Source organism: Mesorhizobium sp. WSM4983 (assembly GCF_029625765.1).
In the GTDB taxonomy this organism is placed as follows: Bacteria; Pseudomonadota; Alphaproteobacteria; order Rhizobiales; family Rhizobiaceae; genus Mesorhizobium.
In genome coordinates this window covers 758,503-871,506 of sequence record NZ_JARTVM010000001.1, presented here as the reverse complement: position 1 = coordinate 871,506, position 113,004 = coordinate 758,503, and the positions used below count along the sequence as shown (strand labels likewise).

The 113,004-nt window shown below is 64.2% G+C and carries 108 protein-coding genes, 2 tRNA genes and 2 riboswitches (2 of these 112 cut by a window edge); of the genes, 66 read left to right on the top strand and 44 right to left on the bottom strand.

Features of this window, described 5'->3' with window-relative positions; genetic code table 11:
- The 11 genes from tmpA to P9254_RS04330 all read left to right on the top strand — a co-directional run.
- Positions 1-841 carry the 3' portion of a 2-trimethylaminoethylphosphonate dioxygenase gene (gene tmpA, locus P9254_RS04380; protein ID WP_278053593.1) on the top strand. The gene continues 311 nt to the left of window position 1, outside the view, so 841 of the gene's 1,152 nt are visible here — the last part of the coding sequence; its start codon lies off the left edge, out of view; its stop codon occupies positions 839-841.
- Entirely contained in the window at positions 838-1,428 is a 591-nt protein-coding gene (gene tmpB / locus P9254_RS04375) for a (R)-1-hydroxy-2-trimethylaminoethylphosphonate oxygenase (protein ID WP_095783770.1), read from the top strand. Before tmpA ends, tmpB begins: the two co-directional genes overlap by 4 nt.
- 400 nt (positions 1,429-1,828) lie before the next feature.
- Positions 1,829-3,610: an acetolactate synthase 3 large subunit gene (locus P9254_RS04370; protein ID WP_278053594.1), complete on the top strand. Its 1,782-nt coding sequence runs from the start codon at positions 1,829-1,831 to the stop codon at positions 3,608-3,610.
- A 76-nt stretch (positions 3,611-3,686) separates the two neighbouring features.
- Positions 3,687-4,259 (top strand): acetolactate synthase small subunit, encoded by a 573-nt coding sequence (gene ilvN, locus P9254_RS04365; RefSeq protein ID WP_040969991.1) that lies wholly within the window; start codon positions 3,687-3,689, stop codon positions 4,257-4,259.
- A 122-nt stretch (positions 4,260-4,381) separates the two neighbouring features.
- Positions 4,382-4,978 carry a LysE family translocator gene (locus P9254_RS04360; RefSeq protein WP_127241707.1) on the top strand — a complete coding sequence of 199 codons (597 nt, stop codon included), beginning with the start codon at positions 4,382-4,384 and terminating at the stop codon, positions 4,976-4,978.
- A gap of 192 nt (positions 4,979-5,170) precedes the next feature.
- A complete protein-coding gene (locus P9254_RS04355; protein WP_095802662.1) occupies positions 5,171-6,442 on the top strand; it encodes an efflux RND transporter periplasmic adaptor subunit in 1,272 nt (423 codons plus the stop codon).
- Complete coding sequence (locus P9254_RS04350) at positions 6,439-9,597, top strand: efflux RND transporter permease subunit (protein WP_278053596.1); 3,159 nt, start codon at positions 6,439-6,441, stop codon at positions 9,595-9,597. Before P9254_RS04355 ends, P9254_RS04350 begins: the two co-directional genes overlap by 4 nt.
- 65 nt (positions 9,598-9,662) lie before the next feature.
- Positions 9,663-10,268 carry a nitrile hydratase subunit alpha gene (gene nthA / locus P9254_RS04345; protein ID WP_095802660.1) on the top strand — a complete coding sequence of 202 codons (606 nt, stop codon included), beginning with the start codon at positions 9,663-9,665 and terminating at the stop codon, positions 10,266-10,268.
- Positions 10,265-10,924 carry a nitrile hydratase subunit beta gene (gene nthB, locus P9254_RS04340; RefSeq protein WP_278053599.1) on the top strand — a complete coding sequence of 220 codons (660 nt, stop codon included), beginning with the start codon at positions 10,265-10,267 and terminating at the stop codon, positions 10,922-10,924. The genes nthA and nthB overlap by 4 nt, the downstream gene beginning before the upstream one ends.
- Positions 10,893-11,261, top strand: a complete 369-nt coding sequence (locus P9254_RS04335) for a nitrile hydratase accessory protein (protein WP_067323256.1) — start codon at positions 10,893-10,895, stop codon at positions 11,259-11,261. Before nthB ends, P9254_RS04335 begins: the two co-directional genes overlap by 32 nt.
- 143 nt (positions 11,262-11,404) lie before the next feature.
- A complete protein-coding gene (locus tag P9254_RS04330) occupies positions 11,405-12,532 on the top strand; it encodes an ATP-dependent DNA helicase (RefSeq protein ID WP_095783855.1) in 1,128 nt (375 codons plus the stop codon).
- Positions 12,533-12,637: 105 nt separating this feature from the next.
- Here P9254_RS04330 and P9254_RS04325 read toward each other — a convergent pair whose 3' ends face one another.
- Positions 12,638-13,171, bottom strand: coding sequence for an STAS/SEC14 domain-containing protein (locus tag P9254_RS04325; RefSeq protein ID WP_336619636.1), 534 nt, complete (start codon positions 13,169-13,171; stop codon positions 12,638-12,640).
- Between P9254_RS04325 and P9254_RS04320 the strand changes: the two genes are divergently transcribed.
- From P9254_RS04320 to P9254_RS04305, 4 genes are all read left to right on the top strand, one after another.
- On the top strand, positions 13,149-13,889 hold the full coding sequence (locus P9254_RS04320; RefSeq protein ID WP_278053601.1) for a pyridoxine 5'-phosphate synthase: 741 nt from the start codon (positions 13,149-13,151) through the stop codon (positions 13,887-13,889). The two genes, P9254_RS04325 and P9254_RS04320, sit on opposite strands and share 23 nt — an antisense overlap.
- An 83-nt stretch (positions 13,890-13,972) precedes the next feature.
- On the top strand, positions 13,973-15,886 hold the full coding sequence (locus P9254_RS04315) for a potassium transporter Kup (protein WP_278053602.1): 1,914 nt from the start codon (positions 13,973-13,975) through the stop codon (positions 15,884-15,886).
- 148 nt (positions 15,887-16,034) lie between these two features.
- A complete protein-coding gene (locus P9254_RS04310) occupies positions 16,035-17,951 on the top strand; it encodes a potassium transporter Kup (RefSeq protein WP_278053603.1) in 1,917 nt (638 codons plus the stop codon).
- A 35-nt stretch (positions 17,952-17,986) separates the two neighbouring features.
- Positions 17,987-18,613 (top strand): hypothetical protein, encoded by a 627-nt coding sequence (locus P9254_RS04305; RefSeq protein WP_278053604.1) that lies wholly within the window; start codon positions 17,987-17,989, stop codon positions 18,611-18,613.
- 34 nt (positions 18,614-18,647) lie between these two features.
- On the opposite strand, the gene P9254_RS04300 is transcribed toward P9254_RS04305, so the two are convergent.
- A complete protein-coding gene (locus tag P9254_RS04300) occupies positions 18,648-19,541 on the bottom strand; it encodes an SDR family oxidoreductase (protein WP_278053605.1) in 894 nt (297 codons plus the stop codon).
- Between the two features lie 166 nt (positions 19,542-19,707).
- On the opposite strand from P9254_RS04300, the gene P9254_RS04295 reads away from it, so the two are divergent.
- Positions 19,708-20,118 carry a winged helix-turn-helix transcriptional regulator gene (locus tag P9254_RS04295; protein ID WP_066998811.1) on the top strand — a complete coding sequence of 137 codons (411 nt, stop codon included), beginning with the start codon at positions 19,708-19,710 and terminating at the stop codon, positions 20,116-20,118.
- A 93-nt stretch (positions 20,119-20,211) separates the two neighbouring features.
- Here the strand turns inward: P9254_RS04295 and P9254_RS04290 are convergent, their stop codons facing one another.
- Positions 20,212-20,931 (bottom strand): glutathione S-transferase family protein, encoded by a 720-nt coding sequence (locus P9254_RS04290; protein WP_278053607.1) that lies wholly within the window; start codon positions 20,929-20,931, stop codon positions 20,212-20,214.
- Position 20,932: 1 nt separating this feature from the next.
- Complete coding sequence (locus P9254_RS04285; protein ID WP_278053609.1) at positions 20,933-21,238, bottom strand: Rieske (2Fe-2S) protein; 306 nt, start codon at positions 21,236-21,238, stop codon at positions 20,933-20,935.
- A 95-nt stretch (positions 21,239-21,333) separates the two neighbouring features.
- Between P9254_RS04285 and P9254_RS04280 the strand changes: the two genes are divergently transcribed.
- The 3 genes from P9254_RS04280 to ilvC all read left to right on the top strand — a co-directional run bounded on the left by P9254_RS04280 (position 21,334) and on the right by ilvC (position 23,744).
- Positions 21,334-21,789 (top strand): MarR family winged helix-turn-helix transcriptional regulator, encoded by a 456-nt coding sequence (locus tag P9254_RS04280; protein WP_278053611.1) that lies wholly within the window; start codon positions 21,334-21,336, stop codon positions 21,787-21,789.
- A 128-nt stretch (positions 21,790-21,917) separates the two neighbouring features.
- Positions 21,918-22,595 carry a TetR/AcrR family transcriptional regulator gene (locus P9254_RS04275; RefSeq protein WP_164748350.1) on the top strand — a complete coding sequence of 226 codons (678 nt, stop codon included), beginning with the start codon at positions 21,918-21,920 and terminating at the stop codon, positions 22,593-22,595.
- 129 nt (positions 22,596-22,724) lie between these two features.
- Positions 22,725-23,744 (top strand): ketol-acid reductoisomerase, encoded by a 1,020-nt coding sequence (ilvC, locus tag P9254_RS04270; protein WP_067323290.1) that lies wholly within the window; start codon positions 22,725-22,727, stop codon positions 23,742-23,744.
- Positions 23,745-23,799: 55 nt separating this feature from the next.
- Here the strand turns inward: ilvC and P9254_RS04265 are convergent, their stop codons facing one another.
- Both P9254_RS04265 and P9254_RS04260 read right to left on the bottom strand, forming a co-directional pair.
- Positions 23,800-24,084 carry a PilZ domain-containing protein gene (locus P9254_RS04265; RefSeq protein ID WP_067323293.1) on the bottom strand — a complete coding sequence of 95 codons (285 nt, stop codon included), beginning with the start codon at positions 24,082-24,084 and terminating at the stop codon, positions 23,800-23,802.
- A gap of 164 nt (positions 24,085-24,248) precedes the next feature.
- Entirely contained in the window at positions 24,249-24,845 is a 597-nt protein-coding gene (locus P9254_RS04260; RefSeq protein WP_278053614.1) for a BA14K family protein, read from the bottom strand.
- A 162-nt stretch (positions 24,846-25,007) separates the two neighbouring features.
- Here P9254_RS04260 and P9254_RS04255 point away from each other — a divergent pair, with 162 nt between their 5' ends.
- Positions 25,008-26,120, top strand: a complete 1,113-nt coding sequence (locus tag P9254_RS04255) for an endonuclease/exonuclease/phosphatase family protein (protein WP_095802004.1) — start codon at positions 25,008-25,010, stop codon at positions 26,118-26,120.
- A 4-nt stretch (positions 26,121-26,124) separates the two neighbouring features.
- Positions 26,125-26,844, top strand: a complete 720-nt coding sequence (locus P9254_RS04250) for a hypothetical protein (protein ID WP_278053085.1) — start codon at positions 26,125-26,127, stop codon at positions 26,842-26,844.
- Between the two features lie 28 nt (positions 26,845-26,872).
- On the opposite strand, the gene P9254_RS04245 is transcribed toward P9254_RS04250, so the two are convergent.
- The 3 genes from P9254_RS04245 to P9254_RS04235 are packed head-to-tail and all read right to left on the bottom strand — an operon-like array spanning position 26,873 to position 30,080.
- Positions 26,873-28,090 (bottom strand): ABC transporter permease, encoded by a 1,218-nt coding sequence (locus tag P9254_RS04245; RefSeq protein ID WP_278053616.1) that lies wholly within the window; start codon positions 28,088-28,090, stop codon positions 26,873-26,875.
- The gene (locus P9254_RS04240) at positions 28,087-28,791 is read right to left on the bottom strand and encodes an ABC transporter ATP-binding protein (protein WP_405023101.1); all 705 of its coding nucleotides are present in this window, start codon (positions 28,789-28,791) and stop codon (positions 28,087-28,089) included. The genes P9254_RS04245 and P9254_RS04240 overlap by 4 nt, the downstream gene beginning before the upstream one ends.
- A gap of 2 nt (positions 28,792-28,793) precedes the next feature.
- Positions 28,794-30,080 (bottom strand): efflux RND transporter periplasmic adaptor subunit, encoded by a 1,287-nt coding sequence (locus P9254_RS04235; protein ID WP_278053617.1) that lies wholly within the window; start codon positions 30,078-30,080, stop codon positions 28,794-28,796.
- A gap of 132 nt (positions 30,081-30,212) precedes the next feature.
- Here P9254_RS04235 and P9254_RS04230 point away from each other — a divergent pair, with 132 nt between their 5' ends.
- Together P9254_RS04230 and P9254_RS04225 are read left to right on the top strand one after the other, a co-directional pair.
- Positions 30,213-31,115, top strand: coding sequence for a PhzF family phenazine biosynthesis protein (locus P9254_RS04230; RefSeq protein WP_278053618.1), 903 nt, complete (start codon positions 30,213-30,215; stop codon positions 31,113-31,115).
- Positions 31,116-31,220: 105 nt separating this feature from the next.
- Positions 31,221-31,296 (top strand) — tRNA-Lys (locus tag P9254_RS04225).
- 48 nt (positions 31,297-31,344) lie between these two features.
- On the opposite strand, the gene P9254_RS04220 is transcribed toward P9254_RS04225, so the two are convergent.
- The 8 genes from P9254_RS04220 to cbiE form a co-directional block, all read right to left on the bottom strand.
- The gene (locus tag P9254_RS04220; protein ID WP_278053620.1) at positions 31,345-31,737 is read right to left on the bottom strand and encodes a hypothetical protein; all 393 of its coding nucleotides are present in this window, start codon (positions 31,735-31,737) and stop codon (positions 31,345-31,347) included.
- Between the two features lie 92 nt (positions 31,738-31,829).
- Positions 31,830-32,855, bottom strand: a complete 1,026-nt coding sequence (gene cobT, locus P9254_RS04215) for a nicotinate-nucleotide--dimethylbenzimidazole phosphoribosyltransferase (RefSeq protein WP_278053622.1) — start codon at positions 32,853-32,855, stop codon at positions 31,830-31,832.
- A 24-nt stretch (positions 32,856-32,879) separates the two neighbouring features.
- The gene (cobS, locus tag P9254_RS04210; protein ID WP_127245754.1) at positions 32,880-33,650 is read right to left on the bottom strand and encodes an adenosylcobinamide-GDP ribazoletransferase; all 771 of its coding nucleotides are present in this window, start codon (positions 33,648-33,650) and stop codon (positions 32,880-32,882) included.
- Positions 33,647-34,963, bottom strand: a complete 1,317-nt coding sequence (locus P9254_RS04205; RefSeq protein ID WP_127245753.1) for a cobyrinate a,c-diamide synthase — start codon at positions 34,961-34,963, stop codon at positions 33,647-33,649. The genes cobS and P9254_RS04205 overlap by 4 nt, the downstream gene beginning before the upstream one ends.
- On the bottom strand, positions 34,960-35,775 hold the full coding sequence (gene cobA / locus P9254_RS04200) for a uroporphyrinogen-III C-methyltransferase (protein ID WP_278053624.1): 816 nt from the start codon (positions 35,773-35,775) through the stop codon (positions 34,960-34,962). Before cobA ends, P9254_RS04205 begins: the two co-directional genes overlap by 4 nt.
- A complete protein-coding gene (gene cobM / locus P9254_RS04195) occupies positions 35,772-36,536 on the bottom strand; it encodes a precorrin-4 C(11)-methyltransferase (protein ID WP_095801994.1) in 765 nt (254 codons plus the stop codon). Before cobM ends, cobA begins: the two co-directional genes overlap by 4 nt.
- Positions 36,533-36,919 (bottom strand): cobalamin biosynthesis protein, encoded by a 387-nt coding sequence (locus P9254_RS04190; protein WP_095801993.1) that lies wholly within the window; start codon positions 36,917-36,919, stop codon positions 36,533-36,535. The genes cobM and P9254_RS04190 overlap by 4 nt, the downstream gene beginning before the upstream one ends.
- Positions 36,916-38,157, bottom strand: coding sequence for a precorrin-6y C5,15-methyltransferase (decarboxylating) subunit CbiE (cbiE, locus tag P9254_RS04185; RefSeq protein WP_278053075.1), 1,242 nt, complete (start codon positions 38,155-38,157; stop codon positions 36,916-36,918). The genes P9254_RS04190 and cbiE overlap by 4 nt, the downstream gene beginning before the upstream one ends.
- Before the next feature lies 1 nt (position 38,158).
- On the opposite strand from cbiE, the gene P9254_RS04180 reads away from it, so the two are divergent.
- The gene (locus tag P9254_RS04180) at positions 38,159-38,926 is read left to right on the top strand and encodes a cobalt-precorrin-6A reductase (RefSeq protein WP_278053626.1); all 768 of its coding nucleotides are present in this window, start codon (positions 38,159-38,161) and stop codon (positions 38,924-38,926) included.
- On the opposite strand, the gene P9254_RS04175 is transcribed toward P9254_RS04180, so the two are convergent.
- The 8 genes from P9254_RS04175 to P9254_RS04140 all read right to left on the bottom strand — a co-directional run bounded on the left by P9254_RS04175 (position 38,890) and on the right by P9254_RS04140 (position 48,949).
- Positions 38,890-39,654 carry a precorrin-3B C(17)-methyltransferase gene (locus P9254_RS04175; protein WP_278053627.1) on the bottom strand — a complete coding sequence of 255 codons (765 nt, stop codon included), beginning with the start codon at positions 39,652-39,654 and terminating at the stop codon, positions 38,890-38,892. The genes P9254_RS04180 and P9254_RS04175 overlap by 37 nt on opposite strands.
- Entirely contained in the window at positions 39,651-40,409 is a 759-nt protein-coding gene (locus P9254_RS04170) for a precorrin-2 C(20)-methyltransferase (protein ID WP_278053628.1), read from the bottom strand. Before P9254_RS04170 ends, P9254_RS04175 begins: the two co-directional genes overlap by 4 nt.
- On the bottom strand, positions 40,406-41,038 hold the full coding sequence (locus P9254_RS04165; RefSeq protein ID WP_095779767.1) for a precorrin-8X methylmutase: 633 nt from the start codon (positions 41,036-41,038) through the stop codon (positions 40,406-40,408). The genes P9254_RS04170 and P9254_RS04165 overlap by 4 nt, the downstream gene beginning before the upstream one ends.
- Positions 41,039-41,041: 3 nt before the next feature.
- The gene (cobG, locus tag P9254_RS04160; RefSeq protein ID WP_278053629.1) at positions 41,042-42,403 is read right to left on the bottom strand and encodes a precorrin-3B synthase; all 1,362 of its coding nucleotides are present in this window, start codon (positions 42,401-42,403) and stop codon (positions 41,042-41,044) included.
- Positions 42,400-45,996: a cobaltochelatase subunit CobN gene (gene cobN, locus P9254_RS04155; protein ID WP_278053630.1), complete on the bottom strand. Its 3,597-nt coding sequence runs from the start codon at positions 45,994-45,996 to the stop codon at positions 42,400-42,402. Before cobN ends, cobG begins: the two co-directional genes overlap by 4 nt.
- A gap of 17 nt (positions 45,997-46,013) precedes the next feature.
- Positions 46,014-47,051: a cobalamin biosynthesis protein CobW gene (gene cobW / locus P9254_RS04150; RefSeq protein ID WP_278053631.1), complete on the bottom strand. Its 1,038-nt coding sequence runs from the start codon at positions 47,049-47,051 to the stop codon at positions 46,014-46,016.
- A 1-nt stretch (position 47,052) separates the two neighbouring features.
- On the bottom strand, positions 47,053-47,481 hold the full coding sequence (locus P9254_RS04145) for a DUF1636 family protein (protein ID WP_278053068.1): 429 nt from the start codon (positions 47,479-47,481) through the stop codon (positions 47,053-47,055).
- 39 nt (positions 47,482-47,520) lie between these two features.
- Positions 47,521-47,720, bottom strand: a riboswitch (cobalamin riboswitch).
- A 29-nt stretch (positions 47,721-47,749) separates the two neighbouring features.
- A complete protein-coding gene (locus tag P9254_RS04140; RefSeq protein WP_278053633.1) occupies positions 47,750-48,949 on the bottom strand; it encodes a winged helix-turn-helix domain-containing protein in 1,200 nt (399 codons plus the stop codon).
- Positions 48,950-49,283: 334 nt separating this feature from the next.
- Here P9254_RS04140 and P9254_RS04135 point away from each other — a divergent pair, with 334 nt between their 5' ends.
- The 23 genes from P9254_RS04135 (at position 49,284) to P9254_RS04025 (ending at position 74,132) form a co-directional block, all read left to right on the top strand.
- Positions 49,284-49,649, top strand: coding sequence for an NADH-quinone oxidoreductase subunit A (locus tag P9254_RS04135; RefSeq protein ID WP_027169002.1), 366 nt, complete (start codon positions 49,284-49,286; stop codon positions 49,647-49,649).
- Positions 49,640-50,221, top strand: a complete 582-nt coding sequence (locus P9254_RS04130; protein ID WP_013531090.1) for a NuoB/complex I 20 kDa subunit family protein — start codon at positions 49,640-49,642, stop codon at positions 50,219-50,221. Before P9254_RS04135 ends, P9254_RS04130 begins: the two co-directional genes overlap by 10 nt.
- 4 nt (positions 50,222-50,225) lie before the next feature.
- On the top strand, positions 50,226-50,831 hold the full coding sequence (locus P9254_RS04125; RefSeq protein WP_278053635.1) for an NADH-quinone oxidoreductase subunit C: 606 nt from the start codon (positions 50,226-50,228) through the stop codon (positions 50,829-50,831).
- A gap of 9 nt (positions 50,832-50,840) precedes the next feature.
- Positions 50,841-52,031 carry an NADH-quinone oxidoreductase subunit D gene (locus P9254_RS04120; RefSeq protein ID WP_127240924.1) on the top strand — a complete coding sequence of 397 codons (1,191 nt, stop codon included), beginning with the start codon at positions 50,841-50,843 and terminating at the stop codon, positions 52,029-52,031.
- Positions 52,032-53,336, top strand: coding sequence for an NADH-quinone oxidoreductase subunit E (locus P9254_RS04115; protein ID WP_278053638.1), 1,305 nt, complete (start codon positions 52,032-52,034; stop codon positions 53,334-53,336). It begins immediately after the preceding gene.
- A 10-nt stretch (positions 53,337-53,346) separates the two neighbouring features.
- The gene (gene nuoF, locus P9254_RS04110) at positions 53,347-54,651 is read left to right on the top strand and encodes an NADH-quinone oxidoreductase subunit NuoF (RefSeq protein WP_066998771.1); all 1,305 of its coding nucleotides are present in this window, start codon (positions 53,347-53,349) and stop codon (positions 54,649-54,651) included.
- Between the two features lie 72 nt (positions 54,652-54,723).
- On the top strand, positions 54,724-55,404 hold the full coding sequence (locus P9254_RS04105) for an NADH-ubiquinone dehydrogenase (RefSeq protein ID WP_278053640.1): 681 nt from the start codon (positions 54,724-54,726) through the stop codon (positions 55,402-55,404).
- Between the two features lie 72 nt (positions 55,405-55,476).
- A complete protein-coding gene (nuoG, locus tag P9254_RS04100) occupies positions 55,477-57,558 on the top strand; it encodes an NADH-quinone oxidoreductase subunit NuoG (protein WP_278053642.1) in 2,082 nt (693 codons plus the stop codon).
- 2 nt (positions 57,559-57,560) lie between these two features.
- Positions 57,561-58,604 carry an NADH-quinone oxidoreductase subunit NuoH gene (gene nuoH, locus P9254_RS04095; RefSeq protein ID WP_066998780.1) on the top strand — a complete coding sequence of 348 codons (1,044 nt, stop codon included), beginning with the start codon at positions 57,561-57,563 and terminating at the stop codon, positions 58,602-58,604.
- The gene (gene nuoI, locus P9254_RS04090; RefSeq protein ID WP_066998784.1) at positions 58,604-59,095 is read left to right on the top strand and encodes an NADH-quinone oxidoreductase subunit NuoI; all 492 of its coding nucleotides are present in this window, start codon (positions 58,604-58,606) and stop codon (positions 59,093-59,095) included. Before nuoH ends, nuoI begins: the two co-directional genes overlap by 1 nt.
- A 236-nt stretch (positions 59,096-59,331) precedes the next feature.
- Positions 59,332-59,952, top strand: coding sequence for an NADH-quinone oxidoreductase subunit J (locus P9254_RS04085; RefSeq protein ID WP_066998787.1), 621 nt, complete (start codon positions 59,332-59,334; stop codon positions 59,950-59,952).
- A 1-nt stretch (position 59,953) separates the two neighbouring features.
- A complete protein-coding gene (gene nuoK / locus P9254_RS04080; protein WP_066998791.1) occupies positions 59,954-60,262 on the top strand; it encodes an NADH-quinone oxidoreductase subunit NuoK in 309 nt (102 codons plus the stop codon).
- A gap of 11 nt (positions 60,263-60,273) precedes the next feature.
- Positions 60,274-62,247 (top strand): NADH-quinone oxidoreductase subunit L, encoded by a 1,974-nt coding sequence (nuoL, locus tag P9254_RS04075; protein ID WP_095826202.1) that lies wholly within the window; start codon positions 60,274-60,276, stop codon positions 62,245-62,247.
- On the top strand, positions 62,247-63,752 hold the full coding sequence (locus P9254_RS04070; protein WP_095826201.1) for an NADH-quinone oxidoreductase subunit M: 1,506 nt from the start codon (positions 62,247-62,249) through the stop codon (positions 63,750-63,752). The genes nuoL and P9254_RS04070 overlap by 1 nt, the downstream gene beginning before the upstream one ends.
- Positions 63,753-63,765: 13 nt before the next feature.
- Positions 63,766-65,202 carry an NADH-quinone oxidoreductase subunit NuoN gene (nuoN, locus tag P9254_RS04065; RefSeq protein WP_095829700.1) on the top strand — a complete coding sequence of 479 codons (1,437 nt, stop codon included), beginning with the start codon at positions 63,766-63,768 and terminating at the stop codon, positions 65,200-65,202.
- A gap of 4 nt (positions 65,203-65,206) precedes the next feature.
- Positions 65,207-66,028: a biotin--[acetyl-CoA-carboxylase] ligase gene (locus P9254_RS04060; RefSeq protein ID WP_278053644.1), complete on the top strand. Its 822-nt coding sequence runs from the start codon at positions 65,207-65,209 to the stop codon at positions 66,026-66,028.
- A gap of 49 nt (positions 66,029-66,077) precedes the next feature.
- A complete protein-coding gene (locus P9254_RS04055; RefSeq protein ID WP_127245737.1) occupies positions 66,078-67,748 on the top strand; it encodes a ribonuclease J in 1,671 nt (556 codons plus the stop codon).
- Between the two features lie 96 nt (positions 67,749-67,844).
- Complete coding sequence (gene mce, locus P9254_RS04050) at positions 67,845-68,249, top strand: methylmalonyl-CoA epimerase (protein ID WP_067329189.1); 405 nt, start codon at positions 67,845-67,847, stop codon at positions 68,247-68,249.
- Complete coding sequence (locus tag P9254_RS04045) at positions 68,246-68,530, top strand: DUF1467 family protein (RefSeq protein WP_067001240.1); 285 nt, start codon at positions 68,246-68,248, stop codon at positions 68,528-68,530. Before mce ends, P9254_RS04045 begins: the two co-directional genes overlap by 4 nt.
- Positions 68,531-69,108: 578 nt before the next feature.
- Complete coding sequence (proS, locus tag P9254_RS04040; RefSeq protein ID WP_127243309.1) at positions 69,109-70,434, top strand: proline--tRNA ligase; 1,326 nt, start codon at positions 69,109-69,111, stop codon at positions 70,432-70,434.
- The gene (locus P9254_RS04035) at positions 70,434-71,717 is read left to right on the top strand and encodes a lipoprotein-releasing ABC transporter permease subunit (RefSeq protein ID WP_278053647.1); all 1,284 of its coding nucleotides are present in this window, start codon (positions 70,434-70,436) and stop codon (positions 71,715-71,717) included. The genes proS and P9254_RS04035 overlap by 1 nt, the downstream gene beginning before the upstream one ends.
- On the top strand, positions 71,714-72,397 hold the full coding sequence (locus P9254_RS04030; RefSeq protein WP_206519875.1) for an ABC transporter ATP-binding protein: 684 nt from the start codon (positions 71,714-71,716) through the stop codon (positions 72,395-72,397). The genes P9254_RS04035 and P9254_RS04030 overlap by 4 nt, the downstream gene beginning before the upstream one ends.
- A 484-nt stretch (positions 72,398-72,881) precedes the next feature.
- Complete coding sequence (locus P9254_RS04025; RefSeq protein WP_278053650.1) at positions 72,882-74,132, top strand: SRPBCC family protein; 1,251 nt, start codon at positions 72,882-72,884, stop codon at positions 74,130-74,132.
- A gap of 10 nt (positions 74,133-74,142) precedes the next feature.
- On the opposite strand, the gene lipB is transcribed toward P9254_RS04025, so the two are convergent.
- Positions 74,143-74,886, bottom strand: a complete 744-nt coding sequence (lipB, locus tag P9254_RS04020; protein ID WP_278053652.1) for a lipoyl(octanoyl) transferase LipB — start codon at positions 74,884-74,886, stop codon at positions 74,143-74,145.
- Between the two features lie 240 nt (positions 74,887-75,126).
- Here lipB and P9254_RS04015 point away from each other — a divergent pair.
- Positions 75,127-75,211, top strand: a tRNA-Leu gene (locus P9254_RS04015).
- Positions 75,212-75,357: 146 nt separating this feature from the next.
- On the opposite strand, the gene P9254_RS04010 is transcribed toward P9254_RS04015, so the two are convergent.
- The 7 genes from P9254_RS04010 to P9254_RS03980 all read right to left on the bottom strand — a co-directional run bounded on the left by P9254_RS04010 (position 75,358) and on the right by P9254_RS03980 (position 84,193).
- A complete protein-coding gene (locus P9254_RS04010) occupies positions 75,358-78,042 on the bottom strand; it encodes a phosphoenolpyruvate carboxylase (protein WP_278053654.1) in 2,685 nt (894 codons plus the stop codon).
- A 66-nt stretch (positions 78,043-78,108) separates the two neighbouring features.
- A complete protein-coding gene (locus P9254_RS04005) occupies positions 78,109-79,077 on the bottom strand; it encodes a 2-hydroxyacid dehydrogenase (RefSeq protein ID WP_278053656.1) in 969 nt (322 codons plus the stop codon).
- A gap of 88 nt (positions 79,078-79,165) precedes the next feature.
- Entirely contained in the window at positions 79,166-80,065 is a 900-nt protein-coding gene (gene sucD / locus P9254_RS04000; protein WP_067001220.1) for a succinate--CoA ligase subunit alpha, read from the bottom strand.
- Positions 80,066-80,078: 13 nt separating this feature from the next.
- Positions 80,079-81,266, bottom strand: coding sequence for a malate--CoA ligase subunit beta (locus P9254_RS03995; RefSeq protein WP_067001218.1), 1,188 nt, complete (start codon positions 81,264-81,266; stop codon positions 80,079-80,081).
- 17 nt (positions 81,267-81,283) lie between these two features.
- On the bottom strand, positions 81,284-82,246 hold the full coding sequence (locus P9254_RS03990; RefSeq protein WP_095829706.1) for an HpcH/HpaI aldolase/citrate lyase family protein: 963 nt from the start codon (positions 82,244-82,246) through the stop codon (positions 81,284-81,286).
- A 10-nt stretch (positions 82,247-82,256) separates the two neighbouring features.
- Complete coding sequence (locus tag P9254_RS03985) at positions 82,257-83,447, bottom strand: aminotransferase class V-fold PLP-dependent enzyme (protein WP_278053659.1); 1,191 nt, start codon at positions 83,445-83,447, stop codon at positions 82,257-82,259.
- Between the two features lie 122 nt (positions 83,448-83,569).
- Positions 83,570-84,193: a LuxR C-terminal-related transcriptional regulator gene (locus P9254_RS03980; RefSeq protein ID WP_127239925.1), complete on the bottom strand. Its 624-nt coding sequence runs from the start codon at positions 84,191-84,193 to the stop codon at positions 83,570-83,572.
- A gap of 385 nt (positions 84,194-84,578) precedes the next feature.
- On the opposite strand from P9254_RS03980, the gene mgtE reads away from it, so the two are divergent.
- Positions 84,579-85,997 carry a magnesium transporter gene (mgtE, locus tag P9254_RS03975; RefSeq protein WP_067329211.1) on the top strand — a complete coding sequence of 473 codons (1,419 nt, stop codon included), beginning with the start codon at positions 84,579-84,581 and terminating at the stop codon, positions 85,995-85,997.
- A 144-nt stretch (positions 85,998-86,141) separates the two neighbouring features.
- A complete protein-coding gene (locus P9254_RS03970) occupies positions 86,142-86,528 on the top strand; it encodes a MerR family transcriptional regulator (protein WP_040969921.1) in 387 nt (128 codons plus the stop codon).
- 144 nt (positions 86,529-86,672) lie between these two features.
- Here the strand turns inward: P9254_RS03970 and P9254_RS03965 are convergent, their stop codons facing one another.
- Both P9254_RS03965 and P9254_RS03960 read right to left on the bottom strand, forming a co-directional pair.
- Positions 86,673-87,152, bottom strand: coding sequence for a methyltransferase family protein (locus P9254_RS03965; RefSeq protein WP_066999543.1), 480 nt, complete (start codon positions 87,150-87,152; stop codon positions 86,673-86,675).
- Complete coding sequence (locus P9254_RS03960) at positions 87,149-88,150, bottom strand: heparan-alpha-glucosaminide N-acetyltransferase (protein WP_278053661.1); 1,002 nt, start codon at positions 88,148-88,150, stop codon at positions 87,149-87,151. Before P9254_RS03960 ends, P9254_RS03965 begins: the two co-directional genes overlap by 4 nt.
- 226 nt (positions 88,151-88,376) lie before the next feature.
- On the opposite strand from P9254_RS03960, the gene P9254_RS03955 reads away from it, so the two are divergent.
- Entirely contained in the window at positions 88,377-89,570 is a 1,194-nt protein-coding gene (locus P9254_RS03955; protein WP_278103871.1) for an MFS transporter, read from the top strand.
- Here the strand turns inward: P9254_RS03955 and P9254_RS03950 are convergent.
- The gene (locus P9254_RS03950; RefSeq protein WP_278053665.1) at positions 89,539-90,738 is read right to left on the bottom strand and encodes an aromatic ring-hydroxylating oxygenase subunit alpha; all 1,200 of its coding nucleotides are present in this window, start codon (positions 90,736-90,738) and stop codon (positions 89,539-89,541) included. The two genes, P9254_RS03955 and P9254_RS03950, sit on opposite strands and share 32 nt — an antisense overlap.
- Before the next feature lie 141 nt (positions 90,739-90,879).
- On the opposite strand from P9254_RS03950, the gene P9254_RS03945 reads away from it, so the two are divergent.
- The 5 genes from P9254_RS03945 to cobO all read left to right on the top strand — a co-directional run bounded on the left by P9254_RS03945 (position 90,880) and on the right by cobO (position 94,009).
- Complete coding sequence (locus P9254_RS03945; protein ID WP_095801971.1) at positions 90,880-91,566, top strand: gamma-glutamylcyclotransferase; 687 nt, start codon at positions 90,880-90,882, stop codon at positions 91,564-91,566.
- A gap of 70 nt (positions 91,567-91,636) precedes the next feature.
- Positions 91,637-91,834: riboswitch (cobalamin riboswitch) on the top strand.
- 37 nt (positions 91,835-91,871) lie between these two features.
- Positions 91,872-92,051, top strand: coding sequence for a CbtB domain-containing protein (locus P9254_RS03940; RefSeq protein WP_066999556.1), 180 nt, complete (start codon positions 91,872-91,874; stop codon positions 92,049-92,051).
- 15 nt (positions 92,052-92,066) lie between these two features.
- Positions 92,067-92,864 carry a CbtA family protein gene (locus P9254_RS03935; RefSeq protein ID WP_278053667.1) on the top strand — a complete coding sequence of 266 codons (798 nt, stop codon included), beginning with the start codon at positions 92,067-92,069 and terminating at the stop codon, positions 92,862-92,864.
- The gene (cobU, locus tag P9254_RS03930) at positions 92,857-93,378 is read left to right on the top strand and encodes a bifunctional adenosylcobinamide kinase/adenosylcobinamide-phosphate guanylyltransferase (protein ID WP_278053668.1); all 522 of its coding nucleotides are present in this window, start codon (positions 92,857-92,859) and stop codon (positions 93,376-93,378) included. Before P9254_RS03935 ends, cobU begins: the two co-directional genes overlap by 8 nt.
- A gap of 1 nt (position 93,379) precedes the next feature.
- Positions 93,380-94,009 (top strand): cob(I)yrinic acid a,c-diamide adenosyltransferase, encoded by a 630-nt coding sequence (gene cobO, locus P9254_RS03925; protein WP_066999565.1) that lies wholly within the window; start codon positions 93,380-93,382, stop codon positions 94,007-94,009.
- 6 nt (positions 94,010-94,015) lie between these two features.
- Here the strand turns inward: cobO and cbiB are convergent, their stop codons facing one another.
- Positions 94,016-95,005 carry an adenosylcobinamide-phosphate synthase CbiB gene (gene cbiB / locus P9254_RS03920; RefSeq protein WP_278053670.1) on the bottom strand — a complete coding sequence of 330 codons (990 nt, stop codon included), beginning with the start codon at positions 95,003-95,005 and terminating at the stop codon, positions 94,016-94,018.
- Here cbiB and cobD point away from each other — a divergent pair.
- Together cobD and P9254_RS03910 are read left to right on the top strand one after the other, a co-directional pair.
- A complete protein-coding gene (cobD, locus tag P9254_RS03915) occupies positions 95,004-96,053 on the top strand; it encodes a threonine-phosphate decarboxylase CobD (RefSeq protein ID WP_095829299.1) in 1,050 nt (349 codons plus the stop codon). The two genes, cbiB and cobD, sit on opposite strands and share 2 nt — an antisense overlap.
- Before the next feature lie 2 nt (positions 96,054-96,055).
- The gene (locus P9254_RS03910) at positions 96,056-96,565 is read left to right on the top strand and encodes a tyrosine phosphatase family protein (protein ID WP_067329232.1); all 510 of its coding nucleotides are present in this window, start codon (positions 96,056-96,058) and stop codon (positions 96,563-96,565) included.
- 15 nt (positions 96,566-96,580) lie between these two features.
- Here P9254_RS03910 and P9254_RS03905 read toward each other — a convergent pair whose 3' ends face one another.
- Together P9254_RS03905 and P9254_RS03900 are read right to left on the bottom strand one after the other, a co-directional pair.
- A complete protein-coding gene (locus P9254_RS03905) occupies positions 96,581-97,432 on the bottom strand; it encodes a creatininase family protein (RefSeq protein WP_442920293.1) in 852 nt (283 codons plus the stop codon).
- 12 nt (positions 97,433-97,444) lie between these two features.
- Positions 97,445-97,828: a RidA family protein gene (locus P9254_RS03900; protein ID WP_067329236.1), complete on the bottom strand. Its 384-nt coding sequence runs from the start codon at positions 97,826-97,828 to the stop codon at positions 97,445-97,447.
- A gap of 254 nt (positions 97,829-98,082) precedes the next feature.
- Between P9254_RS03900 and P9254_RS03895 the strand changes: the two genes are divergently transcribed.
- The 7 genes from P9254_RS03895 to P9254_RS03865 all read left to right on the top strand — a co-directional run bounded on the left by P9254_RS03895 (position 98,083) and on the right by P9254_RS03865 (position 104,766).
- Positions 98,083-99,087 (top strand): ABC transporter substrate-binding protein, encoded by a 1,005-nt coding sequence (locus tag P9254_RS03895; protein ID WP_067329238.1) that lies wholly within the window; start codon positions 98,083-98,085, stop codon positions 99,085-99,087.
- 15 nt (positions 99,088-99,102) lie between these two features.
- Positions 99,103-99,921, top strand: coding sequence for an ABC transporter ATP-binding protein (locus P9254_RS03890; protein WP_095801964.1), 819 nt, complete (start codon positions 99,103-99,105; stop codon positions 99,919-99,921).
- Positions 99,908-100,759: an ABC transporter permease gene (locus P9254_RS03885; protein WP_095825693.1), complete on the top strand. Its 852-nt coding sequence runs from the start codon at positions 99,908-99,910 to the stop codon at positions 100,757-100,759. Before P9254_RS03890 ends, P9254_RS03885 begins: the two co-directional genes overlap by 14 nt.
- Positions 100,760-100,771: 12 nt before the next feature.
- Positions 100,772-102,070, top strand: coding sequence for a cytosine deaminase (locus tag P9254_RS03880; protein WP_095802021.1), 1,299 nt, complete (start codon positions 100,772-100,774; stop codon positions 102,068-102,070).
- A gap of 2 nt (positions 102,071-102,072) precedes the next feature.
- On the top strand, positions 102,073-103,470 hold the full coding sequence (locus tag P9254_RS03875) for an FAD-binding oxidoreductase (RefSeq protein ID WP_095801962.1): 1,398 nt from the start codon (positions 102,073-102,075) through the stop codon (positions 103,468-103,470).
- Between the two features lie 127 nt (positions 103,471-103,597).
- Positions 103,598-104,179 (top strand): NAD(P)H-dependent oxidoreductase, encoded by a 582-nt coding sequence (locus tag P9254_RS03870; protein ID WP_278053676.1) that lies wholly within the window; start codon positions 103,598-103,600, stop codon positions 104,177-104,179.
- On the top strand, positions 104,179-104,766 hold the full coding sequence (locus P9254_RS03865) for an NAD(P)H-dependent oxidoreductase (protein WP_095778509.1): 588 nt from the start codon (positions 104,179-104,181) through the stop codon (positions 104,764-104,766). The genes P9254_RS03870 and P9254_RS03865 overlap by 1 nt, the downstream gene beginning before the upstream one ends.
- Positions 104,767-104,910: 144 nt before the next feature.
- Here the strand turns inward: P9254_RS03865 and P9254_RS03860 are convergent, their stop codons facing one another.
- The 5 genes from P9254_RS03860 to P9254_RS03840 all read right to left on the bottom strand — a co-directional run bounded on the left by P9254_RS03860 (position 104,911) and on the right by P9254_RS03840 (position 112,579).
- Entirely contained in the window at positions 104,911-107,358 is a 2,448-nt protein-coding gene (locus tag P9254_RS03860; protein WP_278053679.1) for a GcvT family protein, read from the bottom strand.
- Complete coding sequence (locus P9254_RS03855) at positions 107,355-108,536, bottom strand: pyridoxal phosphate-dependent aminotransferase (RefSeq protein WP_127239512.1); 1,182 nt, start codon at positions 108,534-108,536, stop codon at positions 107,355-107,357. The genes P9254_RS03860 and P9254_RS03855 overlap by 4 nt, the downstream gene beginning before the upstream one ends.
- Positions 108,536-109,435: a homocysteine S-methyltransferase family protein gene (locus P9254_RS03850; RefSeq protein ID WP_127239513.1), complete on the bottom strand. Its 900-nt coding sequence runs from the start codon at positions 109,433-109,435 to the stop codon at positions 108,536-108,538. The genes P9254_RS03855 and P9254_RS03850 overlap by 1 nt, the downstream gene beginning before the upstream one ends.
- Positions 109,432-111,885: a GcvT family protein gene (locus P9254_RS03845; RefSeq protein WP_278053680.1), complete on the bottom strand. Its 2,454-nt coding sequence runs from the start codon at positions 111,883-111,885 to the stop codon at positions 109,432-109,434. The genes P9254_RS03850 and P9254_RS03845 overlap by 4 nt, the downstream gene beginning before the upstream one ends.
- Before the next feature lie 106 nt (positions 111,886-111,991).
- Positions 111,992-112,579: a helix-turn-helix domain-containing protein gene (locus tag P9254_RS03840; protein ID WP_176477717.1), complete on the bottom strand. Its 588-nt coding sequence runs from the start codon at positions 112,577-112,579 to the stop codon at positions 111,992-111,994.
- A gap of 236 nt (positions 112,580-112,815) precedes the next feature.
- Here P9254_RS03840 and P9254_RS03835 point away from each other — a divergent pair, with 236 nt between their 5' ends.
- A protein-coding gene (locus tag P9254_RS03835) for a nitroreductase (RefSeq protein WP_278053681.1) crosses the window boundary here: on the top strand, positions 112,816-113,004 show its 5' end (the start). The gene runs 516 nt beyond the window's last position; only the first 189 of its 705 coding nucleotides appear in the window; its start codon is at positions 112,816-112,818; its stop codon lies off the right edge, out of view.

Sequence of the window (113,004 nt, the reverse complement as noted above, 5' to 3'; positions counted from 1 at the left end):
GACCGGCAGCGACATTCGGCGGTGGACCAAGGCGACGATGCAGAGTTCGGTGCCGCGCGCGGCCTATAGTGAGGCGCGGCACGACAGGAATGTTCTGCGGCAATGGCTGACGGCGGTACGGAGCTTTGGCTTTGCCGTCATGGACGGTCTGCCGGCCGAATCCGGGGCATTATGCAATGTGGCCGATCTCTTCGGATATATCAGGGAGACCAATTACGGGCGCTGGTTCGAGGTGCGCGCCGAGGTCAATCCGAACAATCTTGCCTACACCAACCTTGGCCTGCAGGCGCATACCGACAATCCCTACCGCGACCCGGTGCCGACGCTGCAGATCCTGGCCTGCATCGAGAATACGGTGGAAGGCGGCGAATCCAGCGTCGTCGACGGGTTCGCGGTGGCGGCCGCGCTGCAGGCGGAGAATTCGAACGGCTTCCGGTTGCTTTCCTCCTATCCGGCGCGCTTCGAATATGCCGGCTCATCGGGCGTGCGGCTGCAGTCCAAGCGCCCGATGATCGAGCTCGGACCGGATGGCGAGCTCATCTGCGTGCGCTTCAACAACCACTCGCTGGCGCCGACCATCGACGTGCCGTTCGCCGAAATGAACGCATATTACGCCGCCTATCGCCGGTTCGCCGAACTGATCGAGGATCCGGCCTTCGAGGTGACCTTCAAGCTCGAGGCGGGCCAGTCGTTCATCGTCGACAACACGCGCGTCATGCATGCGCGCAAGGCCTTTTCCGGCAGCGGCACGCGCTGGCTGCAGGGCTGCTACGCCGACAAGGACGGCCTGCTGTCCACGCTGGCGGCAATCGAACACGATGTCAGAGAGGCGGCCGAATGAAATCGAATGAACTGAACACCGGCAACATCGTCGAGTTCATCGCCGACATTTTCGAGCGTCGCGGCGCGGAATCCTATCTCGGCGAGCCGGTCACCATGTCCGAGCATATGCTGCAGGGCGCGTGGCTAGCCGAGCAGGATGGCGCGCCGGAGGAGCTTGTGGCTGCGGCGCTGCTGCACGACATCGGCCACTACACCAGCGAGTTCGGCACCTATTCGCCCGACGACGTCGAGGACAAGCACCACGACGAGGCGGGTGGCGAGGTGCTGGCGCCGTTCTTTCCGCCGGTCATCGTCGAATGCGTCAGGCTGCATGTTGCGGCCAAGCGTTATCTCTGCGCCACCGATCCCTCCTACTTCGGCAAGCTGTCGCCGGCCTCGGTCCATACGCTGTCGCTGCAGGGCGGGCCGATGAGCGCGGAGGAGGTGGCGGAGTTCCGCAGCAATCCATTCCATCAGGAAGCCGTGCGTGTGCGCATCTGGGACGAGGGTGGCAAGGTCGCCAACATGAAGACGCGTGCCTTTCGCGACTACGTGCCGCTGCTGGAGCGGGTGGTGAAAAAGTTCGCGACCCAAAGCGCGACGTGATCACCGGCGCCGCCCCACCCGGCACACTTGCCGACAATAGTGCGCCGCCGAAGACTAGAGACGTTTTCTCGGCAACATCATGCGTCTCGACATACCCGGCAAAATGCGTTGGCGGTATCCAGGCAAGGGGTGTGGTGCTGGCGGCCTGAACAATCCGCGCCGCTGAACAATGGGACCGACAGATTGCCCGTTGACAGCGGCGCGGAACCGACCTTATTGTCCGCGCCCATGAAAACAGCACTCATTCTCGTAGGCTGGCGCGTGGGCAAGGCGGTGTAACCGCCGGGCGAAAACCTCCCATGCGCATCCCACAGGCTCCCTCGGGGGCCTTTTTTATTGCCCAAAACCCAACTAAACGACCAGCAAATCGCCTGATGGCGAACAGTACGGGACCAGACCGATGAGCAACGGACATAACGAGCGGCGCGAAATGACGGGCGCCGAAATGGTGGTGCAGGCGCTGAAGGACAACGGCGTCAAGCATGTCTTCGGCTATCCGGGCGGCGCGGTCCTTCCGATCTATGACGAGATCTTCCAGCAGGATGAGGTCGAGCACATTCTGGTCAGGCACGAGCAGGGTGCCGGCCATGCCGCCGAAGGTTATGCGCGTTCGACCGGCAAGGCCGGCGTGCTGCTGGTCACGTCCGGCCCCGGTGCCACCAATGCGGTGACGCCGCTGCAGGACGCGCTGATGGATTCCATTCCGCTGGTCTGTCTCACCGGTCAGGTGCCGACCTCGCTGATCGGCTCCGACGCCTTCCAGGAATGCGACACCGTCGGCATCACGCGCCCCTGCACCAAGCACAATTGGCTGGTGAAGGACGTCAACGAGCTCGCCGCCACCATCCACGAAGCCTTCCATGTCGCGACCACCGGGCGGCCGGGCCCGGTCGTCGTCGACATTCCGAAGGACGTGCAGTTCGCCAAAGGCATCTACGTGCCGCCGCAAACGGCGCCGCGCACCAGCTATCAGCCGAAGGTCCAGGGCGATCTGGAGAAGGTGAAGGCCGCCGTCGAATTGATGGCCGGCGCGAAGAGGCCGATCATCTACAGCGGCGGCGGCGTCATCAATTCAGGTCCGGAAGCCAGCCATCTGCTGCGCGAGCTGGTCGACCTCACCGGCTTCCCGATCACCTCGACGCTGATGGGTCTCGGTGCCTATCCGGCTTCTGGCAAGAACTGGATCGGCATGCTCGGCATGCATGGCACCTACGAAGCCAACATGGCCATGCATGATTGCGACGTGATGATCTGCATCGGCGCGCGGTTCGACGACCGCATCACCGGCCGGCTGACCGCGTTCTCGCCGAACTCGAAGAAGATCCATATCGACATCGATCCGTCCTCGATCAACAAGAATGTCCATGCCGATGTGCCGATCCTGGGCGATGTCGGCCGCGTGCTCGAGGATCTGGTGCGGCTGTGGCGGGCGACTGCCAAGGCCGACAAGAAGGCGCTCTATCCATGGTGGGAGCAGATCGCGAAATGGCGCGCGCGGGACTCGCTCGCCTATAGGATGAACAACGACGTGATCATGCCGCAATACGCGATCCAGCGGCTCTATGCGCTGACCAAGGATATGGACACCTACATCACCACCGAAGTCGGCCAGCACCAGATGTGGGCGGCGCAGCACTATCACTTCGACAAGCCTAACCGCTGCATGACCTCGGGCGGCCTGGGCACGATGGGATATGGCCTGCCGGCGGCGCTCGGCGTGCAGATCGCACATCCGAATGCGCTGGTCATCGACATCGCCGGCGACGCTTCGGTGCAGATGACGATGCAGGAGATGAGCTCGGCCGTGCAGTACGACGCGCCGATCAAGATCTTCATCCTCAACAACCAGTATATGGGCATGGTGCGCCAGTGGCAGCAGCTTCTGCACGGCAACCGGCTGTCGCATTCCTACACCGAGGCGATGCCGGATTTCGTCAAGCTGGCGGACGCCTATGGCGGCCATGGCATACGCTGCGACAAGCCGGACGAGTTGGATGACGCGATCCGCGAGATGATTTCGGTGACGAAGCCGGTGCTATTCGACTGCCGCGTGGCGACTCTCGCCAACTGCTTCCCGATGATTCCGTCCGGCAAGGCGCATAACGAGATGCTCCTGCCTGACGAGGCGACCGACGAGGCGGTGGCCAACGCCATCGACGCCAAGGGCAGGGAACTGGTGTAGCGGCAGACAGCGTCTGCGGCGGAAGCCGTGTGGAAACATAGAATTAGCGCCAAAGTTTGAAATCGAGATTCACGTCATGAACGCACAGCTCCAGCCGACCGGCTCCGCCTACTTCATCGCCAAGGAAACCGAAAAGCCGGAAACGCACACGCTTTCCGTGCTGGTCGACAACGAACCGGGGGTGCTTGCCCGCGTCATCGGCTTGTTTTCGGGGCGCGGTTATAACATCGAAAGCCTCACGGTGTCCGAGACCGAGCACGAGAAGCATTTGTCGCGCATCACCATCGTGACGCGCGGCACGCCGCATGTGCTGGAGCAGATCAAGCACCAGCTCGAGCGGATCGTGCCGGTGCACCGCGTGGTCGATCTCACCGTGCGCTCGCACGAACTCGGCCAGGAGCGGCCGCTGGAGCGCGAGCTTGCCCTCGTCAAGGTCGCCGGCGCCGGCGACGCCCGCGTCGAGGCGCTGCGGCTGGCCGATGCCTTCCGCGCGTCGGTCATCGACGCCAACACCGAGCATTTCATCTTCGAGATCACCGGCAAGGGTTCCAAGCTCGACCAGTTCATTGCCATCATGAAGCCGCTCGGCCTGGTCGAGATCTGCCGCACCGGTGTCGCAGCCATGAACCGCGGCCCGCAGGGCATGTAGGCGCGCCACCCACCGCTCCGGCTGCTTCAAATTCTCCTCGCTGGTCCGGCGGTCGCCCGTCCGTGGCTTTTGCGCGCCTGCCGAAAAAGGACAATATAGCTGACTTATCCGGGGAGGATATGATGTCCGTCAACGCGTTCCTTGCACTCCTGGTCTATGCCTTCGTGACGTCGATCACGCCGGGGCCGAACAATCTCATGCTGCTGGCCTCCGGCGTCAATTTCGGCATAGTCAGAACGGTTCCGCATATGCTGGGCATCAGCATCGGTTTTCTGGTTCTGCTGCTGGCCGTCGGCTTCGGACTCGGCGCGGTGCTGACAGCGTTTCCGGCGCTGCATGCTGCGCTGAAAATCGCCGGCGCAGCCTATCTGCTCTATCTCGCCTGGAAGATCGCCATGTCGCGTTCGATGGGTGGCAAGGACGGGGCGAAGGCGCGTCCGATGCGCTTCATCGATGCCGCCGCGTTCCAATGGGTCAACCCGAAGGCGTGGGTGATGGCGATCACTGCCATGGCCGTCTACACCAATCCGGATCATCCGTTCGTCTCGGTGGCGCTGATTTCGATCGCCTTCACCATCGTCAACCTGCCCAGCGTTTCGGTGTGGGCCGGGTTCGGCACCGCGCTGCGCGGCTTCCTTTCGGATCCCGTGCGGCTGAAATGGTTCAACATAGGAATGGGTCTGCTGCTCGCAGCGACGCTCTGGCCGATGCTGCGTTAAGGGATCGCCACGGCACGTTAGCCGGCTGCACAACAATTGTGCAGTGCATATTAAATCTTCGTAATCCCGCGTTTTGGCCCTTTTCCGCCAAAGCCTTGTCCTATCTATTCGGCGAAATTCGCGGCAACGGCCGTGAAATGAGCTGAGAATAGACCACCGGTTTCGGCGTGTCGGATAGAGGGCCAGTTGTCGATGCGCGGAAAAATCGCCTTTACAGTCGTCGCTCTGGCCTGCCTTGCAGGTGTCGGCCTTTATCTGTCGCCCGCCACAATGGGCAGGGTGCAGCAGCTGATCTCCGGCCAGCAGGCCGACACAGCCGGCGCCGACACGACCAAGGCATCGGGCAGCCAGAAGGGCGGCGCTGGCGGCGCGCGTTCCGCCTCGATCGTTTCGGCAACTGCGACGACCGCCGATTTTCCGATCCGTCGCTACGCCATCGGCTTCGTCTCCTCACCGTCGGTGGTCAGCGTAAATGCCCGTGTCTCCAGCCAGATCGTGTCGATCGCGGTGAAGGACGGGCAAATGGTCAAGGCCGGCGACCTTCTCTTCTCGCTCGATGACCGCGCACTGAAGGCGCAGCTTGCCAAGGATCAGGCGACGCTCGTCAAGGACCAGGCCCTGCTGGTGAGCGCCACGGCGGATCTTCAGCGCGCCAAGGACCTTGTCGCCAAGCAGGCTGGCACGCAGCAGACTTACGACCAGGCACTGGCGGCGCAGAAGGCCGCGGCCGCCACCATCGATGCCGACAAGGCGACGATCGACGCCGATACCGTCCAGTTAAGCTACGCGACCATCAGCGCGCCCATCTCAGGCAGGCTGGGAGCGGTCAACGTCTCGGTCGGGGATCTCGTCACCACCAGCAACGGCTCAAGCACCACGACGCCGCTTGTGACCATCACACAGATGGACCCGCTGCAGGTTAATTTCACTCTTCCGGAAAGCAACCTTGCTTTATTGCACAAGGCGCTGGCGAGCCCACAGCAAGGCGACGTGACGCTGACCAAGGACGGCGATCCCACGCCGATCGGCAAGGGCACGCTCGATTTCGTCGATTCCAGCGTCGACACCGCCTCCGGCACCATCGCCACGCGGGCGAGCATACCGAACTCCGATCTTTCGCTTTGGCCGGGGCAGTATGTGAATGTCATCCTTGATGCCGGCACGATGCCGCAGATGACCTCGGTGCCGACGGTCGCGGTGCAGCCGAGCCAGAAAGGTCCCTTCGTCTATGTGATCAAGCCGGACAACACGGTCGAGATGCGGCCCGTGCAGGTGGCGCTGACGGAGGGCGATAACAGCGCCATCAGCCAGGGCCTCAAGGGCGGCGAGAAAGTGGTGGTCGAAGGCCAGACAAGGCTAAAGGACGGCGCGACGGTGCACGAAGGCAAGACAGCGAGCAGCAGCGGCGATCAAAATTCGCCTAAGGTCGCACAAGCCGACAAGGCCGGCGAGGCTCGCCCATGATTTCCGAATTCTGCATACGAAAGCCCGTCGCCACGCTGCTGATGTCGTTCGCCCTCGTGCTGGGCGGACTGTTCGCTTACAAGTTCCTGCCGGTTGCGGCGCTGCCCAGCGCGGAGTTCCCGGTGGTGAATGTCTCGGCCCAACTGGCCGGCGCTTCGCCGGAGACCATGGCGACCTCGGTCGCGACGCCGCTGATCAAGCAGTTCGCAACCATTGCCGGCATCGATTCGATTTCGACCACCAACTCGCTGGGCCAGACCTCGATCGCCATCCAGTTCGTGCTCAACCGCGACATCGACGCGGCTGCCGCGGACGTTCAGGCAGCCATTGCGCGCACGCAAAAATCGCTGCCGCCGCAAATGACGGCGCCGCCAAGCTATCGCAAGGTCAATCCGGCCGATGCGCCGATTCTTCTGATGTCGCTGGTCAGCGACACCGTTCCACTCACCGACCTCGACGCCTTCGCCGAAAACGTCATCTCGCCCTCGCTGTCGACCATCGATGGCGTTGCGCAGGTTTCGATCTACGGACAGCAAAAATATGCGGTGCGCATCCAGATCGATCCGACCGCGCTCGCCGCGCGCGGCATCTCGATCGACCAGTTGCAGACGGCCGTGGCCTCGGCCAACAGCAACACCCCGCTCGGCGTGCTGCAGAACGACAAGCAGCAGCTGACGATCACGGCCAACACTCAGTTGATGAACGCCGCCGATTTTTCAAACATTATCATCGCCACCAAGAACGGCCATCCGGTGCGGCTGGGCGAGGTCACGCGCGTCATCGACTCGGTCGAAACCACGACGACGGCGAGTTGGTATGACGGCACGCGCGCCATTATCATGGCCGTGCAGCGCCAGCCCGACGCCAATACGGTCGACGTCGTCGACAAGGTCAAGGCGATGCTGCCGTCTTTCCAGGACCAGATGCCGGCTGCCGCGAGCATCAAACTGCTCAACGACCGATCCACCTCGATCCGCCAGGCCGTCGACGACGTGCAGTTCACGCTGCTCCTGACCATCGCGTTGGTGGTGATGGTGATCTTCGTGTTCCTGCGCCGCGTCACGGCAACGATCATCCCGGCGGTGGCCGTGCCGATCTCGCTGATCGCGACGCTCGGCGCGATGTTCCTGTTCGGCTTCTCGATCGACAACATCTCACTGATGGGTCTGACGCTGGCCGTCGGCCTAGTCGTCGACGACGCGATCGTCATGCTCGAAAACATCTTCCGCCACATGGAAGAGGATGGGCTGTCGGCTTTCGACGCCGCGGTCAAGGGCGCGCGCGAGATCGGCTTCACCATCATATCGATTTCGATTTCGCTGGTGGCGGTGTTCATCCCCGTGCTTCTGATGGGCGGCGTCATCGGTCGCATCTTCAACGAATTCGCCGTCGTGGTGACGGTCGCCATCCTGGCGTCGATGTTCGTGTCGCTGACCCTGACGCCGATGCTGTGCTCGCGGCTCTTGTCGGTGACCAAGGCCGATCGCGACGCGCATGCCGACGGTCACAGACATGATCTCATCACGCGTGGCTATGACTGGATCCTGAGCTTCTGTCTGCGCCACACCTTCCTGGTGTTCCTGGTCTTCGTCGGCACCGCGGCAGCCTCCGTCTGGCTGATCCAGGTTTCGCCGAAGGGCTTCTTCCCGCAAGAAGACATAGGCCAGATCTCGGTAACCACCATCGCCCGCCAGGACATCTCCTTCGACGCGATGACGAAGCTGCAGAGCCAGGTCGCCGACGTCTTCTCGCATTCGCCTTACGTCGATCACGTCGCCTGGTCGGTGGGCAGCGGCAATAATGCGCTCAATCAGGGACAGTTGTTCGTGCAACTGAAGGACAAGGACAAGCGTCCCGACATAGAGAAGGTGCTTTCCGATTTGAGGCGGCAGCTGTCCGGCGTCGCCGGCATCGAAACCTATATGCAACCGGTGCAGAACCTCAGGCTCGGCTCGCGGTCCTCGGCCAGCGCCTATCAGCTGGTCGTCCAAGGCCTCGATAACGGCGCGACGGACGCCTGGGCGCAGAAATTGAACGACGCCATGGCCGCCGATCATAAATTCTTCACTGACGTCACAAGTGATTTGCAGAACAACGCGCTGCAGGCGTCGCTGGTCGTCGATCGCGACAAGGCCGCTCAGCTCGGTATCGACACGGACACGCTGCGCTCCGCCCTCTATGGCGGCTTCGGCACCGATCAGGTCTCAACCATTTTCGGCTCGGCCGACAGTTACGAAGTCATCACCGAGCTCGATCCGAAGATCGAGTGGTCGCCGGAGCGCATGCTGGCCATTCAGGTGAGAACGGCGAGCGGCAGCCTCGTTCCTCTCGGTGCCTTCGCCCGGGTCGATCGCACGGCCGGCGCCTTGACGGTCAACCAGCTTGGCCAGCTGCCGGCGGTGACGATCTCCTACAACCTGCCGCAGGGTGTCTCGCTCGGCGACACGGTGACCCGCATCAACCAGCTCAAGGACCAGATCGGCATGCCGCAGGCGATCGGCACCACCTTCGCCGGCACGGCCAAGACGTTCCAGGATTCGCTTGCCAACCAAGGGCTGCTGATCGGGGGCGCGATCCTCACGATCTACATCGTGCTCGGGATGCTCTACGAGAGCTTCATTCATCCGCTGACCATTCTGACGGGCCTGCCATCGGCGGTACTGGGCGCGGTGGTTGCATTGCGGCTCTTCGGCATGGACCTGTCGGTCATAGCCGTGATCGGCATCCTGATGCTGATCGGCATCGTCAAGAAAAACGGCATCATGATGATCGACGTGGCGCTGGAGTTGAGGCGCGAAGGGATGTCGGCGCTGGACTCCATTCACAAGGCCTGCCTGATGCGTTTCCGGCCGATCATGATGACGACGCTGGCGGCCTTGATGGGCACGTTCCCGATCGCGCTCGGCACCGGCGCCAGCGCCGAGCTGCGCCAGCCGCTCGGCGTTGCCGTGGTCGGCGGCCTGCTCGCATCCCAGGCGCTGACCCTGTTCGTCACGCCGGTCATCTATGTCTATTTCGAGCATTTCTCCGGCTGGCTACTCAGCTTCTCCTCGAAGAAGAGCCGGCCGGAGTTGCATGCGGTCGAGCCGGTCGAGCAGCCCTCGCTCTTTGACCCCGGAGAAAATGCCGAACCGAGAAAGTTGGCCGCCGAATAGGCGGCCCGGCTCTGGCCCAAGTTGCCGAGCTTGCGGGGGCGTGCGCACGATCGTAACCTTGCGCCATGTCCCATGATCACGACCACGACAACGAGCTCGATCCGTTTGCGGCGCGCGTGCGCGCATTGGAAACGATCCTTACCGAGAAGGGCCTGATCGATCCGGCGGCCATCGACGTCATCGTCGATACCTACGAGACGAAAATCGGCCCACGCAACGGCGCCAGGGTGGTGGCGAAGGCCTGGAACGATCCGGCCTATGCCGAATGGCTGAAGCGCGACGCGACGGCGGCAATTGCCTCGCTCGGCTATACCGGGCGTCAGGGCGAGCACATGCAGGCGGTGTTCAACACGCAGGAGACGCACAACCTCGTCGTCTGCACGCTCTGCTCCTGCTATCCGTGGTCCGTGCTCGGCCTGCCGCCGGTCTGGTACAAGGCGCCGCCCTATCGTTCGCGGGCTGTTATCGATCCGCGCGGCGTGCTGGAAGAATTCGGGCTAACCTTGCCCGCGGGCAGGAAAATCCGCGTCTGGGATTCGACGGCCGAGCTTCGCTATCTGGTGGTGCCGATGCGGCCGAAAGGCACCGAGGGCTGGAGCGAGGAGCAACTCGCCGGCCTGGTCAGCCGCGATTCGATGATCGGCACGGCGCTGGCGAAGGAGCCGGCATGAACGGGCCACAGGATCTCGGCGGACAGATGGGCTTCGGCCCGGTCGCGCCCGAGACGGACGAGCCTTACTTCCATGTTGCCTGGGAGCGGCGGGCACTAGGCGTCACGCTCACTGCCGGCGCCATGGGTGCCTGGAACATCGACGAGAGCCGGCATGCGCGAGAGTCGCTGCATCCCGCCGATTATTATTCGTCGAGCTATTACCAGATCTGGATCCAGGCGCTTGAGGTACTCCTGAAGCGCCATGGCTTCGTGACGGAACGCGACCTTGCCGCCGGCAAGGCCGTCGATCCGGCGGCGACACCCAAACGCGTGCTGAAGGCTGCCGATGTGCCTGCCGTGCTCGCCAAAGGTGGGCCTTGCGACCGTCCCGTGGCTGCGCCGGCGCGCTTCCAGGCGGGCGACCGCGTGCGGACGAAGAATTTCAGTCCGACCGGCCATACGCGCCTGCCGCGCTACGCGCGCGGCAAGAACGGAAGGATCGAGGCCGTTCGCGATGGCTTCGTGTTCCCGGACAGCAACGCGCATGGCAAGGGCGAGAACCCGCAATGGGTCTATACCGTGGTTTTCGACGGCGCCGAGATCTGGGGCGAGGGCGCCGACCCGACGCTTGAGGTCTCGATCGATGCCTGGGAGAGCTACCTTGAGCCCGCATGAGACCGAACTGCCGGGCGGCTTCGACGATCCGGTGTTCGCCGAACCGTGGCAGGCGGAGGCTTTCGCCATCACGGTCGCGCTGCACGACAGCGGCTTGTTTTCGTGGAACGAATGGGCGGACGCCCTGTCCGCCGAAGTGAAGAAGCCGGACGCCGCGAGGGACGGCCACGACTATTACGAGCACTGGCTGTCGGCGCTGGAAAAATTGCTGGCGACCAAGGGCGTCGCCGGCAAGCACGAGATCGATGCGCTCGCGGCCGCCTGGGAGCGTGCCGCGCACGCCACGCCGCACGGCAAGCCGATCCTGCTGGAGAATGATCCCGGAGCCCACCGGTAGCCCGGACTCAAACTTCGTTCCCTTTACGTTCTTGTTTGCGCCTGATAGCGTGCCGAGCTGATAATGAATGAGACCGTCGCCGACGACGCCGGTGATGGCACGCCAACCTTGTGTTTCGCTCGCGAATCCGGTCTGTCGAACTGATGGAATTCTCTCCCCAACAGGACGAGGCTTTGAAGGCGGTCGGCCGCTGGCTGAAGGACGGGCGGCCGCAGATCTTCCGCCTGTTCGGCTATGCCGGCACCGGCAAGACGACGCTTGCGCGCTATTTCGCCGAGCACGTCGACGGGCAGGTGCAATTCGCGGCCTTCACCGGCAAGGCTGCCCAGGTGCTGCGCTCCAAGGGAGCGACCAACGCCCGCACCATCCATTCGCTGATCTACAGGCCGAAGGGCGAGGAATCGGTCGAGGACCAGGTGACCGGCAAGACGTCGATGTCGCCGACCTTTTCACTCAACCGGCAAAGTCCGATCGCGCGCGCCAAGCTCGTCGTCATCGACGAATGTTCGATGGTCGACGAGCAACTCGGCCGCGACCTGCAGAGCTTCGGCACGCCGATCCTAGTGCTCGGTGATCCGGCGCAGTTGCCGCCGATCTCGGGCGGCGGCTTCTTCACCGAGCACGAGCCGGATGTGCTGCTCACTGAGATCCATCGCCAGGCGCGCGACAACCCGATCATCCGGCTGGCGCTCGACGTGCGAGAAGGCCGCGAGTTCATGCATGGCGACTACGGCACGGCGCAGGTGATCGGCAGGGAAGGGGTCACGCAGGATCTGGTGATGAAAGCCGATCAGGTGCTGGTCGGCACCAACCGCACGCGGCGGCGCTACAACCAGCGCCTGCGCGAGCTGAAGGGCTTTTCCGCCGATTATCCGCAGGCCGGCGACAAGCTGGTTTGCCTGCGCAACGATCCGGCCAAGGGGCTGCTCAACGGATCGCTGTGGAAAGTGATGACCTCGTCGCGCGAGACGGTGAAGCCCGGCATCAACCTGCTGGTCTCGCCGGAGGAGGACGATCCCGACCGCGGCGTTGCCAAGATCAAGCTGCTGAAGGCGGCGTTCGAGGATCCGGATGCCGAGATTCCATGGCAGCAGAAGAAGCGATTCGACGATTTCGACTACGGCTATGCGCTGACCGCGCACAAGGCGCAGGGCTCGCAGTGGAACGACGTCGTGTTGTTCGACGAGAGCTGGGCCTTCAAGGAGACCCGGCAGCGCTGGCTCTATACGGCCATCACGCGTGCGGCCGAGCGGCTGACGATCGTGCGATAGAGCGGTTCACCGGGTCAGGAAACGGTAAACCCCTCTAGCTCGTTGCTTTGGCGCAATTCCGAACGGAAAGCCGTTCTCACCTTTCCTGGAAATGCTCCAGTCCGCTTATTCCGCGGGCCTCGCATCGAGCCATTGCCAGGCCGCGGCTTCGTCGTCACTGGGGAAATGCCGGAATTCGAACGGCAGAACCTTCGGAAAGAAGTCGCCGACAAGCGATGCCCAGCGCGGTTCGCCGATAGCTGCGCAACGGACGACATGCTCCAGCGCGTCGGCCACACCTTGCTGCAGCGTCTCTTGCGAGATGTTGGCCCAATCGACGCTCTCCTCGTCAGTCAGCCGCACCAGCACGTCGATCCTCGGGTGCAGGGCATAGGCAGCTTCCAGCAGGCCGAACAGGTTTTCCGCATCCGCCGGCGAGACATCGCCGACGACGTCGATGGCAAAAAGCGCGTCACGGTTGGTTTCAATGCGGCGTATCGCCGGCACCGCCTCGAGGAAATTCACTGGCAAATCCTTGTGTTGGCCATCAGCTAGTCTCTGGAACACCGGAAACCCACTATCTGTTCCCTGCAAAGGCGCTATAGATGCCCGCCAAAACCAAGCTGGATGCCAATTCATGCCTGCAAAGCTTTCGGTCAACCTCAACGCTGTCGCCATGCTGCGCAACCGCCGCGACCTGCCGTGGCCGAGCGTCACGGGGTTGGGGCGCATCGCTCTTGCCGCCGGCGCGCATGGGTTGACTGTCCATCCACGTCCCGATGAGCGGCATACGAGACATTCCGACCTGCCGGAGATCAGGGCGCTCATCGACGATGAGTTCCCCAAGACGGAATTCAACATCGAGGGCTACCCGACAGAGGATTTCCTGGCGCTTGTCGAGAAGAACCAGCCGGAGCAGGTGACGCTGGTGCCGGACGATCCGGCGCAGGCGACGTCGGACCACGGCTGGAACTTCGTCGCGCAGGCCGCGTTCCTGACACCGATCGTCAAGCGGCTGAAGAAGGGCGGATTTCGCGTGTCGCTGTTTTCCGACGCCGATGCGGCCGGCGTGAATGCCGCGCGCGATACCGGCGCCGACCGGATCGAGCTCTATACCGGGCCCTATGGCGGTTACCATTCCGATTCCGCCAAGGCGGCCAGGGAATTGGAAAGACTGGGAAAAACCGCGGACGCGGCACTCGCGGCGGGACTCCAGGTCAATGCCGGCCACGATTTGACCGTGAACAATCTGTCGGCATTGATCAAACGCATCCCCGCATTGGCCGAAGTATCGATCGGACATGGGTTGACAGCGGATGCGCTGGAGTATGGCATGGCCGGCACGGTTGGGCGGTTCTTGAAGGCCTGCGGATGGTAGGGCGAGGATGCCTTGCGTAGCTCCGGCGTGTTCCGCGCTTTGCGGCAGCCTTGGAGCGTGGCGAATCTGATGAAGTGGGGTTCATGGTGCTAGCCAACGCCAGCGAAACAGAATCCCTCGAACCTTTGGGCCATGCCGAGGCCGAGCGGCAGCACAGCACCAAGGTTCTGATGCTCGGCGCGCTCGGCGTCGTCTACGGCGATATCGGCACCAGTCCGATCTACGCCTTTCGAGAGGCTCTCCATGCTTCAGGGGGAGTGGTGGCCCGCAACGATGTGCTCGGCGTGCTGTCGCTGATCGTCTGGGCGCTCACCATCATCGTCACGATCAAATATGTCGCCTTCGTGCTGAGGGCCGACAATAAGGGCGAGGGCGGCACGCTGTCGCTGATGGCGCTGGCACGGAGCGCCTATCCGCAGGGCTCCAGCCTGATCCTGGTGATCGGCCTCTGCGGCGCGGCCCTCTTCTTCGGCGATTCGATCATCACGCCGGCGATATCCGTGCTTTCGGCGGTTGAAGGCCTGGAAGTCATCACGCCGGCGCTCGATGCCTATGTCGTTCCGATCACGCTGGTGATTCTGGCGGTGCTTTTCGCCGTGCAGCGTTTTGGCACGGGCAAGGTGGCGGCAGTGTTTGGACCCATCACGGCGACATGGTTCGTGGCCATCGGCGTTGCCGGCCTCTATCACATCGTCGACGACTGGTCCGTCCTGTTGGCTATAAACCCCTACTATGCGGTCTATTTCCTGGCCACCACGCCGACGGGCGCCTTCGTCACCGTCGGCGCGGTTTTCCTCGCGGTCACCGGCGCCGAGGCGCTCTATGTCGACCTTGGCCATTTCGGCCGCAAGCCAATCGTGCTGGCCTGGTTTTCCATCGTTTTCCCTTGCCTGCTCCTCAACTATTTCGGGCAGGGCGCCTTCGTGCTCTCGCACGGCGGCAAGCCGACCAACCCGTTCTTCCAGATGCTTCCCGAATGGGCGCTGATGCCGATGGTCGCCCTGGCAACGGCGGCGACGGTCATCGCCAGCCAGGCGGTGATCTCCGGCGCCTTCTCGCTGACCAGACAGGCGGTGCAGCTCAATCTTCTGCCGCGCATCGAGGTGCAGCACACATCGGAGATGCAAAGCGGCCAGATCTATATGCCGAGGGTCAATCTGCTGGTCGCGCTCGGCGTGATGCTTCTGGTCGTCGGCTTTGGCAGCTCGAGCGCGCTCGCCTCCGCCTATGGCATTTCGGTGACCGGTGAGATGCTGATGACGACGATCCTCTTGTTTGTCGTCATGCGCTGGCTCTGGAAATGGCAGCTGGCGCTCGCATTGGCGCTGGCGCTGCTCTTCGGCGTCATCGACCTCGGCTTCTTCTCGGCCAATGTCGTCAAGATGGTCGAAGGCGGTTGGGTGTCGATCACTGTCGCTTTGATCATGGGGCTGATCATGTGGACTTGGATTCGCGGCACCCGCTACCTATTCGACAAGACGCGCCGCAACGAAATCCCGCTCGACTTCCTGGCGGCGAACCTTTCGAAGAAAAAGCCGCAGCTGGTGTCCGGCACCGCCGTGTTCCTGACCAGCGATCCGCTGAGCGCGCCGACCGCGCTCATGCACAGCCTGAAGCACTATAAGGTGCTGCATGAGAAGAATGTCATTCTTTCGGTGGTGACCGCGCCGCAGCCGGTGGTGCCGGACAGCGAGCGGGTGAAGATGGAGACGGTCAACGAGCTGTTCATGCGGGTCACGCTGACCTTCGGCTACATGGAGCAGCCGAACATTCCGCGCGCACTGGCGATCTGCCGCAAGCAAGGATGGAAGTTCGACATCATGACGACGTCCTTCTTCCTGTCGCGGCGCTCGCTGAAGGCCTCGCCCAATTCCGGCATGCCGATCTGGCAGGACAGGCTGTTCATCGGCCTTGCGAAGACGGCGGCGGATGCGACGGAGTATTTCCAGATCCCCACCGGGCGCGTGGTCGAGATCGGTACGCAGGTCGCGATCTGACGCTTCAAGCATCCACATTGTGCCATAGATTTGAATGCACCTCTGCAGGTCGAGCCTTGCACTGGCGGTATGGGAGCCCTAACGCCAGGGCACTTGATATTGCATTGCAGCAAGCGTAGAGCACCGCGCATTTTATCGGAGTGTCGTCATGGCCCTTGCCAATGGTGCTGAGGCAGAACCCGTCGAGCAAACCGGGCATCCGGAAATAGAGCAGCACAGCACCAAGGTGCTGATGCTGGGCGCGCTGGGTGTCGTCTATGGTGATATCGGCACCAGCCCGATCTACGCGTTCCGCGAGGCGCTCGTTGCTTCCTCGCGCGGTGAGGTCGCCGATCGCGGCGATATCCTTGGCGTGCTGTCGCTGATCATCTGGTCGCTGACGATCATCGTCACGATCAAATACATCATGTTCGTGCTGCGCGCCGACAACCGTGGCGAAGGCGGCGTGCTCTCGCTGATGGCGCTGGCGCGCAGCACTTTCGCGACGCGTTCGGCGGTCATCCTGGCCATCGGCATCGCCGGCGCCTCGCTTTTCTTTGGCGACGCCGTGATCACCCCGGCCATCTCCGTGCTTTCGGCCGTCGAAGGCATGAATGTCGTGACACCCGCCTTTCAGCCTTATGTGGTGCCGCTGACGCTGCTCATCTTGGCCATTCTGTTTGCGGTGCAGCGGTTCGGCACAGGTGGTGTCGCCTTGATCTTCGGGCCGATCACCGCCGTGTGGTTCCTCGCCATCGGCCTGTCCGGGCTGAATCACATCATTGCCGATCCTGAAATCCTTTGGGCGATCAGCCCGCACTACATCGTCGCCTTCCTGATCCACTCGCCGGACGTGGCTTTTGTCACGATCGGCGCCATTTTCCTGGCCGTCACCGGCGCGGAGGCACTCTACGCCGACCTCGGCCATTTCGGCCGCAAGCCGATCGTGCTGGCATGGCTGGCGATCGTATTTCCCTGCCTGCTATTGAACTATGCCGGGCAGGGCGCTTTCGTGCTCGCCAAGAACGGCGTCGTCGGCCATCCGTTTTTCGAGATGAATGAAGGCTGGGCGCTGATCCCGATGGTGATTCTGGCGACGGCAGCGACGGTTATCGCCAGCCAGGCGGTGATCTCCGGTGCCTTTTCGCTGACCAGGCAGGCGGTGCAGCTCAACATGCTGCCGCGGCTGGAGATCCTGCATACGTCCGAAAAACAGTCGGGCCAGATCTACATGCCGCGCGTCAACATGCTGCTGGCGGTGGTGGTGATGCTTCTGGTGGTCGGTTTCGGCGCGTCCAGCAGACTTGCCTCGGCCTACGGGATCTCGGTGACCGGCAATATGCTGGTGACGACGGTGCTCCTCTTCGTCGTCATGACCCGTATCTGGAAATGGCAGCTCTGGGTCGCGGTGTCGTTAACGGCTCTGTTTGCCTTCATCGATGTCGGCTTCTTTGCCTCCAACATCGTCAAGGTGTTCGAAGGCGGCTGGGCGTCGCTCGCCGTGGCTTTCGCCATCATCCTCGGCATGTGGACCTGGGTGCGCGGCAGCCGCTACCTGTTCGACAAGACGCGCCGCAACGAAATCCCGCTCGACTTCCTGGCGGCGAACCTTTCGAAGAAAAAGCCGCAGCTGGTGTCCGGCACCGCCGTGTTCCTGACCAGCGATCCGCTGAGCGCGCCGACCGCGCTCATGCACAGCCTGAAGCACTATAAGGTGCTGCATGAGAAGAATGTCATTCTTTCGGTGGTGACCGCGCCGCAGCCGGTGGTGCCGGACAGCGAGCGGGTGAAGATGGAGACGGTCAACGAGCTGTTCATGCGGGTCACGCTGACCTTCGGCTACATGGAGCAGCCGAACATTCCGCGCGCACTGGCGATCTGCCGCAAGCAAGGATGGAAGTTCGACATCATGACGACGTCCTTCTTCCTGTCGCGGCGCTCGCTGAAGGCCTCGCCCAATTCCGGCATGCCGATCTGGCAGGACAGGCTGTTCATCGGCCTTGCGAAGACGGCGGCGGATGCGACGGAGTATTTCCAGATCCCCACCGGGCGCGTGGTCGAGATCGGCACTCAGGTCGCCATTTGAGGGACTGCAACGCCTAAAGGGGTGGGGAGGTGGGAATGGGCGGTGAGTTGGTGCTCGTTACCGGCGGCTCCGGGTTCCTCGGCGCGCACTGCGTTCTAGCCCTGTTTCCCAGGCCGCACGTTCCGCCAGCGTTTTTCCTTGCCAGCCAGGGCGGAGCGCTGGAACTGACGGTCGTCAATCCGGTCGGGATTTTTGGACCGGTTCTGGGGCCGGATCATTCGACCTCGACGGACTTCATCAAGCGCTTGCTGGACGGCGAGATGCCGGGTCTGCCGCGCATGGTGTTCGGTGTGGTCGATGTGCGGGACGTGGCGGATCTGCATCTGCGCGCCATGACCAGTCCCGCCGCCAAGGGGGAGCGGTTCCTCGCCATCAGCGGCGATTTCATGACGACGCTGGCGATCGCACAGACGTTGAAATCGCGGCTGGGCAGCGTTGCGTCGCGCGTTACGACGAGAATGCTGCCGGACTGGCTGGTCCGGACCGTCGGACTGTTCGACGGGCAAGCGGCTCAGATCGTGACGGAATTGGGCAAGGCCAGGAACGCAACCGGGGCCAAGGCCATGCGCATGCTCGGCTGGGCGCCGCGATCGCGCGAAGAAGCGCTCGTCGCCACCGGCGAAAGCTTGGTCCGGCTCGGATTGCTCAAAAAGTCGAGGTGACGCGCCCGGGAGGGTACCTCCCAGGCGCAACGGTTCAGCCAAGCAGTGCGGCCTTGTTCCCTTCCAGGAACTGCTTCAGCGTCTTCGGCTTGCGGCCCGACAACGTCTCGATAGCGTCGGTCACCATGCCGATACGGCCGGAGCGTGTGTTTGCGTCGAAGGATACGACAATGCGCGCAAAGTCCTCGGGAAGACCGGCCGCCTTGACGCCCTCGGTCAAAGCCTCGTCAGGCAATTGGATAACCTCCAGCGACTTGCCGGTGACTTCGCTCACCAGAGCGGCAATTTCGTTCGTCGTGTAGGCATGCGGGCCGGTCAGCGTGTAGACGCGGCTCTCCGTCGAGCCGGAAGCGAGGCTCGCGGCGATCGCGGCGGCCATGTCGTCGCGCGCGGCGTGCGCGATCCGACCGTCACCGGCCGACGTGTACCACTTGCCCGACGAAATGGCGTGCGGCAGCGCCATGAAAAGGTTCTCCTGGTACCAGCCGTTGCGGAAGATGGTGTAGGCAATGCCGCTCGCCTTGATGGCCTGCTCGGTGCCGTAGTGGTCGCCGGCAAACAGCACCGGCGAGACCGGCTCGGGATTGGGCATCGAGGTGTAGAGGAGGTGCGAGACGCTTGCCGCCTTGGCTGCGGCCACCGCGGCCTGATGCTGCTTGAGGCGCCGGTCGCTCTTCAGGTCGAGCTCACCGGTCGAGACGATCAGCACTCGGTCGGCGCCTTTGAACGCGCGCTCCAGCGAGGCCGGATCGTCGAAATCGGCCGGCCTGACGACAATGCCGAGGGCTGCCAGGTCGCCGAGATTTTCGGGATTGCGCGTGGTTGCGATGATATTTGCCGGCGCGACTTTCTGCGCATCGAGCAGATGGTTGATCACGGCGCGGCCGAGATGGCCGGAAGCGCCGGTGACAAGGAGAGTTTCGGTCATGGGAGGTTCCTGAAATTTGCGTCGAAGGGGTCTGAACGATGGTCTCAAAAAGAGACCAGCACTAAAATAAGAATTGACCAGGGGTCGTAAAGAAGGCAGTTTTCCGGGAGGTAGGCACAGCCGGGGAACCACCGGCGGGTCGCCGTTTCGATCAATGGATGTCGCGATGGACAGCAAGATCTTCAGTCTGAAATCGAAGCTCGAGGTCTACAAAGCCATGACCGGCGGCGGCAATTTCGCCGACTGCCCGGTCCGCGATGTGATCCAGGGCATCAGCGGCAAATGGAGCTCGCTGCTGGTCATGGCTTTGGCCGAGAAGCCGTACCGGTTCGGGGAGTTGCGCCGCCTGGTGCCCGACATTTCGCAGCGTATGCTGACGCAGACGCTCTACGACCTGCAGCGCGACGGCTATGTGCATCGCGAAGTCTTTCCGACCAAGCCGCCGAGCGTCGAATACAGCCTCACCGACCTCGGCCGCTCGATGTTTGCGCCGTTGCAGATGCTGATCCAATGGGCCGAGCTCAACCACGATGCCGTTCGTGAGGCGCGCGTCGCCTTCGATGCCGCGCAGGCCTGAGCCTTTCCTTCCCCGATACAAGCGTCAAAGCACCGCTTGCGCCGGTGCCGCAGTTGCTCGCCGCCATGGTCGCGGGAACGGTGATCGACCCGTTCAGGCCGATCGGGCTTGCGGAATCGCAATGGCCTGCAGCCGGATCATTCGCGACAGATAGGATGCCTTTGCCCGCAGGAAGGCGTGCAGCCGCAGCGGATAGTCCGGACTGACAGCCTCCTTCACCGATTGCCGGTCGCTCAACGCCTTGCGCCAGGCCTGGACGAGAGGCTTACCGTCCAGGATGCCGCAAGCGCCGATCTCGTCGAACGTGTCGAAGTAGCGGAAGATCGGCCCGTAGACGGCGTCGACCAGCGAGAAGCGCTTCCCGGCGAACCACGGACCGCTCCGCCTTGCCGACAGTTCTGCCTCGACACGCTCAAACAGTTCCGACAAGCCGCTGCTTTCCTTGAGGAAGCAGGCCTCATCGGCGGCGGAATAGAAGCGCCCGATGGCGTTGAGGATGGCCGAACCGAATTCGACCCAGGAGCGGTGCCTGGCCCGCATGAGCGGATCGGCCGGGCGCAACGGATTGGCCTGCGTCTCCTCGAGGAATTCGAGAATGACGGCGGATTCGAAAATGATCTCCTCCTTGCTGCCGTTTCGAACGCAGAGCAGCGGTACCTTGCCGAGCGGCGAGATAGCCTTGAACCAGTCGGGCTTGCTGGCAAGGTCGACATTGACGCGCTCGAACGGCACGCCTTTCTCGGCGAGGGCGATTGCCGCACGCTGGACGTAGGGGCAAAGGTGATGGCTGACGAGGGTGAGTTTGGCCGTCATCTTATTCTCCCCAGACATAGTTCAGCGCGCCGTCCTCGACGCGGGTCGACAGGAACATCAGCCGCGAGCCCGTCGGCGCCGGGCCTACGAGGCGCTCGCCGCTTTGCATGTCGAAGCGGGCGCCGTGCCACTGGCAGATGAAGGCGCCGTCCTTGCAGTCGAGTGGCCCGCCGAAATGCAGGCAGGCATTGGCTGCGGCACGGACACGCTCGCCGCTGCGCCAGACGTGGACCTCGCGGCCGAAGAAAGGCGCGATCAGGCTGCCGGTCTGCGGGATGTCGGCCACTTTACAGATCTGATGTTTCATCGGGAACTCCTTATCGATGCAATTGCATCTATATGAATGCATTTGCATCGACCGTCAAGCTTGATGCAATTGCATCTATCGAATAAAGTTCCTCGATGACGAGAAAATCTCTTCCGCCCGAGGCCGTCAAAGCCTGGGGCCGCCTGATGCGCGTTTCGCGCCAGCTGGTCGAAAAGACCGAGGATGCCCTGAAAGCCGGCGGCTTGCCGCCGCTCGCCTGGTACGACGTGCTGCACGAGCTTGCCGAGGCGGGCGAGGGCGGCTTGCGGCCGTTCGAGCTGATCGATCGCGTTCTGTTGGCGCAGTACAGCGTGTCGCGACTGCTGGCCCGGCTGGAAGCGGATGGCCTGCTGGAAAAGCTGCCTGTCTCGGATGACGGCCGTGGCCAGACAGTGCGCATCACGCCAAGCGGCCGGGAGATGCGCCGCCGCATCTGGGCGGTCTATGGCGCGTCCATTGCCGAGCTGATGGGCGACAAGCTTTCCGCCAAGGAGCTGGAAACGCTGGCTGCACTGCTCGGGCGGCTGCGCGAGCCACTGGCCGGCGATTAGCTCACGAGTGTTTGTGGGTACCGTCAGATTTTTTCGCCGCAGCCTCTTGCGTTGGAAACCCGAATGCGCAATAAGCCGAACCGTAACGTACGGTACGCATTATTGAGCGACCGGGAACGGGTGAAAACGTGTTGCAAGCCGCCGCCGACACCGACAGCAGCGAAACGCTCACCGAGCGGCAGCAGGCCGTTCTGGACGCAGCACTTCGCCTATTGGTCGAAGAGGGCGACAACCTGACCATGACCGCGGTGGCGCGGCGGGCAAGCTGCTCCAAGGAAACACTCTACAAATGGTTCGGCGACCGCGACGGGCTGCTGACGGCGACGGTGCAATGGCAGGCCTCGAAAGTGCGCGTGGCGCCGGTCGACCGCAAAGGCCTCGACCTCGCTTGGCTGACCGCAAGCCTCGAACGCTTCGCTGCCGACTGGCTGAGGGTGATCTCGAGCGATACGTCCATCGCGCTGAACCGTGTCGCGGTCGGCCATGCCGGCTCCGGGAAGGATGACCTTGGCGCGATCGTGCTGCAGAATGGGCGTTTCGCGCTGGCCAGGCGTCTGAAGCCCGTGCTCGAAGCGGGACGCGAGGCCGGGCTGCTCGACTTAGAGGACGCCGAGACGGCGTTCCGGACGTTTTTCGGTCTGGTCGGCCGCGACGTGCAGATGCGGCTTCTGCTCGGCGACCGGCTGCAATTGACCGAGGCGACGATCGGCGGCGATGCCGCCCGCGCGACGCAGCAGTTTCTCGCTCTTTACGGCTCAAGGACCGGGAGAGCAAACAACCGGCCGCAAGGCCCCGGAGCCGGATGATTTCAGGTCAAGTCGACCTGAAATCTGAATCCGGCTCCAAATCCAAGAGATAGAGCATGATGTCGTCCGGAAACCGCTTCACACTTTTCGGCATCATGCTCTGATCTTCAAAACGGGAAGGAAGACAAAATGCGTGTCTATTACGATCGTGACGCCGATCTCAATCTGATCAAGGGTAAGAAGGTCGCCATCATCGGCTATGGCAGCCAGGGCCGGGCGCATGCGCTCAACCTCAAGGATTCCGGCGTCAAGGAGATCGCCATCGGCCTGAAGGCCGGCTCGGCGACCGCCAACAAGGTCGAGGCCGACGGGCTGAAGGTGATGAGCGTGGCGGATGCCGCCAAGTGGGCAGACCTGATGATGATGGCAACGCCCGACGAATTGCAGGCCGACATCTACAGATCAGAGATCGCGCCGAACATCCGCGACGGCGCCGCCATCGCCTTCGCGCACGGCCTCAATGTGCATTTCGGCCTGATCGAGCCGAAGGCTTCGGTCGACGTGGTCATGATCGCGCCGAAGGGCCCCGGCCATACCGTGCGCGGCGAATATCAGAAGGGCGGCGGCGTGCCGTGCCTGGTTGCCGTCAACCAGGACGCCTCGGGCAATGCGCTCGACCTGGCGCTCTCCTATGCCTGCGGCGTCGGCGGCGGCCGTTCCGGCATCATCGAGACCAATTTCCGCGAGGAATGCGAGACCGATCTGTTCGGCGAGCAGGTGGTGCTGTGCGGCGGCCTGGTCGAGCTGATCCGCGCCGGCTTCGAGACGCTGGTGGAAGCCGGCTACGCGCCGGAGATGGCCTACTTCGAGTGTCTGCACGAGGTGAAGCTGATCGTCGACCTCATCTATGAGGGCGGCATCGCCAACATGAACTACTCGATCTCGAATACCGCCGAATGGGGCGAATATGTCTCCGGTCCGCGTATCATCACGGCCGACACCAAGGCCGAGATGAAGCGCATCCTGAAGGATATCCAGACCGGAAAATTCACCTCGGAATGGATGCAGGAATATCGCGCCGGCCTGTCGCGCTTCAAGGGCATCCGCCGCAACAACGACAGTCATCAGATCGAAGAGGTTGGCGCGAAGCTGCGCGCGATGATGCCGTGGATCGCCAAGAACAAGCTGGTCGACAAGGCGAAAAACTAATTCGGTCTATTCATGCGTGAAAGCCGGCGGAGCGATCCGCCGGCTTCTCTCACGCTCAGCCGTAATGCCAATGCGGCTTCGGCTCGGTGCCCGCGAATTCCACGCCGATGCGGTCGTCGCGGCGCCAGCGGACGATCGCCTTGTAGCCAATCCGGTCCTTCGTCACGTAAAGCAGGAATTCGTCGGGCACATGCGCCTCGATCGGCAGCTTCAGTTCGGCGCCGCCAGGATGCATGTTGCGCACCGTGCACATGACCCCGGAATTGTTGATGCCGGTCAGGATCGCCGCGCCCTTCAGCACGCGTTGCCGGCGCTTGCCTCTCAACTCGTTCTCGGTCATGGCGGAGTCGTCCTAGCGGATCGCAGCTTGGCGATCGTCATATGGGGCACCGCATCACGGATAGACGCATCTGCTAAATTTAAGGTTATCGCGTCGCCGTCGGGCGCGCCTTGCCAAAAAGAAACGGCGCCCGCCGGGCGCCGTTGAGCTTCGTGCCGAGGGGCTCAGATATAGGGCGAAATGCACTGCCGGCGCGGGCCGTTATAGGGCTGGAACGTGTTGTCCCAGGCCCGATAGGACCGGTAGCGGTCGTGGCACCATTGGACATGGGCCCTGGAAAGCCGCTCGGTCCGGTAAATGCGCCGCGGCTGATAGTAGCGCGGATAGGGATCGTAATAATAGGGATTGTAGAAATTGTTGTAGGCGAGGCTGCCGAGACCGAGGCCTAGGCCGAGCCCAAGGATGGCCGCGCCCCCGCTGTCGAAGTGGCGATGGCGATGATGGCGATGATGCCGCCAGCCCCAATTGCGATCTCCGTCCCAGTTGCGGGAGAAATGACGTGCGCGGAAGTCGCCGTCACGCCATCTAAAATCGCGGCCGCGCCAGTCACCGCCGCGCCGCCAGCGCCAGTCATCCATCTGCCGCCGGTCGTTGCCGCCGGCCCAGCTGTCGCGAACGGGGATGATGGTGGATGCGGCCGTGCTGGTCACGGTCGACATATCGGGCTGCAGGACCGGGCCGGCAATCGACGGCACCGTCAGCCCAGCGGAGAGACCCAAGGCCAGAAGCCCGGATCCAAGGGAAGACAAGAGCGGTTTCATTTCACTCTCCACGAGTAAGGCCCCACGCCCAAAACGCTCGGGAATAGGCCTATTGATGGAACTTTCCATCTGAACGGAAGATGAACAGAAAGGTTCCGTCAACCATAACGGGCGTGCGTATGCTCTTGTGTTCGCCATTGCTTGCGGGCAAAGGTCTCGGCCATGTCGCTGCGCCTCGCCACCTTCAATGTCGAGAACCTGATGAACAGGTTCGACTTCTCCGGCTATCGCAACCAGCTCAACGAGGACCGAACGCTGGCGCTGTTCGACATCCAGAGCGAAGCAGAATACAGGCTGCTCGAACAGGCGCGCGCCATCGCCCAGTCCGATGACACCCGCCAGCTTACCGCGCTCGCCATAGCCGCGACACGCGCCGACGTCATCTGCATGCAGGAGGTGGACAATATCGAGGGGCTGAAGGCCTTCGAATATGGCTATCTCTTCAAGATGATCGGGCAGGGCTACCGTCAGAAATACACTACCGCCGGCAACGACTCCCGCGGCATCGACGTCGCCGTGATGATGCGCAACGAGACCGCGCAGGGGCAGCCGATCGAATTCGTGCGCATGACCAGCCATGCCTATGTCACGTTCGAGCAGTTCGGACTGTTCACGCCGGAACTGGCGGCGTTCGGGCACCTGGCCACCGAACGCGTCTTCCGGCGCGACTGCCTGGAAATCGACATAACGGTCGGCGGCGTGCCGCTTACGCTGTATCTCGTGCATTTCAAGTCAATGGGCTCGCCGCGCAACGGTCTCGATGGCCGCGAGGCGACGATGCCACTGCGCATCGCCGAGGCGCAGGCCGTGCGCCGCATCATCGAGGACCGCTTCGGCAAGGACCATGCGGCCGACAAGCGCTGGGCAATCTGCGGCGACATGAATGATTATCGGCAGCGCGTGAAGATCGAAGGCGACAGCTTCGACGGCTATCGCTTCCAGGTCGTCGACGAAGCGCAGTCCTCGATCAACGTTCTGACCGCCGGCGGCTTTTGCGAAAATGTCGTCGAGCGGCGGCCCGAGATGGACCGCTGGAGTTTTTATCACACGCGCGGCCCGCAAGAGCGGCATTTGTGCCAATTGGACTATATCCTGCTGTCGAAGGCCTTGGCGGCGAAGAACGCCACCGCGGTTCCGGAGATCATCCGCAACGGTCAGCCTTGGCGCACCATCTTTCCGCCTGGCCAGGAAGTCGAGCGTTTTCCGCGTGCCGGGTGGGACAGGCCGAAGGCCTCCGACCATTGCCCGGTGGTGATCAACCTGGACATGGCCTGAGCCCGTGAGCTTCGACCTGCCGCGCAATGTCATTTTGCCGGTCGACGCGGTCGACGTACGGCTCGTTGCCAGCCCGCATCCGTTCGAGCGCGACAATCAGACAGCGATCGCGGAAAACTGGCGCCGCGAAATGGAGATGAAGCCGGCGCTATATGACGGCACCGTGGTGTTGCTTTCAGCGCTGAGCTATCGCGACAGCCGGCTCATCGGTCGCTGTCATGCGGTGAAGTACTCGACTTTCATGCTGTGGCGCAAAAACCGGGAGCTGAGCGGCGCCGAACATGCCTATGCGCACGCCGTGCTGGTTGCCGGCGACAATGCGCTGGTGGCGATCCGGATGGGCTCGCACACGGTGAACGCCGGCCGCGTCTATTTCGCCGCCGGCTCCTTCGAGCCGATCGATTTCCGCGACGGCGTCGTCGATATCGATTTCAACATGATCCGCGAGGTGGGCGAGGAAACCGGGATCGATCTGTCGGGCGCCGCCCGCGGACAGCGCTACTATGCGCTGTCGACTTCGAGCGGCACGGTGATCTTCCGCCGCTATCACGTTCCCGAGCCGGCGGAAGAGCTTGCGCGGCGCATCAGCGCCTTCGTTGCAACTGAAGTGCAGCCCGAGATCGAAGGTCCGGTCATCATCCGCAACGCAACCGACCTGCCGGTCGGGCTGATGGGGCACATGAAGCCGCTGATCGAGTGGCATTTCGCCAACGAGCTGGTCTGACTCGGTCACGGGCCGACGACGCGGCGGTTCACTCGTGCCTTAGCGCCTCGATCGGATCGAGCCTCGCGCCGCGCAATGCCGGGAAGAAGCCGAACACCATGCCGATCAGCGCCGAAAAACCGACGGCGAGCAGGATGACCGCCGGGCTCGGCGCGAAGGGTATCGTCAGCGCCACCGAGGCCAGGCCTGCGAGCGCCAGTCCGATCAGGATGCCGATGATGCCGCCGACCAGCGACAGCACCGTCGCCTCGACCAGGAACTGGATCAGGATGTGTTTTTCGTGCGCGCCGATCGCCAGCCTGATGCCGATCTCGCGCGTGCGCTCAGTGACCGATACCAGCATGATGTTCATGATGCCGATGCCGCCGACCAGAAGGCTGACGCCGGCGACGGCACCCAGCATGCCGGTCATGGTGGTGGTGGCGCTGGCCATGGCGTCGGCGATCTGGGTCATGTCGCGGATCGAGAAATCGGCATCGCGGTCCGGCGTGATGCGGCGCGTGTCGCGCAGGATGTCCTCGACGCGCGGCTGCAGTTCGGTGGTCGGCGTCCTGTCGTCGGCGGCGATGTAGATCGAGTCGATGTCGCGGTTGCCGGCGATGCGCCGCTGGTAGGCGGCCAGCGGCATCAGCACGACATTGTCCTGATCCTGGCCGAAGCCGGTGTAACCCTTGGGCTCGAGCAAGCCGATGATCCGGCAGGAGGTGCGGTTGACGCGGATCGTCTCGCCCTCCGGATCGCCGGCGCCGAAGAACTGCTGCCGCACCGTCTCGCCGATCAGGCAGACGCCTGCGCCGGCGCGCGTCTCGGAATCGCTGAAGGGACGGCCCGACACCAGCTTCCAGTCGCGCGCGTCGAGATAGGCGCTGTCGGTGCCGGTAACGCCCGACGTCAGGCTCTCCGTGCCGAAGATGACCCGCACCTGTTTTTGCGACGCCGGTGCGATGGCGCGTGCGCCGCTGAGATGGGCAACCAGTGCTTCGAGGTCCTTGGCGGCCAGCGGTCGGGTGACCTGGTCGAGCCCGCCCGGGCCGCCAGGCCCTGCCGGACGGCCCGAGCGGACGACGAGCAGGTTGCTGCCGAGTTTCGAGATGTCGGCCTTGACCTTCCCGGTGGTGCCGGAGCCGATGGTGAGCATGGCGATGACCGCGGCGACGCCGATGACGATGCCGAGCAGGGTCAGGAACGAGCGCAGCACGTTCCGGCGGATGGAAATCAGCGAAAGGCGGACGGTTTCCCAAATCATGCTGCCTCGGCTTTCGCTGTATCTGAAGCGACGTGGCCGTCGAGAAAGCGCACCGTGCGCCCGGCATATGCCGCGACGTCGGCTTCGTGCGTGACCATGACGATGGTGAGGCCGAGTTCGGCGTTCAGCCTGGTCAGCAATTCCATTATTTCGTGCGTGCGCGCGGTGTCGAGATTTCCGGTGGGCTCGTCGGCAACAAGCAGAGTCGGTTTGGTGACGATGGCACGCGCTATCGCCACGCGCTGTTGCTGGCCGCCCGAGAGCTCGGCCGGCGTGTGATGTTCGCGCCCGACAAGTCCGACTTGGGCGAGCGCCTGCATGGCCAGCTCCCGGCGCTCGCGGGCGGAAACGCCGCGATAGATCAGAGGCAGCTCGACATTTTCCGCCGCCGTGGTGCGGGGCAGGAGATTGTAGCCCTGGAAGACGAAGCCGACATAAAGGTTGCGCAACAGGGCGCGGCGGTTGCGGTCGAGCCGGCCGGCATCGACGCCCATGAAGCGGTAGGTTCCGGCCGTCGGCGTGTCGAGACAGCCGATGATGTTCATCGCCGTCGACTTGCCCGAGCCGGACGGTCCCATGATGGCGACGAACTCACTTCTGCGGATGGCAAGATCGACGCCGGCAAGTGCGTGCACGCACGCTTCGCCCTCGCCATAGCTCTTCCATACACTGTCGAAGGTGATGAGCAGGGGAGCGGACACGGTCAGCTCCGTTGCTGCGAGCCGGTGATGACCTCTGCGCCTTCCTCGAGGCCGGACGTGATCTCGGTCAGTTCGCCGTCGGTCGAGCCGATCCTGACGTTGAGGGCATGCGGCCGTCCGTTGTCCAACACATAGAGCGTGCGCGAGCCGTCGATCGGCGCTTTCGTCGCCTCGCGCTGCCGGTTGGTGCGCCCCATGCGGCCGGTAAAGAGGTCGCGCAGGCTCCAGCCGCGGGCCGCCTGTTGCGCCGGGCGGTAACGGAAGGCTGCGGCCGGCACGGTGAGCACGCCCTTGGCCTGCCGGGTCACCACCGCGACCGTGGCGGTCATGCCTGGCCTGAGCAGAAGCTCGCCGTTGTCGACTTCCAGCCGTGCATTGTAAGTGACGACGCCGTCGGTGGTGACGGAGGCATAGGAGATGTCGCGGATCTCGGCGTCGAAGGGACGGTCCGGGAAAGCATCGACCGTGAAGCGGGCATGCTGGCCGGGCTTGACCTGACCGATATCGGCCTCGTCCACCGCCGCCTGCAGCTCCATGTTCCGCAAGTCGGCAGCGATGACGAACAGCACCGGCGCCTGCAGCGAAGAAGCGACCGTCTGCCCCGGATCGACGGAGCGCGTGAGCACGATGCCGTCGATCGGCGCGTAGATGGTGCTCTTGGCAAGGTCGGTCTGCTGGGCCTTCAGATCGGCTTCGGCGATGGCGAGATTGGCCTCGGCGCTGTCGAGCGCGGCCTTGGAGCGATCGCGTGTCGCGGTCGCGGCCTCAAGCGATTGATCCGTCGCCATGCCGCGCTTGGTGAGGGCGCTCGCGCGGACCACCGCGTTCTGGTTTTCCTGCAGCGTGACCTTGGCATCCTCGACGGCGGCCGCCGCCGCCTTTGCCGAGGCGGTGGCGCGCTCGATCTGGACTTCGAGCTTGGCGGTGTCGAGCGTCGCGAGCACGTCGCCCTTCTTGACCTGCTGGTTCTCGTTGACGGCGACGGCGCGGACGATGCCGGAAAGCTCGCTGGAGATGTCGACCTGCGTCAGCGGCTGCAGCGTGCCGGTCGCCGACACCTTGACGGTCAGGTCGGCAATCGTCGCCGGCGCGGTCGTGTATTCGATCCGGGGCGGCGAGACGGCGTTCCAGCGGTAGCCGGCGATCGCGGCCGCCACGACAGCCAGCGCCAGCAGCGCGTAGAGCCGGAAGCGGCGGCGCTTGCGGCTCACGCCTTTGCGGTCGAGCCCGAGGGCCGTTTCGATGGAAGCGTCGGTTTCTGCGTTTGGCGGATTGACAAGCTGGTCCACCACGGACCCCTATAACGACAAATTGATGTCCCTATCCGTGAACAAATCATGCCTTGACGTTCGAATTTCAAATTAAATTTCCCTCATGTTGGGATCGAGCAGAAATTCGGGACGAGGCGGAAGGTTTTCCAAATGATGCGCGACTACTTGCTTTACGACGTGTTTACGACCGAGCGGCTGGCCGGGAATCCGCTGGCGGTGGTGCTCGACAGCGAGGGGCTGGATACGGCCGCCATGCAAGCGATCGCGCGCGAATTCAACCTGTCCGAGACGGTGTTCGTGCTGCCGCCCGAAAATCCCAAGCATCGCAACCGTATACGCATCTTCACGCCCGATTATGAGATGCCGTTCGCGGGCCATCCGACGGTTGGGTCGGCTATCGCGCTTGCGGAGCAGGCTGGCGAAGCGACTGGCATCTTTGTGCTGGAGGAGAACATCGGCCCCGTGCGTTGCGCGGTCAGCAAGCATGATGGCGCTACCTTCGCCGAATTCGACTTGGCGAAACTGCCTGAGCGGCTGGAACTCGCCGCCGAACCGGAAATGATCGGCGCCGCGCTTGGCTTTGGCCCGCATGAGCTCGGCTTCGAGAATCACCGCGTCTCCTTCTGGTCGGCCGGCGTGCCCTACGTCACCATTCCGGTTGCCGGCCTCGAAGCCGCCGCAAAAGTCAGGCTGGACAACCAGGCATGGTCCGAACTCGCGCCGCGCAAGAGCGAATGGGCCTTCGCCAGCCCGTACGTCTATTGCCGCGAGACGGTGCATCACGACAGCGCCTTCCATGTGCGCATGATCGTGCCGGGCAATCCCTCCTACGAAGATCCGGCGACCGGCTCCGCGGCGGCGGCCTTTGCTGGCGCCATCATGCATTTCGACGGTCCAACGGACGGGATCTCGCAGCTTTGGATCGAGCAGGGGCTGGAAATGGGGAGACCCTCGCGCATCCGGCTCGAGCTCAATGTCGACGGCGGAAAACTGGCCTCCGCGCGCATCGGAGGCCATGCGATCAAAGTGGCGGAAGGCCAGATTTTTGTGTGACACCTGCGGCAATTCGGCGATTTGTCTGGAAATGATCCGGCAGGGCTGGACATCGTTCAAACCGGCGGCTATATGCGCCGCCGACGCTGGATTTCCCGGCGGTGTGGGTGTGTAGCTCAGTTGGTAGAGCAGCTGACTCTTAATCAGCGGGTCCACAGTTCGATCCTGTGCACACCCACCAAAGTCTTTTCATAAAGCGGCCAGAAAACAAGCGAGATGGGCACCAGTCCTACTGCGCTGTCTTGCTCAAGCTGGCCTTGAACTTGACCTTCATCGTGATCTGGCCGGTCACCGTAACCTGCGATCCGCCATAACCGCCGACATTGCGGGCCCGGGCATTGACGTTAGTTGTCATGCCGGTGATTTCGCAGGTGTCGGCGACAGTCTCGGCCACCATGGCGCAACTGACGGCCGCGACCTTGTAGAAAGAGCGAAGTGCGGCCTGCTGCTGGGCGGCTGCGTCCTCGTCGTCCTTGACCGGAAGGGTCATCGAAATCGACGATTGGATTCTGGCAGATCCGTCTTCGCCGGGGCGAAGCGGGCGAACATATTGATCTTGGGCAAGGGCCGGCAGTGCCATCCCAGCAAGAAACGCAACGAATATTAGGCCCTTCAAATACATCGTTCGATCTCCCGTGAAACATCTCTGTCGCACGAATCAATCAAGACGACGTTATTTCGTCATTTCAACAGCGTTGAAATTTTGAAGGAAGATTATTTTTCCGAAACGCCGGCTTCCGCGAAACTCGCCATTCTCGTATGACACTCCAGCGCCGAGCGGACGATGTTGACGGCAAGGCAGGCGCCGGAGCCTTCGCCGAGCCGCATGCCGAGGTCGAGCAGCGGCGGCAGGCCCAGCGCTTCGAGCAGGCGGCGATGACCGGCTTCGGCCGAGACATGCGCGGCGACGGTGTGCGCCAGCCCGGTCGGGTGCAGCCTTGCCAGCGGCGCGACGGCGGCGGTGCAGACGAAGCCGTCGAGCAACACCGGCACGTTGTTCTTGCGCGCGGCGAGCGTGGCGCCGAAGATCGCCGCAAGCTCGCGTCCGCCAAGCGCTGCGGCGATCTTCAGCGGGTCGGAAAGCGAATCGGCATGGCGCTTCAGGCCCGCCTCTATGGCGGTGATCTTGCGGATCAATCCGGCATCATCGACGCCGGTGCCGCGGCCGGTCCATTTTTCCGCGCCGCCGCCGAAAAGAGCGGCCGAGATCGCTGCTGCCGGCGTGGTGTTGCCGATGCCCATCTCGCCGAAACAGACGAGGTCGAGATCGTTGGTCACGGCGTCGTAGCCGGCCGAGACCGCGGCGAGGAAGGTCTGCTCGTCCATGGCCGGCGCTTGCGTGAAATCGCCGGTCGGGTGGTCGAGATCGAGCGGGATGACGTCGAGCCTGGCGCCGGCGACGCGGGCGAGCTGGTTGATCGCAGCGCCGCCGCCGGCGAAGTTCGCCACCATCTGCACAGTGACTTCCGAAGGATAGGCAGACACGCCCTGCGCGGTGACGCCGTGATTGCCGGCAAACACGAAGACCTTGACCGCATCGAGTTTCGGCATGTCGCGGCCCTGCCAGCGGGCCAACCACGCCGCGATCGTTTCCAGACGGCCGAGACTGCCCTGCGGCTTGGTCAACGTGTCCTGGCGACGGGCAACGGCGGCGGCGGCCGGATCGCTGCCGCCGGACAGATCGAGGCAGGCGGCGCGAAGGTCTTCGAGCGATTTGAACGAAGTTGTTTGGGGGGACATGAGGGCAAGGTCTCCGAAAGAGAATCAGGAAAGGCAAACGGAAGCGACAAGCAGCACGGCGATCTCGCCGAGCTGCTGCAGCGCGCCGATCGTGTCGCCGGTCTGGCCGCCGATCTGGCTGAGGCAGAGCGCACGAAAGGCGGCAAACACCAGGCCAAGCAGGACGACCGCGGCAATTGCGCCGCCGAGGCCGAGCGCCAGTAGCGCCATGGCTCCGAGCGCGGCGCCAACGACGGCGGTTTCGGCAGTGACCGAGCCCGCGTCGGCCGACAGCCCATCGGGGCGCGCCGGCGGCAGAAGATGCATGAAGGCGCCGAACAGGCCGCGCGAGGCGGCGTGCGCTGCCAACAGCGCCAGGAAGATGTGGCCAGGGCTGGCCAGTTCCGAAAGCGCGCTCCAGCGGATGAGCAGCGAGATGCCGAGCGCCGCGGCGCCATAGGCGCCGATGCGGCTGTCGCGCATGATCTCCAGCTTCTTCTCGCGCGTCCTGCCGCCGCCGAATCCATCGGCGATATCGGAGAGCCCGTCCTCGTGCAGGCAGCCGGTGACAAGCATCGTCGCTGCAAGCGCGAGCGCCGCAGCCGGACCGGCGGCAAGGCCCAGGGCGCCAACGATGGCGTAGACAAGCGCGCCGATGACGGCGACGGCGAGACCGGCAAAGGGTGCCGCCCAGATCGCTTCGGCTAGGCTGCGGCCGCCGAAATCGCTCGACGGCAGCCTCAGCCGCGTCAAGAAGACAAGGCTGAGGCCTATGTCGTCGAGCAATCGCCGAGGCTCGGAAAGGCCGCCGCTCATGCGCCCCTCGCAATGGCATGGAAGAAAGTGCCGCTGACATGGCCGCGCCGGTAACCCGACGCGCCCAGCGGATTGCCCTGGCCGTCGGCGAGGTCCGCCAGCGGCTCGTCATTGCCTGTGGCGGCGATCTGCGCATAGTGGAACTCATGGCCGCGGATGAGCATGCCTTCGCTGCCAAGCGGACACCCGGCGCGCAGCCGCGCCTCGCGATAGCCGAGGTTCATCTTGCGGCTGGCGAAGGTTGTCGAATGGCCAAGCAGGCCAAGCATTTTATGGCTCTCGCCGTCCGCATCCTCCAGCGCCTCGCCCAGCACCATGAAGCCGCCGCACTCGCCATGCACTGGCTTCCTCGCGGCGAAACGGGCCGTTCCGGCACGGAAGTTGCCAGCGGCCGCAATCTTGCCGGCATGCAGTTCTGGATAACCGCCTGGCAGCCAGCAGACATCGCAATCTTGGCTCGGCGCTTCGTCGGCAAGCGGTGAGAAGGGCACGATCTCGGCGCCAGCGTTTCGCCAGTATGAGGCGACGTGCGGGTAGAGGAAGGTGAAGGCGGCGTCCTCGGCCAGCGCAATGCGCTGGCCTGGCGGCTGTAACGCCTCGCCGAAGTCGCCGGCCGTGGGTTCGAGCGGGCTCGCCAGCGCGAGAATGGCGTCGATATCGAGCGACTTCTCGACCATGTCGGCAAGCCGGTCGAGATGCGCCATGAGGTTCTCGTGCTCCCCTGCTTGGACGAGGCCGAGATGCCGCTCCGGCAGGTTGAGCGTCGGATCGCGCATGATGGCGCCGACCACCGGCAGGCCGATCGCCTCGATCGCGTCGCCCGCCAGTCGGCGATGGCGCTCACTGCCGAGGCGGTTGAGCACGACGCCGGCCATGCGCACATCCGGATCGTAGGTGGCAAAGCCCTTGGCGACGGCGGCGGCCGTGGTCGACTGACCGGAAACGTCGAGCACCAGAAGCACCGGCAGGCCATAGAGCCTGGCAAGATCGGCCGCCGAACCCGAACGGCCTTCCGGCGCGGGAATGCCGTCGAACAGGCCCATGGCGCTTTCGAGAATGACGTACTCGGCATCAGACGCTGCCTGTTTCGCCAGCGCGTTGAGCAGGGAAGGCGGCATCGCCCAGCTGTCGAGATTGACGCCGGAGAGGCCGGTGGCGGCGGTATGGAAGCCGGGATCGATGTAATCCGGTCCGGACTTCGCGCCCCGCACCTTCAGCCCGCGCCGGGCAAGCGCGCGCAACAGGCCTATGGTGACGCTGGTCTTGCCCGAGCCGGAGCGCGGCGCGCCGATGATGATCGCGCGCGCCGTCATGCCCCGCCCGCCAGTGCCGCGCGCATGGCGACGATACCGCCGACGACGATCAGCGCCGGGGAGGCGAGCCCGGCGGCAGCGGCCTCCTCGGCGATTGTGGCGAGCGTGGCGACAACGATGCGCTCCTGCGGCGTGGTCGCTGCAACGATCACGGCGGCAGGCGTCGACGGCGCGAGGCCGCCGCTGAGCAGCTTTGCCGCTATCACCGGCAGATTGGTCATGCCCATATAGATGACGACCGGCTGGCCGGTGCGCGCGATTGCGGCCCAGTCGATGTCGTCATCGGTGCCTGCGGCATGGCCCGTGGCAAGGATGACCGCCTTGTTGATGCCGCGCATGGTGGCGGGGATGGCGGTCGCGGCCAATGCGCTGAGACCGGAGGTGAGGCCGGAGAGCACCCGAAATGGTATGTTTTCCCGTGCCAGCGACAACGCCTCTTCGCCGCCGCGGCCGAAAATATAGGGATCGCCGCCCTTGAGCCGCACGACGCGGCGGCCCTCGCGCGCCAGCCGCACGAGCAGGGCGTTGATGTCGTCCTGCTTCATCGAGGGCTGGCCGCCGCGTTTACCGGCGTAGAAGAGCTCCGCGCCTGCAGCAACCGCGACGACATCGGGCGAGACCAGCGCGTCATAGACCAGCGCATCGCACTGCCCGAGTGCCGCCAGCACTTCGAGCGTCAGGCAGCCGGGATCGCCGGGGCCGGCGCCGGCCAGCCAGACATGGCCGGGCTCCAGCGCGCGCGGCTTGAAGTTCAGCCGCGCCAGCGCCTGCTCCACCGTTGCCCGTCCGTTTCTGTTGGTGCTGGCGTTCACAATCCGTCCCGTCCGCGAAAACGCCGCTGGTAGTGGGCGTCGTAAAGTGAGCTCTCGCCGAAATCCTGCGCGGCCAATGCGCTGCCGACGAAGATGATCGCCGTGCGCTCCATCGGATTTTGCGCAAGCTGCGCCTCGATCGTGCCCAGCGTGCCGGTCAGAATGCGCTCGTCCGACCAGGAAGCGCGGAAGACGACCGCCACTGGGCATTCTGCGCCGTAGAGCGGCGTGAGTTCGGCAACGATGCGGGCGATGGCATGGATGGCGAGATGGATGGCTAGAGTTGCACCGGTGCGGCCGAAGCCGGCAAGCGTCTCGCCGGGCGGCATTTTCGAGGCGCGGCCGGAGACGCGGGTCAGCACGAGGCTCTGCCCGAGCTCGGGAATGGTAAGCTCGCGCCGTAACGCCGCCGCCGCCGCCGCGAAGGAAGGCACGCCCGGCGTCAGCGTGTAGGGGATATCGCGCTTCTCGAGCCGCCGGATCTGCTCGGCCACTGCGCTCCACACCGAAAGGTCGCCGGAATGCAGGCGCGCGACGTCCTGGCCGGCTTCGTGGGCGGCAAGATATTCGGCCTCGATCTCGTCGAGCGACATCGGCGCGGTGTCGATCAGTTTTGTGCCGGGCGCGCAGTGTTCGAGCAGTTCCGGCGCGACGATCGAGCCGGCATAGAGGCAGATCGGACAGGAGGCCAGCAGGCGGCTGCCGCGCAAGGTGATGAGGTCGGCAGCACCAGGGCCGGCGCCGATGAAATGGACGGTCATTTTGGGCCTCCACCAAGGGCGATGGCGCAGGTAACAGGACCAAGAACAGTACGTGGTCCAAGCAGTTTCGCCTCTTTGCCGGCCGCGGCCAGGGCCGACGCTTCCGAAACCGACGGCGTGCCGGCGTGAGCCTGCGACCATTCGGATTGGCTGATCGTGCCGGATGAGACGGTTTGCAAGGCGTCGTCGGAGACGACGAGCACGGGCAGGTCGAGGTCGCGACCGGCAAGAAAGATCGCTTGCTCGTCGCGTTTCATTTCGCCCGTTGCCAGCGCTGAAAGCGCGGTCTTTGGCAACCCATGCGCTTCGAGCGCGGTCTCGATCGCGGCGCGCACGTCGCGCGCCATCACACCCTTCCGGCAGCCGATACCCGCGACCATCATGGCTTTACCCAGCTCCATTGCATGACCGGCATGGCCGGACGCCAGGCCTGCATGGATCCGACCGGCGCCGCACGCGAGAGGGCGATGCGCAGAAGGTCGCCGCCGCGCCTGGTATGCTGGTCAAGCAGCAGCGCCTCCATTTCCAGCGTCACAGCATTGGCGACCAACCGGCCGCCGGCGCGCAGCGACTTGATCGCTGTCTGCAGCACGCCGGCATCGCTGCCGCCGCCGCCGATGAAGATGGCGTCTGGTGTCGCCAGTGTTGCCAGCGCTTTCGGCGCCGAGCCTTCGATGACGACGAGACCGGGCACGCCGCAATGCGCGGCGTTGCGATGGATGCGGGCGGCGCGCTCGCTGTCGGCTTCGATGGCAATCGCCCGCATCGAAGGGTGAGCCCGCATCCATTCGATGCCGATCGAGCCGGAGCCGGCACCGATGTCCCAGAGCAGTTCACCGCGCCGCGGCGCCAGCGCCGACAGCGTCATGGCGCGGATCTCGCGCTTGGTGATCTGGCCGTCATGCTCGAACAGATGATCGGCAAGGCCGACGGTCAAAGGCAGGATGCGCGCATCCGGAGTCGATTCTATTTCGAGCGCCAGCACGTTGAGCGGATTGATGTTTTTGAGATCGAAGGCGTCGGCGCGGACAGCGTGGCGCGTTTCGCCCTGGCCGCCAAGCGCTTCGAGAACCGTCAACCGCGACGGACCGAAGCCGAGTTCGTCGAGCAGCGCGGCGATGGCGACCGGCGCGTCGCTGTCGGATGTGAGCGCAAGGATACGTGCGCCGGGGTGGAGCAGGGGGCGGAGGAGGTCGATCGAGTGGCCATGCAACGAGATGGTTTCGACATCCTGCAGCGCCCAGCCGAGACGGGAGGCGGCTAGCGACAGCGATGACGGCGCCGGCAGGACGAGCATCTCATCCGGTTTCACTTTGCGCGCGAGCGTGACGCCGACGCCGTGGAAGAACGGGTCGCCGGAAGCCAGCACGCAGACGCTTCTGCCTTCGAGCGCCAGCACATCATGCATCTCGGCATCGAACGGCGTCGGCCACGGTCGCGCCTTGCCCTTGGCCAAGTCTGAGACGAGCGCGAGGTGCCGCTTGCCGCCAAAGATGACTTCGGCCTCGGCGATCCTGCGCTTGGCCTCGTCGCCCAGACCCGCTACACCGTCCTCGCCGATGCCGACGATGGTCAGCCATCTTGCGACCGGCTTGGCAGCGCGCGAACCCTCAGCAGGCATGATGACCCACCGTATTCTGATTCTCGGCGGAACCACGGAGGCCCGGCAGCTGGCGGGCAAGCTGGCTCGCCGGAAGGATTTCTCGATCACGCTGTCGCTCGCCGGCCGCACCGAAAGCCCCATGGCGCAAGGCGTGCCCATGCGTAGCGGCGGCTTTGGCGGCATGCAGGGATTGGCCGCCTACCTCCATCGGGAACAGGTCGATCTGGTGGTCGACGCCACGCATCCTTACGCGGCCCGTATGTCGGCCAATGCCGCTGAGGCGGCCAGGCAAACCCGCGTGCCGATCGTTGCGCTGCGGCGTGCCGGCTGGGAGCCTGTCGCGGGTGATCGCTGGACTTTCGTGGAGAGCGTCGCTGAAGCGGCCAAGGCGCTTGGCACGGCGCCGCGACGAGTCTTGCTGGCGATCGGCCGGCAGGAAGCCGGCGCGTTCGAGGCCGCTCCGCAGCATCGCTATCTCATTCGCAGCGTCGACCCGATCGAGCCAAAGCTGGCTGTGCCTGACGCAGTTTACCTTCTGGCGCGCGGGCCGTTCCCCGAAGCGGACGAGCGCGCGCTGCTTGAAAAATACGCCATCGATACCGTCGTTTCGAAGAACAGCGGCGGCGAGGCGACCTACGGCAAGATCGCCGCGGCGCGCGCGCTCGGCATCGAGGTGATCATGGTGCGCAGGCCGCCGCTGCCTGACGTTGCGTCGGCCGAGACCGTCGATCAGCTGGCTGCGATGGTCGATCATTTTCTCGACCCAGTTGCCGAACGCGGCGTGTAGACCAGCGCGGGCTTGTCGCCGCGCTTGATGATGCGGGTCTCGGGCGAGCCGATGATGACGCAGGTCGACATGTCGGCCTTTGCCGCATCGGCGTCGGCGAGCAGAAACACCTCGATGCGCTCTTCGGGCCGGCCGGCGGCGCGGCCGAAGATCACCGGGGCGGTGCCCGGCAGAATGGCCTTCAGGCATTCGAAGGCGCGGCCGAGCTGCCAGGGGCGGGCCTTGCTGATCGGATTGTAGAGCGCAATGACGAAGCCGGCGCCGGCCGCCGCCAGCAGACGCAGCTCGATCAGCTCCCAGGGTTTTAGATTGTCGGAGAGCGAGATGGCGCAGAAATCATGGCCAAGCGGCGCGCCGATGCGGGCGGCGACCGCGAGCATGGCGGTGACGCCGGGAACGACCGCGAGGTCGATTGACCTCCATTCTGGCGGACCGGCTTCGATCGCCTCGCAGACGGCGGCCGCCATGGCGAATACGCCGGGATCGCCGCCGGACACGACAGCGACGCTGTGACCTTCGGCTGCCTTGGCCAGCGCCTCGTTCGAGCGGGCTAGCTCTTCGCGATTGTCGGAGGCGATGCGGGTCTGATCCTGTCGCAGCTCGAGCCGGTCGAGATAGGGCTTGTAGCCATAGAAGAAGGAGGCCTCCGTCACGGCGCGGATCGCCTCCGGCGTCACCTGATCGGCATTGCCGGGACCGAGGCCGATCACGGTGAGGCGGCCGCTCATGGCTTTGCTCCGGGAACTCCGGGACGCGCCGACCAGCCGGCAACCAGCACGATGGCGAAATAGGGGGCCCTGTCGTCCGGCTTTTCCGCGAGCCGCATCGAGACGCTGCCCGGCATGGTGCCGCGCTCGACATAGACGGCCTTCGCCAGCTTGCCGGTCGCTTCCAGCGCGCGGCGGATCTTCGGCAGATTGCGGCCGACTTTCATGATGACGGCGGCATCGGTATCGGCCAGCCGTCGCGTCAGCTCGAACTCGCTCATCGTGCCGGGAAGCACGGTCAGCACATCGTCGCCCTGGACGATCGGCAGGCCGGTCGCGGACCAACAGCCGGACATGGCGGTGATACCGGGAATGACTTCGGTCGGGAATCGGTGCGAGAGGCGCACATGGAGATGCATGTAAGAGCCGTAGAAAAGCGGATCGCCCTCCGACAGCACGGCCACCATCTTGCCGGCGCCGAGATGCCCGGCGACCTGTTCGGCGGACTGCTCATAGAAATCGGTGATCTGCGAGCGATAGTCGTCGTGATCCTTGTCGATCTCGGTCGTCACCGGATAGAGCAGCGGCAGCTCGACCATATCCGGGCGAAAGCGCGCCTCGACGATGGCGCGCGCGTTGCTGTTGTTGCCGCGCTTGGCGAAATAGGCGACAACGTCAGCCTCGGCCAGCGCGCGCGCCGCCTTCAGCGTCAACAGCTCCGGATCGCCGGGACCGGTGCCGACGCCGACGAGCCGGCCTTTGGGGAAAGCGTTCACAGGCCTGGCCTCGCCAATGCGTTGAGTGCTGCGGCCGTCATGGCGCTGCCGCCCAGCCTGCCGCGGACGATGGCGTAAGGCACACCGTAGGAGTTTTCCGCCAGTGCATCCTTGGATTCGGCAGCACCGACGAAACCAACCGGCATGCCGATGATGGCGGCCGGCTTCGGCGCGCCGTCGCGCAGTTTTTCGAGCAGATAGAACAGCGCGGTCGGTGCGTTGCCGATGGCGACCACCGAACCTGCCATGCGCTCGCTCCAAAGGTCGATAGCGGCGGCCGAGCGCGTGTTGCCGATTTCCTTGGCGATATCGACGGTGCGCGGGTCGCGCAGCGTGCAGATCACCTCGTTTCCGGCCGGCAGGCGGGCACGGGTGATGCCGTGGGCGACCATCTCGGCATCGCAGAAGATCGGCGCCCCGGCGGCAAGGGCGGCACGGGCCGCTTCAACGAAACCGCTGGAGAACACGAACTGGCTGGCTGCCTCGACCTGGCCGCAGGCGTGGATCATGCGGATCGCGACATCGGCCTCTGTCTCGGAAAAGCGCGACAAGTCCGCCTCGGCTCGGATGATGGCGAAAGAGCGCTCGTAGATCGCCATCCCGTCATGGATATAGTCGTAGGCGGCCATTCTTCAGTTCCGTCGATAGAGTTCGGCGATCTCAGTCGCGCCGAGCCTTGTGAGGCAAGCGGCGGCAGTCTCGCCGGGACGCCGTGCGTTGCGGATCGCCGCCGCAATGCCGGCGACCCCGCGCGCGGCGTCATAGCCCGGCCTGTATCCGGCAGGAAGGGTCTTTGCCGTCCCGTCCACGACAAGTCCGGCTCCGTTTTCGTCGCCGACCAGGGTGAGCCCCGCTGGGCCGGGATGGGCGCAGCCTTTGGCGCAGCCGGAAATGTGGAGGGTGAGGGAGGCATCGAAGAGATCGGGGCTTTCCGTTGCGATTTCTTCGGCGATGGCGCGGGTGGCGATGCGGCCGGAGGCGCAGGCGGGCGCTCCGGGGCAGGCGGCAATGCGGGTGCGCGGATCGGTGGGGGCGGTGATGAAGCCGAGGGCGGACGCGGAGGCTTGGAGAGAGGCGCTGGCGAATGGGGAGAGGTTGAGGAAAAGCAGGGCGCGGCCTGGGGCCAGGCGGATTTCGGTCGAGCCCAGATCTGAAGCCTGGGCGGCGAGGTCGATGAGGTTCTGTGCCGGCATGCTGCCGAAGGGCAGGCTGAAGCCGAGGGCGTGGCTGCTGCTCAGGTCGAAGAGGCCGATGGGCGAATGCTGGCGCCCTACGGCGCCCCCCTCTGTCCTGCCGGACATGTCCAGCAGGACAGAGGGGGGCGCGAAGGAATGCCAGCCTGCGAGAGAGGCCAACTGCCGCTCCGATAGATCCCTTGTGTGCGCCTCGCGGCCTTTCTCAGCGACCATCCTGAGCGCTGCGACGGCGATGTCGCGTGCCGCATCCGCGTCGACTGTCGCGAGCGGTCTTGCGTGGTGCGCGTCGCCCGGAACGGACATGCCCCATTTCACGCCAGCAGCAGTGTGCATTGCCTTCAACCGCACATCAGCTGTCACTGCGTCCAACGTCAACTGCCCGCCGCCGTCGACGACCACGGACACCTTCGGCCCCAACCGTCGAGTCAGCCCGGCCTCGTCAGCCGCCGCCCTGATCCGTTCCGCCAGCGGGCTCGGATCTGCAATCTCCTGCGGGTCGATACCCGCGAGCGGCCCGGTCTCCACCGGCACGCCCGTCCGCATGGCAATGCCCAGCGCATCCACTTCCGCCGCCAGCAGCCCAGCGCTGTCTGCGGTCAGGCCCCGGATCTGCAGGCTACCGCGAGCGGTCACTTCCATGATGCCGTTGCCGTGGCGCAAGGCGGATTCGCAAAGACCCATCAGCGACTTGGGTGCAAGCCCTCCAGCAACCGGATTGAGCCGCACCAGCAGGCCATCGCCGGTCTGCATCGGCGCAGACAAAGCAGGGCAGGCGCCACGGCGCGAGAAGGCGTTCATGCCGCCACCTCGCTTGCCTGCGACTCGGCGATCAAGGCCGTGAGATCGTCGTCGATGGAATTCCTGAGCGGATGCCAGAGACCGCGCCGCCGAGCGGCCAGGAATCGCTCGGCGATGACCTTCGCGGCGGCGGGATTTTCGCGCAGCAGGAAGGCTCGGACTTCCGCATCGCCGATATAGGCGTCGTGCACCGCCTCGATCAGCGCGCCCGATATGGCATGCGTGGTCTCGGCGAAGCCAACCAGGCGGTCGACCGTCTCGGCGAATTCCGAGGCGCCGCGGGGGCCGTGGCGCATCTGCCCGGCAATGAAGCGCGGATTGACGGCGCGGGCCCGCACCACGCGCGACACCGCTTCGCCGACCGATCGCGGCCTCGGCTTCTTAGGATCAGTCGTGTCGAGCACGATGACATCGGCATTCCTGCCAAGCGCGGCAAGTGCGGCCGAAAACCCGCCGATGAAGGCGACATCGGCCGAACCTTCGAGGATGTCGCGGCCCGGGTCGTCGCCGGTGTGGACAAGCAGGTCCGCCTCGGCGATGCGGCCCTCGAAGACGCCGGGCGCGGAGATAGCCTCACCTTCGGCGCCGCCATAGGCATGCGAGGTTGCTTCGAGATAGGCGCGGCCGATCTCTTCGCGCGCGCTCCATTCGCCGCGCGACAGCAATTCCTCGACCCCGGCGCCGTAAGTGCCGGGCGAGGTGCCGAAAATGCGCGGACCGATTTTGCCTTGGGCACGGGTCGCGGCGGCAAGCGGATTTTCCCAATCGTCCTCGTCGCGGCCGGCGACGGCGCTGGCCGCGGCGTCGATCAGCGCGATCTGGGTCGGGAACATATCGCGAAACAGGCCGGAGATGCGCCAGGTGACGTCGACGCGCGGGCGGCCGAGGGCGGCCGGCGGCATCACCTCGATGCCGGTGACGCGACCCGTGGCGGCATCCCATTGCGGCCGGCAGCCCATCAGCGCCAGGCCCTGCGCGATCTCCTCGCCGCCGGTGCGCAACGAGGCCGAGCCCCAGAGGTCGATGACCAGCGAGCGCGGCCAGTCGCCATGGCTCTGCATATAGCTGCGCACGACTTCTTCCGCCGCCGCCTGCCCGAGATCATAGGCCGTCGACGTCGGCATGGTGCGCGGATCGGAGGTGAAAAGGTTGCGGCCGGTGGGCAGCACGTCGGAACGACCGCGCGCCGGCGCGCCTGCCGGTCCGGCCTTGATGTGACGGCCGTCGAGCGCAGCGAGCAGGGCGTTTTTTTCGGTCTCGACGCTTTGGCGGCGCAGCGGATCGGCTTCGTCATCGGGCGCGCGGCCATAGACATGCAGCCCGTCCTTGACGGCAAAATCCTTGAGGTCGCACAGCCACGCGTCGATGCGGCGCAGCGCCTCGTCCGGCGCATCGGTTCCGGCAACTCCGGCTTCAGAAGCAAGGCCTGTCTTCTGCGCCGTTTCGACGATCAGCCTTGCAAGTCGGTCGCGGCGGCGGCGGTCGAGCCCGTCGGCTTGTGCGTATTCGTCGACCAGCCGCTCAAGCCTCTGTTGCGCCTCGTCGAGCCCGGCGCCGGTCAGCGGCGGCGGCAGGTGACCGAGCGTGACGGCCGCGATGCGGCGCTTGGCCTGCGCCGCCTCGCCGGGATTGGAGACGATGAAAGGATAGATGACGGGCAGAGAGCCGGTGACGATCTCAGGGAAGCAGTTGTCGGAGAGCGCGACCGTCTTGCCCGGCAGCCATTCCAGCGTGCCATGCGCGCCGACATGGACGATGGCGTGGACGCCGAGCGACTTTTGCAACCACAGGCCGAAGGCGATCAACTCGTGGCGCGGGGGAAGGGTCGGGTCATGGTAGTCGGCGCGGCGGTCTGCGGAGCGACCACGGTCGGGGGCCAGCGCCACGGTGACGTTGCCGAAGGCGGCGGCGCGGAAGGGGAAGCTTGCGGAAGGAGGCGCTTGAACACCCCCCTCTGTCCTGCCGGACATCTCCCCCTCAAGGGGGGAGATTGGCAGTTTCGCTGACGGCGCTTCTCCTCCAGCGTTGATGATTGGCGAAAGCATCGATGCAGGCGCAATCTCCCCCCTAGAGGGGGAGATGTCCGGCAGGACAGAGGGGGGCGCATTGACGTGAGCTTTGTCGTTGGCTCTCCCCCACGCTGCCTCAACCGTGTCGCGTGCACCTTCGGGAAGCGCTGCCGAAAAGGCGAGATATTCCTGTAAGGTGAGACCAAGTCCACCCACCTCCAACACATCCAGCAGCCCGCGTGGCGATTGTGGAATCCCATCAACCGCATAGCCCTGTTCCTTGAGGTCGTGCAGCATGGCGAGCACACTCGACGGAACGTCGAGGCCGACGGCATAGCCTGTACGTCCGGGCGCGCTTGGATAATCCGGAATCAGGATCGCCAGCTTGCGTTCCGCCCGCTGCGTCCGTTGAAGGCGGAGGAAGGCGGCGATGCGGGCGGCGACCTGGGCGACGCGATCCGCCTCGGGACGGTTGGCGAAGGCGCGGAAGGCCAGCGCCGGATCGGTGTCAATCTCGCCCTTGAAGGAAATCGCGCCGGCGAGGATACGGCCATCGAGCTCGGGCAGCACGACATGCATGGCAAGGTCGGCGGGCGCCAGGCCGCGCTGGTTTTTCTCCCAGACTTCGCGCCGCGTCGTGGCGACGATGACCTGGAACACGGGCACGCCGGCACGGTCGAAGAGCGTTTCGGCACCCGGCTCGGCACCGGAGGCGAAGGCGGTTGCAGTGACGATCGCGGACGGGTTCAGCGAGGCGATGGCGGTTTCGACGAAAGCCAGCGATACCGGGTCCTTGAGGCTCGAAACAAAGATCGGCATTGGCGTCATGCCCTGCGAGCGAAGGGCATCTGCGAGTGCATCGATTGGCGCGACGTCCGCGCCAAGCAGCATCGAGCGGTAGAAGAGGATGGGGATGACGGGGGCACCGACGCTGTCGATGTTGAGCTCCGCCACACCCCCCTCTCTCCTGTCGGACAGAGGGAGGTGTGACTGATCGCCGACGTTCAAGAAGACTGATTTCGCGACAACTCCGATTCCTGGTTGATAGTACCCCGCCTTCGGCACGCTCACCGGCTCGGCCACGGCCGTATCCGACCCGGCGAGCCTTGCCAGTCTTTGCACCAGCGCGCTCATGTTCGCCGGGCCGCCTTCGCGGAAATAGCCGAGCAGGGTGTCGAGTTCGGCGCGCGGCAGGGTCGAGGCTTCGATCAGCCGCTGGTCCTCGTCATGGCTTTCGCCCGGCAGCAGCGCCAGCTTGATGCCGCGCTCGCGTGCGACCGCGGCGAGCTGGTCGGAGCCATAGCGCCACCAGTCGTAGCCGCCCAGGATGCGGACGAGGACCACCTTGGCGTGACGGGCAACGCTGTCGATCCAGAGGTCCACCGACATCGGATGGCGGAGATCGCGAAGTGCTGCCAGCCGCATCGACGGCAGCCGCGCGGCGTCGGCCTTCCACGCAGCGGCGAGGCCGGCGAGATCGCTGTCGGTGAAGGACAGGGCCACGACATCCGCAGGCGTCTGCCTGAGGTCGATCGGCTCGGCGAGATCGTCGAGCGAGGCGGATGTCGTGGTGAGGATGTGCATCGCGGTTCGGTCTTGCCTCAGCCGGCGAGGATACGCTCGATCGCCGGGCGGTTCAGCCCCTTGAGGCCGATGACGACGAGCCGCGATCGGCGGTCGTCGTCCGGCGTCCAGGCGCGGTCGTAATAATGGTTGACGCGCGGGCCGACGGCCTGGAGCAGCAGCCGCATCGGCTTGCCGCCCACCTCGACAAAGCCTTTGACGCGCAGAACGTTTTCCTGCTCGGCGGCGAGGGCGACGCGCTTGGCCAGCTCGTCCGGACTGGCGATGGACGGGATATCGATGACGAAGGAGTCGAAATCGTCATGCTCATGGTCGAGCTCGTCGTCGTGATGGGTCTTGCGGTTCTCGATGTCGTCCTCGACCGCGAGACCAAGACCGAGCAGCACGGAGGGATCGACCTTGCCCTGCGCGGTCGGCACGACCTTGACGGCGCGCGCCACATGCTCGCCGATGACGGCATTGGCGCGGACTGAGCCCGCCGCGTCCATCAGATCGCTCTTCGACAGGATGATGAGGTCGGCGCAGGCGATCTGGTCCTCGAACACCTCTTCGACCGGATCGTCGTGGTCGAGGGAATCGTCGGCGGCGCGCTGCGCCTGCAGGGCGTCCATGTCGGAGGCGACGCGGCCGTCGGCCAGCGCCGGACCGTCCACCACGGCGATGACGCCATCGACGGTGACGCGGCTCTTCACCGTCGGCCAGTGGAAGGCCTGGACGAGCGGCTTCGGCAAAGCGAGGCCGGAGGTTTCGATCAGGATGTGGTCGACCTTCGGCGTGCGCGACAGGATCTGGTCGAGCGCCGGCACGAAATCGTCGGCGACGGTGCAGCAGATGCAGCCATTGGCGAGCTCGACGATATTTTCCTCTGGGCAGGTGTCGATGCCGCAGCCTTTCAGGATCTCGCCGTCGATGCCGACATCGCCGAATTCGTTGACGATGATCGCCAGCCGCTTGCCCTTGGCGTTTTCGAGCAGGTTGCGGATCAGCGTGGTCTTGCCGGCGCCGAGAAAGCCGGTGACGACAGTGCAGGGAACACGGGAGAGGGATGCGGTCATGTCAGTCCTTCAGCAGGTCGAGGGGAGGGATGCGGGCAACCAGGCCGCGCTTGAGGGAATCGGGCCGGCCTCGCCAGGGGATGAGGCCGTCGGTCGAGGTGGCAAAGAGCTTTGCGCCGATGACGAGGTCGGCGCCGCTGGTCGTTTCCAGGTCACCGAAGACATAGCTCCAGCAGCCGTCGCGCAGCAGCGCCGCGCTCAGGCGGCGTTTGCAATTGCCGAGACACTCGACGATGCGGATGCGGATTTTCTCGTCCGGCGCGGCGCGGCGCGCGTCTTCGGCAAGGAGGGCGCCGGCGCGCGGATGCGCGTCCGAACCGGTCTCATCGCGGCAGGAGGAGCAGACGATGACGGTCACTTCCGATAGCGCGTCGCGGGGTTCGGACGAAGTGTCCGCGGTATTAGCCGGAAAACTGACGTTGCGATCCAAAACCAGGCTCCTTGCCCGGAAAACCCGCCGAGCGATCGGATTCTCATGTCTCAGACGGCAGGTCTCCTGGCTCGCGGGTCGTCGCCTTACGCCGCCTTCCCGGGAAACATCCCAGTGGTTTTCGGCTGAGGCTCGTCGCTCACAGTTGCGGGGACAGCCGCGGATTTGGGTTTTCCCGCACCGCATTCCCTCTTGGCTCCTCCCCTTGCCGGGAGGAGACCGTCTGCGGCGGATTTAGGCTTAGAGGTGCTGGCATGTCAACGCGCGGCTACGACACCGAAATGTCGGCCAACGCCGGCCCAAGGTCGCCGGCCGGCGTCACCTCGATGGTTTCCAAGCCGAGCCATGCCTGCATCTGTTTCAACTCATCGAAGAGCTGTGCGGCCGTTTCGGCGGGAGCGCCGGCTTCGGCAAAAGCCGCATGGACGCGCAGCACGCCGGCCGGCCGGTCGGCTCTCAAATCGACCCGGGCAACGATCCGGTCGCCGAGCAGGAAAGGCAGCACGTAGTAGCCGTACTGGCGCTTCTCGGCCGGCGTGTAGATCTCGATGCGGTAGCGGAAGCCGAAGAGTTTTTCCGTCCGGGTGCGTTCGAATACCACCGGATCGAAGGGCGCGAGCAGGGCGCGGGCCTCGATCCGGCGCGGAAAGCGGGCGTCCTTGTGGAGATAGGCGGGCTTGTCCCAGCCTTCGACCTTCACCGGCAGCAGTTCGCCCATCTCGACCAGTTCCTCGATTCTGGCTCTCGTATCGCCAGGCGCCAGGCGGAAATAGTCACGCAGATCGCCATAGGTTGCGATGCCATGGGCGCGGGCGGAAATGCGCAGCAATTGGCGATGCGCGTCCTCGACCGAGGGCACCGGCAGGTCGAGGATGGCCTGCGGCAGAACCCGCTCGGGCAGGTCGTAATAGCGCTCGAATCCTCGCCGGTAGGCGGTGGTGATGCGCCCGGCCCAGAACAGCCATTCGAAAGCGTGCTTGGCCTCGCTCCAGCCCCACCATCCGCCATTGCCCTTGTGGCCTTCGATGTCGGAGGCGGCGATCGGCCCGCGTTCCGCGACTTGCCCGTAGATCTCCTCGATCATCGCCTTGCGCTCGCGGCCCCATTTGGCGAGGCCGAGATACATTTCCTCGCCTTTCTCGGCCCGCTGCATGCGCCAGCGCATCAACGGATAGGTCTCGACGGGCAGGAAGGAAGCCTCATGGGCCCAGTATTCGAAGACGGTTCGCTTGCGCGTGACGGCCGCGTTGTCGAGCAGCGCAAGCGGGTAGGGGCCGAGGCGCGAGTAGAGCGGCATATAGTGGGCGCGCACCACGGCGCTGACGGAATCGATCTGCAGCAGGCCAGTTCGGGAAAGCACGCGGGCGAGATGGCGACGATCGGGAGTGCCGGCAGGCCGCGCATCGGTAAAACCCTGCGCGCCGAGCGCAATGCGCCTTGCTGCGGCGAGCGAGATCTTTTCTTTCATCCAGCTACCTTGCCCTGATCCTTTGCCGGGGTTTCCAGTCGGTGATTCCGGCCATGCTAGCAGGCAAATGGCGGGAGATATGTCAGGATAGAAAAGTGGAGTAAAACATGAAGGAAATCAAACAGGAGCGGATCGGACCAGTTTCTTCCGATATGGCGTCCAGGGCCGGATTTTGAAGAAGGTTTGACTTGCGTCGCCGAAACCGCTGCGCTAACCCTCGCCGCGTCGCAGCATAGGCCACCTAAAACGGTTCAGCGGGTTAAACTGTCACGCTTCCGCCTTAGAGTCCGTTGCTGTAATCAAAGTGAACTGGCCGCCGAAGGAAAGCCGCCGCATGAGCGCACTCCTAAGTTCGTATCTGCCCATCGTGCTCTTCATCGCAGTGGCGATGGTCGTCGGCCTGGCGCTGATCGTTGCGCCGTTCCTGGTTGCCTACCGCAATCCCGATCCGGAAAAGCTTTCCGCCTATGAATGCGGGTTCAACTCATTCGACGACGCCCGCATGAAGTTCGACATCCGCTTCTACCTGGTGTCGATCCTGTTCATCATCTTCGATCTCGAGGTCGCCTTCCTGTTCCCGTGGGCGGTGTCCTTCTCCAAGCTCGGCATGCTCGGCTTCTGGTCGATGATGGTGTTCCTGGCGGTGCTGACCATCGGCTTTGCCTATGAATGGAAAAAAGGAGCGCTGGAATGGGATTGAACGACAGTTCAGGCACCCTCGTCGCGCCGAAGCCCAAGGGCATCATCGATCCCAACACCGGCAGGCCGGTGGGGGAGGACGATCCCTTCTTCCTCGAGATCAATAATGAGCTGGCCGACAAGGGCTTCCTTGTCACCTCGACCGAGGCGCTGATCACTTGGGCGCGCAGCGGCTCGCTGATGTTCATGACCTTCGGTCTCGCCTGCTGCGCGGTCGAGATGATCCACACCTCGATGCCGCGCTATGACTCGGAGAGGTTCGGCGTCGCGCCGCGCGCGTCTCCGCGCCAGTCCGATATCATGATCGTCGCGGGCACACTGACCAACAAGATGGCGCCGGCGCTGCGCAAGGTCTACGACCAGATGCCGGAGCCGCGCTACGTCATCTCGATGGGTTCGTGCGCCAATGGCGGCGGCTATTATCACTATTCCTATTCGGTAGTGCGCGGCTGCGACCGCATCGTGCCGGTCGACATCTATGTCCCCGGCTGCCCGCCGAGCGCCGAAGCGCTGCTCTACGGCATTCTCCTGTTGCAGAAGAAGATCCGCCGCACCGGCACGATCGAACGGTGAACCAATGGCCTTGGCGTTGCACGAACTCTCCACCTATCTCGGCGAGAAGCTCTCCGGCCGCATCGGCGAAACGGTGCTTGCGTATGGCGAACTGACGGTTTGCGTCGAGCCAGGCAACCTGACCGAGGTCGCGACCCTCCTGCGCGACGACCCGCGCTGCCAGTTCGTCTCGATCATCGACATTTGCGGCGCCGACTATCCGTCGCGTGCCAAGCGCTTCGACGTCGTCTACCACCTGTTGTCGCCGAAGCAGAACGTCCGCATCCGCCTCAAGGTCCAGGCCGACGAGGAGACGCTGGTGCCGTCGCTGACCGGCGTCTATCCCGGCGCCGACTGGTTCGAGCGCGAGACCTATGATCTCTACGGCGTGCTGTTCTCGGGCCATCCGGACCTGCGCCGCATCCTCACCGACTACGGCTTTGAAGGGCATCCGCTGCGCAAGGACTTCCCGCTGACCGGCTTCGTCGAGGTTCGCTACGACGACGAGGCCAAGCGAGTCATCTATGAGCCGGTGGAATTGAAGCAGGAATTTAGAAACTTTGACTTTTTGAGCCCATGGGAGGGAACGGATTACGTCCTTCCGGGCGATGAAAAGGCGAAGCCAAATTGAGGCGCCACAATGGCTGAAACCTCCGTCCGCAATTTTAACATTAACTTTGGGCCTCAACACCCTGCTGCGCACGGGGTTTTGCGTCTCGTGCTGGAGCTGGACGGCGAGGTGGTCGATCGCGTCGATCCGCATATCGGCCTGCTGCATCGCGGTACCGAGAAGCTGATCGAGGCCAAGACCTATCTGCAGGCGGTGCCCTATCTCGATCGGCTCGACTATTGCGCGCCGATGAACCAGGAGCATGCCTTCGCGCTCGCGGCCGAGCGCCTGCTCGGCATCGAGGTGCCGAAGCGCGGCCAGCTGATCCGCGTGCTCTATTCCGAAATGGGCCGCATCATGTCGCACATCCTCAATGTGACGACGCAGGCGATGGACGTCGGCGCGCTGACGCCGCCTCTGTGGGGCTTCGTCGAGCGCGAGAAGCTGATGGTGTTTTATGAGCGCGCCTCCGGCTCGCGCATGCATGCGGCCTACTTCCGGCCAGGCGGCGTGCATCAGGACCTGCCGCAGAGGCTGATCGAGGATATCGGCAAGTGGATCGATCCGTTCCTGAAGTCGGTCGACGACCTTGACGCCTTGCTCACCGGCAACCGCATCTTCAAGCAGCGCAATGTCGACATCGGCACGGTGTCGCTCGCCGACGCCTGGGCCTGGGGTTTTTCGGGCGTGATGGTGCGCGGCTCGGGTGCCGCCTGGGACCTGCGCAAGGCGCAGCCCTATGAATGCTATTCCGAGATGGATTTCGACATCCCGATCGGCAAGAACGGCGACTGCTACGACCGCTATCTCGTGCGCATGGAAGAGATGCGCCAATCGGCCAAGATCATGCGCCAGTGCGTCGAACTTCTGCTCGGCAAGGAGAGCGCCGGACCGGTGTCGAACCTCGACGGCAAGGTGGTGCCGCCGAAGCGCGCGGCGATGAAGCGCTCGATGGAAGCGCTCATCCATCATTTCAAGCTCTATACCGAGGGCTATCGCGTGCCGGCCGGCGAGGTCTATGCGGCTGTCGAGGCGCCGAAGGGCGAGTTCGGCGTCTATCTCGTCTCCGACGGCACCAATAAGCCCTATCGCTGCAAGCTGCGCGCGCCGGGTTTTGCGCATCTGCAGGCCATGGATTTCCTGTGCCGCGGCCACATGCTGGCCGACGTCACCGCCGTGCTTGGCTCCCTCGACATCGTGTTTGGTGAGGTCGATCGCTAAATGTCAGTCCGCCGTCTCGCAGATGCCAGCGTCCAGCCAGCCTCCTTCGCCTTCAACGAGGCGAACGCCGCGGCGGCACAGCAGTGGATCGCCAAATACCCAAAGGGACGCGAGCAGTCGGCCATCATCCCGTTGCTCATGATCGCTCAGGAACAGGAAGGCTGGGTGACGAAGGCGGCGATCGAGACGATCTCGGATATGCTCGGCATGCCGCGCATCCGCGGCCTCGAGGTCGCGACCTTCTACACGCAATACCAGCTCAATCCGGTCGGCACCCGCGCCCATATCCAGGTCTGCGGCACCACGCCCTGCATGCTGCGCGGCTCGGAAGCGCTGATGGATGTGTGCCGGTCTAAGATCCATCACGACCAGTTCAATACCAACGACAAGGGCACGCTGTCGTGGGAGGAGGTCGAATGCCTCGGCGCCTGCGTCAACGCGCCGATGGTCATGATCTTCAAGGACACGTTCGAAGACCTGACGCCGGAGCGCCTTGCCGAGATCATCGATCTCTATGAAGCCGGCAAAGGCGCCGAGGTGAAGCCCGGTCCGCAGAACGGCCGCACCGGTTCGGAGCCGGCCACGGGCCTGACGACGCTGAAGAGCGAGAAGGCAATCCTGAAATCCACCCGCGACAAGGAAGCCAAGGCCGCCGCGAAGGCAGCCAGGCAAGCCGCTGCCGCAGCGCCGGCTGCTGCATCCGCCGCCGTCGTCTCGCAGGCGCCTGCCGCGCCGCCCCCGGCCCCTGTCGGGCCATCGAAATCCGGCAAGCCGAAAACCGACGCGCCCGAAACCAGTCCGGCACTAAGGACACCGTCGCCGGTCAAGGTTTCGCCCGCCACCGAGAAGGCGGCCAGCGTCAGGGCGCCGCGCCACTCCGCAGCCAATGCCAACCAGGCTTCTCCGGAAGTCGAGGCGGTTTCGAAGCCGCGCAGCGGGCGAAAGGCCAAGGCCGAGCCGGCGTCCGCCTTCAAGTCGCCGGAAGCGAAGCAGCCTGCGACCAAGACGGCCAAGCCTTCGCTCGAGGACAAGAACCGCCCGGCTGGGATCGCGCGTCCGGCAACGGTCGACGATCTGAAGCTGATCTCCGGTGTCGGTCCGAAGATCGAAGGCGTCCTGCATTCGCTTGGCATTTATACTTTCGCGCAGGTCTCTGCGTGGAGGAAGGCCGAGCGCGAATGGGTCGACGGCTATCTCAATTTCCGCGGCCGTATCGAGCGCGACGACTGGGTGAAGCAGGCCAAGGCGCTCGCCAAGGGCGGCGTCGCCGAGTACATCCGCGTCTTCGGCAAGAAGCCGGTCTGAGGGACGAACAATGCTTCAGGACAAAGACCGCATCTTCACCAACATCTACGGCCTCTTCGACAAGTCGCTGGCCGGAGCGCAGGCGCGCGGCATGTGGGACGATACACCCGGCCTGATCGCCAAGGGACGCGACTGGATCATCAACGAAATGAAGGCAAGCGGCCTGCGCGGCCGTGGCGGCGCCGGCTTCCCGACCGGCCTGAAATGGTCGTTCATGCCCAAGCAGAGCGATGGCCGGCCGAGCTATCTCGTCATCAATGCCGACGAATCCGAGCCCGGCACCTGCAAGGACCGTGACATTCTGCGCAACGATCCGCATACGCTGGTCGAGGGCGCGCTGGTCGCCGGTTTCGCCATGGGCGCGGTCGCTGCTTACATCTATGTGCGCGGCGAGTTCATCCGCGAGCGCGAGGCGCTGCAGCGCGCCATCGACGAGGCTTATGCGGCCAAGCTCATTGGCAAGAACAACACCTCCGGCTACGACTTCGACGTCTATATGCACCACGGCGCCGGCGCCTATATTTGCGGCGAGGAGACGGCGCTGCTCGAAAGCCTCGAGGGCAAGAAGGGCCAGCCGCGGCTAAAGCCGCCGTTCCCGGCCAATGTCGGCCTTTATGGCTGCCCGACCACGGTCAACAACGTCGAATCCATCGCCGTCGCGCCGACGATCCTGCGCCGGGGTGCTGCCTGGTTCTCGTCCTTCGGCCGGCCGAACAATGCCGGGACCAAGCTCTTCTGCGTGTCCGGCCACGTCAACAATCCGTGCACCTTCGAAGAGGCGATGTCGATCCCGTTCCGCGAACTGATCGAGACGCATTGCGGCGGCATTCGCGGCGGCTGGGACAATCTGCTCGCGGTCATCCCGGGGGGCGCTTCGGTGCCGCTGGTGCCGGCCGAGCAGATCATCGACGCGCCGATGGATTTCGATGCGCTGCGCGACCTCAAATCCGGCCTCGGCACGGCGGCCGTCATCGTCATGGACAAGTCGACCGATATCGTGAAGGCGATCGCCAGGCTTTCCTACTTCTACAAGCATGAGAGCTGCGGCCAGTGCACGCCGTGCCGCGAAGGCACCGGCTGGATGTGGCGGGTGATGGAAAGGCTGGTGCGCGGCGAAGCGCAGAAGCGCGAGATCGACATGCTGCTCGATGTCACCAAGCAGGTGGAAGGTCACACGATCTGCGCGCTGGGCGATGCCGCGGCCTGGCCGATCCAGGGCCTGATGCGGCATTTCCGTGGCGAGGTGGAGCGCCGCATCGACGAGTTTTCGCGCAACGCGCACCGGGTCGAGCCGGTGATGGCGGCGGCGGAATAGATTTGCAAGACGGGCATTGCCCGGGACGGAAAGCAGGGGCGGGGCGTACGAAGAAACGACCAGGAGATGTCTATGGCGCCGTATTCGATAGCCTACCCGCTGATGCCTTATTTGGACGAACTCGAGAAGATGAACCCGGACCTGATCAAGATGATGCCGAGGGAGATGGCCAGCGCCGTCAACCTGATGGCGCATCCTGTCGCGGGCGTGGCTGCACTATCGGCGGTAGGCATCGGTTTCGCCAACCATGCCCTGGGTGTCTGGGTGGGCGCGTTCTCCGGCGCCGTCGAAGCCTCGCAGCGCATGCTCCAGCCGTTCCTCGACGATCTCGAGGCGCGGACCGAAGCCGCCAACAATTCGTCCAAGGCGCGCAAAGCGACCGAGACGCTGATCGCCGAGGCGCAGACCTTCGCCAGGGATGTGACCGACATCGCGGCGAACGCCAGCGCTGAGAAGGCGCTCGACGCGAGAGGCGACACGGTAGCCGGAGCGGCCGCGACCGGTCTGATGCCGGAAGATTTCAGGCAGCCCAAGGCGATCGACAAGCCGGCAAAGCCGTCCGACCTGAAGGCGATATCGGGCATCGGGCCGAAGCTGGAGAAGGTGCTGAATGGTCTTGGCATCTGGTCCTACGACCAGATCGCTGCCTGGACCGCGGAAGAGATCGCCTGGGTCGAGGATTACCTGTCGCTCGCCGGCCGCGTCGGCCGCGACGACTGGACTGGCCAAGCGGCGGCGCTGGCCGCCAAATAGTGAGATGAAATGCCGGGCGCAGTCGCGCCCCGGAACGAAAGAATGCGGGAAATCCGCGAGGGTTTGAGGCGAATGGCAAAGCTCAAGGTCGACGGGAAAGAGATCACGGTACCCGACCATTACACGCTGCTGCAGGCGGCCGAGGACGCCGGCGCGGAAGTGCCGCGCTTCTGCTTCCATGAGCGGTTGTCCATCGCCGGCAATTGCCGCATGTGCCTGATCGAGGTGAAGGGTGGCCCGCCCAAGCCGCAGGCCTCCTGCGCCATGGGCGTGCGCGACCTGCGCCCCGGCCCGAATGGCGAAGCGCCGGAAATCTTCACCAACACGCCGATGGTCAAGAAGGCCCGCGAAGGCGTGATGGAGTTCCTGCTGATCAACCATCCGCTGGATTGCCCGATCTGCGACCAGGGCGGCGAGTGCGACCTGCAGGACCAGGCGATGGCCTTCGGCGTTGACTCCTCGCGCTACCATGAGAACAAGCGGGCGGTCGAAGACAAGTATATCGGTCCGCTGGTCAAGACGGTGATGAACCGCTGCATCCACTGCACGCGCTGCGTCCGCTTCACCACCGAGGTCGCCGGCATCTCCGAACTCGGCCTGATCGGCCGCGGCGAGGATGCCGAGATCACCACCTATCTCGAACAGGCGATGACCTCGGAGCTCCAGGGCAACGTCATCGACCTTTGCCCGGTCGGCGCGCTGACCTCCAAGCCGTTCGCCTTCCAGGCGCGGCCGTGGGAGCTGACCAAGACGGAGTCGATCGACGTCATGGACGCCGTCGGCTCGGCGATCCGCGTCGATAGCCGCGGCCGCGAGGTGATGCGCATCCTGCCGCGCGTCAACGAGGCCGTGAACGAGGAGTGGATCTCGGACAAGACGCGCTTCATCTGGGATGGCCTGCGCACCCAGCGCCTCGATCGTCCCTACGTTCGCAACAACGGCAAGCTTGCTCCGGCAAGCTGGGCGGAAGCCTTCACGGCGATCAAGAACGAGGTGTCGAAGACCGCGCCCGAGCGCATCGGCGCCATCGCCGGCGACCTCGCCGCGGTCGAGGAAATCTATGCGCTCAAGCTTTTGATGGCGGCGCTCGGCTCCAAGAACATCGACTGCCGCCAGGACGGCGCTGCGCTCGATCCATCGCTCGGCCGTGCCAGCTACATCTTCAATCCGACCATCGAAGGCATCGAGCAGGCCGACGCGGTGCTGATCGTCGGCGCCAATCCGCGCTTCGAGGCCTCGGTGCTCAACGCCCGCATCCGCAAGCGCTGGCGCGTCGGCAACCTGCCGATCGGCGTCATCGGCGAGATCGGCGACACGCGTTATGACTACGAGCTAATCGGCGCCGGCCCAGAGTCCTTGAAGGACTTGGCCGACGGCAACGGCAAGTTCTTCGAGGTGCTGAAGAATGCAGCGCATCCGCTGATCATCGTCGGCCAGGGCGCCCTGGCGCGCTCGGACGGCGCGGCAGTGCTCGGCCAGGCGGCAAGGCTGGCGATGGCCGTCAATGCCGTCACGGCCGAGTGGAACGGCTTCGCGGTGCTGCACAACGCGGCGGCCAGAGTCGGCGGGCTCGACGTCGGCTTCGTGCCGGGCGAGGGCGGCAAGAATGTCGCCGGCATGCTGGGCGCGACGGATCTCCTGTTCCTGCTTGGCGCCGACGAGATCGACATGGCCAGGACCGGCGGCGCCTTCGTCGTCTATATCGGCACGCATGGCGATGTGGGCGCACACCGCGCCAATGTCATCCTGCCGGCTGCTGCCTACACCGAAAAGTCCGGCACCTATGTGAACACGGAAGGCCGCGTGCAGCAGACCAACCGCGCCGGTTTCGCCCCGGGCGAAGCGCGCGAGGACTGGGCGATCCTGCGGGCGCTGTCGGATGTGCTCGGCAAGAAGCTGCCCTTCGATTCGCTGGCGCAGCTGCGCGCGAAGCTCTATGGCGAATACCCCCATCTTGCCCGCGTCGATCATGTCGCGGCGGGCAGCGCCGACGGCGTTGCCAGGGCGGCGAAGCTCGGCGGACGCTTGAACAAGGGCACCTTCACCTCGCCGGTGAAGGACTTCTATCTCACCAACCCGATCGCGCGGGCCTCGGCCGTGATGGCTGAGTGCTCGGCGCTGGCCAAGAGCGGCTTCAAGCAGGCGGCGGAATAAGCATGGACACCTTCTTTTCCTTCTACGTGCTGCCGGCGCTGCTGATCCTGTTGAAGTCGGTCGTGCTGATCGTCGTTCTTTTGATCTTTGTGGCTTACGTGCTTTATGCCGACCGCAAGATCTGGGCTGCGGTGCAGCTGCGCCGCGGCCCGAACGTGGTCGGTCCCTGGGGCACGCTGCAGGCCTTCGCCGACCTTTTGAAATTCGTCTTCAAGGAGCCGGTGATCCCGTCGGGCGCCAACAAGGGCGTCTTCCTGCTGGCGCCACTGGTCTCAGCCGTGCTCGCGATCTCGGCCTGGGCGGTCATTCCGGTCAATCAAGGCTGGGCTATCGCTAACATCAATGTCGGCATCCTTTATGTTTTCGCCATCTCCTCGCTCGAGGTCTACGGCGTGATCATGGGCGGCTGGGCATCGAACTCGAAATATCCGTTCCTGGGCGCGCTGCGCTCAGCCGCGCAGATGGTGTCCTACGAGGTGTCGATCGGCTTCGTCATCGTCACCGTGCTGCTTTGCGTCGGCTCGCTCAACCTCTCCGACATCGTGCTCTCGCAGCAGGATGGCCTCGGCACCAAGCTCGGCCTGCCCAACACCTTCCTCGACTGGCACTGGCTGTCGCTGTTCCCGATGTTCATCGTGTTCTTCATCTCGGCGCTGGCCGAGACGAACCGTCCGCCCTTCGATCTGGTGGAAGCGGAATCGGAACTCGTCGCCGGACACATGGTCGAATATTCGTCGACGCCGTTCCTGCTCTTCTTCCTGGGCGAGTACGTCGCCGTCGTCCTGATGTGCGCGCTGGCCACCATCCTGTTCCTCGGCGGCTGGCTGCCACCGTTCGACTTCGCGCCCTTCACCTGGGTGCCGGGCCTGATCTGGTTCGTGCTCAAGGTCTGCCTGGTGTTCTTCATGTTCTCGATGGTGAAGGCGTTTGTGCCGCGCTACCGCTATGATCAGCTGATGCGGCTAGGCTGGAAGGTCTTCCTGCCGATCTCGCTGTTCATGGTCGTCGCCACCGCGGCCTTCCTCAAGATCACGGGGTTTGCGTGATGTCCGCTCTTGCCCAAGCCGCAAAGGCCCTGCTGCTGAAGGATTTCGTCAGCGCCTTCTTCCTGTCGATGCGCCAGTTCGTTGCGCCGAAGGAGACGATCAACTATCCGCACGAGAAGGGACCGACCAGCCCGCGCTTCCGCGGCGAGCACGCGCTGCGCCGCTACCCCAATGGGGAGGAGCGCTGCATCGCCTGCAAGCTTTGCGAGGCGATCTGTCCGGCACAGGCGATCACCATCGAAGCCGGCCCGCGCCGCAACGACGGTACGCGGCGCACCGTGCGCTACGATATCGACATGGTGAAGTGCATCTATTGCGGCTTCTGCCAGGAAGCCTGCCCGGTCGACGCCATCGTCGAGGGGCCGAATTTCGAATTCGCGACCGAGACGCGCGAGGAGCTTTACTACAACAAGGAAAAGCTGCTCGCGAACGGCGATCGCTGGGAGCGTGAGCTGGCGCGCAACATCGCGTTGGACGCGCCCTATCGCTGAGATTTGACGCATGGACGGGGCGAGGGCCTCGTCCAAAGGATGGTCACCGAAAAGTTGCAGACTTTCGGACCAGATCATCCTCCGGAATGAAAAGAGTGTCGCATGTTTCTTTCGATCGGGTCTTTCAACCCGATCGGAACATGCGATAGGAACACGCAACTTTGCCAGCCAGAGGCGGCGGCGACATCGAGCAGGGGCGCTGAGCCAGTGTTCGGACAGGAACCCGAGGGAACCCCATGCTGAGTGGACTAGAGGCGGTCTTTTTCTACCTCTTCGCCTTTATCGCCGTGGCGTCGGCTTTCATGGTCATTTCGTCGCGCAACCCTGTGCATTCCGTGCTGTTCCTGATCCTCACCTTCTTCAATGCCGCTGGCCTGTTCATGCTGACCGGCGCCGAGTTCCTGGCGATGATCCTGCTCGTCGTCTATGTCGGCGCGGTGATGGTGCTGTTCCTGTTCGTCGTCATGATGCTCGACGTCGACTTCGCGGAGATGAAGCAGGGCGCGCTGCAATATGCGCCGATCGGCGCGCTGGTCGGGCTGATCCTGGCGGCGGAGCTGATCGTCGTGCTCGGCGGCTACAGCTTCGCGCCGCAGCTTGCCTCGACGGTGGCCAAGGCAACGCCGGACCTCGCCGCGCGCTCCAACACGGCGGCGCTCGGCGACATCCTCTACACGGACTATCTCTATTATTTCCAGATCGCCGGCCTCGTGCTTCTGGTCGCCATGATCGGTGCCATCGTGCTGACGCTGCGCCACAAGGAAGGCGTCAAGCGGCAGTCGATCGCCGCGCAGGTCGGCCGCACGCCGGCAACGGGCATGGAAATCCGCAAGGTCAAGTCGGGCGAGGGTATCTGAGATGGTCGTCGGCATCGCGCATTATCTGACCGTATCGGCGATCCTGTTCACGCTCGGCGTGTTCGGCATCTTTTTGAACCGCCGCAACATCATCGTCATCCTGATGTCGATCGAGCTGATCCTGCTCGCGGTCAACATCAACTTCGTCGCCTTCTCGGCGGCGCTGCATGACCTCGTAGGGCAGGTATTCGCCCTGTTCGTGCTGACGGTCGCCGCGGCGGAAGCCGCGATCGGACTTGCCATTCTTGTCGTCTTCTTCCGCAACCGCGGCTCGATAGCGGTCGAAGACGTGAACCAGATGAAGGGTTGACGGGAACAACCATGTACCAGGCCATCGTCTTCCTTCCGCTGCTCGGCTTCCTGATTGTCGGTCTGTTCGGCAATTCGCTCGGCGCCAAGGCATCCGAATACATCACTTCCGGCTTCCTGGTGATCGCGGCGGTGCTGTCGTGGATCGCCTTCTTCACCGTCGGCTTCGGCCATGGCGAAGTGTTCACCGTGCCGGTGCTGCGCTGGATCCAGGCGGGCGGGCTCGACGTCGCCTGGGCGCTCAGGATCGACACACTGACGGTGGTGATGCTGGTCGTCGTCAACACCGTGTCGGCGCTGGTCCATATCTATTCGATCGGCTACATGCACCACGATCCGAACCGGCCGCGCTTCTTCGCCTATCTGTCGCTGTTCACCTTCGCGATGCTGATGCTGGTGACGGCCGACAATCTGGTGCAGATGTTCTTCGGCTGGGAAGGCGTCGGCCTCGCCTCCTATCTGCTGATCGGCTTCTGGTACAAGAAGCCCTCCGCCAACGCCGCTGCGATCAAGGCCTTCGTCGTCAACCGCGTCGGCGACTTCGGCTTCGCGCTCGGCATTTTCGGCGTCTTCGTGCTGTTCGGCTCGGTCAATCTCGGCACAGTCTTTGCCAACGCAGCCTCCTTCCTTCCGGCCGAAGGCGCGCCGGAGGGGGCCGCGGTGCTCACCTTCCTCGGCCATGCGCTCGACAAGCACACGGCGCTGACGGTGGTCTGCCTGCTGCTGTTCATGGGCGCCATGGGCAAGTCGGCGCAGGTGCCGCTTCACACCTGGCTGCCCGATGCCATGGAAGGCCCGACGCCCGTCTCGGCGCTGATCCATGCCGCGACCATGGTGACGGCCGGCGTGTTCATGCTGGCGAGGCTCTCGCCGCTGTTCGAGCTGTCGCATTCGGCGCTGACCGTCGTCACCTTCATCGGCGCCTTCACCGCCTTCTTCGCGGCCACCGTCGGCCTTGTCCAGAACGATATCAAGCGCGTCATCGCCTATTCGACCTGCTCGCAGCTCGGCTATATGTTCGTGGCGCTCGGCGTCGGCGCCTATGGCGCGGCGATCTTCCATCTGTTCACGCATGCCTTCTTCAAGGCGCTGCTCTTCCTCGGCTCGGGCTCGGTCATCCACGCCGTCTCCGACGAGCAGGACATGCGCCTGATGGGCGGGTTGAGGACGCTCATCCCCAAGACCTACTGGATGATGGTGATCGGCACGCTGGCGCTGACCGGCGTCGGGATCCCGGCGACGGTGATCGGCACCGCCGGCTTCTTCTCCAAGGACGCCATCATCGAAGCGTCCTTTGCCAGCCACAACGCGGTCGCGGGCTTTGCCTTCGTGCTGCTCGTGATCGCCGCCGCCTTCACAAGCTTCTATTCCTGGCGGCTGATCTTCATGACCTTCCACGGCGAGCCGCGCGCCAGCCACGAGGTCATGCATCACGTGCATGAATCGCCGCCGGTGATGCTGGTGCCGCTCTACGTGCTGGCTGCCGGCGCGCTGTTTGCCGGCATCATCTTCCACGGCGCCTTCATCGGCGAGGGCTATGCCGAGTTCTGGAAGGCCTCGCTGTTCACGCTGCCGGACAACCACATCCTGCACGAGATCCACGAATTGCCGTTGTGGGTGGAACTGGCTCCGTTCATCGCCATGGTCATCGGCTTTGCGGTCGCGTGGAAGTTCTACATCCGCTCGCCGGAACTGCCCCGGAGCGTCGCCGCCAACCATCGCCTGCTCTACGGCTTCCTGCTCAACAAATGGTATTTCGACGAGCTCTACGACTTCCTTTTCGTGCGGCCGGCGAAGCGCCTCGGCCGGTTCCTATGGAAGACGGGTGACGGCGCCATCATCGATGGGCTCGGCCCCGACGGCATCTCGGCGCGCGTCGTCGACGTCACCAACCGCGTCGTCAAATTGCAGACCGGCTACCTCTACCACTATGCCTTCGCCATGCTGATCGGCGTGGCCGCTCTCGTCACCTGGATGATGCTCTGATGACCGACTGGCCAATCCTCTCGCTGGTCACCTTCCTGCCGCTGGTTGGTGTTCTGCTCATTCTGCCGATCAGCGACGACAGCGAAAACGCGCGCCGCAACATCCGCTCGATCGCCTTCATCACGACGGCGTTCACCTTCGTGGTGTCGCTGTTCATCTGGAAGGGCTTCGATAATTCGCAGGCCGGCTTCCAGTTCGTCGAGAAGCACGCCTGGCTGGATTCGGGCATCTCCTACCATATGGGCGTCGACGGCATCTCGATGCTGTTCGTCATCCTGACCACCTTCCTGATGCCGCTCTGCATCCTGGCCTCGTGGGATGCGATCGAGAAGCGCGTCAAGGCCTACATGATCGCCTTCCTGATCCTCGAGACGCTGATGATCGGCGTGTTCTGCGCGCTCGACATTGTTCTCTTCTACGTCTTCTTCGAGGGCGGCCTGATTCCGATGTTCATCATCATCGGTGTCTGGGGCGGCAAGCGGCGCGTCTATGCCTCGTTCAAGTTCTTCCTTTATACGCTTGCCGGCTCGGTGCTGATGCTGCTCGCCATCATGGCGATGTTCTTCCAGTCCGGCACGACCGACATCACCACGCTGCTGACGCATAACTTCCCGGCCAACATGCAGACCTGGCTGTGGCTCGCCTTCTTCGCCTCCTTCGCGGTGAAGATGCCGATGTGGCCGGTGCACACCTGGCTGCCCGACGCGCATGTCGAGGCGCCGACGGCGGGTTCGGTCATCCTGGCCGGCATCCTGTTGAAGATGGGCGGATACGGCTTCCTGCGCTTCTCGCTGCCGATGTTCCCGCTGGCGTCGGAGATGTTCGCGCCGCTGATCTTCACGCTCTCGGTCGTCGCCATCATCTACACCTCGCTGGTGGCGCTGATGCAGGAGGACATGAAGAAGCTCATCGCCTATTCGTCGGTCGCCCATATGGGCTTCGTCACCATGGGCATCTTCGCGATGAATCAGGAGGGCGTGCAGGGCGCGATGTTCCAGATGCTCAGCCATGGGCTCGTCTCCGGCGCGCTGTTCCTGTGCGTCGGCGTCATCTATGACCGCATGCATACGCGCGAAATCGACGCCTATGGCGGGCTGGTCAACAACATGCCGAAATACGCGACCGCGTTCATGATCTTCACCATGGCCAATGTCGGCCTGCCGGGCACCAGCGGCTTCGTCGGCGAGTTCCTGACCATGCTCGGCGTGTTTCGGGTGAACACCTGGGTGGCGTTCTTCGCCGCTACCGGCGTGATCCTGTCGGCAGCCTACGCGCTCTGGCTCTACCGCCGCGTGATCTTCGGCGCGCTGACCAAGGAGAGCCTGAAGAACCTGCTCGATCTGTCGACGCGCGAGAAGGCGATCATCTACCCGCTGGTGGTGCTAGTGATCTTCTTCGGCGTCTATCCGGCGCCTGTCTTCGATGCCACCACGCAGTCGGTCAAGGCGCTCGTCACCAACGTCACCGCTTCCATCAATTCCGCGCAAACCGCGGCGGCGAACTGACCGGGGAAACACCATGACGCCGGACCTTCTCTCCAGCCTTTCGCTCTCGACGCCGGAACTGATCCTCGCCGTCGGCGCGCTGGCGCTTCTGATGGTGGGCGCCTATTCGCGCTCCAACAATACCATGACGGTGACCGGGCTCGCGGTCGCGGTGCTGGTGATCGCCGGCCTCTGGCTGGCTTTCTCCGGCGGCGAAGGGTCTGCCTATGGCAGCGCTTTCGTCCAGGACTCCTTCGGCCGCTTCATGAAGATGCTGGCGCTGATCGGCTCGGCCGTCACGCTCGTCATGTCGATGCGCTTTGCCAGGCAGGAGCATTTCGACAAGTTCGAATATCCGGTGCTGATCGTGCTGTGCACGCTCGGCATGATGCTGATGATCTCGGCCAACGGCATGATTGGCCTTTATCTCGGGCTCGAGCTGCAGTCGCTGGCGATCTATGTGCTGGCGGCGATCAACCGTGACAATGTCCGCTCGACCGAGGCCGGCCTCAAATATTTCGTTCTCGGAGCGCTGTCGTCGGGCATGCTGCTCTACGGCATCTCGCTGGTCTACGGTTATACCGGCAACACCGGCTTTCACGAGATCGCGACGGCGCTGGGCAGCGGCGAACGTCAGCTCGGCCTCGTCTTCGGCCTGGTCTTCGTGCTCGCCGGCCTCGCCTTCAAGATCTCGGCGGTGCCGTTCCACATGTGGACGCCGGACGTCTATGAGGGCGCGCCGACGCCGATCACCGCCTTCCTGGCCGCCGCGCCGAAGATGGCGGCGATGGCGCTGATCGTGCGCGTCACCATGGGGGCCTTCAAGCCGATCGCCGCCGACTGGCAGCAGATCGTCGTGTTCATCTCGATCGCCTCGATGGCGCTTGGCGCCTTCGCCGCGATCGGCCAGACCAACATCAAACGGCTGATGGCCTATTCCTCGATCGGCCATATGGGCTACGCGCTGGTCGGCCTTGCCGCGAACAGCCAGGCCGGCGTGCGCGGCGTGGCGATCTACATGCTGATCTATCTGGTGATGACGCTCGGCACCTTCGCCTTCATCCTCGCCATGCGGCGCAAGGAGGGCAATGTCGAGCAGATCGGCGATCTGGCGGGCCTCGCCTCGACCAATCCCATCATGGCCACCATCCTCACCATCCTGATGTTCTCGCTGGCCGGCATTCCGCCGCTCGCCGGCTTCTGGGGGAAATGGTACGTGTTCCTCGCCGCCATCAACGCGCATCTCTATGCCCTGGCGATCATCGGCGTGCTGGCTTCGGTGGTGGGCGCCTACTATTACCTGCGCATCATCAAGATCATGTGGTTCGACGAGCCTGTCGGCGGCTTCGTGCCGATGGCCAGCGAATTGCGCCTCGTGCTCGGCGTCAGCGGCGCCTTCGTGCTGTTCTATGTGCTGATCGGCGGGCCGATCGGCAGCTATGCCGAAGCCGCCGCCAAGACCTTCTTCTGACGGGATGGCATTTCGGCTGGCTCCAACCGCGGCGTCGGAGGGGTTCCGGCTCGAGGCCCATGACAGCGTCGGCTCGACCAACGCGCTGGCGCTGGAGCACGCGCGCGCGGGCGATCCGGGAAAACTCTGGGTCGTCTCGAAGAAGCAGGAAAGCGGACGCGGTCGGCGCGGCCGCGCCTGGGCGACGCCTGAAGGCAATCTGGCGGCGACGCTGCTTCTGGTTCCGAATGGCGAGCTGCGGCTCGCCGCGACGCTTGGCTTCGTCGCCGGGCTTGCATTGGCCGACGCGCTCGATGCCGTCGTCCCGCAAGGCCGGATCGCCGTTGGCCTGGACGGAGCCAGCGAAGGACGCAACCGCTTCGAGCTGAAATGGCCGAACGACGTGCTCGCCACCGGCGCCAAGCTTGCCGGCATCCTGCTGGAATCGACCCTGCTCGAAGGCGGCCGTTTCGCGGTTGCCGTCGGCATCGGCGTCAACGTCGTGGCATACCCCGAGGATCTGCCTTATCCGGCGACGTCGCTGCAGGCGCTGGGTGCCAATTGCGATGCCGAGATGCTGTTCCTGGCGCTCTCGGATGCCTGGAGCGAGAATTTCAGATTGTGGGACGACGGGCGGGGACTTAGCGCGATCAGGAAACGCTGGTTGGCGCGCGCCGCGGGGCTCGGCGGCGAGGTTGCTGTCAGAATTGACGGCAATGTGGTGCGCGGCGTCTTCGAAACCATTGACGAGGACTGCCGTTTCGTGATCCGCGACGATGACGGAACTGTTTTGACGATCGCGGCCGGCGACGTGCATTTCGGCGCGGTCGGGTCGGCCCGTCTTTGACGACTTGATTTGATTGGCTTGGCCTGACTGGCCAGGAAGGAAAGGATTTATGGCGAATACTGAGAACGCCGAACTCGTCTTCGCGCCGCTCGGCGGCGTCGGCGAGATCGGCATGAACTTCGCCCTCTATGGCTACGGGCCCGCGGACGCGCGCGAATGGATCGTAGTCGATGTCGGAGTCACATTTCCGGACAGCGCGCATCCGGGCGTCGATCTGATCCTGCCCGACACACGCTTCATCGAGGAGAACCTCGACGGCTTGCGCGGCGTGGTCGTAACCCATGCGCATGAGGACCATTACGGCGCGCTGCTCGATATCTGGCCGAAGCTCAAAGTGCCGGTCTGGATGACGCCGTTCACCGCCGGCCTGCTGGAGGCCAAACGGCAGGGCGAGCAGAACGCGCCAAAAATCCCGGCAATGATCTACAGGGCCGGCGAGACGTTCACTATCGGGCCGTTCGAGATCGAAGCCATCCCGGTTGCGCATTCCATTCCCGAGCCGATGTCGCTGGCGATCGCTACGCCCGCCGGCACGGTAATCCACACCGGCGACTGGAAGATCGATCCGGCGCCGACGATCGGCCCCAAGACGGATGAGGCGCGCTTCCGCGCTTACGGCGACAAGGGCGTGCTGGCGCTGATCTGCGATTCCACCAATGCGCTGCGGGAAGGGGAGTCGCCGTCGGAAGTGGCGGTCGGCGAGGGCCTGAAAGGCGTCATCGAAAACGCCAAGGGCCGCGTCGCGGTCACCACCTTTTCCTCCAATGTCGGGCGCATCGTTTCGATCGCCAAGGCTGCGCGGGACGCCGGCCGCCAGTGCCTTGTGCTCGGCCGCTCGCTGAAGCGCGTGATCGATGTCGCGACCGAACTCGGCTACATGGACGGCCTGCCGGAATTCATTGCCGAGGAGGATTACGGCTATATCCCGCGCGAGAATCTGGTGGTCATCTGCACCGGCAGCCAGGGCGAGCCGCTGGCCGCACTTGCGAAGCTGTCGCGCGACGAGATGAAGTCGGTGGCGCTGACGGCCGGCGACACGGTGGTGTTTTCCTCGCGCACCATTCCCGGCAACGAGAAGGCGATCCTGGAGATCAAGAACCGGCTGATCGACCTCGGCATGAAGATCATCGAGGACGGCGACGCGCTGGTGCATGTCTCCGGCCATCCGCGCCGCAGCGAATTGCGCAAGATGTATGAATGGGTGCGGCCGCAGATCGGCGTGCCGGTGCACGGCGAGGCGGCGCATCTGGTGGCGCAGGGCTCGCTGATGTCGATGTCGGGCATCGGCCAGGTGGCACAGGTGCGCGACGGCGATATGCTGAGGCTCTGGCCCGGTCCGGCCACGATCATCGACCAGGTGCCGTTCGGCCGCCTCTACAAGGATGGATACTTGATCGGAACCGACCAGGCGATGGGCATACGCGACCGGCGCAAGCTGTCCTATGCCGGGCATGTCGCGGTCAACGTCGTGCTCGACGAGAAATACGAGCTAGCCGGCGATCCCGATCTGGTGGCGATCGGCGTCGCCGAGGCCGATGCCAGCGGCGAGGCGCTGGAGGACTTGATGCTCGATGCGGCAATCGGCGCGGTGGACTCGATCCCCCGCCAGCGCAGAAAAGACCTCGACCTTGTGCAGGAGGCCGTGCGCCGCGCCGTCCGCGGCGCCGCCAACGAAGCCTGGGGCAAGAAGCCGCTGGTGACGGTGTTTGTCACTAGATAAGGGAGTAGGGGAGTACGGGAATAAGGGAGTAGGGAATAGCAAATAGCAAATAGCTCGGAGTTTTTCCTACCCCCTACTCCAACTTTCGGAACGCTTATGCTCGGACGCCTAAATCATGTCGCGCTTGCCGTGCCGAACCTGGCTGCGGCGACAGCTGCGTATCGCGATACGCTGGGCGCTCGGCTGAGCGAGCCGCAGGCGCTGCCGGAACATGGCGTCACGGTTGTGTTCGTCGATGTCGGCAACACCAAGATCGAGCTGCTGGAGCCGCTGGGCGACGCTTCGCCGATCGCAGCTTTCCTCGCGAAGAACCCGTCGGGCGGCATGCATCATGTCTGCTACGAGGTCGACGATATCCTCGTCGCGCGCGACCATCTCGAGGCGAGCGGCGCGCGTGTTCTCGGCGACGGCAATCCGAAGATCGGCGCGCATGGCAAGCCGGTGCTGTTCCTGCATCCCAAGGATTTCTTCGGCACGCTGGTCGAATTGGAGCAGGCATGAACTGGGTTTCCTTTGTCGCACTGTTCTTCGTCACCTGGTGGCTGGTGCTGTTTGCGGTGCTGCCCTTCAGCCTGCGCACCCAGGATGAGGACAAGGACGTGACGCTCGGCACGGTCTCGAGCGCGCCGAAGGGACCGCACATGCTGCGCGCGGCGATCCGCACGACGGTCGTCACCGCGATCGTGATCGGCATTTTCTACGGCCTGACAAGGGGGCTCGGCTTCGGTTTCGACGACATTCCGCACATCGTGCCGGACTTTACTCATACTGCCGGCCGCTAGCGCTCTGTCCAGTTTCCGCAAGTATTGATCAGCCCGCGCCCGTGCTGGTTGAAATCGGAAGCCGGCTTCCGATTTCAAGGGCTGACGCAGCATAATGCTGTTTGGCAGATCGTGGTGCTAAGCAGATGATTGCACAAAAAAAATGCAAGGCACGAGGCCTTGCAATTTAAACGCGTCCGATCTGTTTCCGGTGTCCGGCGGCAGCGAGTAACCGCGCCTAGATCGCATCCTCCCAAGACTTTGACCGCGTAGGAGAGCAGATTTTTCTCCGCCCTCTCGGTTATCGGCGCACACTAGACCAAGGCAGGTGAAAATGTCACGAAGAATTTTGCCCCCAAATAGGCAATATCGTGCTGCACTGCACAATAGTGGGGCAGGGCTTGCTTGTGAATCGATCAAAAGGCCATATGCGGCACTTTGGTGGCCAAAGCGGGCCCTTTTGATCATGCGCAGAACGCCGCAACACTTTGGAGCGCTCGGGTTTCCATTCGGTCATGAAATGGCTATGAAGCCCGGGCAAGCAGCCTCGGTTGCGCCGATTCCCCGCGCCGCCATTTTTTCATTCAACGGACCAGTCCATGCGTTTGTCGCGCTACTTCCTGCCCATTCTGAAAGAAAACCCCCGTGAGGCCGAAATCGTCTCGCATCGGCTGATGCTGCGCGCCGGCATGATCCGCCAGCAGGGGCAGGGCAGCTTCTCCTGGCTACCGCTCGGCAAGCGCGTGCTGGACAAGGTCTGCCAGATCATCCGCGAGGAGCAGAATCGAGCCGGCGCGCTGGAAATCCTGATGCCCACGATCCAGTCGGCGGATCTGTGGCGCGAGAGCGGCCGTTACAATGACTACGGCAAGGAGATGCTGCGCATCAAGGACCGGCAGGACCGCGACATGCTCTATGGTCCGACCAATGAGGAAATGGTCACCGAGATCTTCCGCGCCTACGTCAAGTCCTACAAGGACCTGCCGCTCAACCTCTATCACATCCAGTGGAAGTTCCGCGACGAGGTGCGCCCCCGCTTCGGCGTGATGCGCTCGCGCGAGTTCCTGATGAAGGACGCTTACTCCTTCGATCTCGATTTTGAAGGCGCCAGAGCCGCCTATAACCGCATGTTCGTCTCATACTTGAGGACGTTCACGCGCATGGGCCTGCAGGCCATTCCGATGCGGGCCGATACCGGCCCGATCGGCGGCGACCTCAGCCACGAGTTCATCATCCTGGCCGAGACCGGCGAGAGCCAGGTGTTCTGCGATCGCGCCTATCTGTCGCTCGACGTGCCCAGCGCGGATACGAACTTCTCCAACGATGCCGAGATCGGCGGCATCGTGACGAAATGGACGACTCCTTATGCCGCCACCGACGAGATGCATGACGAAGCGGCATGGGAGAAGGTGCCCGAAGGCGAGAGGCTCTCGGCGCGCGGCATCGAGGTCGGCCATATCTTCCATTTCGGCGAGAAGTATTCCAAGCCGATGAACGCGAAGGTCACCGGTCCCGATGGCAAGGACCATTATGCTTCGGGCGGTTCCTACGGCATCGGCCCGTCGCGGCTGGTCGCGGCGATCATCGAGGCAAGCCATGATGAGAACGGCATCATTTGGCCGGAAGCGGTCGCGCCGTTCGATATCGGTCTGATCAACATGAAGGTCGGCGACGCCGAATGCGACCGCGTCTGCGACGAGCTCTACGCAGCGCTGACCTCGGCCGGCAAGGACGTTCTTTATGACGACACCGACCAGCGGCCGGGCGGCAAGTTCGCAACCGCCGACCTGATCGGCCTGCCCTGGCAGGTGATCGTCGGACCGCGCGGGGTGGCTAGCGGCGAGGTCGAGATCAAGAACCGCCGGAGCGGCGAGCGCGAGACGCTGCCGATCGCGGAGGCCCAGAAACGCCTGGGTATCGCGTAATGGGCGAGGCGGCTGCAGCTCGATCGCCGGCAGGCGCCTTTTCAGGCTTCGAGCGCATGGTGGCGTGGCGCTACCTGCGTTCGCGGCGCAAGGAGACGGTGATCTCGGTCATCGCCTCGATCTCGTTCCTCGGCATCATGCTGGGCGTCGCCACGCTGATCGTCGTCATGGCGGTGATGAACGGTTTTCGCGCCGAGCTGCTCACCCGCATCCTCGGCGTCAACGGCCATCTGATCGTGCAGCCGCTCGATTCGCCGCTGGAGGACTATGCGCAGGTGGCGAGCCGCATCAACGGCGTTGCCGGCGTCAAATACGCCATCCCACTGATCGACGGGCAGGTGCTGGCGCAAGGCAATGTCGGCGGCGGCACCGGCGCGCTGGTGCGCGGCATTCGCGCCGAGGATCTCAACAAGATCTCGATTGTGTCCAGCAACATCAAGCAGGGCACGCTCGACGGTTTCGACACCGGCGATGGCGTGGCGATCGGCAAGCGCATGGCCGAGAATCTCGGGCTGGTGCTCGGCGACACCATCACGCTGATCTCACCCGAAGGCGACGTTACCCCGCTTGGCACCACGCCCCGCATGAAGGGCTACAAGGTGGCGGCAATTTTCGAGGTCGGCATGTCGGAATATGACAGCTCGATCGTCTACATGCCGTTCTCCGAAGCGCAGCTCTATTTCAACATGGACGGACGGGCGCAGACCATCGAGATCTATGTCGGCAATCCCGACAATGTCGATGCGCTGAAGCCGTTGGTCGAGCAGGCTGCGCAGCGGCCGGTCGACCTCGTCGACTGGCGCCAGCGCAACGAGACCTTCTTCTCGGCGCTGCAGGTCGAGCGCAACGTCATGTTCATGATTCTCACGCTGATCGTGCTGGTGGCGGCGCTCAACATCATCTCCGGCCTCATCATGCTGGTGAAGGACAAGGGCCACGACATCGCGATCCTGCGCACCATGGGCGCGTCGCGCGGCGCGATCCTGCGCATTTTCCTGATGACGGGGGCTGCGATCGGGGTCACCGGCACTATCGCCGGCGTGCTGCTCGGCGTCGTCATCTGCCTCAACATCGAATCGATCCGCCAGTTCTTCTCCTGGATGACCGGCAGGATCCTGTTCAATCCCGAGCTCTATTTCCTCAGCCAGTTGCCTGCGAAGATGGACCCGCGCGAGACCACCTATGTCGTCATCATGGCGCTCACCCTGTCTTTCCTGGCCACGGTGTTTCCGGCTTGGCGCGCAGCCCGGCTCGATCCGGTCGAAGCCTTGAGGTACGAGTGATGGCCGAAGCCATTATCGAGCTTAAGGGCGTCGAGCGGCACTATGTCCAGGGGCCGCGCAAGCTGACCATTCTGAACGGCGCTGACTTCTCGCTTAGGCGTGGCGAGATGGTGGCGCTGGTGGCGCCGTCGGGCACCGGCAAGTCGACGCTGCTGCATACGGCGGGGCTGCTCGAGCGGCCGGACGCCGGCGACGTGATCCTCAGCGGCCGCGCCTGTGGCCGGCTGTCGGATGACGAGCGCACGGCTATCCGCCGCAACGATGTCGGCTTCGTCTACCAGTTCCATCATCTGCTGCCGGAGTTCACCGCGCTCGAAAACATCATGATGCCGCAGCTGATCAAGGGGCTCGGCCGCAAGGAGGCATCCGAGCGGGCGGCGCAGCTTCTCGACTACATGCAGATCGGCAAGCGGGCGCAGCATCGGCCGGCCGAGCTATCCGGCGGCGAGCAGCAGCGCGTGGCGATCGCGCGCGCGGTCGCCAATGCGCCGCTGGTGCTGCTGGCCGACGAACCTACCGGCAATCTCGACCCGGCCACCGCCTCCTACGTGTTCGATGCGCTGGAGGCGCTGGTCAGGCAGTCGGGGCTGGCGGCGCTGATCGCCACCCACAATCACGAGCTCGCCGGGCGCATGGACCGGCGGGTGACGCTGGCAGAAGGCAAGGTGGTGCCGCTTTAAGGCAAGCCGATATTAGGCTGGGGCCGGCCTATCGAGCGCAGCTTCCTGCGCTTCCGTACTCACCTACGTTCTAATACGTACCCCCGTTCCGGTTCTCAAAAGCCGCCATCCTCGGCTCGGCCTGATCTCGACCTGCCCTCCGCGCGCGTCTCGTCAACCTTTCCTTAACCCTGCCCAAACGGATCGCCTGAGTTCCCCGTTCTTCGATCGTTGACATTCGAACAAAATTAGAACAAATTGCGAACATACTAGCAACAGGAGAGAGTTATGGCCGATCTGGTTCAGGATGTCGTCTCGCTGGTCTGCATGAGCACCTTTCTCATTTCCATGGCGATCTGGATTGGCGCCATGTGAGCAGGCGGCTGGCGGCCGCCTCCCTGGGCGGGCGAAGGGTCCGCTCTCTGTTTGGAACAGCCCGCCCGTTGTTAAGCTTTTCTTGGCCGCACCCCGCTAGCTTGGCTCGCAAAGACAGGGAGCAAGGGCAGTGTCGGTCATCGCCACGGTCACACTCGTGGCCGGAAATCTCGGACTGATCTTTCTCTTGATGACAGTGCCGCTCGGGCTGCGCACAGTTACGGTGAGCCGCATGATCGAGGCTGACCGGAATCGCCTGTGGCAGGCGCTGTGGCCGTTCGGCAGCGACGCCGGCTGGTCGGGTGAAATCCTTTCCGTCGAACCGCTGGACGGCGAGGGGACGGCGCTGATCAAACTGTCCTGGGAAGGGCGCGACGGGCGGCCGATCGAACGCAAGGCGCGGTTCGACGATGTGGTGGAAGGCAGCCGTTTCTCGATGCGCGTCGTTGAGGACACGGCTCTCGATCCCTCGTTCTGGGCCGACTATCGCGAAACCACCGCGCTCGCGCCCGAAGGCGATGCGACGCGCGTTACGCTCACGCAAACCGACCGCTATCGCGGCGTCGCCTTCCTGATCTTCCGCTACTTCGCCATGCGCCGCGAGCTCGCCAAGTTGCAGGTCTGGGCGAGAACCGGAACGTATCGCAGGGGCGGCTGGTTCGAGCATCCGGTGAGCCAGATAGGCTTTGCCGTGCTTTCGGCCTTCATCCTGTGGCCGTTCTTCGGCCTCAACCTCGGGGGACTGGCGCTGGCTGTCATCCTAACTTCGGTGGTGGCGCTGCACGAGCTTGGCCACATGGCGGCATTCCGCCTGACGGGGCATCGCCGGGTGCGCATGATCTTCATTCCGTTGCTCGGCGGTATCGCCATGGGCGGCAGGCCGTATGACAGCCGCTTCGAGGTCGCCTTCGTGGCGCTGATGGGTGCGGGCTTCTCCGCTTTCCTGGTGCCTCTGCTGATCGCCGCCAGCGGCCTTGCCGGCAGCGAAGGACACCGCCCGGCGGCAGTGCTGCTGGCGACGCTTGCCGGCTGCGCGTCGCTGTTCAACATCGCCAATCTGGTGCCGGTGTGGAAGTTCGACGGCGGCCAAGTGCTGCGCCAAATCTGCCCGGGCCCGATCGCGCTGGCGCTGGCCTCCTTCCTGCTGCTGTTCGCGTTGCTGGCGCTCGGCTGGCGCGCCGGCTTCTCGCCAAGCTTTCTGCTCGTCGCCGGCGCGGTGTTCTCGGTCCTCAGCCTGCTCACGGTCGGCAGCGGCGTGAAACCGCGTCACGAGCTGAAGCCGATCCACGCCTTCGATCGCCTGGCCATGGCCGGCGCGCTGCTGGCGGTCTTTTCCATTCACGGCTATGGCGTGCTCTGGGCCTCCGCGCAACTGATGTAGCCGCGCCGGATTACCCTGCCTTTCGGGCCGGCTCGGCGACCGGGGCCGCGGCAGGCCCGAACACGTCCTCGAAGGCGGATTTCAGCGCGATATCGAGATCGGCCATGGTGACCGGAAGGCCGAGATCGACGAGGCTGGTCACGCCATGGTCCGAAACGCCGCAGGGCACGATGCCACCGAAGTGGGAAAGCTCCGGCTCGACATTGATGGCAATGCCGTGAAAGCTTATCCAGCGCCTGAGCCTGATGCCGATGGCGGCGATCTTGTCCTCGGCGGGCCTGCCGTCAGGCATGGCAGGGCGATCCGGCCGCACCACCCAGACACCGACGCGATCCTCGCGGCGCTCGCCGCGCACGTTGAAGGCGGCAAGCGTGCCGATGATCCACTCTTCGAGCGCGGCAACGAAGGCGCGAACATCCTCGCGCCGGCGCTTCAAGTCGAGCATGACATAGGCGACGCGCTGGCCGGGGCCGTGATAGGTGTATTCGCCGCCGCGTCCCGCGGCAAAGACCGGAAAGCGGTCAGGGTCGATGAGGTCCTCGATACGGGCGCTGGTGCCGGCGGTGTAGAGCGGCGGATGCTCGACCAGCCAGACCATCTCGCCGGCAGCGCCATTGCGGATGGCCTCGGCGCGCGATTCCATGAAGGCGAGCGCGTCGGGATAAGACGTCAGGCCGGGCTCGATGACCCACTCGACCGGCGCCGAACCGGGAAGGGGCAGGAACGACGTGGCGATCTGGCTGCGTTCTGTCATGGAACTTTCTCGATGCTCCCCTCATATGGCGGCAATTGGCTGAAACGTCCAGTTTCGCCCGGCCCGTGTCGAGGCTGTGGAGCATTGCGCCAGGAGCTTTGTCTGAGCATGTCGTTCTCCCAAAAACCGCCACGCACTTTTGGGCGACATGCATTAGCGAATATTCCGCACGGCACCCTTGTTTCGCCGGAAACGATTTGCTACAGGCCCCGGGCCGGACGGTTCCGGCTCCTACCACGTGCGGTCGTGGCGGAATTGGTAGACGCGCAGCGTTGAGGTCGCTGTGGGGCAACCCGTGGAAGTTCGAGTCTTCTCGACCGCACCATTCTCCCCCAAAAAGGCACTGCTTGGATGAGCCCGTGAGGCGGCGCGTCCGACGTTCTGCGGGCCAAAACAAAAGCGGCGCCAGATCCTGAGGACCGCACCGCCGCTTTGGGTTTCAAGCCCTTCAGTTCTGACAAAAAACCGGGCCTATCCCGTCCAGCCAAGGCCGGCCGAGATGCAATTGATCGAGACGAGCAGAGCGTCGGTCGTCCGCCTTCGATCCGCCGTGCCGGGACTGGTCCGAACCTCGCGCAGCAGATCGACCTGCAAGCGGTGGATGTCGTCCATCTGTCGTCGCAGATTGTCGAAGCGCCGCTTGAACATCGGAAAGCGCGCGGAAAGATCGCCTCCGGTGAGGTCACCGATCAGGCGTCGCGTCAGCTCGTATTCGGCTCCGATGCGGCCGTAGATTCGCCAAGCTGCATCGGCGTCGGCTACCAGGCCGGCGTAGAGCTGCGCGATCTCCATGTCGGACTGGTAGAGCGTCTTCTCGGCCTCGTCGACGATCAGACGGAAGAAGCGCGAGCGCTCGAACATGCGGGCCAGAAGCTCGCGCCCGGCCTCGCCGCGCACCGTGACGAAGGCGTTCAGCGCGCTGCCGATGCCATACCAGCCGGTCAACAGATGACGGTTCTGGCTCCAGGCGAACACCCATGGAATGGCGCGCAGGTCGGCAATGCCGCTGGCGCCGAAACGGCGATCCGGCCGTGAGCCCATCTTCAGCAGCGCCAGTTCCGCAACGGGGCTCGCCTGGTTGAAATAATCGAGGAAGCCGGGCTCGGCCATCAACCGGGCATAGGATGCCTGCGACATGCCCGCCAGAGCCTCGAGCGCTTCGTCGAACTCCGGCGTTTCCTTCGGCCCGACATCAGCGGGCGATCCGACACTGTGGGCCAGAACGCCGGCGGCGAGAACCTCGAGCTGGTTGAGGCCGGTGCCGCGATTGGCGAATTTCGAAGAAACGACCTCGCCCTGCTCGGTTACCCGCATCCTGCCGGCGACAGTGCCCGCCGGCTGCGCCGCGATCGCCCGGCCGGTCGGCGCGCCGCCACGGCTGACGGAGCCGCCGCGACCGTGAAAGAAACTGATCCTGACCTTGTGCTTGCGCCCGATCGCGGCAAGGCGCTTTTGTGCTTTCGCCAGTTCCCAATTGGAGGCGAGGAAGCCGCCGTCCTTGTTGGAATCCGAATAGCCAAGCATGATTTCCTGGCGCGCGCCAAAATCGCGCACAGTCCGCCGCACCAGCGAAACACCGAGCAAATCATTCAGGACGGCAGGAGCGGCCTGCAGATCGGCGATGGTCTCGAACAATGGCACGATGCGCAGCCTGATCGTGCCGCTACTACCAGGGGCGGTCGAAAGTCCGCAATATTGCGCCAGCAGATACACCGCGAGCAGGTCGTCGGCCGAGCGGGTCATGCTGAGCACGAACGAGCCAACGGTGTCGGTATCCGCGCCCGAATTGTGCCTGGCGATGACAAAGAATGTCGAAAGCAGTTCGGCCGCCTCAGGCGAGAGCCGGCCTGCGCCGATCTCCGGTTGCTCGCCCTGGCTGAGGCTTGAGCGGAGGTGCGCCGACCATCGCGGCGTGCCGGGTGAGACCGGGTCGGCCGGATCTGTCAGCGCAAACAGCTCGGCCAGCACCCGGTTGACGACCGTGGAGTTCTGCCGGATGTCGAGCGAGACCGTACGGAAGCCGAAGCTTCCGGCTTGCCAGATGAGAGGCTGGACGAAGCGCCTGGCGACCGCGCGCCCACCGATCGCTTCGAGAACGGAAGACAGTGCGTTGAGATCGGCACGAAACGCCTCCGCCGAGAGATATGCCGCCGCGCCGCCGTCGCGCGTCGCCGCCAGCCGGGCAAGCATGGCCGAAGCGAATTGGCGAAGCGGTTCATCGGGGTTGCGGGCGGCAATCGCTTGCGCCTGTCCGCTTTTATCAAGCGCCGTTTGCAGCACCGGCTTAAAGCCCGGCGGCAGGTCGATGACGTTGGAGCTGGCGCTGAGCACCGTCACCAGCCGCTGCACCTGCGTCAGGTAACAGCCCATGCCAGTATTGCGGTATTCGGCCAGGGCATGAGCGGTGACTGCGGCCGTCACATTCGGATTGCCGTCGCGGTCGCCGCCGATCCACGAGGCATAGCGCATGAAGGACGGGATTCTGATCGGCTCTCCCGGATAGTGGCGCTCGAACGCGCCTTGAAGCTTGCCGTAGAGCTGCGGCGTTGCCTCGAAGATGACCTCGCGAAAGAAGTGCAGGCCCCAGGCGATTTCGCCCTCGACCGTCGGGCGCTCAAGTCGCAGCTCGCCCGTCATCCACAGAAGCTCGATCTCGCTTTCCAGATCGGCGACCAACAGGTCGCGTTCGCGCGGCGCCCAGCGCGGCTGGTCGAGCTCGGTCAACTTGCGATAGATGCGGCGATGGATCTCCAGCACCGTGACGCGCTTGGCCTCAGTGGGGTGCGCGGTCATGGTCGGCCCGACACATAGCTCATCGAGCGTGGCCTGGACTTCCCCCGCCGAGCGGCCGTTCGCCGCCATCTGCGCGACCACGCTGGCGAAGGACCCGGTCACCTCGTCGGCGCCCGCGCCTTGTTCGAGTTCGCGCCGCGCCCGCATGGCAAGCAACTCGTCGGCAATCGTCAACAACTGGAACCACACGCCGCTCGCCTGAAGCGCCGGGATGCGTTGTTCCGCGGCAAGCGAGACAAGCGACCGACGCCCGCTCAGTACGGCGGCGACCTCGGGCTCACGAGCGCTTGCGACCTGAAGCAGCAGGCGCAACAGGAGGCTGCGCTCGTCCTCGCGAAATTTGATGCGTCTGCTCTGTTCCAAACCGCTTTCCTCGGCTGCATCGATTGCAACTGCAGCAGCGCCTTGAATGGAGGGCGGCGCCGGCTGTCAGGCGACCCGATCGGGGACGGGGCGGCCTTCGAAGAAGGCGGTCAGGTTCTCCACCACCTTCATGCCCATCGCCACCCGCGTTTCCTCGGTCGCGCTGCCGAGATGCGGCAACAGCACGACGTTCTCCAACTGCTTCAGCGCTTCCGGAACGGCGGGCTCGTCGGCAAAGACGTCGAGACCTGCACCTGCGATCTCGCGCCGTTGCAGTGCACCGATCAGGGCATCCTGGTCGACGACGTCGCCGCGCGCGGTGTTGATCAGGAAGGCGCCGCGTTTCATCAACCCCAGGCTTCGAGCATCGATGAGATGGCGGTTTTCCACGCCGCCCGGACAGTGCAGCGAGACGAAATCGGATGCCGTAAGCACATCGTCCAAAGTCGGCAACTGCTCCGCGCCCATAGTGCGCGTCTCGTCATCATCGACCGGCGACCGGTTGAAGAATACGATCTTCATGCCGAAGCCGAAATGCGCGCGCCTGGCCGTCGCTTTGCCGATGCGCCCCATGCCGACAATACCCAAGGTCTTGCCCGACACTTTTGCCCCGGCCATGTGGGTTGGCGACCAGCCTCGCCACTCTCCGGCTCGCAGCTGCCGCTCGCCTTCGCCGGTGCGGCGCGCGACGGCCAGCATCAGGCTAAGCGCAAGGTCGGCGGTGCAATCCGTCAGCACGCCAGGCGTGTTGGTCACCACGATGTCGCGGTCGCGGGCTGCCGCGACATCGATATGGCTGAAGCCGACGCCGAAATTGGCGATGATGCGGGTGCGGGCGGCGGTCTCGGGGAACACCGCAACCGGCAAGCGGTCGCTGACCGTCGCCAGGATCGCGTCGAAATGCGCGAAGGCGCAAGTCATTGCGGCAGGGCTCAGCGGCTCGTCGCTGTCGTTGAACGTCATGTCGAAGCGCTCGGCCAGGATCGCTTCGACGGCGGCCGGCCATCTGCGGGTGACAATCAAACGCGGTTTCATCGAGTTTCCTGCTGATCGACGGGCCGCCGCGGCGTTTACGGCGGCCCAGACTTCACATTTTGTGGACTATGCGGCCGTCGCCCGGCCGTCACGCCGCCTTCTTGGTCCGCGCCAGCGTATCAGCCACGACTTCGCCGAAGGAGGCAGGCGTCGGCACGATGACGACGCCTGCGTCTTTCAGGATCTCGACCTTTTCCTGCGCCGACTCGCCGAAGGCGGAGATGATGGCGCCGGCATGGCCCATGCGGCGGCCCTTCGGCGCCGAGAGCCCGGCGATGTAGGCGATCAGCGGCTTTCGCATGTTGTCGCGCGCCCAGATCGCGGCTTCGGCTTCCTGTGGTCCGCCGATCTCGCCGATCATCACCACGGCGTCGGTGTCCTCGTCGCGCTCGAAGAGCTGAAGGATATCCTTGAAGGACGAACCATTGATCGGATCGCCGCCGATACCGACGCTGGTCGACACACCGATCCCCAACGCCTTCATCTGCGAGGCGGCCTCGTAGCCCAGCGTGCCCGAGCGCCCGACGATGCCGACGCGTCCGGGGAGATAGATGCTGCCGGGCATGATGCCCATCAGCGCCTGTCCGGGCGTGATGACGCCGGCGCAGTTCGGGCCGACGAGCCGCATGCGGTCTTCGAAGCGGTATCGGCGCATGTAGCGCTTCACCTGCATCATGTCCTGGGAGGGGATGCCGTCGGTGATGCAGACGCAAAGCTTAATGCCGGCGTCCGCCGCCTCCATGATCGAATCGGCGGCGAAGGGCGGCGGCACGAAGACGATGCTCGCCTCGGCGCGGGTCTCGCGCACAGCACCCTTGACGGTGTTGAAGACGGGCAGGCCGAGATGCGTCTGGCCGCCTTTGCCGGGGGTGACGCCGCCGACCAGCTTGGTGCCGTAGCGCTTCATGTCGTCGGCGTGGAAGCTGCCGATCTTGCCGGTGAAACCCTGGACGATGACGCGCGTGCTGCGGTTGAGCAGGATTGCCATTTCTCGACCTCCCTCAGGCTGCTTTCTTGTTCTTGGTGGCTTCGCGCCAGGCGGCGACGGCCTTTTCGGCGGCTTCGGCCAGCGTGTCGGCGACGATCACCGCCTCGCCGGAGTCGGCCAGGATCTTGCGTCCTTCCTCGACCTTGGTGCCGGAGAGGCGCACCACCAGCGGCACGTCGACGCCGACCTCGCGGATCGCCTTGATGACGCCTTCGGCGACCCAGTCACACCGGTTGATGCCGGCGAAAATGTTGACCAGGATGGTCTCGACATTCTTGTCGCCGAGCACGGCGCGGAAGGATTTCGCCACCCGCTCGGGCGAGGCGCCGCCGCCGATGTCGAGGAAATTGGCGGGCTCGCCGCCGGCGATCTTGATCATGTCCATCGTCGCCATGGCGAGGCCTGCGCCGTTGATGATGCAGCCGATATTGCCGTCCAGCCCGACATAGGAGAGACCGCGATCGCTCGCAAAAGTCTCGCGCGGGTCTTCCTGGCTCTTGTCGCGCAGTTCCGAGATTTCCGGGCGGCGGAACAGCGCGTTCTCGTCGAACGACATCTTGGCGTCGAGCGCGACGAGGCTGCCGTCGCGGGTCACCACCAGCGGATTGATCTCCAGCATCGAGGCGTCGTAGTCGCGGAACACCTGATAGCAGCCGAGGATGGTCTCGGTCGCCTTGCCGATCAGGTTGCTTTCAAGTCCGAGGCCGAAGGCGATCTCGCGCGCCTGGAAGCCCTGCATGCCGACGCCCGGATCGACGGTGGCGCGGATGATGGAATCCGGCTTCTTTTCGGAGATGTCCTCGATCTCCATGCCGCCGGCGGCCGATGCCACGATCATGACGCGCTCTTCCTTGCGGTCGAGCACGAAGCCGAGATAGAGCTCCTGCGCGATGTCGACGGCTTCCTCGAGATAGAGGCGCGAGATCAGCTTGCCGCGCGGGCCGGTCTGCTGGGTGACCAGCTTGCGGCCGAGCATTCCCTCGGCGGCGTTGGAGATCTCCTCGTCGTTGGAGCAGAGCTTGATGCCGCCGGCTTTGCCGCGCGCGCCGGAATGGACCTGCGCCTTCAGCACCCATTTCGAGCCGCCGATCTCGCGCGCCCGGTAGGTCGCCTGCTCGGGGCTGTAGGCAAGGCCGCCGCGTGGGACGTGCACGCCGTGGCGGGCGAGCAGTTCCTTGGCCTGGTATTCGTGAATGTCCATCTTGTCCTCCCGGTAATCTAATGCGCTGCGCTATGCGCCTGGCTGGCGCGCTCGATCGCCTCGCTCACCACCAGAACATTGCGTGCCATGCGTTCCGAGGCAGCGTCGATCATCTTGCCGTCGAGCGCCGCCGCGCCCTTGCCGAGCGCCTCCGCTTCCTTGAGCACCTCAAGGATGCGGCGAGCGCGGGTGACCTCCTTTTCCGGCGGCGAGAACACGTCGTTGGCCAGAGCGATCTGCGAGGGATGGATCGCCCATTTGCCTTCGATGCCGAGTGCGGCGGCGCGCCTGGCGGCTGCTGTGTAACCTTCGGGGTCGGAGAAATCGCCGAACGGTCCGTCGATGGCGCGCAAGCCATAGGCGCGGCAGGCGACAGTCATGCGCGACAGGGCGAAATGCCACTGATCGCCGGGATAGTCAGGGTTGAGGCCGCCGATGTTGACGGTGCGCGCCTTGTTGCTGGCGGCGTAATCGGCGACACCGAAATGCATCGCTTCGAGCCGGCCGGGCGTGGCGGCGATCGCCTCGACATTGGCCATGCCGAGCGCGGTTTCGATCAGCGCTTCGAGGCCGACCCGGGTGTTGAAACCCTTGGCCATCTCGATCTGGTTGACCATGGCCTCGACCATATAGAGGTCCGCCGGTACGCCGACCTTCGGCACTAGGATAGTGTCCAGCCGGTCGCCGGCCTGTTCCATGACGTCGACCACGTCGCGGTACATGTAGTGGGTGTCGAGGCCGTTGATGCGCACCGACACGGTCTTGCCCTTGGCGCGCCAATCGATGTCGTTCAGCGCCTGGATGATGTTCTTGCGCGCGCGCTCCTTGTCGGGCGGCGCCACCGCGTCCTCGATGTCGAGGAAGACGAAGTCGGCGGCGCTGTTCGCCGCCTTGTCGATCATTTCCGGGCTGGAGCCGGGAACCGCCAGCTCGCTGCGCTGGAGCCTGAGCTTCTTGAGGTGGTTGATGGTGTGGCTCATCGTCCGTTCCTCACGCCGCCTCGGCGACCGGCATTGCGGCCGTGCGCCGGAAATGCTCGATCGCAGCCGCCACGCCCGAGCCCGGCGCCAGGCGCACGCGGCAATCAAGCAGCGCCATTTCGGCCGCCGACAGCGAGGCGCAGACCATCACCTCGTTCAGCCAGCCGAGATGGCCGATGCGGAAGACCTTGCCGAAGACCTTGTTTAGGCCGCCGCCGAGCGATGTCTGATAGGTGCGGTAGGCACGCTTGACCACGTCGCCGCTGTCGATGCCTTCCGGCACCAGGATCGCGCTCACCGTATCGGAGTGCCATTGCGGCGCCTTGGCGCACAGCTTCAACCCCCAAGCGTCGACCGCCTTGCGCACGCCTTCGGCGAGGCGATGGTGGCGGGCGAAGATGTTGTCTAGCCCTTCCTCGGCGATCAGGTCGAGCGAGGCGCGCAGGCCGCGCAGCAGCTGCGTGGCGGGTGTGTAGGGGAAATAGCCGGCGTCGTTGGCGCGGATCATGTCATCGAAGGAGAAGTAGCAGCGCCGGTGGGTCGCGACTCGCGACGCCGCCAGCGCCTTCTTGCTGACCGACAGGAAGCCGAGGCCGGCGGGCAGCATGAAACCTTTCTGCGAGCCGCTTACCGCGCAGTCGACGCGCCATTCCTCCTGACGGAAGTCGATCGAGCCGATCGACGAGACGCCGTCGACGAAGAGGAGCGCTGGGTGGTTCACTGCATCGAGCACCGCGCGACAGCCGGCGACGTCGCTGGTAACGCCGGTGGCGGTCTCGTTTTGCGTGCAGAAGACCGCCTTGATCTGGTGCGCCTTGTCCGCCCGCAGCCTTTCGGCATAGAGGTCGAGCGGGACGCCGGTTCCCCATTCACAATCGATGACGTCGACGTCGAAGCCGAGGCGCTCGGCCATGTCGACCCACAGATGCGAGAACTGGCCGAAGCGCGACATAAGCACCCGGTCGCCCGGGTTGAGCACGTTGGTCATCGCCGCCTCCCAGGCGCCGGTGCCGGACGACGGATAGATGAAGACGCGGCCGGTCTCGTTCTTGAAAACCTTCTTGATGTCCTCGAACAGCGGGAGCGTGAGATTGGGGAAGGAGGCGGCGCGCATGTCTTCCATCGGCAGGTTCATCGCCTGCCGGACCTCTTCAGGAATGTTGGTGGGTCCAGGGATGAAAAGATGGGTAAACCCGGCCATGCGCAAACTCCTCCTGCGTTTTTGGGATGCTGGAGGAAGTTTCATGTCGATGGCGCCGAGCGACAACACCTTGCCGGGTAAGTTGTCGCCACGCGTGGGTAGGTCGAGCCTACCCGATCCGCCTACCCGAAAGGCGATTTGGAGCCGCGTCGCTTCTCGTTGGCATAGAGCGCGACAGCCATGGCGCGGTTGCGCACGTCAAGCTTGTCGTAAAGATTTTTGAGATGGTACTTCACCGTGTTCTCGGAGATACCGGTGCGGGTCGCGATCTGGAGATTGGTCCAGCCATCGGAAAGCACCGCAAGCAATTCGCGCTCGCGCACGGTGAGTTGCGACAGCGGCGTATCGTTGACCTTGTTGATGTCGATGTAAGGGATGCAGATCCGCCCATGCGCGACCGCCAGGATCGTCTCGAATATGATCGAGGGATCGTCGAACTGAAAGCAATAGCCCTGGGCGCCGAGCCGCACGCACTGCTTCAGGATGCCGATGTCATGATCATTGGAAAAGACCGTGATGCGCAGGTCGAGCTTGCGGTTCTGGATTTCCGCCAGGACATCGGCGCCATCCATGTCGGCGAGCTTCCAGCCGATGACGGCGACGTCGAACCTGGTGTTCGCCGTCAATTCCAGGAATTGCTTGCCGCTCGGCACGGAGCTCAACAGCTCGAAACGCCCATCGCATTCCAGCATCTCGCGAAGCGCAGACACGACAAGCGGATTGCGCTCGGCGACGATAACACGCACGCGCTGCTCGCCAACTGCTTCGTTCGTTTTCCGGGACTTGAGGTTCAAGGCCTGCCGATTGTCCTGTCGATCTTGCCGATCCACCTGGACCTGCATCATGGCAATTCTGCCCCAACAGCAAAAGGGCGCTCTTTCCGCAGCGACATGCGCTGTCGCGGCGGCTGAACCCGCAAATGCGGCGCGACCCGCCTTTACCGGGAGGCGTCGCGGGGACATTTCTCTGAGTATTCCGCGCGCTACGGCTATATTTTCTCAGGACGAATCGTGTCTCGACCCTATCTGCCGCATAAGCATCGGATTTCCCGAAATGCGGTTTCCACTTTTCGGGCTCATGCTCTAGACCTGATTCACACCCTTTCCGGATTGCTGTTGGCGGGAGGCGCTGGTGGAAGGCCAGGACAGAGAGACGACCGGCGCCAGGACCGTCGAGGAAGGCGGCGCCGACATCTATGGCGAGGACGGCGCCGTCCGTTCTGCCTTCCTTGCGCAGATCGGCGCGGCCATCGCCGATCGCGACACGCTCATCTTAAAACGCGAAGTCGACGACCTGCATCAGTCGGAACTCGGCGATCTGCTGGAAGCACTCCATCCCGAGCAGCGCCGCGCACTGGTCGAATTGCTTGGCTCGGATTTCGACTTTTCGGCGCTGACCGAGGTCGACGAGGCGATCCGGCTCGACATCGTCGACAATTTGCCCAACGAACAGATCGCGCAGGCGGTGCAGGAACTCGATTCCGACGACGCCGTCTACATCCTGGAAGACCTCGACCAGGAGGACCAGGACGAGATCCTGTCGCAACTGCCGTTCACCGAGCGCATCCGGCTGCGGCGCGCGCTCGACTATCCGGAAGAGACGGCCGGCCGGCGCATGCAGACCGAGTTCGTCGCCGTGCCGCCGTTTTGGACCATCGGCCAGACGATCGACTACATGCGCGAGGACAAGAACCTTCCCGATCGCTTCAGCCAGATCTTCGTCATCGACCCGAGCTTCAAACTGCTCGGTGCCATCGATCTCGACCAGATCCTGCGCACCAAGCGCGCGGTGAAGGTCGAGGAGGTGATGCATGAGACGCGCCATGCCATCCCCGCCACCATGGACCAGGAAGAGGCGGCGCGGGAATTCGAGCAGTACGACCTGCTCTCGGCCGCCGTGGTCGACGAGAACGAGCGTCTGGTCGGCGTGCTCACCATCGACGACGTGGTCGACGTCATCCAGCAGGAGGCAGAGGAGGACCTTCTGCGCATGGGCGGCGTCGGCGACGAAGAGCTATCCGACACCGTGCTTGCGACCTCGCGATCGCGTGTGCCGTGGCTGCTCGTCAATCTGGTCACGGCGTTTCTCGCGGCCTCGGTGATTGGCCTGTTCGACCAGACCATCGAGCATATCGTGGCGCTCGCTGTGCTGATGCCGATCGTTGCCGGCATGGGCGGCAATGCCGGCTCGCAGACGATGACCGTCACGGTGCGGGCGCTGGCGACCAGGGATCTGGACATCTACAACGCCGCCCGGATCATCCGCCGTGAGGTGGGAGTGGGCTTCATCAACGGCATCGTCTTTGCGGTGCTGATCGGCATGGTTGCTGGACTGTGGTTCCACGACCCCAACCTGGGCGGCATTATCGCGGCGGCGATGATCATCAACATGTTCGCGGCGGCCCTGGCAGGCATTCTCATCCCGCTGCTGCTCGACCGCTTCAAGATCGACCCGGCGGTAGCCTCCGCCGTCTTCGTCACGACCGTCACCGACTGCGTCGGCTTCTTTGCATTCCTCGGATTGGCCACGTGGTGGTTTGGCGTTCCCTGAGACAGTGCTATAATTGACTTTTACGTAAATGCCGTGCGACGTTGCCCTGGGGTCAGATGCCGATTCCGGCACAGACGGGGTTGATGGGAGAAAGGGCGACGCTTCTGCGTGGCGATGCCTGGACGTTTGGGCGTGGGAGCGAGAATGCGGGAATATTACACGATCACAGAGCTGACGCGCGAATTCGACGTGTCCACCCGGACGTTGCGGTTCTATGAGGACGAGGGGCTGGTGCAGCCGATCCGGCGCGGGCGCACGCGGCTGTTTCGCCCGTCCGACCGGCATCTGATCCGCCAGATCATGCGCGGCAAGCGGCTCGGCTTCTCGATCGCCGAGATCCGCGAAATCATCCAGATGTACAAGGAACCGCCCGGCGAGGTCGGCCAGCTCAAGCTGATGATCAAGCGCATCGAGGAAAAGCGCGAGGACCTGCGCCAGAAACGGCGCGACCTCGAGGAGACGCTTGCCGAGCTCGACCAGGCCGAGGAGTCCTGCGTGGAACGGTTGGCGGAGCTGGGTGTCAACACGTAGCCCGCTGACAGCCAAGGAATTCAGCTAGGTTAACTGTCGCAGACGTTCGAGATTGGCCGGAGCTTTCGAGCTTCGTGGCGGATGCTTCTGCTAAAGAGGTGCGGGGCCTGCTCGCACCCAGCAACCTTCATTGTCGATACAGCCTCAGATCCAGCGCCGGACCCGCTTGGCGTAATCGCGGTATTTCTTGCCGAACTTTGCCGCCAGTATCTTTTCCTCCTTCTCGATCGCCATTTTCTGCGTCGCGAAGGCAGCGAGGAAGGCGAACAGCAGGAACCATACGATGCCGGTGATGAAGGAGACGCCGATCAACAGCAGCGTATTGGCGAGATACATCGGGTTGCGGGTGATGCCGAAGGGCCCCGATGTCACCAGATGGTCGGGCTCGGCATTGGGATTGAGCGTCGTCCTGGCGCGCACCATGGAGCGGATCGCGGTAACCCAGAGCGCTGCCACGCCAAAGAGCGCTACCCAGCCGGCGCCGACGAGGATAGCGCCGAATATGTCCCCGATCCAGGGCAGCGGGTAGAGCATGCCGAGCACGACGCTCAGCGCGATCGCGACGACATAGATCACAGGCGGCCAGGGAATGATCCCGTGTCCGGGCTTTGCGATACCGGTCATTGCTGCCCTCCCTCCATTTCGTCCTCGGTCCCGGCGGTGCAGGTGCTCGCCAGATAGGCCAGATGCGATTTCCAGGCGCTGGACTGGTCGTTGCTGTAGAGCTTGTCGAGAGACGCTTCGCCCTTCAGCGTGTCCAGCATGCAGCCACAATAGCTGGAACAGAACTTGCTGTCCCGCTGCTGTTCGCACTGCGCCTGGCAAGCCGACAGGAAACCAGCGTCCTTGTCTTGTGGCGCGGCCGGCATCATCTGCGAGAACAGCCACACCGAGCCGAACAGAAGCGGCTGGTGGATGAGATAGAAGGCGAGGCTGTGCCGGCCGATGAAAGTCAGCGGGTTCGACCAGCGTCCGGGCATCCAGGTCGCCAGCCGGGCGAGAAGCCCGGATGCCGAAGCGAGCTTGACGACCGCGATGCCGGCAAGCACTGCGCCGAACCAGGGAAACAGCGGCACATAGTCGTTCGAGCGCGGGTTGGTCGGCGACAGCCCGACCCACCACAGCGCCGGATGGTCGAAGACTTCCGACCGCAGATAATAAGGCGCCGCAATCACGGCCGCGGCGACGATCGCCGTCAGCAATGTCGGCAGCCTGAGAAAAGCCAGGCCGAGCAGGCTTGCCAGCGCGATCTCGTGCAGGATGCCGAAGAAGATGAAGCCGTCCGGCGTGGCGATATAGGTGACGACCGAGATGGCGATCGCCGCACCCGCAACCATCGCAAAGCGCTTCCAGAAGCCAGGCCAACGGATATGGCGGCCATGTGCGAGGAAAAGGCTGACACCGACCAGGAACAGAAAACTCGAGGCGATGCAGCGGGCGTAGAGCTTCCACCAACCGAAGGCGGTGAGGCCCGGCGAGGTGTAGCCGAAGTTTTCGAGATCCCAGGTGAAATGATAGCTCGCCATCGCGATCAGCGCGATGCCGCGCAGGACGTCGATGGCGACGATGCGGCCGTGTTTCGGCGCGTCTTGAACGGCGACGCCGGTCGTCTGAAGGGTCATTGATCTCGCAATCCGATTCAGTCGTGCCAAACGACTATCACGGTTCGGGCGAACAACAGAGGGTGGATCGGCTGTTGCCATTCCGGCGGCATGGCAAGCCGCTTTAGGCCAGCGGCGGAAAGCCTCTGGCCGGCTTCGCTTTTCGGCCTCTCGGAGTCGGTTTCCTGCTACCGGTCCGCGACTGGTCCGGCCAGATTTGGCGAGCGATTCACTTTTCGGAGGGCCGATGTCCACCCATGTGCGCCATCCGATCTGGCTTCCGGCTCTCAGGCCCGCCGATGCGCGCACCTTCGCTTCGCTCTATGCGGTCGAATCCTTTGCTCGCGCCACCATCTCCAGCGTCATCCCGATCCAGGCCTACGAAATCCTGCACAACGAGCAGATCGTCTCGATCCTCTACACCATCGTGTCGCTGCTCGGGCTGTCGGTGACGCTGTTCATGCCGATGCTGATCCGCCGCTTCGCGCGGCGCTGGGTCTACACGGCCGGCTGCCTGATGCTGGCGATCGGCTCGGTGTTCTTCGTCACCCACACGCTGCCGGGACAACTCGCCGGGATGCTGTGCCGTGTCATGGGGGCGAGCGCGCTGTCCATCACGCTTAACCTCTACATCATGGACCATATCCGCAAGACCGACTTCATGCAGGCGGAATCGCTGCGCATGGCTTGGTCGATGTTCGCCTGGACCGGCGGGCCGACGCTCGGCATTTTCCTCTATACGCGCTTCGGGATTTATGCCGCAAACGGCGCGGTCGTGGCTTTCGCGCTGGCGCTGCTGGCGTTGTTCTGGACCTATCGGCTGGGCGACAACCCTTCGATCCGTCCCGGCAAGAGCCGTCCGATCAACCCGCTCGCCAATATCGGCCGCTTCGTCGCGCAGCCGCGGTTGCGCCTCGCGTGGCTGATCGCCTTCGGGCGCTCGTGTTTCTGGACGACCTTCTTCGTCTATGGCCCGCTGTTCATGGTGATCACGGGCGAGGGCAAGCTTGCCGGCGGGCTGCTGGTTTCGGCCGGCAATGCGCTTCTGTTCATGGCGATCTTCTGGGGCAGGGCGGGAAAGCGCTTCGGCGGCCGTCGGACCATGGCTTTCGCCTATTTCGCCATGGCGGCGATGCTCTTCGTGGCCGGCGCCGACGCCGCGCCGCTGCTCACCGCCGCCTTCCTGCTCGGCGGCGCCTTGTTCACCATTGCGCTCGACGCGCTGGGCTCGACAGCCTTCATGCGGTCAGTGCGTTCCTATGAACGAGCGCAGATGGCGGCTGTCTACCGAACCTATCTCGATTTCTCCGAGCTGACGCCGCCGCTGGTCTATTCGGTGGTGCTCTCCTTCTTCGGTCTCGGCTCGGTGTTCGTCACGCTCGGCCTGTTGGCCGCCTTCTGTGGCTTCTTCACCTGGCGCTATCTGCCGAAGTCGTTTTGACCGGCTGCAACGCCGCATGGCGCCCACGCACCCACTCGTGGAAGCGGCGCAAATCGTACTCCTCGGGCATCAGCACGCCGGCCTGGTGGCGGATCGAGTGCAGACCCTTCTGGTTGATCTCGCAGATCGCGGCGTCCTCCTCCAGCACCTGGGTGCCGAAGGCGACGATGTTGTCGATATCGGTTTGTGCCAGGGCATCGGGCGCGAACAGCCATTCGGCGGTGAGTTCCGTCTGCTCCGGCCCGAGCGGGGCGAGACGCACCGTGCGGACATAGTCGACATGGCCGACGACGAACATCGAGGGTACCGAGGTAGCGTAGGTCTGGCCGGCGGCTCGCTCGGCCGGCGTCAGCCCGGCAAAGACCGGTCCATGGACGCGTCCGTCGCGCGACCAGGTCTCGGCGCCGGCGCGCAGGCCGCCGGAAAACTCCGGCGCATCATTATCCGCATAGCGCGCCCATTCCGGATCGTCATGCCTCGCCATCAGGCCGCGGCCATAGATCGGTACCAGCCGCGACAGGTCCTTGTGTACGCCAGGGCAATGCAGGCATTCGTTGAAGTTCTCCCAGAAGATTTTCCAGTTGCAGTTCATCACCTTGGTGAGCCGGTGTCCGGGGACGAGCGTCTCCAGCGGCCAGTTCGAAAGATCGCGGGAGGCGGAGTCGAAGGAGGCTTCCGCCGAGCCATCGGGCTCCACTGCGAGATTGATGAAGACGAAGCCGCGCCACACTGACAGCGCCACCCGGTAGAGCGGATAATTGTCCTTGTCGAAGCCTTCGGGCAGCGATTTCGATGGGACACGGACGAGATCGCCGCGCAGCGAATAGGACCAGGCGTGGTAGGGGCAGGTGAGCAGCCTTGCCTTCAGCCGCCCTTCGCTTTCCTGGCAGAGCTGCGAGCCGCGATGCCGGCAGGTGTTGTGGAAGGCGCGCAAGCTCCCGGTCTCGTCGCGCAGCACGACGACCTGCTGCGAGCCGATACGCGCGGTTCGAAAGGCAAGAGGTTCCGCGAGATCGGCTTCGCGGCAAACCATGAGCCAGCTCCGATACCAGATCGCTTCGAGATCGAGCCGGTAAGCGTCGGCTTCCCGATAGGCGCTTGCAGGCAACGTCGGCTCGAGGCTGGTGAGGCCATTGTAGCGGCTGTGTTCGCTAGGATTTGGCTGCATGAGCGGCTCCCCTTGGCTGATGACAGCCGACACCCGGGCAGGACCGTTGTCAATTGCGCGGCCATTGTCGCTTCCGGGTGCTGCCCTTAAGGTCACTTCGTAATCGCCTGCGGTTTCGCCGGCTGCCCAGGATTGCAAAGTATGCCTGCAAGAACGATGTCGCTGACCGTGGAACTGGTCGCCCGCTGTTTTCGCGCGGTCGATGACCCGGGGCCCGACCCGGATGCCGAGCATCTCGTGGACAGCGACTATGAAGCCATGCTGGATGCATTCGAGGCCGAGCTACCTGCAACCGAGCCTCTCTGGCTGTTCGGCTACGGCTCGCTGATCTGGAAGCCCGAGATTGAGCATGTCGAGGAGCGCGTCGCCGTGGCACGCGGCTGGCATCGCTCCTTCTGCATGAAGATGACGCGCTGGCGCGGCACCAAGCAAAGGCCCGGGCTGATGATGGCGCTGGATCGTGGCGGCCAATGCAAGGGCGTTGCTTTCCGCCTGAACGGTGGTGACCGCCGGCAGGCGCTGGACAGGCTTTTTCGCCGCGAGATGACGCTGAAGCCGACCAGCTACCGGCCGCGCCTGCTGCAACTCGCAACCGACAAGGGGCCGTTGAGAGCGCTTGCCTTCGTCATCAATCGCAAAGGCACGACCTATGCCGGCCCACTCAACGAAGACGAGGTGGTCGAAAGGCTGGCGACCTCGTGCGGCCACTGGGGTTCAGGCGCCGACTATCTCTACAACACGGTGAAGAACCTCGAACAGCGCGGTATTCACGACCGCCATTTGTGGCGATTGCAGCAGCTCGTCGCCGAGCGGATCGCCGGATCTTAGTCCGAAACCGGTGCCGCAATCACGCTGCGGTGTGACGGAATTTGGTTTGCCGGTCGCGACGATTCTGCCTATAGTCGCTGGCGTCGTCGGTTCCGTTTTTGGAGCCAAGAGGGAATGCGGTGAGGGTGGAGTCTTTGCCCTAAGCCGTGGCTGCCCCCGCAACTGTGTGCGGTAGTCCTCTCCATAGACCACTGAGGTTTGTCCTCGGGAAGGTGGGGAAGGGTGCGAATCCGCGAGCCAGGAGACCTGCCGGCGACAGGAAAGTTGACTTCGATGCCCTCGGGTGGAGGGCGAAAGGACAAGACATGAATACCGCTTCCGTCGCCCTCGGCGCCTCCGTCTCCTCGCAGTCGCGCATCATGCAGCTGGCTCTCGCCGCGCTGCTCGGCATTTTCGTCGTCGGTTTTGTCGGCTTCTCGCACATCGATGCGGTCCACAACGCTGCCCACGACTATCGTCACTCGATGGCTTTTCCCTGCCATTGACGAAGGCCCGATATCATGAATCTGTTTCGCAACGTCGTGTTCGTGGCGGCGATCGTAGGGCTCGTGGCGGGCATCGCGCTTGCCTGCATGCAGGCCTATGCGACCGTGCCGCTGATCCTCAAAGCGGAAGTCTATGAAAAGGCGGGCGGCGGTCATCACCACGACCATGCCGCCAACACTGGAACTAGCGTTGCCATGAGCTCGGCCGAACCGGCGGGCAATGCGATGAGCAGCGCCGCTCCTGCGTCGACGGAAGCGGCGGCTCCGACCGAGGACGAGGGCTGGGCTCCGGCCGACGGCTTCGAGCGCTTCGCCTTCAACGTTGTCGCAAACATCGTCACCGGCATCGGCTTCGCGCTGATCCTGGTCGCGGTCTCGGAATTCGCCGGTGGCATCGGCAGCTGGCGCCAGGGCGTGTTCTGGGGCCTTGCCGGCTTTGCGGTTTTCACGCTCGCGCCCGGCCTCGGCCTGCCGCCGGAACTGCCGGCCATGCCGGCGGCGGACCTTCTGCCGCGCCAGATCTGGTGGATTTCGACGGTGGCCGCAACCGCGGTCGGCCTTGGATTGATCGCCTTTCGCAAGTCGCTGCCCTTGGCAATTCTGGCGGTCGTGCTGATCGTCGCTCCGCACGTAGTCGGCGCGCCGCAGCCCGTCAGCTTCGAGACGGCGATTCCCGAGGGGCTGCACCATCAGTTCGTGGTGGCGGTGACCCTCACCGATCTGGTCTTCTGGCTGGTGCTCGGTGCGGCCGTCGGTGTGGTGCGCGGCCGCTTCACCGGTACGTCGACCAGCCTGCGCGACAGCTTTGCCTGATCGCGCGGAGGGCCATCTGACCTTCATCATCGGCGGTGCGCGCTCCGGCAAGAGCGCGCATGCCGAGTGCCTGGTGGCGGCAAGCCCGTCGCCTTGGGCCTATATCGCCACCGCGCAGGCCTATGACGAGGAGATGCGCGAGCGCATCGCGCTGCATCGCTCGCGCCGCGGCAAAGGCTGGGTCACCGTCGATGCGCCGCTCGACCTGGTCGGCGCGATCGACGCCTTGCCCGATCACCAGCCGGTGCTTATCGATTGCCTGACATTGTGGCTGAGCAATCATATGCTGGCGGACCACGATATCGAGGCCGAGTGCCGGCGGCTCTCGGATGTGCTTTCGCAGCCGCGCGGACCGTGGTTTGTGGTGTCTAACGAAGTCGGGCTCGGCATCGTGCCGGAAAATGCGCTGGCGCGCCGGTTCCGCGACGCCGCCGGGCGGCTCAACCAGCAGGTCGCGGCTGTCGCCGACAGCGTGCTGATGATGGTGGCGGGGCTGCCGCTCAAGGTGAAGTGACATGGGCGAGATCAAAGACACGATCATCGACGACAAGGATGCCGAACGCCATCGAGCCAAGATGGCCAAGCGCAAGGCGGTGCAGGATGCCGAGGTGGCCGGCAAGACGATCGAGAAGGGACTGCTGATCGTCAATACGGGGCCGGGCAAGGGCAAGACCACGGCTGCGTTCGGCCTGGCGCTGAGGATGCTCGGCTACGGCAAGCGCGTCGGCGTCGTCCAGTTCATCAAAGGCAAATGGCACACGGGCGAGAAGGATGCCTTCGCCGCCTTTGGCGATCGCGTCGTCTGGCACGCGATGGGCGAGGGCTTCACCTGGGAGACGCAGGACCTGAAGCGCGACATTGCCGCCGCCGAGGCTGCCTGGGCGAGGGCGCTCGAGCTGATTGCCGACCCGTCGATCAGCCTCGTGGTCCTCGACGAGCTCAACATCGCTCTGCGCTACGACTATCTCGAGCTGGAAAAGGTGGTCGCGGCGCTGAAGGCGCGTCGCGAGGGCCTGCATGTCGTCGTCACCGGCCGCAATGCTAAGCCGCTGCTTGTGGAGGCCGCCGATCTCGTCACCGAGATGGGGCTGACCAAGCACCATTTCGCGGCCGGTGTGAAGGCGCAGCAGGGGATTGAATTCTGAGGCGCCTTAGCCGCCGATCAAAATGGTCAGGTAGATCACCGTCGCCGACAGAATCGCGAACAGGCCGATCAGCAGCCCGTCGGCGACGCGATAGAGTTCCAGCGCCTGCCTTATGTCGGTGCTTTCGGCCTCGCGCCTGCCGCCTTCGCCCATGAAGGCATCCTCGACGACCTCGCCGCCATAAGTGCGCGGTCCGGCCAGGGCGAGCCCCAGCGCGCCGGCCATGGCGGCTTCCGGCCAGCCGGCATTGGGCGAACGGTGCTTCTTCGCGTCACGCCGCATGACCTGCCAGGCGTTGCGGGGGTCGGCGCCCTTGACGATGAAGGCCGCCAGCACAATCAGCAGGCCGGTGAGCCGCGATGCCGGCAGGTTGACCAGGTCGTCGAAGCGAGCGGCCGCCCGGCCGAAGGCCTCGTATTTCGGCGTGCGGTGGCCGATCATGGAATCGGCGGTGTTGGCGGCCTTGTAGGCAGCACCCCCGGCCAAACCACCGACACCGGTCCATATGGCAGGCGCGACGACGCCATCGGAGAAATTCTCTGCCAGGCTTTCGATCGCGGCTCGGGCAACGCCCGCCCTGTCGAGCTCGTCCGGATCGCGGCCGACGATGCGCGAAACGGCGATGCGGCCGAGCGTGAGGCCGCCGGTCTCCAGCGCATCGGCGACATCCTCGACATGCTCGGCGAGGCTCTTCTGCGACAGAAGCGAGGAGCTGAGAATGGCCGCGATGACCAGGCCGGACGGAAAGATCAGCCAGAGCAGGACATGCAGCGCCAGGCCTATGGCCGCCGGCACCAGCAGGACGACCAGAAGCGCCTGGAGGCCGCGGCGGCGACGCAATTCGTCGGAATCGGTGGCGCGGTTGAGCCTGCGATCGAGAAAGGATATCAGCCTGCCGATCCAGGTTACCGGATGACCGATGGCGTTAAACAGCCAGTCCGGGTAGCCAAGGGCACGTTCGATGGCGAGTGACAGGAAAGCGATCAGTATCGACATGAAGCTTCTAAGCGGAGCGGTTGCAGCGGTTGATCACGGCGGCAGCCTTGGCCGGGCAAGCGCGCTCTTTCCTCATGCGCCACAGCCTTTCCTTGACCTCTCGACAGGTATCAATCCGCACTCCTATCCGCTTTTCGATCTGCCCGCCACCGCCCTGTCACGATTGCCCGAGCCAGGACGACTGCGCGAATTGGCCGAAATTGCGGCCAAGGCGTATGGCGCGCGGTCGGCGGCGCATGTCGTGGCCGCGCCCGGCACGCAGATCCTGTTGCCGCGGGTCGCTTCGCTGGTGAGGCCCGGCAAGGCACTGGTGCTGGGTCCAACCTATGCCGAGCACGCCAGGGCGGCCGCGATTGCAGGCCATGCGATTGTGGAGGTGGGCGACTTCGACGCCTTGGCGGACGCTGACCTTGCCGTGCTGGTCAACCCGAACAATCCGGATGGGCGAGTGATCGAAAGGCACCGCCTGGTCGGCCTTGCTGCGCGGCTTCGCGCGAAGGGCGGCCTGCTGGTGGTCGACGAAGCCTTCATGGATGTCGGCCCGGTCCAACACAGCCTTGCCGGCGATGTGGGCCAGGGTGGTATGGTGGTGCTGCGCTCCTTCGGCAAATTCTTCGGCCTTGCCGGCGTCAGGCTTGGTTTCGCGCTGGCCGACCAACTGACAGCCGAGCGGCTGGAGGCGCAGCTTGGGCCATGGGCTGTCGCCGGTCCTGCACTTGAATACGGAATCCGCGCATTGGCGGATGCCGGGTGGCAGGATGACATGCGACAGGGCCTGGCAGCCGATGCCAAGCGCCTCGACGCGCTGCTCAGCCGATTCGGTATCGCGGTCGCCGGCGGCACCAGTTTGTTCCGCTATTTGTCGTTCTCCGATGCTGCCTCCCTGTTCTCCGCTCTTGGCGAACGCGGTATCTTGGTCCGCCATTTTGCCGATCGTCCGCACGCCTTGCGCGTCGGTCTGCCCGGCAGCGAAGAGGAGTGGCAGCGGCTCGAGAGCGCGCTTGCAGCGTGGGCCTCGCGGCGCGACTATGCGCCGAAGGAGTGCTGACGATGATCCATGTCTGTTCGCTGTCGAAGGTGGAGGAGACCGTTGCGAGAACCGGCGCGGAGCGCTTGCTGTCGCTGCTCGCCGACGGCACCGGGATGATCCGTCCGGCCTCGATACTGGCCGAAAACCATCTGCATCTCGTCATGCACGACATCGTCGCCGCGCAGGAAGGCATGACCATGCCGGGCGAGGAGCATGTGCGCGCGCTGCTCGACTTCGCCTATCGCTGGGACAGGGCCAAACCGATGGTCGTGCACTGCTATGCCGGTATCAGCCGCTCGACGGCATCGGCCTATATTATCGCGGCGGCACTGGCGCCCAAACGCGACGAGGCGGAGCTGGCGAAGACGCTGCGCTTTCTCTCGCCGTCAGCGACGCCCAATCCAAGGCTGATTGCCGTTGCGGATATGTTGCTTGGGCGAGAAGGCCGGATGATCGCGGCGGTCGAAGCAATCGGGCGCGGTGCAGATGCCTTTGAAGGGATTCCGTTCGAACTCAGCATTAGAGATTGAGCTCGCACTGTTCCGCTACGCCAGCCAGTCGGCAAGCCTCGCCTTACGCACATCCCTGGCCAGGCTGATGAAGCCATCGGCCTGATGCTCGGCCGTGAGCCGGCCTTTTTCGGCGGTGGCGGTGCTGGCGTCGCCGACCACGCCGTTCGGATTGAGGTCGCTGGCGATCCAGGCGAAGGCGTGCGTTCCGGTGTGCCGCAGCAGGGCGAATTCCTTTTCGGCGCGACCGACATTGGAGACGAAATTGTCGGCCTTGCCCATATCGACGAGATCTGGCCGGAAATGCAGCATCAGCGAGGTCTCGACATCGCCGCCATGGATGCCGTGACGGTCCTCGAGCTCGGTATACATGCCGGAGGGACGGCCGAAGCGCTGCCAGCTCGTCTTCACCGCCAGCATCTTTGCGCGCACGCGCAATTCGCGCGTGACAATGCCCATGATCTCCTCGTTGCCGCCATGCGAGTTGACGACGATCAACTTTCTGACCCCGGCGCGGGCGACCGAGAGGCCAAGCTCGGTCCAGGCGTCGACCAGGGTGGTGGCCGGCAAGGTGAGCGTTCCCGGCGCATGCAGATGCTCGTTCGACTTGCCCACCGCCTGCACCGGCAGGAGGCGGATGTCGATGTCCTCGGGCAGGCGCGCAATCACCGTCTCCAGCATGCCCATCATGATCGAGGTGTCGGTCGAGACGGGAAGGTGAGGGCCATGCTGCTCGACCGCGGCCACCGGCAGAACGGCAATCGTCGCTTCCGCGTCGATCGAGGCGTATTCGGTCGTCCGATAGTCGCCCCACCACACACGTCTTGTCGTCACTGTCGTCTCCCGATGGTCTGCTGTTCGGCCCGAAGGTCTAAAGCGCCTGGGCATTCCGGGCAACAGCTAGCCTGCTGCCAGAACCTCCACCTCGACCTTGAATTCCGGGCGGGCAAAACCTGAAACGATCATCAGCGTCGAAGCGGGCGCCGGATCGGAAAACAGGCGATTGCGAACGTCCATATAGGCCTGCAGATGCGCGCGATCGGTGACGAAGGCGTTGATGCGCACGACATCGTTCAGCGTCAGCCCGGCTTCGCTTAAGATTGCGGCAATATTCTTGAAGCAAAGCTCGGTCTGCGCGCCGGCATCCTCCGGGACGGCGTCATCCGGCGCGATGCCCAACTGACCCGAACATAGCACAAGGCGCTTTCCCGCTGGAATTTCAACGCCATGGCTATAACGGGCAAAGGGCGGCTTGATCGACTTGGGGGCGAGATAATTGAGCATGGCATTCTCCTGTCGGCAGGCAGACTAAGGCCGGATTCATGAAAGCTTCAAGATGCGGTGCATGCCGCCCGGGCGATTATGGACAGGCGTCCAAAAAATGGGCACGATGCCATTTGTACAGCATGACCCGTCCGGTCTCGGCAATGACTGCCGCGCAAGCAGGCGGCCCAAGGCGGTGGCATGTGTCTTGCTTCTTGAACCAATGGAGTGGAGCCCAGCGCGCAGCGCGCCGGAGCTAAGAGAGGGTGATGTTTATGTACGGAAAAGAAAAAATCCTGGCGGGTGCGATCGCGCTGCTTGCTGCCAGCACGCTGGGCGCTGCGGCCAACGAGAAGGTCACCTTTGGCACCAACTGGCTGGCCGAGCCGGAACATGGCGGCTACTACCAGGCGATCGCCGACGGAACCTACGCCGCCTGCGGCCTCGACGTCACCATCATGCAGGGCGGCCCGCAGGTCAGCGGCCGGCCGATGCTGCTGGCCGGCAAGATCGATTTCTACATGGGCGGCAACCTGCTCTCGGCCTTCGACGCCGTGCAGCAGGGGATTCCGATGCGCGTCGTCGCCGCCGACTTCCAGAAGGACCCGCAGGTCATCATGTCCCATCCGGGCGAAGGGCTGGACAAGTGGGAGGACCTGAAGAACGCCGACCAGTATATCCTCGGCGACGAGGGCGCACAGACCTTCTTCCAGTGGATGGTGACCGATCTCGGCTTCGATGCCGCCAAGCGCGTGCCATACACCTTCAATCCGGCGCCCTTCATCGCCAACAAGAAGTCGATCCAGCAGGGCTATGTCACGTCGGAGCCCTACGCGGTGCAGAAACAGGGCGGCTTCGTGCCGAACCAGTTCCTGCTCGCCGACAATGGCTGGGATACTTATGCCACGACCATCGAAGTGATGCAGGACACCATCGACAAGCGGCCGGAGGTGGTGCAGTGCTTCGTCGATGGCTCGGCCAAGGGCTGGTACAACTACCTCTACGGCGACAACAAGGCCGCCAACGAGATGATCAAGAAGGACAATCCGGACATGACGGATGAGCAGATCGCCTTCTCGATCGAACAGCTGAAGAAGTTCGGCATTGTCGATTCCGGCGATACGGAAAAGCTCGGTATCGGCGGCATGACCGAAGCGCGCATCCAGAGCTTCTACGACAAGATGGTCAAGGCCAAGGTCGCGCAGCCGGGCATCGACATCAAGAAGGCCTATACGCTCGCCTTCATCAACAAGGGGGTCGGGCGGGAGCTGAAGAAGTAAGGCGGCCTGCCTGAGATGATCCAGGAGAAAGTGGCGCAGGCAACGGCATCGGGTGAGAGCCCGATGCTGCTTTCCTTACGCAATGTCGGCAAGGTCTTTTCCAACGGCGTCACGGCGCTGAGCAAGGTCGACCTGGCGATCCGCGAAGGCGATTTCCTAAGCCTGCTCGGGCCCTCGGGCTGCGGCAAGTCGACGGCGCTCAGGTTGATCGCCGGCCTGTCGACGCCGACCTCCGGTCAGCTCGACTGGCGCGGCTCGATCGACCGCTCGAATATCGGCTTCGTCTTCCAGGAGCCGACGCTGCTGCCATGGGCCAGCGTCTTCGACAATGTCTGGCTGCCGCTCAGGCTGAAAGGCGTATCGCGCGCGGAGGCCAAGCCCGCGGTGATGGAAATGCTGTCGCGCGTGCACCTCACCGGTTTCGAGAATGCCGTGCCGCGCGAGCTTTCCGGCGGCATGAAGATGCGTGTCTCGATCGCACGGGCTATGGTGACCAAGCCGCGCATTCTTCTGATGGACGAGCCCTTCGCGGCGCTCGACGAGATTACCCGCTTCAAGCTCAACAACGATCTTCTCGAGCTTTGGCAGGACGAGCGGTTTACCGTCGTCTTCGTCACCCACAGCGTCTTCGAAAGCGTGTTCCTCTCCAGCCGTGTCGTCGTCATGGCGGCACGACCGGGCCGCGTCCACGGCGAGCTTGCAATCGAAGCGCCTTACCCGCGCGACGAGGCATTCCGGACTTCGCCCGACTATGCGGCGCTCTGCCGGCAGGCCTCGGACGTGCTGGTCAATGCCATCAACTCAACCGCCGGACCTCATCATGACGGCCATTGAAAACAATGCCCTGAAGCTCGACCCGGAAGAGGCGCGTCGCGTCCGCCAGGAGCGGCTGGAGCGGATCGGCAAATGGGTACTGCCGCTGGCGATCATGGTGCTTGCGATCTGGCTGTGGGATCGCATCTGCGTCTGGAACGGGATCCCGCAATACATCCTGCCGCGCCCGGGCGTGGTCCTGCAGACGCTGCATGACGATGCCGGGCTGTTGTTCTCTTCGCTGCTGGTGACGCTCAGGATCACCTTCCTCAGCCTGCTGCTTGCCGTCATCGGCGGCGTCGGGCTGGCGGTGCTGTTCGCGCAGTCGAAATGGGTGGAGATGTCGTTCTTCCCCTTCGCCATCGTGCTGCAGGTGACGCCGATCGTGGCGATCTTCCCGCTGATCAACATCTACATCAACAACCAGACGACCAAACTCCTGCTCTGTGCCTGGATCGTCGCCTTCTTCCCGATCCTCTCCAACACCACGCTCGGGCTGAACTCGGTCGACCGCAACCTGGGCGATTTGTTCAAGCTCAACGGCGCGACCCGCTGGCAGCAATTGCGCTATCTGCGCCTGCCGGCGGCGATGCCCTATTTCCTCGGTGGGCTGAAGATCGCCGGCGGCCTGTCGCTGATCGGCGCCGTGGTGGCCGAGTTCGTCGCCGGCGCGCAGGGGCAATCGTCCGGGCTTGCCTCGCGCATCATCGAGGCGGGCTACCGGCTCAATGCTCCCAGGCTGTTCGCGGCGCTGATCCTGATCTCGCTCACCGGCATCCTGATCTTCCTCGTGCTGTCGCTGGTGTCGCATCTCATCCTGCGCCGCTGGCACGAGAGCGCGCTGAAGCAGGAGCGCTAGGGTGCCTGAATGTTGATCCCAGCCTCTGGTCGTTACCAACTCGCCAACGTCCGTGTTCATCAATCGCTGACGCCCGGTCTTGCCGCAAGCTTCGATGCCGATGGTTTTGCGCTCGCCGACATTGCCGTCGCCGACGGCAAGATTGCTAGCATCATTGCGCACGGCAAAGCCGAGCCGCCATTCGACGCAATCGACCTTGGCGGCCGCATCGTGCTGCCCTGCTTCGTCGACTGCCATACCCATATCGACAAGGGCCATATCTGGCCGCGCAAGCCAAATCCCGACGGCACCTTCATAGGCGCGCTCAACGCAACTGCCGCCGATCGCACCGCTCGCTGGAGCGCGGAGGACGTGGCGAGGCGCATGGATTTCTCGCTGCGCTCAGCTTACGCGCACGGTACCAGGGCCTTGCGCACGCATCTCGACAGCGTGGCGCCGCAGGAGGAAATTTCCTGGCCGGTGTTTGAGACGATGCGGGAAAAATGGCGAGGCCGGATCGAGCTGCAGGCCGCCTGTCTGCTTGGCATCGAAGGCGTGCGCGACAAGGCCTGGTTCGAGCGTCTGGCAAAACGCGTCGCCGCGGCCAAGGGCGTGCTCGGCGTTGTCACTTACATGGTGCCCGACCTCGAGGAACTGCTCGACAAGGTGTTCGCTGAAGCCATCAAGCATGGGCTCGACCTCGATTTCCATGCCGACGAGACCGACGATGTCGCGGCCGTCTCGCTGAAGAAGATCGCCGAGGCTTCGCTGTGGAACGGTTTTGGGGGCAATATCCTGATCGGGCATTGCTGCTCGCTGGCGCGCCAGCCCGACCTCGAAGTTCTCGACACGCTGGACAAGGTGGCGAAGGCCGGACTGGCGGTCGTGTCGCTGCCAATGTGCAACCTCTATCTGCAGGACCGGCGCAACAACGGCACGACGCCCCGCTGGCGCGGCGTGACGCTGCTGCACGAGATCAAGGCACGCGGCATCAAAGTGGCTGTCGCTTCCGACAACACGCGCGACCCGTTCTACGCCTATGGCGACCTCGATATGCTGGAGGTCTATCGCATGGCGACACGCATCCTGCATTTCGATCACCCTGTCGGTGACTGGCCGAAAGCGATAGCGGCGACGCCGGCCGAGGTGATGCGGCTGGAAGGTGTCGGCACTCTCGCCGCCGGCGGTAGCGCCGACTTCATCGTCTTCAAGGGACGCAGCTGGACCGAATTGCTGTCGCGGCCCGAATCGGATCGCATCGTGGTGCGCGAGGGCAGGGCGATCGAGCGCCGGCTGCCCGACTATGCTGAACTCGACGAATTGATGGTGTGATGATGGATATCGCAGCGCTGAAGCGCGATCTCGAAGGCCTCAAGATCGACGACCATCCGGCCATCGTCCAGCAGAAGAGCCGCGACTTCTACTGGTACAGCCCCGTCCTCAAACAACAGCTCGACCACGTCACCGGCGACCTGATCGTTACGCCAAAGAACGAGGACGAGGTGATCCGCATTTTGGCCGCCTGCCACCGGCACGGCGTTCCAGTCACACCGCGCGGCAGCGGCACCGGCAATTACGGACAGGCGATGCCGCTGTCGGGCGGCGTGGTGCTCAACCTCGCCGAGATGAACGAAGTCAAGGCGATCGCGCCGGGCCGCGTGGTGACCGGGCCCGGAGCGGTTCTGGCCGACATCGATCGCGCCGCGCGGGCGCATTCCGCGCAGGAACTGCGCATGTCGCCCTCCACCTACAACACCGCCTCCATCGGCGGCTTCGTCGCAGGCGGCTCTGGCGGCGTCGGCTCGATCCGCTGGGGCGGATTGCGCGATCTCGGCAATGTCATCCGGCTGCGGACCGTGACGATGGAGGCGGAGCCGCGCGTCATGGACCTCTCGGGCGAGGACGTGCTCAAGGTGATGCATGCCTATGGCACCAACGGCATCATCACCGAGGTTGAGATGCCGCTGACGGCGTCCTACGATTGGGTCGATGTCATCGTCGGCTTCGACGATTTCATGGGTGCAGCGGGCTTCGGCAACGACCTCGCCGAGCAGGACGGCATATTGGCGAAGCTGATCACGCCGATCGCGGCACCCATTCCTTACGATTATTTCAAGCGACACCAGAAGTTCTTCCGGCGCGAGCAGAGCATCGTGGTGTGCATGATCGCGCCGCACGCGATGGATGGGTTCCTCGCGTTCGTCCGGGCCAGCAAAGGCGAAATCGTCTTCCGGGCCGACCAGGAGACCGACCTCAAGGGATTGCCGCCGGCCTACGAGCTGACCTGGAATCACACGACGCTGCGCGCCATAAGAGTCGATCCGACGATCACCTATCTGCAGGCGCGCTATCCGTCGCCGGACCATCTCGCGCACGTCAAGGCGATGGTCGACCGCTTCGGCGACGAGGTGCCGGCGCATCTCGAATTCATCCGCTTCGACGGCGCGATCGGCGCCGCCGGGCTGCCGCTGGTCCGTTTCACCACGGAAGAAAGGCTCGACGAGATCATCCGTATCCACGAGGACAATGGCTGCTGGATCTTCAACCCCCATCGCTACACGCTGGAAGAGGGCGGCATGAAGCAGACTGACGAGGTTCAGCTTGCCTTCAAGCGCGAGACCGACCCGCAAGGATTGCTCAACCCCGGCAAGATGATTGCCTGGGAGAATCCGGGCTATGACTATCGCTCCGGCAAGCCGTTTCTGTTCAAGGGGCTGCAAAAGGCGAGGTGATCGCGATGAGCGCCCGGCGCTGCACCCTCCTCTGGCCTGTCGCCTTTGGCGACATCTCCCGCACAAGGGAGGAGATGTGGCATGGGACAACAGGGGTTTGTCGAGCTGACCTGCGGGATCCACTCCCGTGAACATCCTCGTGCTCTACGCACATCCGGTGGAGACCAGCTTCAACGCCGGACTGCATCGGACGATCGTCGAGCGGCTCGGCGCGGCGGGCCACACGATCGACGACTGCGACCTCTATGCCGAGGATTTCGATCCGCGGATGACGCGCGCAGAGCGGCTCGGCTACCACGATCAGCGCGGGCCGAACGAGGCGGTCGCCGGTTACATCGCAAGGCTTCAGAAGGCGGAAGCGTTGGTGCTGTCGTTTCCGGTCTGGAATTACGGCTATCCAGCTATCCTGAAGGGCTTCTTCGACCGCGTCTTCCTGCCCGGCGTATCGTTCAAGCTGGTCGACGGCAAGGTTCGGCCGACGCTGCACAACATCCGCAAGCTCGCGGCCATCACCACCTACGGCGGCAGTCGTTTTCGCGCCATGCTGATGGGCGATCCGCCGCGCAAAATGGTGAAGCGCACGCTGCGGGCCAACATCAAGCCAGGCGCCTCCGTCTCTTACCTCGCACACTATTCGATGAACCTTTCGACGGATCAGACGCGCAAGGCCTTCATGGCGAAGGTGGCCGCCAGCATGGATCAATTCTGATGCGCGTGCTGGTGGTCTATTGCCATCCGGTGCCGGAGAGCTATTGCGCCGCGATCCGCGACATGGCGATAGAGGTGCTGACGAGACGAGGCTGGGACGTAAGGCTGCTCGATCTCTATGCCGAGAAGTTCAATCCGGTGATGAGCTGCGAAGAGCGGCGCTCCTACAACGAGCGCGCGCCTGAGGATCCGGCGCTCCGGCCGCATTTCGAGCATCTGCAATGGGCCGAGGCGATCCTCTTCATCTACCCCACCTGGTGGTACGGATTGCCGGCGATGCTGAAGGGCTGGTTCGATCGCGTGTGGGCGACCGACATCGCCTTCAAGCTGCCGCGCGGCAGAGGCCGGATCCAATCGCTGATGACCCATGTGACCAAGGTCGGCGTCATCACCACCTGTGGCGCGCCGACCTGGTGGAGCGTCGTTGTCGGCCAGCCCGGCCGCAAGACGATCCTGCGCGGCATGCGCGCCATCTGCGCCCCCCGCTGCAAGACATTCTTCCTGGCGCACTACCTGATGGATTCCTCAACGCCGAAGAGCCGGACGGCGTTTCTGGCGAAGGTAAGGGCGAGGCTGGAAAGCTTTTGAGGATAGCTCTCTTCTCCCCGTTAAATGAGGAGAAGATGGCGGCAGCAGATGAGGGGCGGCGTCAACTTACAAAGGTGTGGCGCTGCCCCTCATCCGCCCTTCGGGCACCTTCTCCCCGTTGAACGGGGAGAAGGGAACGCTGCGCTACATCCGCACCCGTTCAGCCTTCGCGTCGTACATCGGCCTCAACGATGCTTCCGCGGCGAAGCGTTCGCCGGCGATCTCGACCTCGTAGGATGAGCCCAGCACATCCGCCTCGCTCTCGCCCTTGCAGGGCACATAGCCGAGCCCGATCGCGCCGCCGAGATGATGGCCGTAATTGCCCGAGGTGATCGGCCCGACGATCATGCCGTCGCGCAGGATCGCCTCGTTGTGGAATAACAGCGGCTGCGGGTCCTTGAGGCGGAACTGCACCAGCCTGCGGCTCAACCCGGCTTCCTTCTTCCTGAGCACCGCGTCACGGCCGATGAAGTCGCTCTTGGCCGTTCTCACCGCGAAGCCAAGGCCTGCCTCCAGCACATGGTCCTCGTCGGTGATGTCGTGGCCGAAATGGCGGAAGGCCTTTTCGATGCGGCAGGAATCCAGAGTATGCAGGCCGCAGAGCTTCAGCCCGACATCGGCGCCGGCTTCAATGATCGCCTCGAAGACATGGGCGGCCTGATCGGTCGAGACATAGAGTTCCCAGCCGAGCTCGCCGACATAGGTAACGCGATGGGCACGGGCCAACCCCATGCCGATCTCGATCTCCTGGAAGGTGCCGAACGGATTGGCCTGGTTGGAAAAATCGTTGGGGCTCACCTTCTGGATCAGTTTCCGCGAATCGGGGCCCATCAGGCAGATGACCGCTTCGGCAGCGGTTACATCGGTAATCACGACGAATTCGTCGGCGACGTGCCGCCTCAGCCAGGCGAGGTCACGCTGCAAGGTGGCGCCCGGCACGACGAGGAAATAGGCGGTCTCGGACAGCCGCGTCACGGTGAGGTCGCTCTCGATGCCGCCTTTGGCGTTGAGCATCTGCGTGTAGACGATCTTGCCCGGTTCCACGTCCATGTCGTTGGCGCAGAGCCGCTGCAGGAAGGCACAAGCGTCGCGGCCTTCAACGCGGATCTTGCCGAACGAGGTCATGTCGAACAGGCCGACGCCGTTGCGCACGGCGAGGTGTTCCTCGCGCTGGTTGTCGAACCAGTTCTGCCGCTCCCAGGAATAGCGGTATTCGCGCTCCTGTCCTTCGCGGGCAAACCAGTTGGCGCGCTCCCATCCGGCGACTTCGCCGAAGACGGCGCCACGGGCCTTCAAATGCTCGTGCAGAGGCGAGCGGCGCACGCCGCGCGAGGTCGCCATCTGGCGGTAGGGGAAATGATCGGCGTAGAGCAGGCCGAGCGTTTCGGAGACGCGTTCCTTGAGGTAGCGACGGTTCTTCTGGAAGGGCTGGGCCCGGCGGATGTCGACCTCCCAGAGGTCGAAAGGCGCCTCGCCGTCATTGATCCACTGCGCCAGGGCCATGCCGGCCCCGCCGGAGGAAACGATGCCGATCGAATTGTAGCCGGTCGCCATCCAGTAGCCGGAGAGTTCCGGCGCCTCGCCGAGATAGTAGCGGTCGTCGGGAGTAAAACTCTCGGGGCCGTTGAAGAAGGTGTGGATGCCGGCGGTGCCCAGCATCGGCATACGATTGACGCCCATTTCGAGGATCGGCTCGAAATGGTCCATGTCCTCGGGCAGCTGGTCGAAGCAGAAATCCTCGCGAATGCCGTCCATGCCCCAGGGTTTCGCCACCGGCTCGAAGGCGCCGAGCATCATCTTGCCGGCGTCTTCCTTGTAGTAGGCGCACTCGTCCGGCACGCGCAGCACCGGCAGGCGGGTGAGGCCGGGGATGGGCTCGGTGACGAGATAGAAATGCTCGCACGCGTGCAGCGGGATGGTGACGCCGTTCTGCCGGCCGAGCTCGCGCGCCCACATACCGGCGCAGTTGACGACGATGTCGGTCTCGATCGTGCCCTGGTCCTCGCCCTGAGCCCAGGAGACACCGGAGACGCCGCCGTTCCTGGTGTGGACCTTGGTGACCTTCACGTTTTCGATAACCGTCGCTCCGCGTTGCCGCGCGCCCTTGGCCAGCGCCATGGCGATATTGGCGGGGTCGCACTGGCCGTCGAGAGGCAAATGCACCGCGCCGACCACATCGGAGACGTTGAGATGCGGGTACAGCTCCTTGACTTCGGTTGGCGAAATCTCGCGCACGTCGACATCGAAGGCGCGGGCTAGCGAAGCCTGCCTATAAATTTCATGCTTGCGTTCCTCGGTCAGCGCCACGGTGATCGAGCCGACCTGGCGCATGCCGGTGCCGACGTCGGTCTCCGCCTCGAGCTTGACGTAGAGGTCGGCCGAGTATTTCGCCAGCCGGGTCATGTTCTGCGAGGCGCGCAACTGGCCGATCAGGCCGGCGGCGTGCCAGGTCGTGCCGCAGGTGAGCTGCTTGCGCTCAAGCAGCACGATGTCGTTCCAGCCGAGCTTGGCCAGATGATAGGCGACCGAGCAGCCGGAGACGCCGCCGCCGATAATGACCGCGCGAGCTTTGGTTGGAATGGTTTTGGTCATGCGGCCTCGCGGCGGTAGTCGGAAGCGAAGCGGCGCACGCGAAGCGCTGCTTCCTGAAGGACAGGTTCAGGCTGGCAGAGGCTGACGCGGATGTGACCGGCGGCGGCCTCGCCGAAGCTCGAGCCGGGCATGACGCCGATCTTCTCCTTGTCGAGCAGCGCCCAGGCGAATTTCTCGTCGTCGGGCTCGATGGCCGATATGTCGAGCATGACATACATGCCGCCTTCGGAGCCGCGCACGGTGACTTCATTTGCGCCGCGAATGGCGTCGAGGAACACGGCGCGGCGCCCGGCGTAACGCTCGGCTATTTCGTCCACGCCGTAGTGGTTTTCAAGCGCCTCGGCGCAAGCGATCGAGATGAAGGCCGGCAGGCCGTAGGTGGTCACCAGGTTGAGATCGGTCATCAGCGCGATCATCGCCTTCGGGCCGGTGAGCCAGCCCATGCGCCAGCCGGTCATGCCGTGGCTTTTCGACATGGAATTGATGACCAGCGTGCGCTCGGACATGCCGGGCAGCGAGCGCGGCGAGATGTGCTCGCCGCCGCCGAGCGTCCAGTAGACCTCGTCGGACAGCAACCAGAGATCGTGCTCCTTGCAGATTTCGGCCAATTGCTCGAGCCGTTCGCGCGAATAGACTGCGCCTGTCGGGTTGTTCGGAGTGTTGATCAGGATCGCGCGCGTGTTGGGCCTGAGCGCCGCGCGGATCCTGTCGGCGCGCGGCTGAAAGCCGTCCTCGGCGGGCGTCTCGACTACGGTAAAGCTGGCGCCGGCGGCGCTGAAGGTGTTGGGGTAGGTGGCATAATAAGGCGCGACGACGATGGCGTGATCGCCGGGGTCGAGCACGCCCTGCACGGCGGCGTAGAGCGCGCCCTGACCGCCGGCCGTGGCGATGACCTCGTCGGGTTCCGTCAGGACCCCAGTGCAGGCGGAGGAGGCCGCTGCCATCGCCTTGCGCAGGCGCGGCAGCCCGGAAAGCGGCGTGTAGTGGTGGTTGCTGCCGCGGACGGCGTTGACGCAGGCCTCGATCGTTTGCGGCGGCGTGTCGAAATCATGGTCGCCGACCGAGAGCACGATGATGTCCTCGCCGGCTGCCCTGCGGGTCCAGGCGGCGAAGTGGACTTCCCAGCCATCCTTGCCCGATGGCACGATGCCGGTAATGCGCTTTGATGGTTTTGGCATCAGGCTACTCCTGAGATGTGATGGCCGGCCTCAATGAGCTGGTCGCGTAGCGCAGCGATGTGAGCCGGCCCGACTTCGCAACAGCCGCCTACAATGCTGGCGCCAGTCTCGACCCAGCCCATCGCCTGGTCGGCATAGGCGTGCGGATCGAGATCATGGCGCGCGTGCAGCACGTCGACCGTGCCGCCATGCTTGAGCGCCTCGACCGAGGTGAAGCCATTGGCATAGGCGCCAACCGGACCGCCGAGGGCCAGCAGTTCCGGCAATGCGGCGGCAATGGCTTCGGGCCGGCAGCAGTTGAGCAGCCGTGCCGCCACCGGCAGATCGCCGAGGGCGCTAGCCGCGGCGGCAATGCTCTCGCCGCTGCGCAGGCGGGGCGTGCCGTGGTCGGCGAGAGTCCAGGATACCCAGACCGGCTTGCCGCTCTCGCATGCCGCGGTGACCGCCGCGCGAGCCTCGTCGGCGGAAGCCATGGTCTCGCACAGGAACAAATCGACGCCTTCTGCCTGTTCGGCGACGATGCGGCGGTAAATGGCGAGCGTGTCCTCGAAGGAGATGGTCAGCGCCGGCGCGTAGCTGCCGAACAGAGGCGAGAGGCAGCCGGCGATGGCGGCTTCACCCGCTTCGTCGCGCGCCTGCCGGGCGAGCTCGATGCCGCGCTTCTGCAGAGGCTTAAACAGCTCTTCCGCGCCCTCGCGCGCCAGGCGCTCGGGCGTGGCCGAATAGGTGTTGATGGTGATGACGCGAGCGCCGGCACGGATGAATTCCGCATGCAGGTCGCGCACCAGTTCCGGTTCGTCGATCAGCACTCTGGCCGACCACAAAGGCGTCGGTTCGGACTGACTGCGACGGACCAACTCCTGGCCCATGCCGCCATCGGTAAGAATGACGGATGTCATGCTCTCAACCTTTCGTTCTTCGGATCCCACAAAGGCTCGTCCTTCTGCACCACCGCCTTGAAACGGTCGCCGAAGATTTCGACCTCGACCGCCGTGCCGGGCTCGGTCAGGTCGGAACGCAGCATGCCGAGCGCGATCGACTTATCGACGCGATGGCCCCAGCCGCCCGACGTCGTCTCGCCGACAATCTTGCCGTCATGCCAGAGCGTCGACATATAGGGCGCGTCGCAATCGCTGGGGCTTTCTACGACCAGCGTGACGAAGCGCTTCTTCACGCCCTGCTGCCTTTCGTTGAGCAGCGCCGCCTTGCCGCGGAAGTCGGGCTTGTCCCATTTGACGAAGCGTTCGAGCCCGCCCTGCAGGATCGAATAGTCGGTCGAGAGGTCGCCTTTCCAGGCGCGGTAGCCTTTTTCCAGCCGAAGCGAATCCAGCGCGTACATGCCGAAGGGCTTTAGGCCATGCCTCTGGCCGGCGGCCCAAACCGCGTCGAAGACGGTAGCCGTGTCCGCGACCTTGGTGTGGATCTCCCAACCGAGCTCGCCGGCGAAGGAGACGCGCACCAGCTTCGCCCAGCGGCCGACGATGGTCGTCTCCTGATGCGTCAGCCAAGGCAGGGAGAGATCGGCGTCGCAGACGTCAGCAAGGATAGCGCGCGAGTTCGGGCCGGCGAGAATCTGGGTTGAGTATTCCTCCGTGCGATCGGTCAGCCTGAAGGCCGCATCGGCCGGCATGCGCGACTTCAACCATTCGAAGTCATGCCACTGCGCGACGGCCGCGGTGATTAGCGTCATCTGGTCCTCGCCATGGCGCACGACCGACATTTCGGTAACGATGCGGCCCTTATCGTCGGCGAAATAAACCAGGCCGATGCGGCCGGCCTTCGGCACGAGGCCGGTGACCTGCAGGGCCAGCCACTCGGCGGCGCCTTCACCTTCGAGATTGAAGCGCGAGAAGCCGGGCAAATCGAGGATGCCGGCTGCGTCGCGCACAGCCAGGCATTCCTCGCGAACGCGCTGCTGCCATGGCCCGTCGCGGCGGAAAGTCAGCGTTGATTCTTCCGAAATGTCGTCGCCCGGTTGCGCGTACCAGGTGGCGCGCTCCCAGCCGTTATAAGCGTCGAACTGGCCACCCCGCGCTTTGACGCGCTCATGCAGCGGCGAGTGCTTGCGGTCGCGGCCGGCCGGCCAGGCGTGGCGCGGGAACTGGATGGCGTATTCGTTGCCGTAGATCTCCATGCCCTTGGCAACGCAATAGTCGGGTGCCGAAGCAAAGGCGGTGAAGCGGCGCGGATCGCAGGACCACATGTCCCATTCGGTCTGGCCCTCGGTCACCCATTCGGCCAGCACCTTGCCGGCGCCGCCACCTTGCGCAATGCCGAAGGTGAAGACGCAGGCCTCGAAAGCATTCGGCACGCCGGGCATCGGACCGATCAGCGGATTGCCGTCCGGCGCATAAGGGATCGGCCCGTTGATCACCTTGGAAAGGCCTGCGGTGCCGAGGATCGGCACACGGGCTACGGCGTCGGCAAGGTAATGCTCGAGACGGTCGAGATCGTCCGGGAAAAGCTGGAATGAAAAATCCTCCGGCATCGGATCGTTGTGGCCGACCCAATGCGCGCGGCAATTGCGCTCATAGGGACCGAGATTCATGCCGGTCTTTTCCTGGCGCAGGTAGTAGGAGGTGTCGACGTCGCGCAGCAACGGCAGTTTCTTGCCCTGTTCCTTGGTCCATGCGGCCAGCTCGGGGATTTCCTCGAACAGGATATATTGATGGCTCATCACCATCATCGGCACTTCGCGGCCGAACATTTTTCCAACTTCGGCGGCGCGATAGCCGGCGGCATTGATCACGATCTCGCAGCGGATCTCGCCCTGCGGCGTCGCCACCACCCATTCGCCGTTTTCGCGGCGAACGCCGGTGACCGGGCAGAAGCGGATGATTTTCGCGCCCATGTCGCGCGCACCCTTGGCAAGCGCCTGCGTCAATTGCGCGGGATCGATGTCGCCGTCGCTCGGGTCGTAGAGCGCGCCTTTCAGCTCATGCGTCTCGATGAAGGGGTAACGGCGCTTGATCGCGTCGAGGCCGACGACGTCGATGTCCATGCCTTGATAGCGGCCCATGCCTTTGGCGCGCTGGAACTCCTGCATGCGCTCCTTGGTGTGGGCGAGCCGCAACGAGCCGGTGACATGGTAGTTCATCGGATAGTCGACCGCGTCGGCGAGGCCCCGGTATAGCTCGGTAGAATAGCGCTGCATGTTCATCAGCGACCAGGACGACGAGAAGGTCGGCACGTTGCCGGCCGCGTGCCAAGTCGAGCCGGAGGTCAGCTCGTTCTTTTCCAAGAGCACGCAGTCGGTCCAGCCCGCCTTGCAAAGGTGGTAAAGTGAGGAGGCGCCAACGACACCGCCTCCGATGATCACCACGCGTGCCGTGGTCGGCAAACCGGCCATGTTCTCCTCCAACGTCCAAAGCGCGTCAGGACGCGCTTTTGATTCTTTGTTTCATGCAGGCCTTGTCCCAAAAACCGCGGCACAGTTTTGGGCGGCATGCATTGGTTCAGTACACCGGTGGCGAAACCACCCAGATGACGACCGCCGGGTCGGCGCCAGGATTGCGCCAGCGGAACGGCTTGCCTTCGAAGCGGAACGAGTCGCCTTCGCTGAGCCGATGCCAGACGCCGCCGATCTCGAGCTCGAAAGTGCCCGACGCGACGTAGCCCGCTTCCTCGGTCGGGCGGCGCGCTTCGGTCTTCAATTCCGCGCCCGGCGCGAAGACCGAGCGCAGCATCTCGAAGCTACCGCCAAGATCGGGCGACAGAAGCTCCTCCACGAGGCCCGATTCGCTTGTGCCAAGCGAGCGACGGCTGCCGGCGCGCACAACCACGCCGCGCTCCTCTTCGGCAGGCACATCATGGCTGAAGAACAGGCTGAGCGGCACGCCGAAGAGTTCGGCGAAGGCCCGCAGGTCACCAAGCGAAGGGATCGACAAGCCGCGCTCGACCTGGCTGACCCAGCCTACTGAGCGGTCGAGCTTCAGAGCAATCTCGGCAAGCGTCAACCCGCGGGCCTTGCGCAGCGCGCGGATGTCGCCGGCCAGCAGCCGCTCGCCATTGTCCTGCTCCGATCTGATGGCGGTCGAGGTCACCCGCTCCTCGTGAAAAAATCTGCTCAAATTTCATGAGAAAGCAAGTGCATGAAAAAATCAAGTGAATTTTCATGCAACGCAAGATTTGCTTGCGCCATTTTGGCGGTTGATGCAAAGCCTCGCCGTCGAATCGCGAGTGGGGCGTCCGGTCGAGGACCAGTTAGTTATTTGTGTCTCGCCTATGGTCGTTGCGGGAATCGGGTTGCCGGGTCCAGCCATGCGTGAAGGGACGGCCCATGCTGGAGAAGAATGACCGGAGCACGCTCGACGCAGCGATCGTCGATGAGGCGATCATGTCGCGCCGGTCGGTGCGCGCGTTTTTGCCCGACATGGTCGACGACAGCACAATCCGCGCCATCCTGACGGTCGCGGCAAGGGCACCCTCGGGCACCAACATGCAGCCCTGGCGCGTCTATGTGACCAAG

Excerpts from the sequence above, each read along its gene's own strand:
- P9254_RS03950 (WP_278053665.1), bottom strand. The coding sequence starts at position 90,738 with ATGCAGCCAAATCCTAGCGAACACAGCCGCTACAATGGCCTCACCAGC.
- P9254_RS04335 (WP_067323256.1), top strand. The coding sequence starts at position 10,893 with ATGCCTGGGAGAGCTACCTTGAGCCCGCATGAGACCGAACTGCCGGGC.
- P9254_RS04035 (WP_278053647.1), top strand. The coding sequence starts at position 70,434 with ATGGGCGAGGCGGCTGCAGCTCGATCGCCGGCAGGCGCCTTTTCAGGC.
- P9254_RS04175 (WP_278053627.1), bottom strand. The coding sequence starts at position 39,654 with ATGAGCGGCCGCCTCACCGTGATCGGCCTCGGTCCCGGCAATGCCGAT.
- sucD (WP_067001220.1), bottom strand. The coding sequence starts at position 80,065 with ATGGCAATCCTGCTCAACCGCAGCACGCGCGTCATCGTCCAGGGTTTC.
- nuoI (WP_066998784.1), top strand. The coding sequence starts at position 58,604 with ATGTCCGCTCTTGCCCAAGCCGCAAAGGCCCTGCTGCTGAAGGATTTC.
- P9254_RS03905 (WP_442920293.1), bottom strand. The coding sequence starts at position 97,432 with ATGCCCAGGCGCTTTAGACCTTCGGGCCGAACAGCAGACCATCGGGAG.
- P9254_RS03995 (WP_067001218.1), bottom strand. The coding sequence starts at position 81,266 with ATGGACATTCACGAATACCAGGCCAAGGAACTGCTCGCCCGCCACGGC.
- ilvN (WP_040969991.1), top strand. The coding sequence starts at position 3,687 with ATGAACGCACAGCTCCAGCCGACCGGCTCCGCCTACTTCATCGCCAAG.
- P9254_RS03965 (WP_066999543.1), bottom strand. The coding sequence starts at position 87,152 with ATGACCGGTATCGCAAAGCCCGGACACGGGATCATTCCCTGGCCGCCT.
- ilvC (WP_067323290.1), top strand. The coding sequence starts at position 22,725 with ATGCGTGTCTATTACGATCGTGACGCCGATCTCAATCTGATCAAGGGT.
- P9254_RS04130 (WP_013531090.1), top strand. The coding sequence starts at position 49,640 with ATGGGATTGAACGACAGTTCAGGCACCCTCGTCGCGCCGAAGCCCAAG.
- P9254_RS04060 (WP_278053644.1), top strand. The coding sequence starts at position 65,207 with ATGGCATTTCGGCTGGCTCCAACCGCGGCGTCGGAGGGGTTCCGGCTC.
- nuoK (WP_066998791.1), top strand. The coding sequence starts at position 59,954 with ATGGTCGTCGGCATCGCGCATTATCTGACCGTATCGGCGATCCTGTTC.
- P9254_RS04285 (WP_278053609.1), bottom strand. The coding sequence starts at position 21,238 with ATGAAACATCAGATCTGTAAAGTGGCCGACATCCCGCAGACCGGCAGC.
- P9254_RS04180 (WP_278053626.1), top strand. The coding sequence starts at position 38,159 with ATGACCCACCGTATTCTGATTCTCGGCGGAACCACGGAGGCCCGGCAG.
- mce (WP_067329189.1), top strand. The coding sequence starts at position 67,845 with ATGCTCGGACGCCTAAATCATGTCGCGCTTGCCGTGCCGAACCTGGCT.
- P9254_RS03890 (WP_095801964.1), top strand. The coding sequence starts at position 99,103 with ATGATCCAGGAGAAAGTGGCGCAGGCAACGGCATCGGGTGAGAGCCCG.
- P9254_RS04255 (WP_095802004.1), top strand. The coding sequence starts at position 25,008 with ATGTCGCTGCGCCTCGCCACCTTCAATGTCGAGAACCTGATGAACAGG.
- P9254_RS04205 (WP_127245753.1), bottom strand. The coding sequence starts at position 34,963 with ATGACGGCGCGCGCGATCATCATCGGCGCGCCGCGCTCCGGCTCGGGC.
- tmpB (WP_095783770.1), top strand. The coding sequence starts at position 838 with ATGAAATCGAATGAACTGAACACCGGCAACATCGTCGAGTTCATCGCC.
- P9254_RS04295 (WP_066998811.1), top strand. The coding sequence starts at position 19,708 with ATGGACAGCAAGATCTTCAGTCTGAAATCGAAGCTCGAGGTCTACAAA.
- P9254_RS04310 (WP_278053603.1), top strand. The coding sequence starts at position 16,035 with ATGGCCCTTGCCAATGGTGCTGAGGCAGAACCCGTCGAGCAAACCGGG.
- P9254_RS04370 (WP_278053594.1), top strand. The coding sequence starts at position 1,829 with ATGAGCAACGGACATAACGAGCGGCGCGAAATGACGGGCGCCGAAATG.
- cbiE (WP_278053075.1), bottom strand. The coding sequence starts at position 38,157 with ATGCCTGCTGAGGGTTCGCGCGCTGCCAAGCCGGTCGCAAGATGGCTG.
- cobG (WP_278053629.1), bottom strand. The coding sequence starts at position 42,403 with ATGAACGCCTTCTCGCGCCGTGGCGCCTGCCCTGCTTTGTCTGCGCCG.
- P9254_RS04190 (WP_095801993.1), bottom strand. The coding sequence starts at position 36,919 with ATGATGGTCGCGGGTATCGGCTGCCGGAAGGGTGTGATGGCGCGCGAC.
- P9254_RS04045 (WP_067001240.1), top strand. The coding sequence starts at position 68,246 with ATGAACTGGGTTTCCTTTGTCGCACTGTTCTTCGTCACCTGGTGGCTG.
- P9254_RS04220 (WP_278053620.1), bottom strand. The coding sequence starts at position 31,737 with ATGTATTTGAAGGGCCTAATATTCGTTGCGTTTCTTGCTGGGATGGCA.
- P9254_RS04320 (WP_278053601.1), top strand. The coding sequence starts at position 13,149 with ATGCCTGCAAAGCTTTCGGTCAACCTCAACGCTGTCGCCATGCTGCGC.
- P9254_RS04140 (WP_278053633.1), bottom strand. The coding sequence starts at position 48,949 with ATGAAAGAAAAGATCTCGCTCGCCGCAGCAAGGCGCATTGCGCTCGGC.
- P9254_RS04330 (WP_095783855.1), top strand. The coding sequence starts at position 11,405 with ATGGAATTCTCTCCCCAACAGGACGAGGCTTTGAAGGCGGTCGGCCGC.
- P9254_RS04135 (WP_027169002.1), top strand. The coding sequence starts at position 49,284 with ATGAGCGCACTCCTAAGTTCGTATCTGCCCATCGTGCTCTTCATCGCA.
- P9254_RS03970 (WP_040969921.1), top strand. The coding sequence starts at position 86,142 with ATGCGGGAATATTACACGATCACAGAGCTGACGCGCGAATTCGACGTG.
- P9254_RS03855 (WP_127239512.1), bottom strand. The coding sequence starts at position 108,536 with ATGCCAAAACCATCAAAGCGCATTACCGGCATCGTGCCATCGGGCAAG.
- lipB (WP_278053652.1), bottom strand. The coding sequence starts at position 74,886 with ATGACAGAACGCAGCCAGATCGCCACGTCGTTCCTGCCCCTTCCCGGT.
- P9254_RS03900 (WP_067329236.1), bottom strand. The coding sequence starts at position 97,828 with ATGCTCAATTATCTCGCCCCCAAGTCGATCAAGCCGCCCTTTGCCCGT.
- P9254_RS03935 (WP_278053667.1), top strand. The coding sequence starts at position 92,067 with ATGAATCTGTTTCGCAACGTCGTGTTCGTGGCGGCGATCGTAGGGCTC.
- P9254_RS04230 (WP_278053618.1), top strand. The coding sequence starts at position 30,213 with ATGATGCGCGACTACTTGCTTTACGACGTGTTTACGACCGAGCGGCTG.
- P9254_RS03845 (WP_278053680.1), bottom strand. The coding sequence starts at position 111,885 with ATGGCCGGTTTGCCGACCACGGCACGCGTGGTGATCATCGGAGGCGGT.
- P9254_RS04360 (WP_127241707.1), top strand. The coding sequence starts at position 4,382 with ATGTCCGTCAACGCGTTCCTTGCACTCCTGGTCTATGCCTTCGTGACG.
- nthA (WP_095802660.1), top strand. The coding sequence starts at position 9,663 with ATGTCCCATGATCACGACCACGACAACGAGCTCGATCCGTTTGCGGCG.
- P9254_RS03895 (WP_067329238.1), top strand. The coding sequence starts at position 98,083 with ATGTACGGAAAAGAAAAAATCCTGGCGGGTGCGATCGCGCTGCTTGCT.
- P9254_RS03865 (WP_095778509.1), top strand. The coding sequence starts at position 104,179 with ATGCGCGTGCTGGTGGTCTATTGCCATCCGGTGCCGGAGAGCTATTGC.
- P9254_RS04355 (WP_095802662.1), top strand. The coding sequence starts at position 5,171 with ATGCGCGGAAAAATCGCCTTTACAGTCGTCGCTCTGGCCTGCCTTGCA.
- P9254_RS03885 (WP_095825693.1), top strand. The coding sequence starts at position 99,908 with ATGACGGCCATTGAAAACAATGCCCTGAAGCTCGACCCGGAAGAGGCG.
- cobN (WP_278053630.1), bottom strand. The coding sequence starts at position 45,996 with ATGCACATCCTCACCACGACATCCGCCTCGCTCGACGATCTCGCCGAG.
- P9254_RS03985 (WP_278053659.1), bottom strand. The coding sequence starts at position 83,447 with ATGGCCGGGTTTACCCATCTTTTCATCCCTGGACCCACCAACATTCCT.
- cobW (WP_278053631.1), bottom strand. The coding sequence starts at position 47,051 with ATGACCGCATCCCTCTCCCGTGTTCCCTGCACTGTCGTCACCGGCTTT.
- P9254_RS04165 (WP_095779767.1), bottom strand. The coding sequence starts at position 41,038 with ATGGCCGCCTACGACTATATCCATGACGGGATGGCGATCTACGAGCGC.
- P9254_RS04085 (WP_066998787.1), top strand. The coding sequence starts at position 59,332 with ATGCTGAGTGGACTAGAGGCGGTCTTTTTCTACCTCTTCGCCTTTATC.
- cobO (WP_066999565.1), top strand. The coding sequence starts at position 93,380 with ATGGGCGAGATCAAAGACACGATCATCGACGACAAGGATGCCGAACGC.
- P9254_RS03875 (WP_095801962.1), top strand. The coding sequence starts at position 102,073 with ATGGATATCGCAGCGCTGAAGCGCGATCTCGAAGGCCTCAAGATCGAC.
- cobM (WP_095801994.1), bottom strand. The coding sequence starts at position 36,536 with ATGACCGTCCATTTCATCGGCGCCGGCCCTGGTGCTGCCGACCTCATC.
- P9254_RS03960 (WP_278053661.1), bottom strand. The coding sequence starts at position 88,150 with ATGACCCTTCAGACGACCGGCGTCGCCGTTCAAGACGCGCCGAAACAC.
- P9254_RS04070 (WP_095826201.1), top strand. The coding sequence starts at position 62,247 with ATGACCGACTGGCCAATCCTCTCGCTGGTCACCTTCCTGCCGCTGGTT.
- P9254_RS03850 (WP_127239513.1), bottom strand. The coding sequence starts at position 109,435 with ATGACATCCGTCATTCTTACCGATGGCGGCATGGGCCAGGAGTTGGTC.
- nuoG (WP_278053642.1), top strand. The coding sequence starts at position 55,477 with ATGGCAAAGCTCAAGGTCGACGGGAAAGAGATCACGGTACCCGACCAT.
- P9254_RS04055 (WP_127245737.1), top strand. The coding sequence starts at position 66,078 with ATGGCGAATACTGAGAACGCCGAACTCGTCTTCGCGCCGCTCGGCGGC.
- P9254_RS03990 (WP_095829706.1), bottom strand. The coding sequence starts at position 82,246 with ATGAGCCACACCATCAACCACCTCAAGAAGCTCAGGCTCCAGCGCAGC.
- cobT (WP_278053622.1), bottom strand. The coding sequence starts at position 32,855 with ATGTCCCCCCAAACAACTTCGTTCAAATCGCTCGAAGACCTTCGCGCC.
- P9254_RS04290 (WP_278053607.1), bottom strand. The coding sequence starts at position 20,931 with ATGACGGCCAAACTCACCCTCGTCAGCCATCACCTTTGCCCCTACGTC.
- P9254_RS04120 (WP_127240924.1), top strand. The coding sequence starts at position 50,841 with ATGGCTGAAACCTCCGTCCGCAATTTTAACATTAACTTTGGGCCTCAA.
- nthB (WP_278053599.1), top strand. The coding sequence starts at position 10,265 with ATGAACGGGCCACAGGATCTCGGCGGACAGATGGGCTTCGGCCCGGTC.
- P9254_RS04350 (WP_278053596.1), top strand. The coding sequence starts at position 6,439 with ATGATTTCCGAATTCTGCATACGAAAGCCCGTCGCCACGCTGCTGATG.
- P9254_RS03955 (WP_278103871.1), top strand. The coding sequence starts at position 88,377 with ATGTCCACCCATGTGCGCCATCCGATCTGGCTTCCGGCTCTCAGGCCC.
- nuoL (WP_095826202.1), top strand. The coding sequence starts at position 60,274 with ATGTACCAGGCCATCGTCTTCCTTCCGCTGCTCGGCTTCCTGATTGTC.
- P9254_RS04260 (WP_278053614.1), bottom strand. The coding sequence starts at position 24,845 with ATGAAACCGCTCTTGTCTTCCCTTGGATCCGGGCTTCTGGCCTTGGGT.
- cobS (WP_127245754.1), bottom strand. The coding sequence starts at position 33,650 with ATGAGCGGCGGCCTTTCCGAGCCTCGGCGATTGCTCGACGACATAGGC.
- P9254_RS04265 (WP_067323293.1), bottom strand. The coding sequence starts at position 24,084 with ATGACCGAGAACGAGTTGAGAGGCAAGCGCCGGCAACGCGTGCTGAAG.
- P9254_RS03860 (WP_278053679.1), bottom strand. The coding sequence starts at position 107,358 with ATGACCAAAACCATTCCAACCAAAGCTCGCGCGGTCATTATCGGCGGC.
- P9254_RS04115 (WP_278053638.1), top strand. The coding sequence starts at position 52,032 with ATGTCAGTCCGCCGTCTCGCAGATGCCAGCGTCCAGCCAGCCTCCTTC.
- nuoH (WP_066998780.1), top strand. The coding sequence starts at position 57,561 with ATGGACACCTTCTTTTCCTTCTACGTGCTGCCGGCGCTGCTGATCCTG.
- P9254_RS04125 (WP_278053635.1), top strand. The coding sequence starts at position 50,226 with ATGGCCTTGGCGTTGCACGAACTCTCCACCTATCTCGGCGAGAAGCTC.
- P9254_RS03945 (WP_095801971.1), top strand. The coding sequence starts at position 90,880 with ATGCCTGCAAGAACGATGTCGCTGACCGTGGAACTGGTCGCCCGCTGT.
- P9254_RS04280 (WP_278053611.1), top strand. The coding sequence starts at position 21,334 with ATGACGAGAAAATCTCTTCCGCCCGAGGCCGTCAAAGCCTGGGGCCGC.
- P9254_RS03910 (WP_067329232.1), top strand. The coding sequence starts at position 96,056 with ATGATCCATGTCTGTTCGCTGTCGAAGGTGGAGGAGACCGTTGCGAGA.
- P9254_RS04305 (WP_278053604.1), top strand. The coding sequence starts at position 17,987 with ATGGGCGGTGAGTTGGTGCTCGTTACCGGCGGCTCCGGGTTCCTCGGC.
- P9254_RS03940 (WP_066999556.1), top strand. The coding sequence starts at position 91,872 with ATGAATACCGCTTCCGTCGCCCTCGGCGCCTCCGTCTCCTCGCAGTCG.
- nuoF (WP_066998771.1), top strand. The coding sequence starts at position 53,347 with ATGCTTCAGGACAAAGACCGCATCTTCACCAACATCTACGGCCTCTTC.
- P9254_RS04005 (WP_278053656.1), bottom strand. The coding sequence starts at position 79,077 with ATGAAACCGCGTTTGATTGTCACCCGCAGATGGCCGGCCGCCGTCGAA.
- cbiB (WP_278053670.1), bottom strand. The coding sequence starts at position 95,005 with ATGTCGATACTGATCGCTTTCCTGTCACTCGCCATCGAACGTGCCCTT.
- P9254_RS04105 (WP_278053640.1), top strand. The coding sequence starts at position 54,724 with ATGGCGCCGTATTCGATAGCCTACCCGCTGATGCCTTATTTGGACGAA.
- P9254_RS04315 (WP_278053602.1), top strand. The coding sequence starts at position 13,973 with ATGGTGCTAGCCAACGCCAGCGAAACAGAATCCCTCGAACCTTTGGGC.
- proS (WP_127243309.1), top strand. The coding sequence starts at position 69,109 with ATGCGTTTGTCGCGCTACTTCCTGCCCATTCTGAAAGAAAACCCCCGT.
- nuoN (WP_095829700.1), top strand. The coding sequence starts at position 63,766 with ATGACGCCGGACCTTCTCTCCAGCCTTTCGCTCTCGACGCCGGAACTG.
- cobD (WP_095829299.1), top strand. The coding sequence starts at position 95,004 with ATGAAGCTTCTAAGCGGAGCGGTTGCAGCGGTTGATCACGGCGGCAGC.
- P9254_RS04300 (WP_278053605.1), bottom strand. The coding sequence starts at position 19,541 with ATGACCGAAACTCTCCTTGTCACCGGCGCTTCCGGCCATCTCGGCCGC.
- P9254_RS04245 (WP_278053616.1), bottom strand. The coding sequence starts at position 28,090 with ATGATTTGGGAAACCGTCCGCCTTTCGCTGATTTCCATCCGCCGGAAC.